The 105,662-nt window shown below is 65.9% G+C and carries 76 protein-coding genes, 3 tRNA genes and 2 riboswitches; of the genes, 36 read left to right on the top strand and 43 right to left on the bottom strand.

Annotation, left to right across the window (positions count from 1 at the left end; translation table 11 throughout):
- Positions 1-399: 399 nt before the first annotated feature.
- On the top strand, positions 400-3,822 hold the full coding sequence (locus J6595_RS19010) for a class I SAM-dependent DNA methyltransferase (protein ID WP_209596673.1): 3,423 nt from the start codon (positions 400-402) through the stop codon (positions 3,820-3,822).
- A gap of 476 nt (positions 3,823-4,298) precedes the next feature.
- On the opposite strand, the gene J6595_RS19005 is transcribed toward J6595_RS19010, so the two are convergent.
- Positions 4,299-5,705, bottom strand: a complete 1,407-nt coding sequence (locus J6595_RS19005; RefSeq protein WP_209596671.1) for an MATE family efflux transporter — start codon at positions 5,703-5,705, stop codon at positions 4,299-4,301.
- A 243-nt stretch (positions 5,706-5,948) separates the two neighbouring features.
- Between J6595_RS19005 and betC the strand changes: the two genes are divergently transcribed.
- Complete coding sequence (betC, locus tag J6595_RS19000; protein ID WP_209596669.1) at positions 5,949-7,463, top strand: choline-sulfatase; 1,515 nt, start codon at positions 5,949-5,951, stop codon at positions 7,461-7,463.
- Positions 7,464-7,769: 306 nt separating this feature from the next.
- Here betC and J6595_RS22885 read toward each other — a convergent pair whose 3' ends face one another.
- Positions 7,770-10,250, bottom strand: a complete 2,481-nt coding sequence (locus tag J6595_RS22885) for a methyl-accepting chemotaxis protein (protein WP_209596667.1) — start codon at positions 10,248-10,250, stop codon at positions 7,770-7,772.
- 269 nt (positions 10,251-10,519) lie between these two features.
- Positions 10,520-10,609, top strand: a riboswitch (glycine riboswitch).
- Positions 10,610-10,715, top strand: a riboswitch (glycine riboswitch). It abuts the riboswitch before it with no gap.
- A gap of 44 nt (positions 10,716-10,759) precedes the next feature.
- Between J6595_RS22885 and J6595_RS18990 the strand changes: the two genes are divergently transcribed.
- Positions 10,760-12,046: a D-amino acid dehydrogenase gene (locus J6595_RS18990; protein WP_209596665.1), complete on the top strand. Its 1,287-nt coding sequence runs from the start codon at positions 10,760-10,762 to the stop codon at positions 12,044-12,046.
- Between the two features lie 292 nt (positions 12,047-12,338).
- Here J6595_RS18990 and J6595_RS18985 read toward each other — a convergent pair whose 3' ends face one another.
- From J6595_RS18985 to J6595_RS18935, 11 genes are all read right to left on the bottom strand, one after another.
- Positions 12,339-13,103 carry an adenine nucleotide alpha hydrolase family protein gene (locus J6595_RS18985; protein WP_209596663.1) on the bottom strand — a complete coding sequence of 255 codons (765 nt, stop codon included), beginning with the start codon at positions 13,101-13,103 and terminating at the stop codon, positions 12,339-12,341.
- Positions 13,100-14,359, bottom strand: a complete 1,260-nt coding sequence (locus J6595_RS18980; protein ID WP_209596660.1) for an electron transfer flavoprotein subunit alpha/FixB family protein — start codon at positions 14,357-14,359, stop codon at positions 13,100-13,102. The genes J6595_RS18985 and J6595_RS18980 overlap by 4 nt, the downstream gene beginning before the upstream one ends.
- Positions 14,356-16,341 (bottom strand): DUF3483 domain-containing protein, encoded by a 1,986-nt coding sequence (locus J6595_RS18975; protein ID WP_209596658.1) that lies wholly within the window; start codon positions 16,339-16,341, stop codon positions 14,356-14,358. The genes J6595_RS18980 and J6595_RS18975 overlap by 4 nt, the downstream gene beginning before the upstream one ends.
- Before the next feature lie 589 nt (positions 16,342-16,930).
- Positions 16,931-18,985 carry an FAD-dependent oxidoreductase gene (locus J6595_RS18970; protein ID WP_209596656.1) on the bottom strand — a complete coding sequence of 685 codons (2,055 nt, stop codon included), beginning with the start codon at positions 18,983-18,985 and terminating at the stop codon, positions 16,931-16,933.
- Positions 18,986-19,499: 514 nt separating this feature from the next.
- Positions 19,500-19,883: a GIY-YIG nuclease family protein gene (locus J6595_RS18965; protein WP_209596654.1), complete on the bottom strand. Its 384-nt coding sequence runs from the start codon at positions 19,881-19,883 to the stop codon at positions 19,500-19,502.
- Between the two features lie 263 nt (positions 19,884-20,146).
- Positions 20,147-21,262: an FAD-binding oxidoreductase gene (locus J6595_RS18960; RefSeq protein ID WP_209596652.1), complete on the bottom strand. Its 1,116-nt coding sequence runs from the start codon at positions 21,260-21,262 to the stop codon at positions 20,147-20,149.
- A gap of 14 nt (positions 21,263-21,276) precedes the next feature.
- Complete coding sequence (locus tag J6595_RS18955; RefSeq protein ID WP_425342180.1) at positions 21,277-22,536, bottom strand: aromatic ring-hydroxylating oxygenase subunit alpha; 1,260 nt, start codon at positions 22,534-22,536, stop codon at positions 21,277-21,279.
- Between the two features lie 108 nt (positions 22,537-22,644).
- Positions 22,645-23,217 (bottom strand): sarcosine oxidase subunit gamma, encoded by a 573-nt coding sequence (locus J6595_RS18950; protein WP_209596650.1) that lies wholly within the window; start codon positions 23,215-23,217, stop codon positions 22,645-22,647.
- Positions 23,210-26,221 (bottom strand): sarcosine oxidase subunit alpha family protein, encoded by a 3,012-nt coding sequence (locus J6595_RS18945; RefSeq protein ID WP_209596648.1) that lies wholly within the window; start codon positions 26,219-26,221, stop codon positions 23,210-23,212. Before J6595_RS18945 ends, J6595_RS18950 begins: the two co-directional genes overlap by 8 nt.
- Positions 26,222-26,233: 12 nt before the next feature.
- Positions 26,234-26,530, bottom strand: a complete 297-nt coding sequence (locus J6595_RS18940; protein WP_209596646.1) for a sarcosine oxidase subunit delta — start codon at positions 26,528-26,530, stop codon at positions 26,234-26,236.
- 326 nt (positions 26,531-26,856) lie between these two features.
- Positions 26,857-28,110, bottom strand: coding sequence for a sarcosine oxidase subunit beta family protein (locus tag J6595_RS18935; RefSeq protein ID WP_209596644.1), 1,254 nt, complete (start codon positions 28,108-28,110; stop codon positions 26,857-26,859).
- Between the two features lie 390 nt (positions 28,111-28,500).
- Between J6595_RS18935 and J6595_RS18930 the strand changes: the two genes are divergently transcribed.
- Positions 28,501-29,526, top strand: coding sequence for a type I glyceraldehyde-3-phosphate dehydrogenase (locus tag J6595_RS18930; protein WP_209596642.1), 1,026 nt, complete (start codon positions 28,501-28,503; stop codon positions 29,524-29,526).
- The gene (locus J6595_RS18925; protein ID WP_209596640.1) at positions 29,513-31,792 is read left to right on the top strand and encodes an NADP-dependent malic enzyme; all 2,280 of its coding nucleotides are present in this window, start codon (positions 29,513-29,515) and stop codon (positions 31,790-31,792) included. Before J6595_RS18930 ends, J6595_RS18925 begins: the two co-directional genes overlap by 14 nt.
- Before the next feature lie 190 nt (positions 31,793-31,982).
- Here the strand turns inward: J6595_RS18925 and J6595_RS18920 are convergent, their stop codons facing one another.
- Complete coding sequence (locus tag J6595_RS18920) at positions 31,983-32,255, bottom strand: YiaA/YiaB family inner membrane protein (protein ID WP_209596638.1); 273 nt, start codon at positions 32,253-32,255, stop codon at positions 31,983-31,985.
- A gap of 80 nt (positions 32,256-32,335) precedes the next feature.
- Entirely contained in the window at positions 32,336-33,007 is a 672-nt protein-coding gene (locus J6595_RS18915; RefSeq protein ID WP_209596636.1) for a PspA/IM30 family protein, read from the bottom strand.
- 118 nt (positions 33,008-33,125) lie between these two features.
- Here J6595_RS18915 and J6595_RS18910 point away from each other — a divergent pair, with 118 nt between their 5' ends.
- Positions 33,126-33,722: a TetR/AcrR family transcriptional regulator gene (locus tag J6595_RS18910; RefSeq protein WP_209596634.1), complete on the top strand. Its 597-nt coding sequence runs from the start codon at positions 33,126-33,128 to the stop codon at positions 33,720-33,722.
- A gap of 262 nt (positions 33,723-33,984) precedes the next feature.
- Here the strand turns inward: J6595_RS18910 and J6595_RS22780 are convergent, their stop codons facing one another.
- The 8 genes from J6595_RS22780 to J6595_RS18875 all read right to left on the bottom strand — a co-directional run bounded on the left by J6595_RS22780 (position 33,985) and on the right by J6595_RS18875 (position 42,584).
- Positions 33,985-34,107, bottom strand: a complete 123-nt coding sequence (locus tag J6595_RS22780) for an MFS transporter small subunit (RefSeq protein ID WP_280891437.1) — start codon at positions 34,105-34,107, stop codon at positions 33,985-33,987.
- A 13-nt stretch (positions 34,108-34,120) separates the two neighbouring features.
- Positions 34,121-35,542 carry an L-lactate MFS transporter gene (locus J6595_RS18905; protein ID WP_209596632.1) on the bottom strand — a complete coding sequence of 474 codons (1,422 nt, stop codon included), beginning with the start codon at positions 35,540-35,542 and terminating at the stop codon, positions 34,121-34,123.
- Positions 35,543-35,758: 216 nt separating this feature from the next.
- Positions 35,759-37,003, bottom strand: coding sequence for an OpgC family protein (locus tag J6595_RS18900; RefSeq protein ID WP_209596630.1), 1,245 nt, complete (start codon positions 37,001-37,003; stop codon positions 35,759-35,761).
- An 18-nt stretch (positions 37,004-37,021) separates the two neighbouring features.
- Positions 37,022-38,812: a glucans biosynthesis glucosyltransferase MdoH gene (gene mdoH / locus J6595_RS18895; RefSeq protein WP_209596628.1), complete on the bottom strand. Its 1,791-nt coding sequence runs from the start codon at positions 38,810-38,812 to the stop codon at positions 37,022-37,024.
- A gap of 139 nt (positions 38,813-38,951) precedes the next feature.
- The gene (locus J6595_RS18890) at positions 38,952-39,287 is read right to left on the bottom strand and encodes a hypothetical protein (protein WP_209596626.1); all 336 of its coding nucleotides are present in this window, start codon (positions 39,285-39,287) and stop codon (positions 38,952-38,954) included.
- Complete coding sequence (locus J6595_RS18885; protein WP_209596624.1) at positions 39,269-40,909, bottom strand: OpgD/OpgG family glucan biosynthesis protein; 1,641 nt, start codon at positions 40,907-40,909, stop codon at positions 39,269-39,271. Before J6595_RS18885 ends, J6595_RS18890 begins: the two co-directional genes overlap by 19 nt.
- Before the next feature lie 148 nt (positions 40,910-41,057).
- Positions 41,058-42,026, bottom strand: a complete 969-nt coding sequence (locus J6595_RS18880) for an aldose epimerase family protein (protein ID WP_209596622.1) — start codon at positions 42,024-42,026, stop codon at positions 41,058-41,060.
- Between the two features lie 111 nt (positions 42,027-42,137).
- Positions 42,138-42,584: a MarR family winged helix-turn-helix transcriptional regulator gene (locus J6595_RS18875; protein WP_245198852.1), complete on the bottom strand. Its 447-nt coding sequence runs from the start codon at positions 42,582-42,584 to the stop codon at positions 42,138-42,140.
- 310 nt (positions 42,585-42,894) lie between these two features.
- Here J6595_RS18875 and J6595_RS18870 point away from each other — a divergent pair, with 310 nt between their 5' ends.
- Positions 42,895-43,308: a dihydrofolate reductase gene (locus tag J6595_RS18870; protein ID WP_209596620.1), complete on the top strand. Its 414-nt coding sequence runs from the start codon at positions 42,895-42,897 to the stop codon at positions 43,306-43,308.
- Here the strand turns inward: J6595_RS18870 and J6595_RS18865 are convergent, their stop codons facing one another.
- From J6595_RS18865 to pabB, 3 genes are read right to left on the bottom strand one after another with little or no spacing between them, the layout of a single operon-like run.
- The gene (locus J6595_RS18865; protein ID WP_209596618.1) at positions 43,309-44,196 is read right to left on the bottom strand and encodes an aminotransferase class IV; all 888 of its coding nucleotides are present in this window, start codon (positions 44,194-44,196) and stop codon (positions 43,309-43,311) included.
- Positions 44,180-44,776, bottom strand: coding sequence for an anthranilate synthase component II (locus tag J6595_RS18860; protein WP_209596616.1), 597 nt, complete (start codon positions 44,774-44,776; stop codon positions 44,180-44,182). Before J6595_RS18860 ends, J6595_RS18865 begins: the two co-directional genes overlap by 17 nt.
- Complete coding sequence (gene pabB, locus J6595_RS18855; RefSeq protein ID WP_209596614.1) at positions 44,773-46,194, bottom strand: aminodeoxychorismate synthase component I; 1,422 nt, start codon at positions 46,192-46,194, stop codon at positions 44,773-44,775. Before pabB ends, J6595_RS18860 begins: the two co-directional genes overlap by 4 nt.
- A 194-nt stretch (positions 46,195-46,388) precedes the next feature.
- On the opposite strand from pabB, the gene J6595_RS18850 reads away from it, so the two are divergent.
- Both J6595_RS18850 and J6595_RS18845 read left to right on the top strand, forming a co-directional pair.
- Positions 46,389-46,685, top strand: coding sequence for a hypothetical protein (locus J6595_RS18850; RefSeq protein ID WP_209596612.1), 297 nt, complete (start codon positions 46,389-46,391; stop codon positions 46,683-46,685).
- A gap of 261 nt (positions 46,686-46,946) precedes the next feature.
- Positions 46,947-47,813 carry a sugar kinase gene (locus J6595_RS18845; RefSeq protein WP_209596681.1) on the top strand — a complete coding sequence of 289 codons (867 nt, stop codon included), beginning with the start codon at positions 46,947-46,949 and terminating at the stop codon, positions 47,811-47,813.
- A 233-nt stretch (positions 47,814-48,046) separates the two neighbouring features.
- Here J6595_RS18845 and leuC read toward each other — a convergent pair whose 3' ends face one another.
- Positions 48,047-49,498, bottom strand: a complete 1,452-nt coding sequence (leuC, locus tag J6595_RS18840) for a 3-isopropylmalate dehydratase large subunit (RefSeq protein WP_209596610.1) — start codon at positions 49,496-49,498, stop codon at positions 48,047-48,049.
- A gap of 482 nt (positions 49,499-49,980) precedes the next feature.
- On the opposite strand from leuC, the gene tssK reads away from it, so the two are divergent.
- The 8 genes from tssK to J6595_RS18800 all read left to right on the top strand — a co-directional run bounded on the left by tssK (position 49,981) and on the right by J6595_RS18800 (position 62,430).
- Positions 49,981-51,312, top strand: a complete 1,332-nt coding sequence (gene tssK / locus J6595_RS18835) for a type VI secretion system baseplate subunit TssK (protein ID WP_209596608.1) — start codon at positions 49,981-49,983, stop codon at positions 51,310-51,312.
- Entirely contained in the window at positions 51,309-52,874 is a 1,566-nt protein-coding gene (tssL, locus tag J6595_RS18830) for a type VI secretion system protein TssL, long form (RefSeq protein WP_209596606.1), read from the top strand. Before tssK ends, tssL begins: the two co-directional genes overlap by 4 nt.
- Positions 52,871-56,503, top strand: coding sequence for a type VI secretion system membrane subunit TssM (gene tssM / locus J6595_RS18825; protein ID WP_209596604.1), 3,633 nt, complete (start codon positions 52,871-52,873; stop codon positions 56,501-56,503). The genes tssL and tssM overlap by 4 nt, the downstream gene beginning before the upstream one ends.
- Entirely contained in the window at positions 56,485-57,243 is a 759-nt protein-coding gene (gene tagF, locus J6595_RS18820; protein WP_209596603.1) for a type VI secretion system-associated protein TagF, read from the top strand. Before tssM ends, tagF begins: the two co-directional genes overlap by 19 nt.
- Complete coding sequence (locus J6595_RS18815) at positions 57,240-58,001, top strand: PP2C family protein-serine/threonine phosphatase (protein WP_209596601.1); 762 nt, start codon at positions 57,240-57,242, stop codon at positions 57,999-58,001. Before tagF ends, J6595_RS18815 begins: the two co-directional genes overlap by 4 nt.
- Positions 57,994-60,018: a serine/threonine-protein kinase gene (locus tag J6595_RS18810; RefSeq protein ID WP_209596599.1), complete on the top strand. Its 2,025-nt coding sequence runs from the start codon at positions 57,994-57,996 to the stop codon at positions 60,016-60,018. Before J6595_RS18815 ends, J6595_RS18810 begins: the two co-directional genes overlap by 8 nt.
- Positions 60,019-60,212: 194 nt before the next feature.
- Entirely contained in the window at positions 60,213-60,941 is a 729-nt protein-coding gene (gene otsB, locus J6595_RS18805) for a trehalose-phosphatase (protein WP_209596597.1), read from the top strand.
- 52 nt (positions 60,942-60,993) lie between these two features.
- Positions 60,994-62,430 carry an alpha,alpha-trehalose-phosphate synthase (UDP-forming) gene (locus J6595_RS18800; protein ID WP_209596595.1) on the top strand — a complete coding sequence of 479 codons (1,437 nt, stop codon included), beginning with the start codon at positions 60,994-60,996 and terminating at the stop codon, positions 62,428-62,430.
- Between the two features lie 42 nt (positions 62,431-62,472).
- Here J6595_RS18800 and J6595_RS18795 read toward each other — a convergent pair whose 3' ends face one another.
- Positions 62,473-63,642, bottom strand: coding sequence for a YbfB/YjiJ family MFS transporter (locus J6595_RS18795; protein ID WP_209596593.1), 1,170 nt, complete (start codon positions 63,640-63,642; stop codon positions 62,473-62,475).
- Between the two features lie 179 nt (positions 63,643-63,821).
- On the opposite strand from J6595_RS18795, the gene J6595_RS18790 reads away from it, so the two are divergent.
- On the top strand, positions 63,822-64,595 hold the full coding sequence (locus J6595_RS18790) for a polyphosphate kinase 2 family protein (protein WP_245198851.1): 774 nt from the start codon (positions 63,822-63,824) through the stop codon (positions 64,593-64,595).
- Between the two features lie 4 nt (positions 64,596-64,599).
- On the opposite strand, the gene J6595_RS18785 is transcribed toward J6595_RS18790, so the two are convergent.
- Complete coding sequence (locus J6595_RS18785) at positions 64,600-65,859, bottom strand: ATP-binding protein (protein WP_209596589.1); 1,260 nt, start codon at positions 65,857-65,859, stop codon at positions 64,600-64,602.
- Positions 65,856-66,587 carry a response regulator gene (locus J6595_RS18780; protein ID WP_209596587.1) on the bottom strand — a complete coding sequence of 244 codons (732 nt, stop codon included), beginning with the start codon at positions 66,585-66,587 and terminating at the stop codon, positions 65,856-65,858. Before J6595_RS18780 ends, J6595_RS18785 begins: the two co-directional genes overlap by 4 nt.
- A 241-nt stretch (positions 66,588-66,828) precedes the next feature.
- Here J6595_RS18780 and J6595_RS18775 point away from each other — a divergent pair, with 241 nt between their 5' ends.
- The gene (locus tag J6595_RS18775) at positions 66,829-67,833 is read left to right on the top strand and encodes a hypothetical protein (RefSeq protein WP_209596585.1); all 1,005 of its coding nucleotides are present in this window, start codon (positions 66,829-66,831) and stop codon (positions 67,831-67,833) included.
- Positions 67,834-67,998: 165 nt separating this feature from the next.
- Here J6595_RS18775 and J6595_RS18770 read toward each other — a convergent pair whose 3' ends face one another.
- Positions 67,999-68,670 (bottom strand): DUF1045 domain-containing protein, encoded by a 672-nt coding sequence (locus tag J6595_RS18770; RefSeq protein WP_209596583.1) that lies wholly within the window; start codon positions 68,668-68,670, stop codon positions 67,999-68,001.
- Between the two features lie 314 nt (positions 68,671-68,984).
- On the opposite strand from J6595_RS18770, the gene J6595_RS18765 reads away from it, so the two are divergent.
- Complete coding sequence (locus J6595_RS18765; RefSeq protein ID WP_209596581.1) at positions 68,985-69,857, top strand: D-alanyl-D-alanine carboxypeptidase family protein; 873 nt, start codon at positions 68,985-68,987, stop codon at positions 69,855-69,857.
- A 299-nt stretch (positions 69,858-70,156) separates the two neighbouring features.
- On the opposite strand, the gene J6595_RS18760 is transcribed toward J6595_RS18765, so the two are convergent.
- Together J6595_RS18760 and J6595_RS18755 are read right to left on the bottom strand one after the other, a co-directional pair.
- A complete protein-coding gene (locus tag J6595_RS18760; RefSeq protein ID WP_209596579.1) occupies positions 70,157-76,423 on the bottom strand; it encodes a translocation/assembly module TamB domain-containing protein in 6,267 nt (2,088 codons plus the stop codon).
- On the bottom strand, positions 76,423-78,369 hold the full coding sequence (locus J6595_RS18755; protein ID WP_245198850.1) for an autotransporter assembly complex protein TamA: 1,947 nt from the start codon (positions 78,367-78,369) through the stop codon (positions 76,423-76,425). Before J6595_RS18755 ends, J6595_RS18760 begins: the two co-directional genes overlap by 1 nt.
- Positions 78,370-79,006: 637 nt before the next feature.
- Here J6595_RS18755 and J6595_RS18750 point away from each other — a divergent pair.
- The 3 genes from J6595_RS18750 to J6595_RS18740 all read left to right on the top strand — a co-directional run bounded on the left by J6595_RS18750 (position 79,007) and on the right by J6595_RS18740 (position 82,920).
- On the top strand, positions 79,007-79,495 hold the full coding sequence (locus J6595_RS18750; RefSeq protein WP_209596577.1) for a (2Fe-2S)-binding protein: 489 nt from the start codon (positions 79,007-79,009) through the stop codon (positions 79,493-79,495).
- A gap of 113 nt (positions 79,496-79,608) precedes the next feature.
- Positions 79,609-81,954, top strand: a complete 2,346-nt coding sequence (locus tag J6595_RS18745) for a xanthine dehydrogenase family protein molybdopterin-binding subunit (RefSeq protein WP_209596575.1) — start codon at positions 79,609-79,611, stop codon at positions 81,952-81,954.
- Positions 81,955-82,113: 159 nt separating this feature from the next.
- Complete coding sequence (locus J6595_RS18740; RefSeq protein WP_209596573.1) at positions 82,114-82,920, top strand: FAD binding domain-containing protein; 807 nt, start codon at positions 82,114-82,116, stop codon at positions 82,918-82,920.
- Positions 82,921-83,044: 124 nt separating this feature from the next.
- Here the strand turns inward: J6595_RS18740 and J6595_RS18735 are convergent, their stop codons facing one another.
- Together J6595_RS18735 and J6595_RS18730 are read right to left on the bottom strand one after the other, a co-directional pair.
- On the bottom strand, positions 83,045-83,485 hold the full coding sequence (locus J6595_RS18735) for a BA14K family protein (RefSeq protein ID WP_209596572.1): 441 nt from the start codon (positions 83,483-83,485) through the stop codon (positions 83,045-83,047).
- A gap of 405 nt (positions 83,486-83,890) precedes the next feature.
- Complete coding sequence (locus tag J6595_RS18730) at positions 83,891-84,295, bottom strand: BA14K family protein (protein WP_209596570.1); 405 nt, start codon at positions 84,293-84,295, stop codon at positions 83,891-83,893.
- Positions 84,296-84,630: 335 nt separating this feature from the next.
- On the opposite strand from J6595_RS18730, the gene J6595_RS18725 reads away from it, so the two are divergent.
- The 7 genes from J6595_RS18725 (at position 84,631) to J6595_RS18695 (ending at position 93,196) form a co-directional block, all read left to right on the top strand.
- Positions 84,631-85,878, top strand: coding sequence for a putative DNA modification/repair radical SAM protein (locus J6595_RS18725; RefSeq protein WP_209596568.1), 1,248 nt, complete (start codon positions 84,631-84,633; stop codon positions 85,876-85,878).
- A 62-nt stretch (positions 85,879-85,940) separates the two neighbouring features.
- The gene (locus J6595_RS18720) at positions 85,941-86,438 is read left to right on the top strand and encodes a nucleoside deaminase (RefSeq protein ID WP_209596566.1); all 498 of its coding nucleotides are present in this window, start codon (positions 85,941-85,943) and stop codon (positions 86,436-86,438) included.
- Positions 86,439-86,440: 2 nt separating this feature from the next.
- The gene (locus tag J6595_RS18715) at positions 86,441-87,916 is read left to right on the top strand and encodes a UdgX family uracil-DNA binding protein (protein ID WP_209596677.1); all 1,476 of its coding nucleotides are present in this window, start codon (positions 86,441-86,443) and stop codon (positions 87,914-87,916) included.
- A gap of 844 nt (positions 87,917-88,760) precedes the next feature.
- A complete protein-coding gene (gene hisS, locus J6595_RS18710; protein ID WP_209596564.1) occupies positions 88,761-90,410 on the top strand; it encodes a histidine--tRNA ligase in 1,650 nt (549 codons plus the stop codon).
- A gap of 5 nt (positions 90,411-90,415) precedes the next feature.
- Positions 90,416-91,537 carry an ATP phosphoribosyltransferase regulatory subunit gene (locus J6595_RS18705; RefSeq protein WP_209596562.1) on the top strand — a complete coding sequence of 374 codons (1,122 nt, stop codon included), beginning with the start codon at positions 90,416-90,418 and terminating at the stop codon, positions 91,535-91,537.
- A 361-nt stretch (positions 91,538-91,898) separates the two neighbouring features.
- Positions 91,899-92,591 carry an ATP phosphoribosyltransferase gene (gene hisG / locus J6595_RS18700; RefSeq protein ID WP_209596560.1) on the top strand — a complete coding sequence of 231 codons (693 nt, stop codon included), beginning with the start codon at positions 91,899-91,901 and terminating at the stop codon, positions 92,589-92,591.
- Between the two features lie 137 nt (positions 92,592-92,728).
- Entirely contained in the window at positions 92,729-93,196 is a 468-nt protein-coding gene (locus tag J6595_RS18695; RefSeq protein WP_209596558.1) for a hypothetical protein, read from the top strand.
- Between the two features lie 44 nt (positions 93,197-93,240).
- On the opposite strand, the gene J6595_RS18690 is transcribed toward J6595_RS18695, so the two are convergent.
- Both J6595_RS18690 and fumC read right to left on the bottom strand, forming a co-directional pair.
- The gene (locus tag J6595_RS18690; protein WP_209596556.1) at positions 93,241-93,621 is read right to left on the bottom strand and encodes a DoxX family protein; all 381 of its coding nucleotides are present in this window, start codon (positions 93,619-93,621) and stop codon (positions 93,241-93,243) included.
- 638 nt (positions 93,622-94,259) lie between these two features.
- Positions 94,260-95,648, bottom strand: a complete 1,389-nt coding sequence (gene fumC, locus J6595_RS18685) for a class II fumarate hydratase (RefSeq protein ID WP_209596554.1) — start codon at positions 95,646-95,648, stop codon at positions 94,260-94,262.
- Between the two features lie 218 nt (positions 95,649-95,866).
- Between fumC and J6595_RS18680 the strand changes: the two genes are divergently transcribed.
- The gene (locus J6595_RS18680) at positions 95,867-96,082 is read left to right on the top strand and encodes a YMGG-like glycine zipper-containing protein (RefSeq protein ID WP_245198842.1); all 216 of its coding nucleotides are present in this window, start codon (positions 95,867-95,869) and stop codon (positions 96,080-96,082) included.
- A 66-nt stretch (positions 96,083-96,148) separates the two neighbouring features.
- Here the strand turns inward: J6595_RS18680 and J6595_RS18675 are convergent, their stop codons facing one another.
- The 5 genes from J6595_RS18675 to J6595_RS18655 form a co-directional block, all read right to left on the bottom strand.
- Positions 96,149-96,982: a TorF family putative porin gene (locus tag J6595_RS18675; RefSeq protein WP_209596553.1), complete on the bottom strand. Its 834-nt coding sequence runs from the start codon at positions 96,980-96,982 to the stop codon at positions 96,149-96,151.
- 280 nt (positions 96,983-97,262) lie between these two features.
- On the bottom strand, positions 97,263-97,925 hold the full coding sequence (locus J6595_RS18670) for a YiaD family glycine zipper/OmpA-like lipoprotein (RefSeq protein ID WP_209596552.1): 663 nt from the start codon (positions 97,923-97,925) through the stop codon (positions 97,263-97,265).
- A gap of 280 nt (positions 97,926-98,205) precedes the next feature.
- A complete protein-coding gene (locus J6595_RS18665) occupies positions 98,206-99,426 on the bottom strand; it encodes a glycosyltransferase family 39 protein (RefSeq protein ID WP_209596551.1) in 1,221 nt (406 codons plus the stop codon).
- A 143-nt stretch (positions 99,427-99,569) separates the two neighbouring features.
- Complete coding sequence (locus J6595_RS18660; RefSeq protein WP_209596550.1) at positions 99,570-100,472, bottom strand: HNH endonuclease; 903 nt, start codon at positions 100,470-100,472, stop codon at positions 99,570-99,572.
- Between the two features lie 117 nt (positions 100,473-100,589).
- Positions 100,590-101,621, bottom strand: coding sequence for an aspartate-semialdehyde dehydrogenase (locus tag J6595_RS18655; RefSeq protein WP_209596549.1), 1,032 nt, complete (start codon positions 101,619-101,621; stop codon positions 100,590-100,592).
- A gap of 255 nt (positions 101,622-101,876) precedes the next feature.
- On the opposite strand from J6595_RS18655, the gene J6595_RS18650 reads away from it, so the two are divergent.
- Together J6595_RS18650 and J6595_RS18645 are read left to right on the top strand one after the other, a co-directional pair.
- Positions 101,877-102,518, top strand: a complete 642-nt coding sequence (locus tag J6595_RS18650) for a thiamine diphosphokinase (RefSeq protein ID WP_209596548.1) — start codon at positions 101,877-101,879, stop codon at positions 102,516-102,518.
- A 259-nt stretch (positions 102,519-102,777) separates the two neighbouring features.
- A tRNA-Arg gene (locus tag J6595_RS18645) sits at positions 102,778-102,854 on the top strand.
- Positions 102,855-103,290: 436 nt separating this feature from the next.
- Here the strand turns inward: J6595_RS18645 and J6595_RS18640 are convergent.
- Positions 103,291-104,163, bottom strand: a complete 873-nt coding sequence (locus J6595_RS18640) for a TrmH family RNA methyltransferase (RefSeq protein WP_209596547.1) — start codon at positions 104,161-104,163, stop codon at positions 103,291-103,293.
- 195 nt (positions 104,164-104,358) lie between these two features.
- Between J6595_RS18640 and J6595_RS18635 the strand changes: the two genes are divergently transcribed.
- The 3 genes from J6595_RS18635 to tuf form a co-directional block, all read left to right on the top strand.
- A tRNA-Tyr gene (locus J6595_RS18635) sits at positions 104,359-104,443 on the top strand.
- A gap of 39 nt (positions 104,444-104,482) precedes the next feature.
- A tRNA-Gly gene (locus tag J6595_RS18630) sits at positions 104,483-104,556 on the top strand.
- 182 nt (positions 104,557-104,738) lie between these two features.
- Positions 104,739-105,662 (top strand): elongation factor Tu (gene tuf / locus J6595_RS18625; protein ID WP_209596546.1); only part of this gene is annotated, 924 nt, incomplete at its 3' end.

Below are 105,662 nucleotides of genomic sequence, written 5' to 3'. Positions count from 1 at the left end.
CAGCCTCATGCAACTGTTCAGGTTTCGAAGACGGCGCGGGAAGGGGCCATGCCAGGCACCGGTCTGCCTTGCGGACGACCAGGATTCTCTCGGCCTCCTTCCCGCCTCCCACCATACACCAATTCGAACACACAGGATTCTCGGGACGGGGCCCGAGAATGACGACGCTGATATGATCGGCGGCCGAGATTGACGCGAGTATGTTCGGTACCCGGAACTGCCTCGGCCGGGCGGGATGCGCCGCTCCGTCCAGGAAGCCGAAACAGTCGCCGCTTTTGATGAGGGCGCGGGGGCGCTTGCCTCTCGTCGCCATCTGCGCTCCTCTGGCGGTAAAACCTGAGCGCGAGGAAGGCAGATTCGCCCGCGCGCTCCGGGCGGCGGGAGACGAGACGGCAGGGCATGGCGGATATCGAGGCATTCATCGAGCGCTGGACGGCCCGCGAGGGCGGGGCCGAGCGCGCCAATTACCAGATGTTCCTCACCGAGCTCTGCGACGTTCTGGAGGTTCCCCGTCCTGAGCCGGCGGGCGCCGAGCGGGGCTTCAACGACTATGTCTTCGAGCGCGCGGTGCGGCCGCGCGAGAGCGAGGAGACGGCGGCGCCCAAGCGCATCGACCTCTACAAGAAGGGCTGCTTCATCCTCGAGGCCAAGCAGTCGCGCCTGCCCGGCCAGAAGAACGCCATTCCGGGCCAGTTGTCGATGCTGGGCGAAGAGCCGGACCAGCTCGGCCGGCGGACGGCGGCCAAGGGCTGGGACGTGATGATGCAGAACGCCCGGCGGCAGGCGGAGAGCTACGTCTTCCTGCTCGACGCCTCCCACCCCGCGCCGCCCTTTCTCATCACCTGCGACGTCGGCAATGCGCTGGAGATCTTCGCCGATTTTACCGGCACCGGCCGCGCCTACGGCCAGTTCCCTGACCGCAAGGGCTTCCGCATCTATCTGGAAGAGCTGCGCAAGCCGGAGATCCGGCAGCGCCTCGCCACCATCTGGACGGACCCGAAAAGCCTCGATCCGGCGCGCGAATCCGCCCGCGTCACCCGCGAGATCGCCAGGCGTCTGGCGGAGGTCTCCAAAGCCCTGGAGGCCGGCCATCCGGCCGAGGACGTGGCGCATTTCCTCATGCGCTGCATTTTCACGATGTTCGCCGAGGACGTCGACCTCATTCCAAAGGGCAAGTTCACCGAGCTTCTTGCCGATTGCGTCGAAAGCCCCGGATCCTTCGTGCCGCTTCTGGAAGAGCTGTGGGCGAAGATGGACGAGCCCGTCCGCGACAGGCGCTTCTACTCGGCCTTCCGCACCCATCTTCGCCATTTCAACGGCAATCTCTTCAAGGATGCCCGCGCCTTTCCGCTCGGGCGCGAGGAGATCGGCGAGTTGCTTGCGGCGGCGAAGGCGAAATGGACCGAGGTCGACCCGGCGATCTTCGGCACGCTCCTAGAACAGGCGCTGGAGAAGACCGAGAGGAAGCGTCTCGGCGCCCATTATACGCCCCGGGCCTATGTGCAGCGCCTCGTCGAGGTGACGGTGATGGAGCCGCTGCGCGAGGACTGGCGCCGCGCGCTGACGCGGGCGCAGGCCGCCAAGGAGGAGGGCGAGGAGAAGAAGGCGGCCGAGATCGTCCGCGGCTTCCTGCATCAGCTTTGCGAAACCCGCGTGCTCGATCCCGCCTGCGGCACCGGCAATTTCCTCTATGTCAGCCTCGAACTGATGAAGCGGCTGGAGGGGGAGGTGCTGGAGACGCTGGCCCGGCTCGGCGCGATGGAAAGCCTCGGCCTCGAACGCGAGACCGTCGATCCGCACCAGTTTCTCGGGCTGGAACTCAACCCGCGCGCCGCCGCCATCGCCGAGCTGGTGGTCTGGATCGGCTATCTCCAGCAGCATTACCGCACGCGCGACGGCCACCCGGCCGAGCCGATCCTGAAGGCGTTCAGGAACATCAATTTCGGCCGCCACGAGGGCTATGACGCCGTGCTGACATGGGACGGCTATCCGCTGCCGACCATCGAGGAGCGGGACGGCAAGCGGGTGGAGACTTATCCGAACCCGCGCCGGCCGGACTGGCCGGAGGCGGAGTTCATCGTGGGGAACCCGCCCTTCATCGGCGGCAAGGACCTGCGCTCCCGGCTCGGCTCGCTCTATGCCGAGGCTCTTTGGGCGGCGCACAAGCCGGTGAAGATGAACGAGAGCGCTGATTTCGTCATGTACTGGTGGGACCGGGCGGCGGACATGCTGACCCGCAAGAAGACCAGGCTGAAGCGCTTCGGCTTCGTCACCACCAATTCGATCACCCAGGTCTTCCAGCGCCGGGTGATGGAAAAGCACCTCAACGCCAAGGCGCCGGCGAGCCTCGTCTACGCCATTCCCGACCATCCCTGGACCAAGGCGACGAAGGACAGCGCCGCGGTGCGGATCGCCATGACGGTGGCTGAGGCCGGCAAGCGGGACGGGGTGCTGCTGGAGACGCTGTCGGAGAAGGGCCTCGATACGGACGAGCCGGAGATCGTGTTCGCGCGGCGGGAGGGGAGCGTCAATTCGGATTTGAGCGTCGGCGTTGATCTATCTTCCCTCACAAAACTCGATGCAAACAAGGGGCTCTCTTCGCGTGGCGTTGTTCTGCATGGCAAGGGATTCATAGTAACTGCCACTCAAGCCAATTTGCTTGGGAAGGAAGATACGCCCGATATCAACCGGGTAGTTCGACCTTATCGCAACGGACGGGACTTGACCGGTCGCTCACGTGGCGTCTTTGCCATCGATCTATTCGAACTAACTGATCAAGAAGTCCGAACGCGATACCCAGCCGTGTATCAACATGTGGTCGAGCACGTTAAGCCGGAGCGAGATCTAAACCCTCGCGAATACAGGCGAAAGAATTGGTGGTTGTTCGGTGAGAATGTCCCCGATGCGCGCGACGCGTGGGCAGGTCTGCAACGTTTTATCGCTACGGTCGAGACGGCTAAGCATCGCGTCTTCCAATTTCTGGAAGGCTCGGTTCTTCCGGACAATAAGTTACTTATAATTGCCTCTTCTGAAGCAAGCCAACTAGCAATGTTATCTTCCCGGGTTCATGCTCATTGGGCGCTAACGGCAGGCGGTTGGATTGGCTACGGCAATGACCCTGTCTACGTCAAATCCCGCTGCTTCGACCCCTTTCCCTTCCCCGATCCATCCGAAGCCCTGCGCGAAAAACTCCGCGCCGCCGGCGAGGAGCTCGACGCGACGCGCAAGCGCGTGCTGGCCGAGCATGACGACCTGACCCTGACCGGGCTCTACAACGTTCTGGAAAAGCTGAAATCCGGCGAGGCGCTGAGCGACAAGGACGAGGACGTCAAGCGGCGCGGGCTGGTGCTGATCCTGAAGGAGCTTCACGAGACCATCGATGCCCTGACCGCCGAGGCCTATGGCTGGCCGGCGGATCTTTCCGACGAGGACATCCTCGAACGGTTGGTCGCGCTGAACGCCGAGCGGGCGAAGGAGGAGGCGGCGGGCCATGTGCGCTGGCTGCGGCCGGACTATCAGATTCCGCGCTTTGCCAAGGGCAAGGCCGCGAAGAGCGGCGAACTGGCGCTGGAAGATCAGGTGGTGGCGATCGACGCCGGCAAGCCGGCCTTCCCGAGCGAGCGCACCGAACAGCCACTCGCCGTCGACGCGGTGCTCATCGCCAGCGGCCGGCCGATGGGGCCGGAGGAGATCGCCCGGGCCTTCAAGCGCGGCGGCAAGCGCATCGAGCCCCGCGTCGCCCAGGCACTGAGCGTCCTCGCCCGCTACGGCCACGTGACGGCGCTGCCGGACGGTCGCTTCGCGGCCCGGCGGGCGGCCTGAGCGGCGAAAGGGCAGGCGAGGGGAACCGCCGCGCGGCCCGAAGCCCCTCGCCCTTCGAGGCTCGCCTCGCTTCGCTCGGGTTGCACCTCAGGATGAGGGACTTCGGGGGACACGCCGCGCCTTCGTCCATGCGCCTCGACATCGTGGCGGCGGCAGGACATCGTGGCGGCGGCGGGACGGCGCCCCGGCCTCTCAGTCGCCCCTCATCCTGAGGTGCGAGCGCAAGCGAGCCTCGAAGGGCGAGGGGCGCCCTGCCCGGCCGTCGCTCGCACTACCGGCCTTCGCATGATGCGCCGCGCCTCGGTGCCTGCGGCCAGCCTGATGCACTTGGGGCAGAATGGAAAGAAAGGCGCTCGGAAGCGGAATGTAGACCCGGCCTCTCAGTCGCCCCTCATCCTGAGGTGCGAGCGCAAGCGAGCCTCGAAGGGCGAGGGGCGCCGCGCCGACCTTTCGGCGCGATGCGATGTGCTCATCCCTTACCCCAGCAGCCCCAGTCGCTCCCGCCTGACATAGCGCCAGTTCATCAGCGCCGCCGCCGCCGCCAGACCCGAGGCGAGGCCCCACCAGATGCCGGGGCCGCCGAGGCCGAGCGGGAAGGCGAGGACATAGGCGACGGGCATGCCCACCGCCCAGTAGCTGACCAGCGCGATGACCATCGGCACGCGGGTGTCCTTCATGCCTCTGAGGACACCGGCGCCGACCGCCTGCAGCGAGTCGGCGAGCTGGAAGACGGCCGCGACGAGAAGAAGCGGCACGGCGGTGGCAAGGACGTCGGCGGAGTTCGGGTTGTCGGCATCGAGGTATAGACTGATCAGCCGGTCCGGCATCAGCCAGAAGAGGATGGCGGCCGAAAGCGCGATCGCCCCGCCGATCCCGATGGCGACGTTGCCGGCCCGCCCCAGCGCGATCCGGTCCTTTTGCCCGAAGGCGAGGCCGACGCGCACGGTGGCGGCGCTGGCAAGGCCGAGGGGGATCATGAAGGAGACCGAGGCGATCTGCAGCGCGATGCCGTGGGCGGCGAGCGGGATGGTGCCGAGCCAGCCCATCATGATCGAGGAGGTGGCAAAGAGGCTGACCTCGGCGATGATCGTCGCCGAGATTGGCAGGCCGAGGCGTAAGACCTCGAAGAAGGCAGGCCAGTCCGGCCGCCAGGCGCGTTGATAGAGCTCGTAGCGCGTCAGCGCGGGGGCAAGAACGGTGTAGCCGACGAGGAGCGCCGCCATCAGGAGATTGGACAGAAGTGTCGCCATCGCCGCCCCGACGATGCCGAGAGCCGGCGCGCCGAGATGGCCGAAGATGAAGACCCAGTTGAAGCCGGCATTGGCCAGCGCCCCGGCGACGATCACCGTCAGCATCAGATAGGCCCGGTTGACGACGGTCAGATAGGCCCGAAGGCTGAGGATCAGCAATGCGGGGAACATCGACCACTGGCCGAGCGCCATGTATGCGCCGGCGAGCCGCGCCGTCTCCGGTTTCTGGTCGAGGGCGAGCAGGATCGGCTCAAGGAAGGTGAGGGGGATCAAGGTCAGCGCGCCGTAGATGGCAAGGACCCAGACGCTCATGCGGATCGAGCGGCGCACGCCGCGAATGTCGCCGCGCCCCTGTGCCCCGGCTGCGAGCGGCACAGCGGCATGGGCAAAGCCCGAGCCGAAGATGAAGAACAGAAAGAAGGCCTGGGTGGCGAGCACCGTCGCGGCAAGCTCGGCGGCGCCGAGCCAGCCGACCATCACCGTGTCGGTGACGTTCATCGTCACCTGGGCGAGCTGGACGCCGATCAGCGGCAGCGCGAGATTGACGGTCGCGCCGGCATGAGCGAGCCAGCTCCCGGTGGCGGGTGCCGGCACGCCCGACGCCTCCGATTCGTTTCGCGCGTCCTGCCACATCGTCCGGTCCTTTCGGCCGCGCTCTACCGCCTGGCGCCTGCAAAATCCAATGCGAATCGACGATGACGGGGATCGGCTGCTCGAATGAGCCTCGCGGGACGGGATGGGAGGAGAAGGGAAAGGAAGGGAAGGCGACGGCGATCGGCGGTTCTCGCCCATTGTCGCGCCCCGTCCGGGCGCGCTATGCCGCAAGGGGGTGGCTCACCCGCGTCTGCAACCCGAACAGGAAGGGAAACTCATCCCATGTCCCGCCCGAACTTTCTCATCATCATGGTCGATCAGGCGAACGGCACGCTGTTTCCGGACGGGCCGGCGGATTTCCTCCACATGCCGCATCTGAAAGCGCTGGCGAAGCGCTCGACCCGGTTCCAGAACAGCTATACGGCGAGCCCCCTCTGCGCCCCGGCGCGGGCCTCCTTCATGTCGGGCCAGCTGCCGTCGCGCACGCGGGTCTATGACAATGCGGCGGAGTTCCAGTCGGCGATCCCGACTTATGCCCATCACCTGAGGCGCGCCGGCTATCACACCTGCCTGTCCGGCAAGATGCACTTCGTCGGTCCGGACCAGCTGCACGGCTTCGAGGAACGGCTGACGACGGACGTCTATCCCGCCGATTTCGGCTGGACGCCGGACTATCGCAAGCCCGGCGAGCGGATCGACTGGTGGTATCACAATCTCGGCTCGGTGACCGGCGCGGGCGTCGCCGAGATCACCAACCAGATGGAATATGACGACGAGGTCGCCTTCCATGGCGAGCAGAAGCTCTACGATCTGTCGCGGGGCCATGATCCGAGACCCTGGGCGCTGACGGTCTCCTTCACCCACCCGCACGATCCCTATGTGGCGCGGAAAAAGTTCTGGGATCTCTACGAGGACTGCGCGCATCTGGAGCCCGAGGTCGCGCCGATCCCGTTCGAGGAGCAGGACGCCCATTCGCAGCGGCTCTATGCGGCGAACGATGCCTCGAAATCCGAGATCACCGCTGAAGACGTCAGGCGCGCGCGGCGCGGCTACTTCGCCAATCTCTCCTATATCGACGAGAAGATCGGCTCGCTCCTCGACGTCCTGAAGCGCACCCGGATGGACGAGAATACCATCGTCGTCTTCGTCTCCGACCATGGCGACATGCTGGGCGAGCGGGGCATGTGGTTCAAGATGAGCTTTTACGAGGGCTCGGCCCGGGTGCCGCTGATGATCGCCGCGCCCGGCCTCGAGCCGCGGCTCCTCGAGGAGCCGGTCTCGACCATCGACCTGACGCCCACCCTTTGCGACCTCGCCGGCATCGACATGAGCGAGATTATGCCCTGGACCGACGGCCACTCATTGGTGCCGACGGTCAGCGGGGCAAAGCGTCCCGAGCCGGTGTTCATGGAATATGCGGCCGAAGGCTCCTATGCGCCGCTGGTGTCGATCCGCGAGGGCAGATGGAAGTTCAATCACTGCGAAATCGACGCGCCGCAGCTCTTCGATCTCGAGGCCGACCCGGCCGAGCTGACCAATCTCGCCGGCGATCCCGCCCACGCGGCAACGCTGATGGGCTTTCAGGAAAAGATGCGGGCACAGTGGGACATGGCGCGCTACGACGCCGAGGTGCGCGAGAGCCAGGCAAGGCGCTGGGTGGTCTACGAGGCGCTGCGCAACGGCGCCTACTATCCATGGGACCACCAGCCCCTGAAGGTCGCCTCGGAGCGCTACATGCGCAACCACATGGACCTCAACGTCGTCGAGGAGAATGCGCGGTTTCCGAGGGGGGAGTGAGGGGGCGGTTCAGTCAACCGAGCTTTCTTGGCAGAGTTCGGCGCCGTTGCCCCCCTCTGTCCTGCCGGACATCTCCCCCACAAGGGGGGAGATCGGCGGCTGTTGCGTCAGACCCTACTCACGAACGCTGGCGTAATCTCCCGCGCTCAAAAAGACGTGCCGGCGGCGACGCGATATCGATCTCCCCCCTTGTGGGGGAGATGCCGGCAGGCAGAGGGGGGTAGCAAGGCGCAGCATCCGAGACTGGCTGCCTCGACAACCATTAGCGGCAGAAGTTGCGGCAGCGCAGCGGTCGTCACGTGACGTTCAAAACTCCTCCCAGCCGTCGACTTCCTGCGTCGCCCGCTGCTGGACGGCGGTGGCGCCGCCGCCGCCCGATCGCGGTGCACTCCGGCGCGGTGGCGCGCCCCAAAGGCTGATGCCGTCCTCCTCATCCTCGCCGAATGCCGGCTCGGCGGATCGTGCGGGCTGGGGCGTGGGGCGCGACGTCCTGCCGGGGTTACCTGCCTTCGCCCCGACGAAGCTGCGGATGAGCACCGCCAGCGTCTCGTTCTCGGCCTTCAGCTGTTGTGCGGCGGCGGTGGTCTCCTCGACCATGGCGGCGTTCTGCTGGGTCGTCTTGTCCATCTGTTCGGCGGCGCTGGAGACTTCCTTGAGGTTCGCCGCCTGATCCTGCGCACGCTTGGCGATCTCCTCGACGAGCTGGCTGACCTCCGCGACCCTTTCGACGATGCCGCCCAAGGATTCGCCCGACGCGGTGACAAGCGAGACGCCCTCCTTCACCTGACCATTGGAGGCGTTGATCAGCTGCTTGATTTCTTTTGCCGCGTCGGCCGAACGCTGGGCGAGGCCGCGCACTTCCTGGGCAACGACGGCAAACCCCCGGCCGGCCTCTCCGGCCCGCGCCGCCTCGACGCCGGCGTTCAGCGCGAGAAGATTGGTCTGGAAGGCGATCTCGTCGATCACGCCGATGATCTTGACGATCTTCTGGGAGGACTGCTCGATCGCCGACATCGCGCCGATCGCCTTGCCGACGATTTCGCCGCCCTGGCCGGCGGTCTCTCTGGCCGTGTTCGCGGCCTGCTCGGCCTTGCGCGCGCCATCGGCCGTCTCGGCGACGGCGTGGGAGACGTCGCCGATCGCCGCGACCGTCTGTTCGAGATTGGCGGCCTGCTGCTCGGTGCGCCTGGCAAGATCGTCGGTCGCCTCGAAGATCTCCGACAGGCCGGTCGCAAGCGAGGCGTTTGCGATGTGAAGCGAGGAAAACGTCTGCTCCAAATTGACGGCCAGCCGGTCGAAGCGCTGGCCGACATGCGGCACGCACTGCAGGTCGGCGGCGAGCCGCGTCGTCAGTTCGCCATCCGCAAGGCGATCGAGACCCTGGGATATGAGATCGAGGTCGGCGTCGATCTTCTTGCGCTCGGCGGCTTTTTCCGCCGCCTCGCGCTCGATCTTCTCGCGCTCCTCGGCTTCACGCATGTGTTGGGAGGCCGCGGCGGCGGCGTCGTCGCTGCGCTCACGTTTTTCGATCTGCAGCAAGGCTCTGGCGATGTCGCCGATCTCGTCCTTGCGATCGGCCTCGTCCTTCAGGTCGCTCGCTTCGCCTTCGCCGCGCATGGCAAGCGTCTGCGAGAAGCGGGCAAGGGGGCGTGCGGTCCTGATGGCGGCGAGAAGACCGCTGAAGAGCGCGCACAGCGAGACCAAAACGGCGCCGATCAGCACCATGCGCCCGTTCGAGACAGGCAGCGGGCTCTTCGCCGGGTCGGCGGCGGCCACCGTCCCGCCTTCGTCGGCGACCTCCGCGGTCTCCGGCGGGGTTTCGGTGCCTGTCCTGGAGACGGCGTAGCTTGCCGGCGACGGTGCCGGTTGCGCCGAGCCTGCCTCGCGCTGCTGGCCGAGCGCGGCGACGCTGCGCGCGACGGTGCGGGGAGCGCTGAGAAGCAGACCGGCGCGCAGACCCTGCATCTTCGCTGCAAAATCCTTGGTCGCGGCGAGCTTGTCGCCGAAGTCCTTCATTCGCGACAGAGCCTCGCGGGCGCGTTCGAGCTGGGCGGGATCGCTCATCAGCTTGGTCATGGCCGCATGTCGGCCCATTGCCTCGTTCAGCTTCGACTGGGCGACGTCGAAAGCCGCGCGCTCGTCGGTTCGCAGGAAGCGCTCGGCCGAAACGAGGCTGGCATTCAGCGATTCGAAGGTCGCCGTCGCGTGATAGAGCGCCTCGATGTCGAAGGCGCGCCAGGCGACCTTGATGACATCCGACATGGCGGAGACGGCGAGCGGTCCCGCTTCGGCGACGGCCTCGGTCGCCTTTGCCTCGCCGGATTTTAACCCGGCCAGCGTGTCGATCGCCGAGCGCCAGGATGCCAGACCGGTCTCGATCCCCTTGAAGGCTGCGGCAAGGTCGGGATTTTCGTCGATGACGGCCCGGTCCCTGGCTGACAGATCGTTCAGCTCCTCGGCGGCCTCCTGGAAGCGGTCGTAGCTGTCGCGCGTGCCGTCCTCGACATAATCGACGGCAGCAAAGCGGATGCGCTCGAGTGTGTCGGCGGCGCGTTCCATGAAGACCGGGGTAGGATCGGCGCGGGCGGGATCCTGAACGTCTCGCGCCGCCTCGTCCTCGGGCGCCTCGGACGGCTCTGGCGGGGGCACGGCGCGGCGTTCGAGATTTGGCTGCACCAGTGGCGCATGGCTCATCGTGAACTCGGCGGCAAGGCCAAGCGCGAGCGCCAGGATGGCGACCGGTAAAAACGCGACGAAGATCCTGCCCCTGATTCCCACGTGCCTCACGATCTCTGCTCATTCCCGAAAGACAGGCTTTGCGGGGGATACGGTTGTGCGAACTGCATTTTTGGCCAAGCGGCGGCGGCGACTGTCACATGCAATCCTGAGGAAGCTTTATCCTTGGGAGTTGGACTGACGCTTGCGATACGTGCGGCTGCCGGCTCGGCAGGGCAGGGGCGAGAGTGGCGTTCTGCGCATACTGCATGGCAGCCATGCGACAATTTGAAGGGCCTTCGTCATTGTCGGGTAAGGTGGGCAGCGCTAGTGTTGGCGCATCGACGGACACGGGAGAGATCGGCCTTAAAGCCGGCGCCGAAGGAGCAACCGCCCCGGAAACTCTCAGGCAAAAGGACCGTTTCGTCATAAGAATCCGAAGAGTGGTGACCTTGTTTCGAGGTCGCCCGCCGAAGGAGAAAGCCGGGCCGGAAATCCTTCCGCCACGGTGAAACTCTCAGGCTCATGACGGGAGGGGCAAGCACGGATCTCCGCGAGAAACGCGGAAGAAAGGGCTCGTCATGACCTCAATCGCCGTCATCGGCGCCGGCATCACCGGCATCACCACCGCCTACAAGCTCATCAGCCGCGGCTTCGACGTCACCGTCTTCGACCGGCAGCCCTATGCCGCGATGGAGACGTCCTTCGCCAATGGCGGGCAGCTTTCGGCCTCCAATGCCGAAGTCTGGAATCAGCCGTCGACGTTTCTCAAGGGCATCAAATGGATGCTCACCAAGGACGCGCCGCTGCTCGTCAGCCCGAAGCCGTCCTGGCACAAGCTGTCCTGGATGGCCGAATTCGTGCTCGCTGCCCGCAACTACGAGCAGAACACCATCGCGACGACGAAGCTCGCCATCGCGGCGCGCGAACATCTCCTCGACATGGCCGATCGCGAGGGCTTCTCCTTCGACGCCGAAAAGCGCGGCATTCTTCATGTCTATGAGGAAAAAAGCGAATTTGCCCATGCGGCGAAGGTCAACGGGCTGCTCGAACAGGGCGGGCTGAAGCGCGTTGCCGTCACGCCGGAGGAGATCGCCGCCATCGAGCCGACGATCCGCGGCAATTTCGTCGGCGGCTTCTTCACCGAATCCGACTTCACCGGCGACATCCACAAATACACCCGCAAGCTCGCCGAGGCCTGCCGCCGGCACGGGGCGACCCTAAAGTTTTCCGCCGACGTCACGAAGCTTCAGTCGAGGGGCGAAGAGGGCGTGATCGTCCATTCGCGCCCGGCCGGCTCGAACGCGGCCTCGGGGTCGGAGCATTTCGACGCGATCGTCGTCTGCGCCGGCGTCGCCAGCCGCAAGTTCGCGGCGCAGCTGGGTGACCGGGTCAATGTCTATCCGGTGAAGGGCTATTCGATCACCGTCAATCTCAACGACGAGGACAGCCGGGCCGGCGCGCCGATGGTGAGCCTGCTCGACGACCACGCCAAGATTGTCACCTCGCGGCTGGGGGCGGACCGCCTTCGCATCGCCGGTACGGCCGAGTTTTCCGGCGAAAACCGCGACATCAAGGACCGGCGCATCCGCCCGTTGGTGGACTGGTGCCGGACGCGCTTTCCGGAAGTCTCGACTTCGTCCATCGTGCCCTGGGCAGGCCTTCGCCCGATGATGCCGAACATGATGCCGAAGGTCGGCCAGGGCCGCCGCGCGAACGTCTTCTACAACACCGGCCATGGCCATCTCGGCTGGACGCTCTCGGCCATCACCGCCGAGATGATCGCCGGCGAAGTCGCCGCAAAGGCCCGCCAGCCCCGGAGGGTCAAGACGGAGACGCACGGCGAACTGGCGACGCAGGGGGCGTGAGGGAAAGGGCGACCGGTATCGCCCGGTCGGGCCAGCGGGTTTTCTGGTGAGGGGTGGCGTAAGCGTTACCCCCCTCTGCCTGCCGGCATCTCCCCCACAAGGGGGGGAGATCATTCGCTGCATTGTCGCGCTATTCTCTTCAACCCACGTGCCGAAAACTCGACTTCAAGGTAGGGCGTGGCCGAAGAGCGAGATCGGTCTCCCCCCTTGTGGGGGAGATGGCTGGCAAGCCAGAGGGGGGTCTGCCGCCGACAAGCTCGCCGACTGAACGCCCGCCAACCCTACCACCGTCCTATGACGAACCATATCGCCGGATGCCGTTCGCCTCCAGATAATCGAGAATCAGCCGTGCCGCCTCATCGGGCTCCGGCCCCACATGGAGGTTCGGCCCGCCGCTGGCCGTGCCGCTCTGGCGCATCAGTTTCGGCCGGGCGCGATGGGGGCGCTCTTCGGCACTTGCATCCGACCGAGCCGCGGTGTCCGGTAAACCGAGCCGTTCCAGAGGTTCGTGATGCCGGATCTCCCCCCGGCGCATCCTGCCGAAGGCGAAAGGCATCGGCGGCGGGGCCAGAGAATGCACCGTAACGATCGCCGGGAGCTTGATCGTCACGCGGCGCCGGGCGCCCTTCGCCATCGCCTGATCGACCACGAGCGTGCCTGCGATCTCGCCCGCCCGGATGGCGACGGCATCGGCGAGGATCGGCAGGCCGAGCGTCTCGGCCAGGCGATAGGGCACGAGGCCGGTTTCCTCGCCGCCTTCGCCGCGCCGTCCGCACAAGATCAGCTCGGGCGCGCCGGCGCCCCCCATGGCCTTTGCGATGAACCCGGCGAGCGCCGGCAGCGGGTCGTCCGTCGCCGGCAGATCGATGATGTCGAGGCCCGCAAGCCCATGGCCGAGACCGGCCGAAACGCCGTCCTCGCCCGATCCGGCATGCAGCCCGCGGGGCTTTTCGCAAAGGCCAGCCGCAAGGCCGATCGCCTGGGCTTCGAGCCGGGACAGCTGTTGCCGGCCCGATACCGGGTTCCTGGCGTCGGAGAGAAGCACGATCGTCTTCATGCCTGACGCTCCGCGAGAAGTTTCACAAGCGCCGGCATGACCAGCTGGGCGTCCTGGACGATGGCAAGGCCCGCCCGCTCGATCATCGCGGCGTGCAGATCGGTGTTGACGGCGATGACGTGTTCGCAGCCGGCAATGCCCTGCAGATGCTGGGGCGCCCCGGATATGCCGAGTGCCAGATAGCAGTCGGCGGCAAGCACCGTGCCGGATGCGCCCACTTGCGCGGCGCGCGGCATCAGCCCGGCATCGCAGACGACGCGGCTCGCGCCGGGGGTGGCTTTCAGGACGGCCGCGAGATCGCCAAACGCGGCGAAGTCGCTGACGCCGTTGCCGGCCGAGACGACGAAGTCGGTTTCCGACAAGGCGAGGCTGGCTGGATCGCCGGGAATGATCTCGACCGAGAGGATCGCTGGGTCTCCGCCGAAGGGCCCGACCTCGATGTCGAGCGGCCTAGCCTCGCAGGGACCAGACTCATAGGGCTTCATGCGATCCTCGCCGAGAGTCATCAGAAGCGGCGGGGCGAGGGCGACTTCCCTGGTCCCGTTGCGCAGCGCCCGCACGGCCGAGCGCGGCGTCAGATGCTCGACGCCGGCAAACAGCGGCTCGTTCAAGGAAACCGCGAGGCGCCTTGCAAGATCGGCGCTGTCGCCGTCCTCGGCGAAGAGCATGTGGCGGGGGGCGAACGCCTCGACGTGATGGCGCAGCGCGGCGGCGGTGCCGCTCGGGTGGATGTCGCCGGGAACGCTCAGCACCCGGTCGGCGCCCGCTTCACCGAGGCTCCTTGCGAGGTCCTTTGCGGTGACCGGGTCGAAGGCGGCCGTGATGGCCACGGCTGCGCCACCTCCGTCTCCGGCATCGGCGAGCAGCCGGGCGGCGCCGAGGAGCTGCCGATCGAGGCGCGACAGACGCCCGCCTGCCGCCGTGATCACCGCAAAGACCAGAAAGGCCGGCTCATCGATCACCCGCACGGCCGGCTGGCCGGGGCTGATCTCCGTCGCCTCGACGCCGTCCCGGGCACGAGCCCTCGTGAGGCGCGCCGAATTCCCATGCTCCATCTGCCGCTGCGAGCGATCATAGCGCTTGCGCCGGCTTTCGCCGACGAGGCTCGCCGACCATTCCCGCCACGGGTCGCGGCGCAGACGTCCGGATGCGGCTTTGGCCTCTCGGTGACCGACGTCGATCCGAGGCCGCCTGCCTGCCGCTGCGACCTGTCTTTCCTGGCGCTCGGCGCGCGGATCCTTGCGCAAGCGGCTCATGCGGGTTCGAGCTCCCGCACAGCCGGCCCGTTCGTCCGCTCGCCCGCCTGCAGCGCTTCCCACAGGAGTTCGGCAACGTCCTTCACCTCGGGGCGCTCGCCGGTGACGCCTTCGAGCATCGCCGTGCATTGGGGGCAGGCGACGGCGACCGTGCGCGCCCCTGTATCCATCGCCTGGCCCATGCGAATGTCGGGAATGCGGGTGTCGCCGGGAATATCGGTCGCCGGCGCGCCGCCGCCGCCGCCGCAGCACATCGAGCGCTTGCCCGAACGCGCCATTTCCCGGCGTTCGAGGCCGAGGGCGTCGAGGAGGTCGCGGGGCGCTTCCACCTCGCCCTGGTAGCGGCCGAGATAGCAGGGGTCGTGATAGGTGACGGCGCGGCCGGTGAGCGGTGCCGGCGCCAGCCGTTTTGCCGCGACGAGTTCGGCGAGGAAGGCGGTGTGGTGGATGACTTCGTAATGCCCGCCAAAGGCCGGATATTCGTTGCGGATCACATGCAGAGCGTGGGGGTCGGCGGTGAGGATGCGCTTGAAGCCGTAGCGTGACAGCGCCGCGATGTTTGCCCTCGCCAGTCGCTGGAACGTCGCCTCGTCCCCCAAGCGCCGGGCGAGATCGCCGCAGTCGCGCTCCTCGTCTCCGAGCACGGCGAAATCGACGCCGGCGCTCTTCAGCGTCTGGATCAGCGCCTTCAGCGTGCGCTGGCCGCGCAGGTCGTAGGCCGCCTGTCCGAGCCAGAGGAGGACGTCGGCCTCGCCCTTGTCGGCAATGCGCGGCAGGGCGAGGCCGGCGGCGAAGTCGGTGCGCTCCTTGAGCGCCCGGCCGTTCGGCTCGTCGCAGCCGCGAAAATTGGCGAGCGGCTCCTCGGCTTTCAGCGGCACGGCGCCGAGCTCCAGCGTCTGGAACCGCCTCAGATCGACGATCGCATCCACATGCTCGATCATCATCGGGCATTCCTCGACGCAGGCCCGGCAGGTCGTGCAGGACCATAGCGTATCGGGATGGACCATGCCGTCGGGCGCAATGATCGGCGCGTGGAGCCCCGCCGCGCCGATGGTCTCGCGCGCGTTCGGATAGGGCTGGCCGGCATAGGGCCGGACATGGCCGCCGGCGGTCGCCGCCGCAAGATCGGCAATGAGATGTTTGGGGGAGAGCGGCTGTCCCGCCGCAAAGGCCGGGCAGGCCGCCTCGCAGCGCCCGCACTGGACGCAGGCGTCGAAGGCGAGAAGCCGGGTCCAGGCGAAGTCGGAAGGGGTTTCAACGCCGAGCTTTTGGGGGCCTTCTTCCTCGAAGGGCTCTTCGCGCCGTTTTTCCGACCAGGGCGTTTCGACGGAAAGGTCGAGGGGTCTCAGCCCGGTCGAGCGGCCGCCGCCGAAACGGTCCGGGCGGGGATGGGCGACGAGATGTGCCGCGCCCGCCAGCGCATGGCGCATCGGGCCGGTCGCGGCGGTGGATGCCAGCGCGAGACCACCGGTGGCGGTGGCGATGAGGGTGAGGAAGGAAAGCGCCGGCAGGGGATTGCCGAGCGCGGCGAGAAGGCTGGTGAGGAGCCCGCCACCCGCGAAGAGGCCGAGAAGGACCGGGAACCGCTGCCATTGGCCGAGCGAAAGCCGGGGCAGGGCGCGGGGATAGCGGCGGCGTGCTTCGAGGCCGACACCGGCGGACATGACGAGGAAGGCCAGCGCGACGAGCGCCCAATAGGCTCTCGAGCCGGCGATTGCCGGGACGAGGCCGAGGACGAGAAGGCTTGATGCCAGCACCAGCCCGCCGGCCGTCGGCACATGCATCTTCGACGCGGACCTGTCGCGATCGACGACGTGATGGACATCGACGAGATAGCGGGATGGCAAAGCTTTGAGGCCAGCGAGCCAGTCGACCGTCGCGGGCTTGCCGCGGCGCCAGAGGAAGAGGCGGCGCGCGATCTGGACGACGGCGACGGCGATCATTGCGACGACGAGCCAGGGGAGGAAGGCAGCGGCGGTCATGGGAGACGCTCTTCCCGGTGGCGGCTGGAGAGGGGGTGATCGACCGCCACGGACGTGTCACTGGATCCTCGGGACGGGGCCCGAGGATGACGCCGCGTGTGAGTTGCGGGACGTGCGAAATCTCCTGCCGCCGCGGTGCGATGGCGCCGGCCGGACGTTCCAGACCATGCCCGGTCCGCGGCAAGCGGCAGCCTTTCCGGTTCGTCATCCTCGGGCCCCGTCCCGAGGATCCCGTGCGGCCTGTCCGCGGGGCGGCTGGCCAAGCCATGGGGCGCGGCGGCATACCCCCCTCTGCCTGCCGGCATCTCCCCCACAAGGGGGGAGATCGGAGTTGTCGCCGTCTCGGCGGACGGCCGAGCGTTTCCGCAAATCCCCGGCGTTGACGAAAGCGCACGGGCCTTAATGCCCGGCTGATCTCTCCCCTTGTGGGGGAGATGCCTGGCAGGGCAGAGGGGGGTATCGCCGCCGTGCCGTCGTCCGGAAGAGACGCAAAATGTCCGGGCGAGCGACCTATCGCTGACCCAGAAAGCGTCCGCCTTGCGCAGGGACGCGTCTCTAACCGGTCGGCTCGACCCCGCCCTGCCCATCCTCAAAGATCCTTGCACAGCCGCAGCGCATCGTAGATGGCGGCGTGGATGTTGCGGCCGGCGACGGCGTCGCCGATGCGGTAGAGGGTGTAGCCGCCCTCAGCCACCGCGCCGTTCATTTCCGCCGGTTGCGGGCGGCCGTCGATCATCGCCTGGAGATCCGTCAGCCCCTTGTTGCGTGCCTTGTCCTTCAGGGCGAAATGCAACCCGTCCACCGGCAGCGTTCCGTAATCGACCACCACCGCGTCCACCACGCGTTCTTCCTCGGCATCGGTCATTGTATTGCGCAGGGCGGCGATCAGCCGGTTGCCTTCCGGATAGATCTCGATCAGCTCCGAATTGGGCGTCATCAGGACGCCGAGCTTGTAGAGTTCGCGCAGATGGACCGGCTGGTTGGTCGGGCCGATCTCCTCGCCGATCATCCGGTCATGGGTGGCCATCTCGACGAGGCAGCCCCTCCTGGCCAGCACCTCGGCGGTGGAGGCGGCATTGTGTCCGCCGATCTCGTCATAAAGGAGCACCGTGCCCGAGGGCTCCGAACGGCCCTCCAGAACGTCCCATGTGGTGACGGCGTGCTCGAAACCCTTGGCCTCGCCCTTCTGCGGCAGGCCGCCGGTGGCGACGACGACGATATCGGGGGAAAGAGCCGCGATTTCGGCTTCGCCGGCCTCGGTGCCGAGGCGGATATCGACGCCGAGCTTCTGGACCTGGGCGACCAGCCAGCGCGGGATGCCCGACAGCGCCTCGCGCCATGTGGCCTTCGACGCGACGTTGATCTGCCCGCCAAGGCGGTCCGACTTCTCGAACAGCGTCACCTGGTGGCCGCGCTCGGCCAGCACCCGCGCGGCCTCCAGCCCGCCGACGCCGCCGCCGACGACCACCGCCTTCTTTGCCGCAGGAGCCTTGTCGATGACATGCGGCATCGTCGCCTCGCGCCCCGTCGCGGCGTTCTGGATGCAGAGCGCGTCGCCGCCGACATAGATCCGGTCGATGCAGTAGCCGGCGCCGACACACTGGCGAATGTCGTCGGCCCGGCCCTCGGAGAGCTTCTTCACGAGATGCGGGTCGGCGATGTGCGCCCGCGTCATCGCGATCATGTCGACATGGCCTTCGGCGACGGCCCGCGCGCCGGTGGCGAGATCGGTGACCCGCTGGGCGTGGAAGATCGGCACGTCCACCTCACGCTTGATCGCCGAGGGGAGGGGCAGGAAGGGCGCCACAGGAAAGGACATGTTGGGCAGCGACACTGCATGGGCGATGTGATCGCGCGCCTGGCCGCCGATGATGTTGAGGAAGTCGACGAGGCCGCGCGAGGCGTATTCCGAGGCTATCGTCACGCAGTCTTCATGGGAGAGCCCGCCCTTCAGCATCTCGTCGCCGGACATGCGCATGCCGATGACATAGTCGTCGCCCACCGCCTCGCGCATCGCCGACAGGACCTCGATGCCGAAGCGCATGCGGTTTTCCAGCGATCCGCCGTATTTGTCGCTGCGATGGTTGGAGTGCGGCGACCAGAACTGATCGACGAGATGGCCATGGGCGGCGGAAATCTCGCAGCCGTCGAGCCCGCCCTCCTTGCAGCGCCGCGCCGCCGCGGCGAAATCGGCGACGATGCGGTCGATCTCCTCCTGTTCGAGGGCTTTCGCGATCGCCCGCGATGCCGGCTCGCGGGTGGCCGACGCCGACTTCACCGGGATCCAGTGCTCGGTGTCCCATTTGGTGCGCCGGCCCATATGGGTCAGCTGGATCATCAGCTTGGCGCCATGACGGTGGATGCGGTCCGAAAACTCCCGGAAGAACGGCACGACGCCGTCGTCGGCGACGGAGATCTGGTTCCACGGCGCCGCCGGGCTGTCCACCGAGACGGAGGACGACCCGCCGAACATCGTCAGCCCGATGCCGCCCTTGGCCTTCTCCTCATGATAGAGCTGATACCGCTCCTGCGGCTTGCCGTCCTTGCCGTAGGACGGCGCATGGCTCGTCGACATCACCCGGTTGCGGATGGTGAGCCCCTTGATGGTCAGGGGCTTCAGGAGAGCTTCGGCATTGGCGATCATGGGGAGGGGCTCTCATGGGTGATTGTGGGGACAGTTGGCTCGCTTCGGTAGGCGCAGCTTACGGTGGACAGAGCTGACGCCCGGGCGCCATCGCCGATGCAGTCACACGATGGCCGGCAATGCCCGTCCGCCCCTGGATTCTCGGGACGGGGCCCGAGAATGACGAAGTGGTGATGATTTCGCCCGTCCTGAAACGTTCTCGGCAGTCTGGACGTTGCAGAAATAGGCGCCCGTCCTCCCATCCCGGTTGTCATTCTCGGGCCCCGTCCCGAGAATCCAGGGGAGCGTCGGGCGCGAAGGGTGGACTTCGGAACCGGTGACGCCAGAATGCGGTCAAATGGGGTGTCTCGGCGACGGGATTCGTGTCCGATGTGGCATGGCCGGCGTCCTTCCGCCCCTGGATTCTCGGGACGGGGCCCGAGAATGACGAAGCGTGGGTGGTGGTGCCTGTCCTGAGACGTCTGCGGCAGTCTCGGCGCTGCAGGAAAAGGCGCCGCTGTTCCCATCCCGTCCGTCATTCTCGGGCCCCGTCCCGAGAATCCAGGGGAGCGTCGGGCTCCGACGGTAGCGCCTCGCAAGACCGCACGAAGGACGGCCGGAACGGATTGTCCTCGTCCGAAAACCGTTCGAAGAGATCCGACCACTGCGGGTTCAGCTCCTCGATCAGCCGCAGTTTCCACGCCCGTTGATAGCGCTTGATCGAGGTCTCCCGCTGGATCGCACTTTCGATGTCGTGGTGGCGCTCGTGCCAGACGAGGGTCTTGCAGCCGTAGCGGGCGGTGAAGCCTTTCAGGTCACCCTCGCGATGTTCGAGAACGCGGCGGTTAAGGTCCGAGGTCACGCCGACATAGAGCGTTCCGTTGCGCCGCGATGCCATGATGTAGACCCAGCCGCCCATGGTGTCTTACGCCTTCGGCCGACGCGGCTTGACCGATCGCGCACGGCCGCCCCTGGATTCTCGGGACGGGGCCCGAGAATGACGAAGCGTTGGTGGCGGTGCATGTTCTGGAACGTTTGCGGCAATATCGGCGACACCGGAAAAGGCGCCCATCCTACCCTCCCGGTCGTCATTCTCGGGCCCCGTCCCGAGAATCCAGGGGAGCGTAGAGCGACGACGCCCGCCTCCTGCGCCAGCCAAGCCGGGCATGTGCGCCCCCCACCTCATCGCTCGATCACCAGATCGCTCTTTGGCCGCGAGCAGCACAAGAGCGCCATGCCGGCGTCGATCTCCCTCTGCCTTATGCCGCCGCCGTGCTTCATCTCCACCGAGCCCGAGGTGAGCTTCGATTTACACGTGCCGCAGAGGCCCTTGGAGCAGGAGGAGGGGACGCGGATGCCGGCTCTGCGGGCGGCTTCGAGGACGGTGAGGCCTTCGGGGCATTCGACGGTGCGGCCGGTCTTGGTGAATTCGAGCTGGAAGACCTTCACGTCGGTGGTGATCGCCTCGGTCGCCTCGGCGATCTGCTCCTGGGCTTCCTCGGTGAAGGATTCGAAGTTGAAGCTTTCCTGATGATAGCGGCTCATGTCGAAGCCGGCCTCGACGAAGAGCTCGCGGACCGCCTTCATGAAGGGCGCGGGGCCGCAGACGAAGACGACGCGCTCCTTGAAGTCGGGGCAGATCACCTGGAGCTTGGCATGGTCGAAGCGGCCGCGAATGCCGGACCAGCGCTCGAAGGGAGAGTCTTTTTCGCAGATGAAGGTCGGCTTGATCCAGTGGTTGCGCCGGCCCATGAAGCTCAGCTCGTCGCGAAAGATGATGTCGTCTGGCGAGCGGGCCGCATGGACGAATTCGATGTCGGAGATCAGCGCGAGGTCGTAGGCGGCGCGGGTCATCGCCATCATCGGCGTGATGCCCGATCCGCCCGACAGGAACAGATATTTCGTGTCCTGCATGCCCGACCAGGTGAACTCGCCCATCGGCACGGTCGCCTTGAGCATCATGCCCGGCTGGAACTCGTCGTGCAGCCAGTTCGACACCGGCCCGCCGGGGACGCGCTTGACGGTGATCGTGACGGTATCGCGCCGGGTCGGCGGCGAGGAGATCGTGTAGCATCGCTGGATCGTCTCGCCGTTGATCTCGAATTCGAAGGTCATGAACTGGCCCGAGACGAACTCGAACTGGCGATCCTGGCGCGGCGCGAGGACGAAGGTCTTGACGTCGTGGGTCTCGTTGCGCACCGCACGGCAGATCAGGACGTCGTCTTCCTCCGGCTCCCAGCGGAAGTAGCCGGTTGGCACGGGGCCGGCGGTGGCGGGCTTGGGAGCCGAGGCATCCATATCAGGCAGACCCTTCAGGCGACGGCGCGGGTTTCAGCCAGATGCGACAGCATCCGCCCGACATACCAGTTGACGAATTTTTCGACGAGCATCTCGGTGTGCGGCGAATAGGGGCCCTGCTGGTAGCCCGCCATCCGGGCGCCGTCCTGGCAGTAGCCGACGAGATCGGAATCCTGCTGGTTGGTCGCCATCCACACGCCGATGAGATTGTCGAGGTCGTAGTCGACGCCCTCGACCGCGTCCTTGTGGACCAGCCATTTGGTCCGAAGCAGCGAGTGCTCGGCGTCGATCGGCAGCACCGAGAAGACCACCGCGTGATCGCCCATGAAATGGTGCCAGGAGTTCGGCTGCGTCCAGAAATGCAGGCCGCCGGCCTTGGCGTTGGAGAGGTTGCCCATCAGCTTGTTGCAGGCGCGCTTGGTGTCCATCGTGTGGCTCTCGCCGGCGCCCGAAAGCGGCAGGCGCTCGGTTCGGAAGCCGGTGGCCATGTCGTCCAGCCGATCGACCTCGCGGGAGGGAAGGCCCGCGGCCTCCCAGTCGCGATGGTTGTCCTGCAGCATCGTCGCATATTGCGCGGCATGCTCTCGCTCGTCCTCGTCGAGCTCTTCCGGCGCAAAGCCGAAGCCGTAGGCGAAGAGCGGCACGGTCAGCTCGGGATGGTTCGCCCCGCAGTGATAGCATTCGCGGTTGTTCTCCATCGTCAGCTTCCAGTTGCCCGGCTCGATCAGGTCGTGGCTGTAGGCGATCTTGGTCTCGCGCAGGTTATGCGGCGCGAGATAGGGCGCCATGACGCGCTCCAGCTCGTCGAAATCCTGCGGCGGATTGTCGGCAAGGCAGATGAAGAGGAGACCCTCCAGCGAGCGGATGTGGACCGGCTTCAGCCCGTGGCAGGAGCGGTCGAAATCCTCGCCCATATGCTCGGCATGGATGAGATTGCCGGTCGTGTCGTAGACCCAGGAATGGTAGCGGCAGACGAGATTGCCGACGGTGGTCTTTGCCTCGTGCACGAGCCGGGCGCCGCGATGGCGGCAGACATTGTGGAAGGCGCGGACTTCGCCGTCGTCGTCGCGCAGGACGGCGATGGAGTTCTTGCCGATGTCGACGACCATGACGTCGCCGGGCTCCGGCACGTCGGGCTCGACGCCGACGAACAGCCAGTGCCGACCGAAGATCACCTCCATGTCGACGTCGTAGATATCCGGGTCCGTGTAGAAGGGCGCCTCGAGCGTGTAGCCCTTCTTGCGGTGCGTCAGGCGGGCGACGAGGTCGTTCATCATCATGGCTGCACCCTATCGGGGCCGGTTACCGGGCGCCGGCCGCGCCCCTGTTGTTCGGTTCTGCGTCTTTCCTCGGCCCCAGTCGGTGCCGGTCTCATGGTCGTGTCAGACGCCGTCCTTCGCGGCCTCGACGAGGAAGCCCTGAACGTAAGGGGCGAAGGACCGCCAGGTGGTGACGGTGAAGCGGTCGGCGGCAAGCCGCGCGAGCACGATCTCGGCCTTGCCGAGGAGCGTGCGCGTCGCAGAGCCGACGGGAAAGGTCTTCAACGAAAGATCGATCGGGCAGCCGGCATTGATCATCGCATCGGCGCCCGGGCCCTCGACAGAAAAACTCACGTCGCGATACGAAACGTCGACGAGCGAGAAGGCCGCGCCGGAGAGGGCGGCGGAAACCGCCTCGCAGCGCTCTTCCACCTCGTCGGCGGGAACGATGAGCATCCACTCGTCCGGGCCGAGATGCAGCGCATCGCGGGACGCTTCTCCGTCGCCACCTTCGCGGCGCGAATTGATCGGGCCGGACAGGTCGAAGCCGCCCAGATCGTTGCGGCCGGCGAGCGCCGCCGGTCTGATGCGCAGGGCAAGCCGGCCCTGCGGCCCGAGCGGCGTGATCTTCACGCCGGCATCCGAGGCGATCGGGGCGACGGTCGGCGCGCGCCTTGCCAGATTGAACTCAAGCATCGGCCGTCTCCCCCTTCACCTCGTAGAACGCGGCCTTGGAAATCACCGCCTCGGTGAAGCCCCCAGGCGTCGTCACATGGACCGTCTCGCCGATCCGCCCCCGGCCGCCCTCGATCAGCGCCATGGCAATCGAACGGCCGCAGTTCGACGAGGCGTAGCTGGAGGTGACGTGGCCGATCATCCTCATCGGGATCGGTCGATGCGGATCGTCCACTACCTGCGCGCCCTCGTCTATGACCTCGTCCGGATTCTTGGTCAGGAGCCCGACGAGCTGGCGGCGGCCTTCCGCCACCATGTCCGGCCGGGCGAGCGAGCGCTTGCCGACGAAGTCGGCCTTGACCTTCGAGACGAGACCGGAAAGGCCGAGATCGTCCGGCGTTACCGTGCCGTCGGTCTCCTGGCCGACGACGACATAGCCGACCTCGGCTCTGAGGACGTGCATCGCTTCGGTGCCGTAGGCCGTGATCCCGTGCTTGCCGCCTTCCTCGTAGAGCGCTTTCCAGACCGCCTCGCCGTAATCGGCGGGCACATTCACCTCGAAGCCCAGCTCGCCGGTGAAGGAGACGCGGAACAGCCGGCAGGGGACGCCGCAAACGAAGCCGCTCTGCACCGTCATGTGCGGGAAAGCCTCTTCCGAGAGGTCTATCCCCGAGACGAACGGCTCCAGCACCTTGCGCGCCTTTGGCCCCTGCAGGGCGATGACCGCCCACTGTTCGGTGATCGAGGTGAGGAAGACGTCGAGATCCGGCCATTCGGTCTGGAGATAATCCTCCATGTGGCGCAGGACGCGCGGCGCGCCGCCGGTGGTGGTGGTGACGTGGAAGCGGTCCTCGGCGAGGCGGGCGACGACGCCGTCGTCATAGACGAAGCCGTCCTCGCGCAGCATCAGCCCGTAGCGGCAGCCGCCAACCTTCAGCTTCAGCCAGGCATTGGTATAGATGCGGTTCATGAACTCGGCCGCATCCGGGCCGACCACCTCGATCTTGCCGAGCGTCGAGGCGTCGAAGATGCCGACGGCGTTGCGCACCGCCTTCGTCTCGCGGGCGACGGCGCCATGCATATCCTCGCCGGCCTGCGGGAAGTACTTCGCCCGGCGCCACAAGGCGACCGGCTCGAACACCGCGCCGTTCTTTTCCGCCCAGCCATCGATCGGCGTCTTGCGGACGGGATCGAAGAGCTCGTCCCGCGCCGGGCCGATCAGCGCGCCGAACGAGACGGGCGTATAGGGCGGCCGGAAGGTCGTGGTGCCGACGGCGGGCAGCGGCCGGTCGAGAATGCCGGCGACGAGGCCGAGGGCATTCATGTTCGATGTCTTGCCCTGGTCGGTCGCCATGCCGGTGGTGGTGTAGCGCTTGACGTGCTCGATCGATTCGAAGCCCTCGCGTACCGCCAGCCTGATGTCCTTGGCGGTGACGTCGTTCTGGAAGTCGACGAAGGCCTTGACCTTGGAGGCATCGGCGTCGGTCGGCAAAACGCGCACGGGCTGGAAGCCGGTGAAGGAAGCGGTCGCCTGCGGCGTCGAACCGGCAGCCGTATCGGTTGCGCCGGTCGCCGATCGCCCGGCGGCGAGGCCGTCGGCGATGACCGCCGCAAGATCGTAGATGCCGCGGCAGGCGCCGGCCGAGCGCTCGGCCTGGGCGGAGGTTCCCGGCACGAAGGCGTCGAGCTCGACGTCGAAGCGCAGCTTGCCGCGCGATTGCGAGAAGAGGTGAACCGAAGGCGTCCAGCCACCGGACATCGCGACGCAGTCGCAGGCAAGCGTCTGCTTCTCACCGATGGCGCCGTCAGGGTCGATGGGTGCCACGACGAGCCCGGAGACGCGCTTCTTGCCGAGGGCGCGGATCACCGTGTGGCCGCTGCGAACCGTGATGCCGGCATCTTTCGCCGTCTGGAGCTCCGGCCCGCAATCGGCTTCGAGGCGGATGTCGACGATCGAAACCCTTGCACCGGCGTTTTTGGCGTCGAGGGCGGTCTGGTAGGCCGAAGCCGACGAGGTGGCGACGACGATCTCGTTACCCGGCAGAACGGCCCAGCGATTGACGAAGGCGCGGACGCTCTCGGCCAGCATGATGCCCGGCCGGTCGTTGTTCTCGAACACCAGCGGCCGCTCATGGCTGCCGGTGGCGAGTACGACCTCGCCGGCCCGCACCTGCCACAGCCGCTCGCGGGCGAGGCCCTCGGGGGCGTCGGCGCGGTGGTCGGAGACCTTTTCCACCATGCAGACATGGTTGTGATTGTAGTACCCGAACGCCGTCGTGCGCGGCAGGATGACGACGTTTTCGCGGGCGTCGAGCGTCGAGACGCTTTCCGCCACCCAATCCATCGCCGGCTTGCCGTCGATCTTCGACGTCACATCGTTGAGCAGCGCTCCGCCGGGCTCTAAGCCTTCGTCGGCAAGGATGACGCGCTTTTCGCCATCGGCCGAGGCCGCGAGCGCTGCGGCGAGACCGGCCGGCCCGGCGCCGACGACGAGAACGTCACAGTGGGCGTGGCGGTTGGAATAGCGGTCGGCGTCCTTCACCTCCGGCGCCTCGCCGAGGCCGGCGGCGCGGCGGATCACCGGCTCGTAGACCTTGTCCCAGAAGGTCCGGGGCCACATGAAGGTCTTGTAGTAGAAGCCGGCGACGAAGACCGGGGAGAGGAGATCGTTCACCGCGCCGATGTCGGTTTCCAGCGACGGCCAGTGGTTCTGGGTCTTCACCACCAGACTGTCGCGCGCCTCGACGACGGAGGCGCGGTTGTTCGGGTCGCGGTAGCCGGGGCCACGATCGGCGCGCCAGTCGACCGAGAGAAGCGCGCTCGGCTCGTCGGAGCCGTGCGAGAGGATGCCGCGCGGCCGGTGATATTTGAACGAGCGGCCGGCGAGATGCTGGCCAGACGCCAGCAGCATCGAGGCGACGGTGTCGCCGGCAAAGCCTTCGAGGCGCTTGCCGTTGAAGGAGACGGAGAGTGGCCGCTTGCGGTCGATCCGGCCGCCGGAGGGAAGGCGAAAGGGCTGGCTCATGGTCGGCGCGCCTCAGGCTTTGGCGTTTTCGGGCGCGACGTCGGGACGGGGCGCGCCCATCTCGTAGGTCGCGACGAAGGCGTCGCTGACGGTGTCGCGCAGCGCGTTGAACCAGCGCCCGCAGCCATGGCCATGCAGCCAGCGCTCGGCGTGAACGCCCTTGGGATTGGTGCGGTAATAGAGGAACGAGCCCCAGTCGGCGTCGGCGATCTCGGCCGGCGTTTCCGGCCGGGCGATATGCGCCTCGCCGCCGCAGTGGAACTCCACCTCGGGCCGCTTGCCGCAATAGGGACAGTCGATCAGCAGCATGACGGTGCCCTCGCGATGGGGAGTGCGGTCGGGTGGAGGTGGTTCGGGTTGGATCGGACAGGGTTGCGTCGAGGCACCCCCCTCTGCCTGCCGGCATCTCCCCCACAAGGGGGGAGATCGGAGGTTTTGGGAGACGTCGCTTCACCCTCGATGTCTGCGCCAGGCTCGCCGGTGAAAAGCGTTCGCGGCGGCCATGCGAGATCGATCTCCCCCCTTGTGGGGGAGATGTCCGGCAGGACAGAGGGGGGTACGGCGCCGGAGCGCGGCGTTGCAAGCCCGGCAGGGCAGAGGGGGGTAACCGCACGCGCAGCCATCACACACTCCCCTCAATGCGCGACGGCGGCGGCCGCTGCCTCGTCGATCAGCCGTCCCGTCCGGAAGCGGTCGAGGCTGAAGGGCGCGTTGATCTTGTGGGGCTCGCCGGTCGCCAGCGTGTGGGCGAAGACATGGCCGGAGCCGGGGGTCGCCTTGAAGCCGCCGGTGCCCCAGCCGCAATTGACGAAGAGGCCCTCGATCGGCGTCTTGCCGAGGATCGGCGAGCGATCGGGCGTGACATCGACGATGCCGCCCCAGGAGCGCAGCATGCGCATGCGGCCGAACTGCGGGAAGAGCTCGCAGATTGCATCCAGCGTGTGGTTGATGATCTGGATGCCGCCCTGCTGCGAGTAGGAGACATACTGGTCGGTACCCGCGCCGATCACCAGCTCGCCCTTGTCGGACTGGGAGATGTAGGCGTGGACGGCGTTCGACATGACGACGCAGGGGAAGACCGGCTTCACCGGCTCCGACACCAGCGCCTGCAGCGGCACGCTCTCGACCGGCATCCTGAGGCCGAAGCGGCCCATGACGACGCCGGTATGCCCCGCCGCGACGACGCCGACGCGCTTGGCGCCGATCGTGCCCCTCGACGTCTCGACGCCGGCGACCGAGCCGTCGGGATGGCGCTTCAGGCCGAGGACCTCGCAGTTCTGGATGATGTCGACCCCGCGCGCGTCCGCGCCGCGGGCATAGCCCCAGGCGACGGCGTCGTGCCGCGCCGTGCCGCCGCGCCGCTGCAGCGCACCGCCGAGGACGGGATAGCGAAGCTCCGGCGAGATCGACAGCGGCGGGCAGTATGCCTTGCATTCTTCGGGCGACAGCCACTCATTGTCGATGCCGTTCAGCCGGTTGGCGTAGACGTGGCGCTTGAAGGAGATGACGTCGTGATGATTGTGCGCGAGCATCAGGACGCCGCGCTGGGAGAACATGACGTTGTAGTTCAGCTCCTGGGACAGGCCCTCCCAGAGCTTCATCGCGTGCTCGTAGAGCCCGGCCGATTCGTCGAAGAGGTAGTTCGATCGCACGATCGTGGTGTTGCGCCCGGTATTGCCGCCGCCGATCCAGCCCTTTTCGAGGACGGCGACGTTGGTCACGCCGTGAACGGTCGCGAGATAGTAAGCCGTCGCCAGACCATGGCCGCCGCCGCCGACGACGATCACGTCGTACTCCTTCTTCGGCTCCGGCGCCCGCCATTGCCGCTCCCAGCCCTGATGGCCGGAGGACGCTTCCTGAAGAAGGCTTTTCAGAGAAAAACGGCGCATGTTCGAACCCCGCTGACTGAGGCGGAGAATGCGCAGAATGACAGTTTCTTGACTAACTCAAATGCGAAGTAGAACGTTTTAAAAGCGACATCGATGACGTTTTTTTTGTCCTGCGCTCTATTGAGGCAGTCGGGCGGAATAAGACTTTAGTTTGAATGGCTTGGCGGTGAACGGCTTTGGTCTGTCGCTGTAGGGCGGTGGGAAGGGCCAGACCTGCACCGGCCTGTTCGAGCCGCTGCATGGCGTGGTTTCCGGCACCGACTTTGCTCTGGAAATTGTCCCCCGGACGCGATCGACGGGCGTTGCGCCATTCCATCAGCCAGCGAAACGTTTTACCTGCCGTATCAGAAAGCCGGCGATCAAAGTCTGCTCCCGCCGGGACAAGAGACCATGCGACCCACGACCCTTGCGCTGAACGGCTTCGGCCGCATCGGCCGCACCATCCTTCGAATCCTTGCGGCCGGCGGCAATGACGACCTCGAAATCGTCCTGATCAACGACATCGAGCCGCTCGAATCCTGCGCCTATCTGTTCGAATATGACAGCGTGTTCGGACCGTTTCGCGGAACGGTCGAGACCCGTCCGGGCACGCTTGTCGTCGACGGGCGCGATATCCCGTTTCATTCCGTTCGCGACATCCGAGAGCTCGACCTTTCCAACATCGACGTCGTCCTCGAATGCACCGGCCACAACGACGATCGTGAAACCGTCATACGCGGGCTTGCCGCCGGGGCGCGGTCGGTTCTGATCTCCGGCCCCTCGAAGGTCGCCGACGCGACGCTGGTGATCGGCGCCAACGAGGAGCGGCTCGGCGACGAACAGGTGATCTCCAACGCCTCCTGCACGACGAATGCGCTGGCGCCGCTTCTCAGTGTGCTCGACGAGGCTTTCGGTGTCGCGTCCGGCCAGATGACCACCGTTCATTGCTATACCGGCAGCCAGCCGACGGTCGACAAGCCGCGCGGCGATGCGGCCCGCAGCCGGGCGGCGGCGCTGTCGATGGTGCCGACGACGACCAGTGCCGGCCGGCTGATCGGCGATGTGTTGCCTCAGCTCGCCGGGCTGATCGAGGCCCGCGCCATCCGCGTTCCGACCGCCAGCGTTTCGGCCATCGACCTCACGGTCTCGACCCGGCGGCCGGCAAGCGTTGCCGCCGTCAACGCGCTCTTGCGCGAAAAGGCCGCGACGTCGCCGGTCTTCGGATGGACGGAACGCCCGCTCGTTTCCTCGGATTTGCGGGGGAGGTCGGAGTCGATCATCGTCGCCGGTCGTGAAACCTCGCTTGCAGGCGGGCTTCTGAGAGTGTTCGGTTGGTATGACAACGAATGGGGGTTTTCGTGCCGCATGCTGGAAATGGCACGGATGATCGCCCGACAAGAAAATCAGGGAAGAAAGACGCCCCATGTCCACGGATGACGCAAAGCCGCTGTCGAAACGCCAGGAAGCGCTCGACTATCACGAGTTCCCCAAGCCGGGGAAACTGGAGATCCGCGCCACCAAGCCGATGACGACCGGGCGCGATCTGTCCAACGCCTATTCGCCGGGCGTTGCCGAGGCGTGCCTGGAGATCGAGAAGAATGCCGCCGATGCCGCGCGCTACACGGCCAAGGGCAATCTCGTCGCCGTCATCTCCAACGGCACGGCCGTGCTCGGCCTCGGCAATATCGGCGCCCAGGCCTCCAAGCCGGTGATGGAGGGCAAGGCCGTCCTGTTCAAGAAGTTCGCCGGTGTCGACTGCTTCGATATCGAGGTGGACGAGACCGATCCCGAAAAGCTCGCCGAGATCGTCGCCAGCCTCGAGCCGACCTTCGGTGCGATCAATCTGGAAGACATCAAGGCGCCCGACTGCTTTCTGGTCGAGCGGCTGTGCCGGGAGAAGATGAAGATCCCGGTCTTCCACGACGACCAGCACGGCACGGCGATCGTCGCCTCGGCGGCGGCGGTGAACGCGCTGCGGGTCGCGAAGAAGGACATCGCCGACATCAAGATCGTCGCGCTCGGCGCGGGCGCGGCCGGCATTGCCTGCCTGAAGATGTTCCTGGTGATGGGGGCGACGAAAGACAATATCACCATGCTCGACTCCAAGGGCGTCGTGCACAAGCGGCGCAACGATCTTTCGCCTGAAAAGGCCGAGTTCGCCCGCGACACCGAAATGCGCACCACCCTTGAGGCGATGGAGGGGGCCGATCTCTTCCTCGGCGTTTCCGGCCCGGGGCTTCTGACCAAGGAGATGGTGGGCAGGATGGCGGACAATCCGATCATCTTCGCGCTGGCCAATCCGACCCCCGAGATCATGCCGGAGGAGGCAAGAGAAGCTTCGCCCGGCGCGCTGATCGCCACCGGCCGGTCGGACTATCCGAACCAGGTCAACAACGTCCTCTGCTTTCCCTTCATCTTCCGCGGCGCGCTCGACGTCGGCGCGACGACGATCAACGACGAGATGAAGCTGGCCTGCGTCGAGGCGATCGCCGGGCTCGCCCGCGAGACGGCTTCGGCCGAGGTCGGCCATGCCTATCGCGGCGAGCGGCTGTCCTTCGGGCCGGACTATCTGATCCCCAAGCCCTTCGATCCGCGGCTTCTGCCGACCATCGCCCATGCCGTGGCGAAGGCGGCGATGGAATCGGGCGTCGCGACGCGGCCGATCGATCTCGAAGCCTACAGCGTCAGCCTGAATGCGCAGGTCTATCGCTCCTATTCGGTGATGCGGCGGGTGTTCGACGCCGCCAAGGCCTCCAGCCGGAGGATCGTCTTTGCCGAGGGCGAGGACGACCGGGTGCTGCGCACGGCCCAGGCGATGGTCGAGGAGACGGCGGACCGGCCGATCCTGATCGGCCGGCCGGACGTCGTGAACGCGCGGCTCGAACGCGAAGGCCTGAAGATCCGCGCCGGCGTCGATTTCGAGATCGTCAATCCGGAGGACGATCCGCGCTACCGCGATTACTGGGGCACCTATTACGAGCAGATGCACCGTCGCGGTGTCTCGCCCGATCTCGCCCGCGCGGTGATGCGCACCAATACGACGGCGATCGCCGCCGTCATGGTCCATCGCGGCGAGGCAGACAGCATGATCTGCGGCACCTTCGGCGAATATCGCTGGCACCTCAACCATCTGACCCAGATCCTGGCCAACGGGCATCTGCACCCGGTCGCGGCGCTCTCCTTGATCATTCTCGACAAGGGGCCGCTCTACATCGCCGACACCCACGTCCACATGACCCCGGATGCGGGGCAGGTGGCCGAGACGGTGATCGCGGCGGCGCGCCATGTGCGCCGTTTCGGCATCGAGCCGAAGATCGCCCTGTGTTCGAGCTCGCAGTTCGGAAATCTCGACAATGAATCGGGCCGGGTGATGCGCGGCGCGCTGAAGATCCTCGACGAAAAGCCGCTCGACTTTGCCTATGAGGGCGAGATGACCACCGACACCGCGCTCGACGCGGAGTTGCGCGACCGGCTGTTTCCGGGAGGGCGGCTCGAGGGGCGGGCGAACGTTCTCGTCTATGCCAATTCGGACGCTGCCGGCGCCGTGCGCAACGTCCTGAAGTCGGTGGCGGGCGGCCTCGAGGTCGGGCCGATCCTGATGGGGATGGGCAACCGGGCGCATATCGTGACCCCGGGCGTCACCGTGCGCGGCCTCCTGAACACCGCAGCGCTCGCGGGGTCGGCGGTCTCGAGCTACGGCTGACTGACATAGGAAAGCGGCAGCGACCGGGGGAAATCGCTGCCGCGGGCCGAAGAGACTGGTGGGGCGGAAAGCCTCTTCGACCGAACTTGAACCTCTTGCGCGTGGTCGCTTCGTTCACGCGGGAGCCCTGTTTGATCGCGCCGCTCGCCTGTCGGGGCTATCGCCGGGTGTGGCGAGCGGCAGGGCGCGATCAGGCGCCGGCGTAGTTGCCGAGCATCTTTTCCGTGCGCATCTCGTCCTGGCGGGCCGCCTCCTTGCTGGCCTCCTCGGCATCGCGCAGCGTCTTGGTGACGGTGACCGTCGTGTGGACCAGCATGATCGCGGCCATGGCGTAGAAACCCTTGGCGGCAAAGCTCGCTTCGAGGAAGTAGATGCCGCCCGCCATCATGCAGGCCGCGACGATGAAGGCCGCGACGGTGAAGAGGGAGAAGGCGTTGCTCGGGATGGTCTTGATGTCGTTCATGGGTCTGTCCTGTCTGGTGGGTTCATGAAGTCCGGGAACGTGTTGCGGCTGCCGGGTCGATGTCTCGCCGGCCTGTCGGCTCACTGTGCCTCGATCCGCTGGCGCAGCCGCTCGATGACGGCGACGGCCGAGTTCGGGCGGGCCGGGCCGCAGCCGGCTTCGGCCAGTCTGTCGACGATCGGGCGCCCGGCGCCGCTCTCGTGATCTGCAAAGGCCGCGTCTTCGGCTGACTGCGCGGTTTCAATCCGCGCCAGCGTCTGTTCGGCCTCGCCGAGGCGCGAAAGCCGGGCCGTCCCGGACGGGCCGCCGAGCCTTCTTGCCTGTGCGCGGGCCGAGACGAGATCGCGGCCGAGACAAAGGCGGCGAAGGCGCGCTTCGCAATCACGCAGCTGCGGCCGGCGCCGGGCGATCTCGTTGCGAAGAAGCTCGACACCCTTGCGGGCGAGGTCCCGTTCCGCTTCCAGCTGGGCGATCTCTTCGGCGCCTTCCCTGGCGAGGTCGTCTCGCCCCTTCTCGATGGCCGCAACGACGCGGCCTTCGAGATCCTCTATGGTCTGCGTCAGACGATGCAGCCTTGCTTCGTCCCGGCCGAAACTTGCTTCGGTGATCGCCAGAGCTCGCCTGGCATTGTCGAGAGCGCTCGCGGCATCGCGGATCTGCTGGCTGAGGATCGTCGTCGCGTTGCGCGCGGCGATCATTTCGGCGCTTTCGTGGGCGCGTCCCCGGGCAATGGTGGTCATCAGTTTGAACATGATGGCGGTTTCCGTTTTCTCGATAAGAGCATTGCTCCTAAACGAAACATACTATGGATTTCGACCCGGTCAAGTCGTAAAAGAGCGTTGCTCTTAAAATTTTTCAGAGGAAATACCGATGCCGCGTGGGCCCGTTCGAGACATTGACGAAGTGCGCGGAGACGTCATCGCCGCGGCCGAAAGGCTGATCGTCGAGCGCGGGGTGAGGGCGCTGCGACTGCGCGATGTCCTTGCCCTTTCCGGTGTCTCGAACGGCCAGCTCTATGGCGCCTTCGCCTCTCTCGACGAGGCCATCCTGTCGGTGAACGCGAAGACGCTGGGGCGGCTGGAGGAGAGGCTGCAGCGTGGAGCCGTCGAGGACGATCCCGCCGATCGCCTTGTCGCATTCGCCCGGCTTTATCTTCGCTTCGCGCTCGAGGAGACGCCGCTGTGGCGAGCGCTGTTCGAATTCGAATCACAGGAAGAGAGCGCGCTCGATGCGCAGTTGCGCGGTGATCAGGCCCGGCTCTTCGAATATCCGGGGGCCTCGCTTGCCGCGCTTTATCCCGATCTGGGCGAGACGGAAGTCCTGCTGCGCGCCCGCACGCTGTTCTCGGCCGTCCACGGCATCGTCTCGATCTCGCTCGAAAGCCGCTATTCGGGCGTCAATGCTGAGCGGTTGGAGGAGGAGCTGACCGGGCTCGTCGCGGCCGCGATCCGGGGCTATGGCGCGTAAGCCCATGAGAGCGCCGGGCGTCCAAATGGACGCGAAAAGGACGCTCTGACGTACTGAATCGACGCATCGTGCTTTTCGAAAATCGATTCCGGTTTGTCGGGCCGATGCTGTAGCGCGTCGGGTGTCGCTTGCCTGGCCGCCCGACACTGGTTGATGCTTTCGGGCAAGAGAAAGGGCGGCCCCTATGATCGAGGCCGCCCTTCGCGCTTGTGGATGATCGAGGTCGCGGGACCTCAGGCGGATGCCCTCGGCCCGCAAGCGCCTACTGGAACAGCGCCAGCGCGTTGATCAGCGTCGTGATGATCCCCCAGGCGAGGGGAATGCCGACGAAAGCCCAGGCGAGGGCCAGCTTGACGTTCATCGAATTCGATGCACCGTTTGCCATGTCTTGTCTCCCCTCAGGCTCGGCTCGGAGCCGGCTCGGCTTCCATGTGGTGGCGCTCGTCCACCGGCTTCATCATGAAGTTCAGGACGAAGCCGACGGCGAGCAGACCCGCCATGATGTACATTGTCACCGTATAGGCATCGGCCTTCGCCACACCGGAATCGATCTGATACTGGCGAATGTAGTTGACCAGCGAGGGGCCGACGATGCCGGCGGCCGACCATGCCGTCAGAAGCCGGCCATGGATCGCGCCGACATACTGATTGCCGAAGACGTCCTTCAGATAGGCCGGGATGGTGGCGAAACCGCCGCCATACATCGACAGGATGATCCCGTAGAACACCACGAACAGCACGATAGAGCCCATCTGGCCGGTGGTCGGCACGAGGGCGTAGAGGACGATGCCGAGGGCGAAGAAGATCATGTAGGTGTTGCGGCGGCCGATATAGTCCGACGTCGAGGCCCAGAAGAACCGCCCGCCCATGTTGAACAGCGAGAGCAGGCCGACGAAGCCGGCCGCGGCCGCGGCCGTGACGCCAGCCGTCACCACGCCGTCTGCGCCTGTCACCGCCGGGAACATTTCCTGGATCATCAGCGATGCCTGGCCGAGAACGCCGATGCCGGCGGTCACGTTCAGGAAGAGAACGCCCCAGAGCAGCCAGAACTGCCGCGTCTTCAGCGCTTCGTCGACATGGACGTTTGCGGTGGTGATCAGGCCCTTGGACTGCTTCGGTGCGACATAGCCTTCCGGCAGCCAGCCCTTCGGCGGGACGCGGACGATCGTCGCGCCGACCATCATGTAGATGAAATAGACGATGCCGAGCACCACGAAGGCGAAGGCGACGCCGCCCATGCCCATGAGCCAGACCGACAGTGGCGAGGCGATGAAGGCGCCGCCGCCAAAGCCCATGATGGCCATGCCCGTCGCCATGCCGGGGCGATCGGGGAACCAGCTCATCAGCGTCTTGACCGGCGAGATGTAGCCGAGGCCGAGCCCGCAGCCGCCCAGAACGCCGTAGCCGAGATAGACCAGCCACAGCTGATGCCAGGCGACGCCCAGCGAGGCGACGATGAAGCCGCCGCCGAACAGTGCCGCAGCCGCGGCCATGGTCTTGCGCGGGCCGACCTTTTCCACCCACGTGCCGCCGAAGGCGGCCGCAAGGCCGAGAAACAGGATCGCGATCGAGAAGATCCAGCCGAGCGAAGCGATCGACCAGTCATCGGCGCCGGGCACCTTGACCCCGTCCGCGCCCGTCGTCGCGTGCAACAGGCTGAGCGGCTTGTTGAATACCGAAAAGGCGTAGACCTCGCCGATACACAGATGCACGCACAGCGCCGCGGGCGGAACCATCCATCGATTGAAGCCGGGTCCGGCCACGGTTCGCTCTCTGGCGAACCATCCCCCTCCCGTCGTTGTTGCAGCGCCAGCTACCATGGCATTTCACTCCCCAAATGGCCTTTTGCCAGCGGGGACTTTAGCGAGAAATATTCATATAACAATATGACTTATTGCTGCCTGCCATCCTGAGCAGGGGACAACTCTCAATCCGGGCCGGCGGCGGTCGCAAAGCGCTGCCTCGGCGATGCCGGTCAGGCGTGAGCACCGCCTCGTGCCGGAACGATCAGCGAGTCGTTTCGATGCCCGAGGCAATCATTCGGCGGGCGTGACACTGCCTTGGCCGAGCTTGGATCCCGCTGCTCGACGCGGATCCTGACCGGCTTTCGCGCCTGCGGAAAGTTCGGCGCGCGTCGGGTCGATGGCGCGACCTGCCGTCGGCCCCAGGGCGACCTTCTGGGCGACGGCCCACCAGTCGAGAAAGCGTGCCAGCGCAAACAGGATTGCGATGCCCGCGCCGATCATGAGCGTATCGGCGAGGAAATGCGGTGTCCGGTCGTTCTTGATCACCTGCCCCATCAGCGACATCACGGTGCCCGCGGCAAAAACCGGCAGCGAGTGCCGGCCCAGCATGGCCAGCGGATTGTCGCGCTTCACCGTGGAGAAGGGCGACGTCGCCGAAGCGTTCGCGAAGAGGTAGACGATGGCGATGATGTGCAGAAGCCTCGGCAGGCTCACATAGGTCTTGTCGAAACCGGTCAGGAGAACCGGAAAAGGCAGCGCCGCCCACCAGGACCACAGATTGAAACGGATGGTGAGGAAGGCGATCATGCAATAGGCGCCCGCCGCCGCGATCAGCCAGGGGTGGAACGGCACGGCATAGCCGCGCTCGATTCGCTGGAAGCCGCAGTAAAGGCCGAGCGCGAAGATCAGCTGCCAGGCGACCGGGTTGAAGAACCAGCCGCCAGGGAGCGGATAGTTCGGCAGGTCGATGGCGAAGACATAGGCGAGGAGCCAGACCACCGCCGAAACCCCGAGCATCAGGTTGAGGCTGATGCGCGCAATGAACAGCAGCGCCGGGAGCATCAGCAGCAGGACGGCGTACATCGGCAGGATGTTCACATAGCCGAGCTGGTGGGTCATCGTGGCAAAGCCGATCATCGTCTCGACCGGCGAAGCGATGAACTGCGAAAGGCCGATGCGCGACAGGAGCTCGCCATGGCCAAGGGCGAGGGCGCCCCAGGAATAGATGCCGAGCGCCAGCGTCGACAGCATCAGCTGGACCATGACGAGGACGCCGGAGCGCCGAAACGCCTTGAGGGTCGAAACCAGTTCGTGCCCTGCGAAGAACAGCCGGCCATAGGCAAAGGCCGACGCAAAGCCCGCCAGAAAGACGAACAGCTCGGCGGCGTCGGAAAATCCGAAGTTCCGCGAGGTGAAGTTCTCGTAGAGATTGCCCGGGATGTGATTGATGAAGATCATCACCAGGGCAACGCCCCGCCAAAAATCGACACGATGGTCACGGCCCGAAGGGGCGCGGAGCGAGGCAGCACTGGTCATCTGGTTTTTCGTCGGGGCTCACGCAGGGTCGGGCAACGCCTCAGAGCGCTCCATCGTGGTTTTCTGAGGGCGGGCCGTCCGCTCCAGCGCCGCCACGCGCGAACGCCATTCGGCGCTCGCCCGGATCACCGGTTCGGGATGCGCCTCGAAGGGCGTGGTGAAGAGGCCGAGACGCCTGAGAACGTCGCCCAGCGCCGGATTGCCCGTCAGGCTGATGATGAAGGGCGCTCCGACGAGCGGCAGCGCGATCGGCAGCGTCCAGAGCATCAGGTCGGGCGCATAGGCATAGGTCGCGTAAAGGACGATCGCGCCGGCAAGGACCATCCACCAGGAGGCCCGGAAGGCCACGGATACCGGCATGTAGTCGTCGTCGCGGTCGGTCGACGGCCAGCCCGCATCCGCGCCGATGAGGATCTCGTAGACCGCCTTGGACTGGAACATCATCATGATCGGGGCGAGAATGCTGGTCACGATCAACTCGACGAAGGCGCTGGCCAGAACGATCGCGGATCCGCCGAAACCCTTGCGACGGCTGGTGAAGGCCGAGCCGAAGGCGATCAGCGTCTTCGGCAGGAGAAGCAGGACGAAGATGCCGAAGAGCAAAAGCAGCGCCTTGTTGGTCTCGGGCTGCGGAAAGACCGGAAACAACGAGTTCGCAGGGAAATAATTGGGCTCGGGCGCGAGAACAGGGTCGAGCAGGCTGACGATCAAAAACATCAGCCAGATCGGGGACGCGAGATAGGCCATGATGCCCGCGATCAGAGACATCCGGCTCCAGCTCTTCAGTCCGGGTGCGGGCAGCAGCCTTGCGTGCTGAAGGTTGCCCTGACACCAGCGCCGGTCGCGCTTGGCATATTCGATGATGTTGGAGGGCGCTTCCTCGAACGATCCTTCCAGATCGGGATGGACGCGGACCTTGTATCCGGCGCGTGCCAGAAGGGCGGCCTCGACGAAATCGTGGCTGAGGATATGGCCGCCGAAAGGCGGCTTGCCCGACAAAGTGGGCAGACCGCAGCTGGCCGCAAAGGCGCGCACCCGGATGATGGCATTATGCCCCCAGAACGGACCCTCGCGCCCTTGCAGGGCGGCGATCCCGCGCGAGAAGATCGGCGAGAACAGCGCCGCCGAAAACTGCAGCGCGCGCCCGAAAGGCGTGCGGCGGCCAATGATCAGGGGCTGGCTCTGCAGAAGCGCGAGCTCGGGATCGGTATCCATGCGGCGGACCATCTCGACGATCGTCTCCGCCCGCATCAGACTGTCCGCGTCGAGGATCAGCATGTAGTCGTAGGCGCCGCCATTGTTGGTGACGAAATCGCCGATGTTCCCGGCTTTGCGCCCGACATTCTGGTCGCGGTGCCGATAATAGAGCCGACCGCCGGCGCTCAGTTCCCGCACCAGAAGGTCGTGCAGCTCGCGTTCATGGGCGACGTTTTCGGGCTTCGTCGAATCCGACAGGATGTAGAAGTCGAACCGGCCGTGCTCGGGCGTCTTCTGGATTTCCTCGTACATCGCGGCGACGCGCGCGAAGACGGCTCCGACATCTTCGTTATAGACCGGCATCAGGATCGCGGAGCGGCTCTGCGCATCGCCCTGAGGTTCGATGACGTCCGGCGTATCCTGGCTGAATATGCCGACAAGGGCCGTATTGAAGCCCCAGGAGAGCCACAGGCAACAAATCAGCAAGAGGCCGATCTGGACGAAATGCAGGTTGGTGATGCCGTTGGCGGTGACGACGACGAAGAAAAGCCAGGCGGCGAGAAAGGCAAGCGCCACGGCGGCAAACACGAATACCAGTCGGCGTAGGGCCATCGAAACGTCCATCAGTCCTGCAAGCCAGCAAACGACGACACCGGCGCGAGCGCCGGTGTCGTCAGACAAGCCTTACCGCCCGTCTCCAGATACGAAGGGCTGCGGTAAGTACAATGCGCCCCGCAACCTGTCCTGCGGGTTAACCACGGGTCCAGGAGAACCGGAACTGCGAGAGAGAAAGCCCGCGGCGCTGTTCGCCCCGCGTCAGAGCCTGGGGCGGCATAGACAGCCGAACCGTCGGTGCCGGAACCTGAATGGTACGCAAGAACGAGACGGCCTCGGCATCGCCGGAAAGCGCCGCGCTCACGATGCTGTCGGCCTGCTCGACCGAGCGGTTGCACGACGCAAGCCGATCCTTGATGGCGTCGACCACGACGTCGTCGGAAAGGTCGGCGCGGCCGATGATGGCACCGCAGTTCATGTCATCGCGTACGGAATGATCGTTTGGGAGGATCGTCATGTCGTACTCGTCCATTGATATAGCCACGTTTCGCTTACAATGCGTTGCAGCATGGAAAGTTTCACGCGAAGTTCCACAGGTTGCGAATCTTCTCGTTCAATTTCGAGCGCGATGCGCCATCCGCCGTCGGGCAGGCGCGACACGCTGCTGTCGAGAAGGCGCGCATTGGACGGAACGTCGATCTGCGGCTCGAGGGACGCGTCGTCCGGCAGATTGTGGATCGAACCGCCGGTAAAATTGATCGCAAAGCGGCGGCTCGTCGGGTTGTCCTTGGCTTCGGCCGCATTGCCGCCGATGCCGACATAGGTGCCCGAGACACGGGCCATCAGGGTCTCGTCCTCGGTCGAAAGTCCCCATTTCATCCGGTAGCGGAATTCCATGGACTTGCCGGCCGAAGCCTTCTCCTCCGGCACCCAGAAGGCGACGATGTTGTCGTTCGCTTCCGAATCGGTCGGGATCTCGACGAGTTCGATGGTGCCGTTGCCCCAGTCGCCGAGCGTTTCGATCATCAAGGACGGGCGCAGGTCATATCGCGCCTCGGTATCCTGATAATGGCTGAAGTCGCGATCGCGCTGAAGCAGACCGAAGCCGAGCGGACTGCTTTCCTGGAAATAGGAAAGGGCTAGCGTCTGGGGGTTCTTCAGCGGCCGCCAGAGTTCCTCTCCGCTCGCGCGCCTCACGAAGAGGCCGTCACTGTCGTGAACTTCGGGCCGGAAGTCCTCATGGTCGCTGTGGTCGTTCTCGCCGAAGGTGTACATGGAGGTCAGCGGCGCGATGCCGAGCCGCGTGATGTCGGTCCTCGGGTACAGTCTGCAGGTCGTTTCGATCGTCGTCGTATGGCCGGGCGTGATGACGAAGAGATAGGCGCCGGTCAGGCTCTCGCTGTCGAGCTCCGCCATGATGCGGATCGAGCTGTCCGAAGGCTGCGGCTGGTCGATGTAGAAGGCGGTAAAACGCGGAAACTCTTCGGTCTCCGAGGTTGCCGTATTGATCGCAAGACCACGCGCCGACAGCCCGTACCGGGTGCCGCTGCCGAGCGCGCGAAAATAGCTCGCGCCGAGAAACGTCACCAGTTCGTCGAAATAATCCGGCCGCTGCAAGGGCGCGTGGATTCGAAATCCCGCAATGCCCGCGAGCTTGAGCGACTGGAACTTGGACGGATCGAGGGGCGGGCGATATTCGAAGTCCGACGCGTCGAAGACATGCGGCTCATACACGCCGCCAGTGCCGATGAAGATCTTCGTCGTGTCCTTGAACACCCAGCCCGGATAAAAGGCCTGAAGATGGAATTCACCGGGTTCCGTGCGCCACAGCGCATGATCCGGACGGAAGCGGATCGCACGGTGCTGGTCGTAGCTGAGATTTGCGATGATGTCCGGCAGGGAGGAATCGGGCGCCTTGTAGTCCTCCTTCGCCTGCTGCTGCATCCGGGCGGAGAGCGCGTCGAAGGTGAAAGGCTGCGCCTGCGAGCCGACGGCCGTGTTTTCCTCTGCCGGCTGCTTGGGAGACTGCTCCTGGGCGAATGCATTGCTCGCCAGGGAAAGGGAAGCTGGAATCAGCGAGCTGCAGCTTGCGGCCAGACCCAGCTTGAGGGCCGATCGGCGCGAGACGTTACGCGGTCTATTCGAAACAAACATCTGATTTTACGGTCAATTTGCAGTAGAGGGCTGCATCGAAGTTACCCACAAACGATATCGTTGAACAGCGATATCGCAGCGCAGCAGAGAATTAATTCGCACTTGCGTTAACCGTCAGCCCGAAACCGGCGCGATATTGCCTTGGCGATCATGAACCCTGGATGAACCGATACCGCGAGACGGAGCGGTAGGTCTCGCCGGGAAGCAGCAGGGCGGTGGGGAAGCTCGGGCGATTTGGCGCGTCCGGCCAGATCTGCGGCTCGAGCGCGAGCCCTGCGAAGGCCTCGATCGGCCGTCCGTCCGCGTGGCTCTGGCTGCCGTCGAATTTCGCTCCGTCATAGACCTGCAAGCCGGGTTCGGTGGTCGTCATTTCGAGCGTCCAGCCGCTGCGCTCCGACCGAAGCGTGGCCGCCGGGCGCGGGTTCATGCTGCGATGCGAATAAAGACAGAAATTGTGGTCGAGCCCTTCGGGCCGATCCGCAAGGCGACGGCCTTCGCAGAAATCGAAGCGCGTACCGGCGACGGAGGCGATTTCCCCGGTCGGCATCGTCGTCTCGTCGACCGGCAGATAGTGCCCCGCCGGGACCGTCAGATCGTGGCCGAGAACGTCGCCCGTGCCATCGAGGTTGAAGTAGAGATGCGAGGTGAGATTGGCGATGGTCGGTCGATCGGTGACGGCCTCATAGGCGATTTCGAGCGCGTCGCCGGCAAGTACGGTGAAAATGGCCCTTGCATAAAGGTTCCCCGGATAGCCGTCGTCGCCGTCCTTGGCGGTCGTCGTCAGAACTGCGCGGGAGGGCGAGCGCTCCAGGATCGACCATTCCTGGGTCGAGAAGCCACCGGTTCCGCCATGCAGATGATTGACGCCGTCATTGATCGACAGCTGGTAGGATCGTCCGGCAAGGTCGAAGCGGCCGCGGGCGATGCGATTGGCGAAGCGCCCGACGCTGGCGCCGGCATAGGATTGGTTCGCCGCCCCGTATTGGTCGAGCGGCATGCTCAGAACCATCGAATGGGGGGCACCACGAGGCCTGATGCTGACGACCGAGGCGCCAAGGGCGAGAATTTCGACGGCCATGCCGTCTTTTTCGATGATGATGGTTGGAGAGTCGCTCAAAATGCCTGTCCGTCCGTTCGTTTCCAGCACGCTGCCAGATAGCACCGAATGCGCCGGGACGAAGACGTCGCATCAGATCCAAACGAAGTATTTTGGCTTGGGAGCCCCGGCTCAGCGCAGGCGGCGCAGCTTCTGGCTCAAAATATCTCCAGCCCGATAGAGGGAATCGTCCAGCATGGAGATTTCTTCCGCGCTAAGCGCCGAAGTCAGGTCCGCCTCGAGCTTCGACCAGATCTCGCGGACGTTGCGCTGCGCCTCGAGCCCAGCGGGTGTGAGATGCACCATGGTGCGGCGGGCGTCGCGAGCGTTGGCCGAGCGGGAAACCAGTCCCCGTTCGATCAGCCGATCCAGCATCTTGGAAACCGTCGAGGGCCGAACGGCCAACAGCTCCGCGAGGGTGGAAACATTCACGGGATTTTCGACCTCGAGCCGGTCCAGCAACTGGTCCTGGCCGGGATGAAGATCGATTCGGGCCAGCAGGATCGTCAGAAACGCGCGTGTCGACTTGGCGATCGACAGGAGCGAGGGAACAATGACGGGGGGCGCTGGGGAGAGCATGCTGCGATGTTTCACTTCCATCTGGATGGGAATCTCTTCCCCGCATATTCGGCCAATAGGCGGGCGCGATCATTTAAATGCTTTACTTATCGCCAATGAGTTGGCGCCAATCGCCCCTATGGAGCCTGAATTCTTCGACGGCCAAGTCTATTGATGCGATGGGCATGCGCCGCGAACAGCAACCGGACCGATTGCGGCGAATCAGCCGTCTCGGCCTCCATGCCGTCCGATTCTCATCCTCGACTCTTGGCAAACGCTCAAAATGGCGTTTGGGTCCGCATAGGCTGAAATGACGTTGAAAGGGCGAGGCTTGGCGGATGTGAGGGTGATCTGCGCGATCGGCAGAAGCGGTCAATTGGGCCTGAATGGCGAAATGCCGTGGGAAGGGCGAACCGAGCGGGCTTTCATCGAGGATGTGGAGCGTTTCTTCGAGATCACCCGGGGCCACGTTCTGATCGCCGGGCCGAAGACGGTCGCGTCGTTTCCCGATTTTGCCCGCAAGGAGCGCGAGATCGTGACGATCCGCTCGCATGAGGCGCCGGACGAAGTGCTGTCGCGATTTGAAGGCCGCGTCGTTTATGTCGGGGGCGGCCCATCGGTCTGGTCGGCCTATGCGCCCCATGTCCGGCATTGGGACATCAACACGCTGCCCTTCGACGGCGAGGCCGACACCTGGTTCGACCCCATGTGGCTGCTGGCCGGCGGCACGGTGCGCCGGAGCTGATCAGTCCGCGGGCGCGAGGGCCGCGAGCGAGGCGCCGTATTCGCGCGGGTCGCGGCCACACTCTGCCTGGATCGCTTCGCATAACCGCGTCGCCAATGCGAGGATGGCAGGGTGCTTCGGCAGCGTCTTGCCGTCGAGGCTGGCGACGGGGGCGATCAGGCGCAGGCTGTTGGTCGCAAAAACCGCTGCGCCTGCGGGAATGTCCGGCGAAATCTCGCGCTCTTCCACCCTAAGCCCGGCGGCATCGGCATCGGCGATGATCCAGCTGCGTGTGATGCCGGGCAGCACGCCTTCCGACAGAGCGGGCGTCGACAGGCGGTCCGACTGCAAGAGGAAGAGGTTGGCGAGGTTCGTCGAGGCGATCCGTCCGGCGCCGTTCAAAAACAGCGCGTCGTCGGCGCCGGCGGCTTTCGCGGCCTCGGCGGCAAGGACGGCGTCGAGATAGGAGAGCGTCTTCACCCGCGAGGTCGGCGAGGTCTCGTTGCGCCGGATCGCGGCGGTCGCAAGGGCGACCGGCCGGAACATCAGCGCGGGGGCGAGCGGCGCATAGCTTCCGAGAATCGTCGGTTTTGGCGCTGCCGGAAAGGCGAGGCCGCGCGGGGCGGGGCCGCGCGTCACCGTCAGCCGGATCGAGCCGTCGCCGCATCGGCCGGCGAGCGCGGCCATGGCCGATCGCAGCAAGGCGGTCTCGGCGGGGATCTGCAGGGTCGAACAGGCCGCCGCGAGCCTTGCAAGATGATCCTGGCGGCGGAACACCCGGCCGTTCAGAACGAGAGCCGTGTCGAAGACGCCGTCGGCGAGGAGCAGGCCACGGTCGTTCGCATCGATCGCGCCTTCGCTCGGGCGGAACGTTCCATCCCGCCAGATCACCTCAGCGCTCTGGGGCATGGAACCGCCGCGCCAGATCGAGGAAGTTCGCGACCATCCGGTCGCCGTCCTCGGTGAGAATGGATTCCGGATGGAACTGGACGCCGAAGGTCGGATGCTTGCGATGGGAAAGGGCCATGATCTCTCCCTCCGATGACCTGGCGTCGATGGACAGACGCGCGAGCATGTCCTCGGTGTCTTCGACGATGAGCGAATGGTATCGCCCGACATCGGCCGTGTCGGCAAGTCCGGCAAAGAGCCCGGTGCCGGCGTGGCGGATGGTGGATGCGCGGCCGTGCATGGGGCGGATGGCGCGGGTGACGTTGCCGCCGAAGACTGCTCCGATGACCTGATGGCCGAGGCATATTCCAAGGATCGGGAGGGTGCCGGAAAGTCTCGCCACGAGGTCTATCGAGATGCCCGCGTCCTTCGGCGCACAAGGGCCCGGCGACACGACGATGGCATCCGGCGGGTCCGCCGCGATCGCTTCGACGGCGACGGCGTCGTTGCGGACGACCGTCGTCTCGGCGCCGAGGCGGATGAAGTAGCGGGCGACGTTGAAGACGAAGCTGTCATAGTTGTCGATGACGAGAACCCTCACTGCAGGCCCTCGCCGCCGCCGTCGCCGTCGTCGTCGCTGCCGAACGCCGCGAAGACGCGCGTCGCCTTGGTAAAGGTCTCCTCGTATTCGGCGGCGGGATCGGAGAGCACCGTGATGCCGCCGCCGGCCGAGAGCTTCGCCTCGCCCTTTTCGAAGCTGACGGTGCGGATCGCGATGTTGAGATCCATCGTCCCGTCGAAGCCGATATAGCCGAGCGAACCGCAATAGGGGCCGCGCGCCGTGTTCTCGATTTCCGTGATGATGTCCATGGCCCGAATTTTCGGCGCACCGGTGATCGAGCCGCCGGGAAAGGCCGCGGCGATCAGATCCGTCGCGTCGCGTCCCTCGGCGAGCCTGCCGGTGACGACCGAGACGAGATGATGGACCGCCGCATAGCTCTCGAGCCCGCAAAGGACCGGCACCTCGACCGAATCCGCCTCGCAGACCCGCGCGATGTCGTTGCGCAGAAGATCGACGATCATCACGTTTTCCGCCCGGTCCTTTTCCGAAGCGAGGAGCTCTGCGGCAAGGCGCTCGTCCTCGGTCCGGTCGGCGGAGCGTTTGGCCGTTCCCTTGATCGGCCGGGCTTCCACGACCCCTTTTGAAACGCTCACGAAGCGCTCGGGCGAAGACGAGGCGACCTGAAGATCGCCGAAATCGAAAAAGCCGCCGAAGGGGGCGGCATTGGTCCGGCGGAGTTTGAGATAAAGCCGGAACGGGTCGAACCCCGCGGGCGTCGCGGCGGTAAAGGTCTGGGCGATGTTGGCCTGGAAGATGTCGCCGTCGAGAATGTATTCCCGAACTCGCTCGATACCTTGCCTGTAGCGAGGCGCGAAGAAGTTCGAACGCCAGCGAAACGAGCCGGGCGACGCCGCCGCTGCTGCGCCGGGCTCTGGCAACGGCGCCGCGAGCTTGTCTGAAAACGCCGCCAGCCTTGCCTCGGCGCGATCGGCCCTCGCGCGTTCGCCGGGTTCCGGGTGCCCGGTCGAGACGAGGAATGCGCGGCGCTCCGACAGGTCGAAGGCGAGAACCGTATCGTAAAGGCCGAGGCGGATCGTCGGCTTTTCCGGGTCGAGATCGGCCGGTTTGGCGAGCGTTTCGAGATGGTGGCCGAAATCGTAGGCGATCATTCCCATCGCACCGCCCTGAAACGGCGGAAGACCCGGCATCACCTGCGCGGCGAAGCGGCCGAGCAGGGACTTCAGCGCCGCGAGCGGGGTGGCCTTCAAAGGCTCGCCATCGAGCCTTGGCCCAGCCGCGTCGACGGTGAAGACCGCGAAAGGATCGGCCGCGACATAGGAATATCGACCGAGCGCCGGGTGAACCATGGCGCTGTCGAGGAATGCGAGCCTGCCGAGATCGCGCAATTTTTCTGCGGCGATCTCGGGTGGCTGAAAGGGAATCTCGCGGGTCCGCATGGCCTGGAGTTGGACAGGATTTCAGGCGCCCGTCAAACCGTTCGATCGAACCGCAGGCTCTGGCGGGGATGGAGAACGGCGCCGCGGCTCTTGCCGATCGGTCAGACACATCTGATTGATCACATTTGGCTTATCGCGGCCGGACTGCAGATTGGGTGGTTGAAGTGGACAGGTCCAACACCCGGAGTTTCCTGATGCGTCCCATCGCCTTTGCCCCCGCGCTCCTTGCCCTGTCGGCTCTCGCCGCATGCACGGCTTCCACGCCTTATCCCAACAACACGCCGATTGTCGGCGCCCGCGTCTCAGCCAATCCCTATCGGCCGGGCACTCCGGAATTTTGCCGGCAATATGCCCGCCAGACCGCCGCAAACGCCTATGAAAACCGCGTCGATCGCGGCGAGGACGGTTTCGGGGTCCGAGCCCTGACGCGCCAGAGCGCCGAGCGAAGCGGCGACCGCGCCTATCGCCGCTGCCTGACGGGCCGTCGGTAACGAGCGGGAGAGGGCGAAAGCCGTCGTGACGCTCGACGGGTGTACCGTCCCGATCTCCGCTGCTACAGCATCGGCCCGAAAATCGGAATCGATTTTCGGAAAGCACGATGCGTCGATCGGGACGCTTGGAGCGTCCATTCTGCGTCCTGTCGGACGCATGGCGCTCCAGGCATCTGATCCGGAACCGTCGGATTCGAGCCTGTTGGAGCAGCTGTCTTGAGTGGATCGCAGCCGTCACGCTTCGTGGCGATCGGGGAATGCATGGTGGAATTGTCCGTCGCCGGCGACGGGCTCTATCGCAGGGGATTTGCCGGCGACACCTTCAACACGCTCTGGCATTTCGCGCGCAACGCCCCGGCGGGCTGGCGGGCCGCCTATCTGACGGCGCTCGGCACCGACACGATGTCGGACGAAATGCTCGGCTTCTTCGACGCGGCGGGGATCGAGACGGATGCCGTGCGGCGGATCGAAGGCGCGTCGCCGGGCCTCTACATGATCCATCTGAGAGACGGCGAACGGTCCTTCTCCTATTGGCGCGACATGGCGGCCGCGAAACGGCTGGCCGACGACGAGGCGCATCTCGACCGGATCTTCTCGTCCGGTGACGCCTTCTACTTTTCCGGCATAACCCTTGCGATTCTGCCGAAGGCCGGCCGCAAGAGGCTTCTGGAGCGCGTCGAGCGTGCGCGCGCGTCCGGCAAGCTGGTGGCCTTCGATCCCAACATCCGGCCCCGCCTCTGGCCGGACACCGCGACCGCGAAAGCCGCGATCGAGGCGGCGGCCAAAGTATCGACCCTGTGCCTGCCGAGCTTCGACGACGAGCGCGCCGCCTTCGGCGACGAAACGCCCGAGGCGACCGCCGCGCGCTATCACGGCCTCGGTGTCGGCGAGGTCGTCGTCAAGGATGGCGGCGGCGCGGCCTTGGTGTCGTGGGGCGACGGTCGGCAGAGCGAAACGGTAGCCTGCGTTCCGCCGAAACAACTCGTCGACACGACCGGCGCCGGCGACAGCTTCAACGCCGCCTATCTCGCAGCAAGGCTCGGCGGCATCGGGCCGATGGAGGCAACGCTCGCCGGCCATCGGCTGGCCTCGCATGTCGTCGGGGGGCACGGGGCGCTGGTCGGGTAGGGAGCCAGAAGGCCCGCAGGCCTTGGGTAGGGTTCCGATCGTTCGGACCTGCGCGAACGAGGCGAGCCCCGAGATGTCACCTTGTCGGGCTCGCCGGCCGGTCAGTCCCCCTCATCCTGAGGTGCCGCCGAAGGCGACCTCGAAGGGCGAGGGGGTGGCGCCGCGCCCCTCGCCCCGGCCCGAACTTCCTCCGGAACAGGGTAAAACGAGCGACGCCCTCGGCCTCGGCCAGCCTACTCCGCCGGCTCCAGCGCCGCGTCCGCCTTGCCGAACTCCCGCACATCGACGAAGCGTCCGGCGATCGCCGCGGCGGCCGCCATGGCAGGGGAGACGAGGTGGGTGCGGCCCTTGGAGCCCTGGCGGCCCTCGAAATTGCGGTTCGAGGTGGAGGCGCAGCGCTCATAGGGGGCGAGGCGGTCTTCGTTCATGCCGAGGCACATGGAGCAGCCGGCCTCGCGCCATTCAAAGCCGGCATCCTTGAACACCCGGTCGAGGCCTTCGGCTTCGGCCTGCAATTTGACGAGGCCGGAGCCCGGCACGACCATCGCGGAAACCGTATCGGCCACTTTGCGGCCCTCGACGATCTTGGCGGCGGCGCGCAGATCCTCGATGCGGGCGTTGGTGCAGGAGCCGAGGAACACCCGGTCGATGGTGATGTCGGTCATCTTGGTGCCCGGCGTCAGGCCCATATAGTCGAGCGCCCGCTGTTTCGACTTGCGCTTGTTCTCGTCGGGAATCTCGGCCGGATCGGGCACGACGCCGTCGATCGCAACGACGTCCTCCGGCGAGGAGCCCCAGGTGAGGATCGGCGGCAGGTTGCGGGCGTCGAGCTTGATGACCTTGTCGTAATGGGCACCTTCGTCGGAGACGAGCGTCTTCCAATAGGCGACGGCCTTTTCGAACTCCTCGCCCTTGGGGGCGCGCGGCTTGTCCTTGATATAGGCGAAGGTGGTCTCGTCGGGGGCGATCAGCCCGGCCCGGGCACCGCCTTCGATCGACATGTTGCAGATCGTCATCCGGCCTTCCATCGACAATTGCTGGATTGCCTCGCCGGCATATTCGATGACGTAGCCGGTGCCGCCCGCCGTGCCGATCTGGCCGATGATGGCGAGGATGATGTCCTTGGCGGTGACGCCCTCGGGGATCGGCCCGTCGACCTCGACCAGCATGTTCTTGGCCTTGGCCTGGATCAGCGTCTGGGTGGCCAGCACATGCTCGACCTCGGAGGTGCCGATGCCGTGGGCGAGCGCCCCGAAGGCGCCATGGGTGGAGGTGTGGCTGTCGCCGCAGACGATGGTCATGCCCGGCAGGGTGAAGCCCTGCTCGGGGCCGATGATGTGGACGATGCCCTGGCGATTGTCGGCGGCGTCGAAATATTCGATGCCGAAATCGGCGGCGTTCTTCGCCAGCGCCTCGACCTGGATCCGGCTTTCCTCGTTCTTGATGCCGTTCACGCGGTCGGCGGTCGTCGGCACGTTGTGATCGACGACGGCCAGGGTGCGCCCCGGCTGATGCACCTTGCGGCCGGCCATGCGCAGGCCCTCGAAGGCCTGGGGGCTGGTCACCTCGTGGACGAGGTGGCGGTCGATATAGATCAGCGTCGACTCGTCGTCCGGGCTGCCGATCAGATGGGCGTCCCAGATCTTGTCGTAGATCGTGCGGGGTTTTTCGCTGGCTTGGCTCATGGGGTTTTCTCCCGGCGCATCGTCCCGGCAATGCGGGCGGCGCCTTTCATGCGTAAAATCGAATGGCGGATCGGGCCTGCGGCCCTGGCAGCTCCGGCGGCGTTCCGCCGGGGCGGGCGGCTAGCTGCCTCCGGCCTCGGCCAGGCGATAGAAGAACCGGCCGGGCAGGCGTGCGCGATCGGAGAGCTTGGCAAAGCCCTCGCTCGTCGGCAGCCGGGCGCTGCCCCGCGCGCGCCATCTCGATGGTTTGAACCCGTTCATTGCCGGTCAAAATAACAACTCGTCCCCGCCCTGACAATCGAAGCGTTCCAGACAGGGTGTCACTCGACGGCGCAGGGCGCTGGCTATCAGGCGCAGCGAGCGCGCCGAACGCGCGTCCGTGTCGTCGTCATCGCGTGCGCCAAACCCGGTTGAACAACCGGAAATTTATCGGTATCCATAATTTCTACCATTAGGTGCATTCTGGGGGCGGCGCACGCACGATGTCCTGGTATAGCAAGGTCGCCTGGACGGAAGGGCTTTTCCTGCGGCAGCATCACCTGCAGCAGCACGACCGCTATCTGGAAAAGCTGATCGAATGCCGGGTGCGCCATCTTTCGCCCTATCCCTGGGGCTTTGCCGAGATCGAGATCGACACCGATCTCGCCCAGCAGTCGAAATTCGCCCTGCGCCGGGCAAGCGGGATCATACCGGACGGCACGCCCTTCGACATGCCGGCGGTCAGCCCGCTGCCCGAGCCGGTCGAGGTGAAGGAGGATGCCGGCAATCTCTTCGCCTGGCTGAGCCTACCCGCTGCGCTCGTCAACGGCCGCGAACTCGACATGGCCGAGGCGGGAAGCGCCAGCCGCTATACGCGCGAGATCGAGACGATCGTCGATTCGGCGGCGGCGATGCAGCAGGAAGAAGAGATCGAGGTCGCCCATCCGCGCCTCACCTTCGACATTCGCGAGACGCAGAAGCCCGGCTTTCATGCCCTCAAGATCGCCCGGATCGTCGAGGTCCGCGATCGCACCATCGTCTTCGACCAGGGCTTTGCGCCTCCCGTGCTCTCGCTGAGCGCCAGCCGCGTCGTCGCCGGCTATGGCGAGCGGGTGATCGGCTGGATCGACAATCACCTGTCGACGCTGGCGCGCTTTGCCGCCGATCCTTCGGCCAGCGGCGGCCTGCAGAATATCGACTACTACCGTTTGCAGATGCTCAACCGGGTGGTCGGCGGGCTGAAGCATCTTGCCGCCTCGCGCTACACCCATCCGGTCGAGCTTTACCGCGAACTCCTGGCGATCGCCGGCGAACTGTCGACCTATTCGCCCGAGCGCATGGCGAAAAGCTATCGGCCCTATGATCAGGACGATCTGAAGGCGACGTTCGAGCCGGTGCTCGACGACATCCAGCGGCTCTTGAACATCGATATCGGCCGCCCGGTGCGGCTCGACCTCGTCGAGCGCGACCGCAACCAGTTCGTCGCCCCGATCAAGAACCGCAATTTGTTCCGCGACGCCGCCTTCGTTCTCGAAGTCGCGGCGGCGCGGCCGCCCGTCACCATCCGCGACAAGTTTCCCGACCTTTGCAAGATCGGGCCCACCACCCGAATGGAGGAGATCGTCCAGATGCATCTTCCGGGGATTCAGCTGGTGCACACGCCGACCCCGCCGCGGCAGATCCGCAGCTATTCGGACCGGGTCTATTTCTACCTCGACAAGAAATCCCGGCTCTGGCCGGAATTCTCCGTCGCGCCGGGTATCGGCATCCAGATCTCGGCCGACTGGCCGGAGCTGCGCATCGAGCTCTGGGCGATCCAGGAGGGCTACCGATGAGCGGCCGGGACGACGAATGGGGTGGCCGGACGGTCATCCGGCCCAATCCCGGCGGTGCGCGCCAAGGCGGGCCGTCGCGGCCGCCCGGCGCCTCGCCGCTGCGGGACGACTGGGCACGGCCGGTGGACCGGGGCGATGGCGCAGGCTGGTCGGCCCCCGAGGAGGGGCGCCAGCCGGCCTGGGCGCGAACGGGCGAAGCGCCGAACGGCTGGAAGGCGCCGCGGACCGGCCAGGAGCCCGGCAATCTATTCCCCGAGGGACCGGCGAAGGAAAAGCCGCAGGCGCCGGCGCAGAAGATCCCGCTCGCCGCCGTCATCGGGGCGCGCGAGGGCGAGCGGATGGCGAGCGCCAACCCGCTGCTCGATGCCGCAGCGCCCCTCCTGATCCTGATCGGGCGCCTCAGGCTCGGTGTCGTCGAGATGGAGGCGACGCCTTTGATGAACCACGTGATCTCGCAGATCGACGGCTTTGCCAGGAAGGCCATCGAGGCCGGCTATTCCAACGACGACGCGCGGCGCGGCCAATATGCGCTCTGCGCCACCGCCGACGACATCGTCCAGAACCTGCCGAGCCGGGAGCGGGCCGAGTGGCTGCGCTATCCGATGCTCGCCCGCTTCTTCGAGGTGCGCGATTCCGGTGTCGAATTCTTCGAGGTTCTGCGCGACATTCTCGCCAATCCGGCCGCCGAATACGACCTTCTCGAACTCTATCACGCCTGCCTGTCCCTCGGTTTCGAGGGCAAGTATCGCACCGGGCATGGCGGCGATGCCGGGCTCTCCCATGAACGGCGCCGGGTCTATGAGGCTCTGCGGCGGGTCAAGGCCCGGCCCGACGACGACATCGCGCCGCGCTGGCAGGGCCAGGCGATCGCGGCGAGGGCGCTGCGCGCCGCCGTGCCGCTCTGGGTCGTCGCCAGCCTTGCGGCGGTCTTCCTCGTCGGGCTGTTCTTTGCCCTGCGCATCCTTTTAGCCGGCGAGGCCGAGGCCGTCGCCGACGAGCTGACGGCACTGAACACCGCGCCGCAGGTGGCGCTGGTGCGCCCGCCGAGCGCCGAGATCGTCACGCCGCGGCCGCCCGAGACGTCCCAGCTCGAACGGATCCGGCAAGCGCTGGCAGGCGAGATCGGAAAGGGTGGCCTTGCCGTCGAGCCGGTCGGCGAGAGCATCACCATCCGGGTCGACAACTCGCTGCTCTTCGACAGCGGCAGCGCCGACGTGACGCCGGCCTTCCGCAAGCTCGCCGACGACATCGCGCGCGCCCTCGACGACGAGCAAGGCCAGATCTTCGTCACCGGCCACACCGACAATGTGAGGCTGAGCGGCCTTGGCCGCTTCAAGTCCAATCAGGACCTTTCGCTTGCCCGGGCGCAATCCGTCGAGGCGGTCCTTGCCGAAAACCTCGGCAATCCGGCCCGGATCGTCGTCGAGGGGCGAGGGGCCGACCAGCCGATCGCCGGCAACAAGACCAGCGAGGGCCGCTCGCGCAACCGGCGGGTGGAGATCGCCATCCCGCGGGAGGAAACCCTTCCACTGCCAACGCTAGAGCCCGATCGCCAGCCATGACGCGTGTTTTCCGTCCCATTCTCGTTCTCGTCGGCCTTCTGGCCTTTGCGGTCGTCGTCTGGCTGGCGGGGCCGTTCATCGCCATCGCCGAGGTCCGGCCGCTGGCCCCGGCATGGGCACGCCTGGCGATCATCGCCGTCGTCGCCCTCGGCGTCGGCAGCTGGTACGCGATCCGTTATTTCAGACGGCGCAAGGCGCAAAAAGCGCTGGAAGAGGCGCTGATCGCCGAGGGCGGCGAGGCGGCGGTCATCGGCGACGGAGCCGTCCTGTCCGACCGCATGGCGGACGCCCTTGCCGTCCTGAAGAAGTCGAGCGGCAAGAGCACCTATCTCTACGAGCTGCCCTGGTACGTCATCATCGGCCCGCCCGGCTCGGGCAAGACCACGGCGCTCGTCAATTCGGGCCTGGAATTTCCGCTGGCCGGGCCCGGAGGCCCTGCAGCCATCGCCGGGGCGGGCGGCACGCGCTACTGCGATTTCTGGTTCACCGAAGATGCCGTCCTCATCGATACGGCCGGCCGCTACACCACCCAGGACTCCGACGAAAAGGCCGATGCCCGAAGCTGGCTCGATTTCCTCGGGCTGTTGAAGGCGCATCGCTCGCGCCAACCGATCAACGGCGTCATCGTGGCGATCAGCCTCGAGGATCTGATGACCCTGCCGGCCCATCGCACGGAGGAATTCGCCACCCGGATCCGCGAGCGGCTGACCGAGCTGCACAAGGAGCTGAAGATCGACTTTCCGGTCTATGTGCTCTTCACCAAGGCCGATCTCGTCGCCGGCTTTTCCGACTATTTCGGCAGCTTCACCAAGGCGAGGCGCCAGAAGGTTTGGGGCGCGACGGTGCAGAGCGGCCGCCGCGACGCCTCGCTGCTCGACAAGGTGCCGGAAGAGTTCGATGCGCTGGTGCGGCGCCTGACGGAGGAACTGACCGACCGCCTGCACGAGGAGCCTGACGGCGTGTCGCGCATCGCCGTCTACGGGTTCCCGGCCCAGTTCGCGCTGTTGCGCGATGCCGTCACCGGCATGCTCGGGCGCATCTTCGAGCCGACGCGATATCGGGCGAAGGCCGCGCTCAGGGGATTCTACTTCACCTCCGGCACCCAGGAAGGCACGCCGATCGACCAGCTTCTCGGCGCCATGGCCGATGGCGGCGCGGTGGACGGCCGGCGGGCCGGCGGCCTGATGTCCGGCATGGGCAAGAGCTTTTTCCTGCACGACTTGTTGAAGAAGGTGATCTTCGCCGAGGCCGGCCTCGTTTCCCATGATCGCCGGGCGGTGCTGCGCGGCCTTGCCCTGCGCTACGGGGCCTTCGCGGCGATCGGCGTCGTCACATTGGCGCTGGCGAGCCTTTGGGCGCTGAGCTACTTCAACAACCAGTCGCTGATCGCCGCGACGCGCGCCGACATGGAACGTTTCAACGCGGCGGCGGCTGCCGATCTGGCGGCGAGCGAGATTGCCGACACCGATGTGGTGAGGCCATCCGGTGCGCTCGACATCCTGCGCGCGATGGAGGTCGGTTACGACAACCGCAATCAGCCGACGCCGCTTTCGGAGGGCTTCGGTCTCGCGGTCAGGCCGCAGCTCGCCTCGGCCGCCGAGGTCGGCTATCAGGCCGGGCTCGACCGGATGCTGCGATCGCGCATCATGATCGATGTCGAGCAGCACCTGGCGGCGCTCGTCTCGGCCAACGACCCGATGCCGATCTTCGACGCGCTCAAGGTCTATCTGATGCTCGGCGGCGAGGCCGCGAAGGTGGACGAGGTGCTGGTGCGCGACTGGCTCGTCCGCAATCTCTGGCAGGGCGCCCTCGCCCTGCCGGACGGAGAGGGCCTCCTGGCGGCTCTCGACCGCCATGTCGACGCGATGCTGGAGCTCTCGGCCCGGCGGGCGCCGAGCTTCGGGGTCAACGCCAATCTCATCGAGGACGCCCGCAAGACGCTCGCCCGCATGACCATCGCCGATCAGGTCTATGCGGCCGTGCAGTCGGGAGAGGCCGGCAAGACGGCGGTCTATCCCGATTTCGTTCTCGTCCAGCGCATCCCCCAGGATGCCGACGTTGTGTTTCGCACCCGCGACGGCACGCCATTGGAAACCGTGCGCATCCCGATGCTCTACACATCCTCGGGCTTTCACGAGGTGTTCCTGGAGAGGCTGTCGCAGGCCTCCGCGCGGTTTGAGGAAAACCGCTGGGTTCTGGGCCAATATGGCGAGCAGGCGGCAATCGAGGATCAGCTCGCCAATCTCGGGCCGCAGCTCCTGGAGCAATATGGTCGCGATTTCATCGCGGCCTGGGAAGGCATGCTCGGCAATCTCGCACTCGAGCCGATGGCAGCCGACGAACCCTATTTTCATGCCCTCGGCGCTCTCGGTGCGCCGACCTCGCCACTCGTCGTCCTGGTCGAAGAGGTGGCGCGCGAGACCGAGCTGGCGAGAAGCGAGGCCGAGGGCCAGCCGGTGTCCTCGGCGGCAAGCGACGACGGATCGGCCGCGCGGGAGGTCGCCAGCGCCGTCAGGACGAGGGTCAGCGACCGGCTCGGCGGGCTCTCGCGCATCGGCCTCGACATCGCGATACGCAAATCCCAAAGCCGCCTCGGCGCCATGGTCGGCGGCGGTCGCAATTCGACCACCGACGATCTCGTGTCCGGCCGCAACATCGAGGCGCGCTTTCAGACCTATCACCGTCTGATCGACGGCGACCGCCCCAATCGGCCGATCGACGCGCTGCGGCTGAATTTCGGCGAGGTGCACAGGACCCTCGTCACCATGGAGCAAGACCCGGCCTCGATCGGCAAGGGCGAATCCGATCTGCAGACATATGTCGGCACGTTGCGCTCCACCATCTCCCGCCTGCCGGAGCCCATCGCCCGGATGGTTCAGGCAGCCGTCAACGACATCGAGGGCGGCGCGGTCGATGCGTCCAAGTCCGAACTGGAACGGGACCTGCAAGGCCGGGTCACGCAGGCCTGCAGGCGGATTGCCTCCGGGCGCTACCCGTTCGATCCCGGCAGCAGCAGCGACGTTTCGATCGACGAATTCGCCGGCCTCTTCGCCCCCGACGGCATCATCGACCGGTTTTTTCAGCAAGAGCTCGCGCCCTATGCCGACCTCAGCGGCAAGACTTGGCGCTGGCGCGTCGACACACCGCTCGGGCGGTCTCTCTCCAGGGCGACCCTGGCGGATTTCCAGCGGGCGGCAGCGATCCGCGATGCGTTCTTCCCGCAGGGCGGTTCGCAGCCGAGGGTGACGCTGCGCGTCGAGCAGACCGCCCTCGACGGCGATGCCCAATACGCCATGCTGACGATCAACGATCAGGTCCTGCAGGCCTCTCCGCAGGGCTCGTCCACCGCGCAGACGCGCAGCTTCGACTGGCCGGCGGACAGTAGCGGCAATGCCGCCGTCCACCTCATGCCGCCGGCCCCCGGCCGCGACCACAAGCTCGAACGCGACGGGCCCTGGGCGCTGATGCGGATGATCGCCGCCGGCTCGCCGCAACCACGCGGCGACGCCATCCAGCTGCGCTATCCGATCGGCGGTCGGTCGGTGAGCTATCAGGTGAAGATCGACACCGCGCTCAATCCGTTCATTCTGCCGGCGCTGCGGGAGTTCCAATGTCCAGCCGAGCTTTGAGCGCCGACGTCGCGGGCGACGTGACAGAGCCTCCGCAGGCCGCTTCGCCAGCCGTCACCTTCGCCGTTTTCGGCAAGCTGCCGCAGCGGCGGGATTTCGTGTCGAGCGGCTTGCCCCCGGCGCTTCTGGCTCCTCTGGAGCGCTATCTGGAAGACGGCATGGCGGCAGCGCGCAGCGACCTCGGGCCGGACTTCGAGGCCGACTATCTCGTCATGCCGCTCTGGCGTTTCTGGCTCGGCGCCTCCTGCTTCGGCGTCGCCGCGCTCGGCGCCCTCATCCCCTCGGTCGATGGCGTGGGGCGGAACTTTCCGCTGGCGATCCTTGCGATCGCGGCGGAGGGAGGCGCCTTCGAACTGCCGCTGATCGATCCGATGGAAGCGGTCTTTGCCGGTATCGAGATGCGGCTGATGGCGATCATTGCCGCCGAGACCGACGCCCCCTTCGATCTCGCGGCGCTGACCGCCGGCCTGAGGCCGCCGCATCTTGTGGGAGAGGAGGCGCAGGCCGATCGCGACGACGGTCTGCCGGCCGGTCTCGGCGGTGTTCTCATGGAGGCCCGTGCGGATGACCACCGCCGACTTGCGGCGGGCCAGGGCTATTTCTGGACGGCCGGCCATGGCGGCGAGCGGCCGGTTCTTTTTTCCCGCGCCGGTCTGCCGTCGGCGGCCGATTTTGCTGCCATGGTTTGCGGCGTCGCGCCGCCGGACGGCCCGGCCGCGACGGTGGAGGCTCAGCCTTGACGGAGCGCGCCCTCAGCCTCGACGTCTTCGGCGCCACCCATGTCGGCAAGGTGCGCGAATTGAACGAGGATCGGTTCTTTGCCGATCCGCAGACCGGCGTCTTCGCCGTCGCCGACGGCATGGGCGGCCATGAGGGCGGCGAACTGGCGAGCGGGGCGATCGTCGACAGCCTTGCAACCATCGGCATCGCAACCACCGCGCCGGATCTCAGGGCCCGGGTCGAGGCCCGGCTGATCGCCGCCAATGCCGACATTTCGGCGATGGGCGAGGCGGCCGGCGGCACGATCGGCTCGACGGTCGTCGTCCTTCTTCTCTTCGGCGATCGCTTCGCGTGCCTGTGGGCCGGCGACAGCCGGCTCTATCGGTTGTCGGGCGACGGCCTCGCCCGCATCAGCCGGGATCATTCCAGGGTGCAGGAGCTGCTCGACGGCGGACTGATCACGCTGGAGGAAGCCTCGACCTGGCCGGAGCGCAACGTCATCACACGGGCGGTCGGTGTCTCGCCAAGCCTCGATCTCTCTCGCGTTTCCGACACGGCACAGGCGGGCGACGTCTTCCTCCTGTGCAGCGACGGGCTCACCGGCCATCTCGCCGACGACGAGATCGCGGCCTTCCTCGCGCGATCCGGCGCCGATGCGCGGAGCATCGCCGAAGGGCTGATCGGCGCGGCTCTGGAGCGCGGCGGTTCGGACAACGTCACGGTGCTCGTCCTGCGCTGCCTCGGCGCGGCGGGCGCTGCGGGAGGCTTCCATGGCTGACGGACCCTCGCATGCGTCCGGCCGCCTCGAGGCGGGCACCGAGCTCAACGACACCTATGCGATCGAGGCGCTACTGGCGGCGGGCGGCATGGGCGAGGTTTATCGCGGCCGCAATCTCGCGACCGACGAGACGGTGGCGATCAAGGTCATCCTGCCGGAATTTGCCGGCGACCCGACCTTCATGCGGCTGTTTCTGCGCGAGGCCGAAACCCTGTCGCGGCTGACCCACGACGCGATCGTGCGCTCCCATGTCATGTCGATCGACCGGCGGCTCAACCGCGCCTATTTCGCCATGGAATATGTGACCGGCCGGTCGCTGAAGGAGATCGCCGTCGAAAGGCCGCTGTCGCCCGGCGCCGTCCGCCGGCTGCTGTTGCGCCTTGCCGGCGGTCTCGACGTCGCCCACCGTGCCGGCATCGTTCACCGCGACATCGCGCCCGACAACGTCATCCTGCCCGAGGACGACGTCGACAGGGCCAAGCTGATCGATTTCGGCATCGCCAAATCCGCAAGGCCCGGCGACAAGACGATCCTCGGCGGCAGCTTCGCCGGCAAGTACAACTTCGTCTCGCCCGAACAGCTCGGCCGTTTCGGCGGCGATGTCACGGCCAAGTCGGATATCTACAGCCTCGCCCTCGTCGCCGTCGCGGCGCTCAGGGGGCGGCCGATCCCGATGGACGGCAGCGACTACGAGCGGCTGGAAAAGCGCAGCGCCGTGCCCGACCTTGCCGACGTGCCGCAGCCGCTGCGGGCTCTCCTCGCTGCGATGCTGCAGCCCGACCCGGCCGATCGCCCCGCCGACATGGCGACGATCTGCGGGGCGTTGATCGACATGCCGGGCGACGGGGCGGGGCAAGCGCCCGCCGATCGGGGCTGGCACCCGAGAAAGGCGAAGGGCGGCGCGGCGGAGCCCGATCCCCGGCGGTCCGAAACCGACGACCGGCCTCTCGACCGCGATCCGTCGCCGCGCTCCGTTCCGGCCGGCAAGCCGAGACCGGCGGCAGCGCAAGGCCGGCGCTGGGCGGTGCCTGTGCTGGCATCGCTCGCGGTCCTCTGCCTCGGAGCGCTCCTCGCTTTGCGGCCGGGCTGGTTCGGCCCGGTCGGTGCGGCCGTCGAGACGCTCTTCGCCTCGCCCGATCCGGCCGCGCCGGAAGCCGGCCAAGCGGGACAGACGCCGTTCGGTCTTGCGGGCACGGGCGATGCGGGCACTGATCCTGCGGGGGCCGGTGACGCGACGTCGGTGATCGGGCCGGACCAGCGCAATCGCGACTGGCCGGGCCGCGGCGAAGACCAGGCCATGCTCGGCCCGTCGCCGGGCATGCGGCAGGACGATGCCCGGCCTGCCCCGCAGCTGCCCGACAGGATCGAAACGCCACCCGATCCGACCGAAGCGGTCGACGACACCGCCCGCTTCGTCGATTACATCCAGGGTTTCGACGGCGGGCGCTGCTTTTACGCCGTGCCGGCCGCCGTGTCCGACAGTTCGGTGCGGATCGACGCCTATGCCAACGGCACGGCCGCGACCGAATGGCTGCTGAGGCAGTTCCAGTCCCGCTTCGGCATCGAGCCGGACATCGGCCTGCGCCCGGTCGTCGATCGTCAGTGCGCGGCCGTCGAATTTGCCGCCGATCGCCGCAAGGCTGCCATCGCCCATGCAGGCATTGCGCTCGCCACCGATGTCGTCAGGAGCGGCGCGACGCTGGATGCGACGGTCGACAATCTCGGGGAAACGAATCTCGCCATCCTGATCGTCGATGGTCGCGGCATCGTCCAGGACGTCAGCGGCCTTGCCCGACGGCGTGGCGACGAGGCGCGACTTCGCCTGGTGTTCGACCTCAAGGAGAACGCCAGCGACCGGCAGTTGATGATGGTCATGACCTCGAAGACGCCGATCGAGACGGTTCTGCCGGATCTGCCGGCAGCCGCAGCCTCGGTTTTTGCCCGGCTCGATGAAAGGTTGAGCCAGAAGGAAATACCCGTATCGGTCAGCCTCAGGGCCTTCCGCGTCGACCGGTGAAGTCCTATTTTCCAGGCGTTTGAACGCTTCGGATCATCTGCCTTCAGAGCCTTTGCCCGATGGTCCCCGCGCCACCTTCGGCGACAGAAGGCGGCGCTCTCACTGTTCTTTTTCGATACAAAATCCAGGCGCCCGCCCTATCTGCCGCGGTGACGAAATCGAACCCTTCGGACCGAAATCGAGCCACCCGACCGATGAAGCGCCCTCCTGCGATTGACCCTCAGACCCATGCGCTGTTCCTGGATTTCGACGGCACGCTCGTCGAGCTGGTCGACGATCCGGACAGTGTCGCGCTCGCACGGGACCGCGTCGAGCGGCTGCAGGAAATGACGGATCGCCTTTCCGGCGCGCTCGCCATCGTCTCCGGCCGGCGGATCTCCGACCTCGACCGTTTCCTTTCGCCGCTGTCCTTTGCCGCGGCGGGCGTGCACGGGCTGGAGCGCCGCGTGCGACCGGACGGCGAGACCGAATTCCTGATGGCGCCGGACGCTCTCGATCCCGTCCGCAACGCGCTTGCGCCGACGCTCGAAGAGAACCAGCGGCTGTCGCTGGAAGACAAGGGCACGGCGCTCGTCCTTCATTTTCGCACGGCGCCGGACCTTGCGGACGTCGCGCGAGGCGTGATGGAACGTGCGACGAGGGACCGCGACGATCTCGTCGTGATGGAGGGCGACAACATTGTCGAGGTTCATCCCGCCGGGATGGACAAGGGCAGGGCGCTGGCGGACTTCATGACGTCGGCCCCCTTCGAGGGACGGATCCCGGTCTATCTCGGCGACGACACGACGGACGAGTTCGCCTTGCAGACGGTGATGGATATGGGCGGTGTCGCGGTGAAGGTCGGGACCAAGGACAGCGTTGCCGGGTACCGGCTTGCGAACGTCGCCGATGTCCATCATTGGCTGGATGTTTGCGGAATCTGATCAACGAACGGCCGGGTTGCCTTGGCCGGAGAAAAGAGAAGGAAGGGAGACGATGGCTGAGGGGCAGCGCAGGCTGGTCGCGGTGTCGAACCGTGTCGGGCCGCTGAACGACGAGGGCAAGGCGGGCGGGCTCGCCGTGGGACTGTCAGATGCGTTGAAGCGGCGCGGCGGCCTGTGGTTCGGCTGGAGCGGCAACACCTCCGACAAGGGAACGTTCAGCGAGGCGGTCACCGAGATCGAGGGCGACGTCGCCCTCAAGACGATCGACATGAGCGAAGAGGAGCTGGATGGATTCTATTACGGCTACGCCAATCGCTCGCTCTGGCCCCTGCTGCACTATCGTCTCGACCTCGCCCAGTTCGATCGCCAATCGGATCGCGTCTACCGCTCGGTCAACCAGCGTTTTGCCGCCCGTCTCGCCTCCCAGATCGAGGATGACGATCTCGTCTGGATCCACGACTATCATTATTTCTACATGGGCTCGGAGCTGCGCCAGTGCGGCTTCAAGGGCAAGATCGGCTTTTTCCTCCACATCCCGTTCTGCGCGCCGGAAATCTTCACGGCCCTGCCGGCGAGCCACGACATCGTGCGCGCCATGCTCGCCTATGACGTGATCGGCTTCCAGACCGACACCGACCGGCGCAACTTCACCAATTTCTGCGTGCGCGAGCTTGGCGGCGAGAAGCTGCCGGGCCACCGGATCAAGGTGGGGGACCGGATCGTCGTCGCCGACACCTTCCCGATCGGCATCGATGCGCCGGGATACGCCCGGTTTGCCGTCTCGCCGGAAGCCGGCGAACACGAGGAGATGGTGCGCGGCATGGTCGGCGATCGCCTGCAGATCATCGGCGTCGATCGCATGGACTATTCCAAGGGTCTCGTGGAGCGGTTCAAGGGTTTCGAGCGGCTGCTCGAGGAATATCCGGAAAACCGGGGCAACGTGCAGTTCCTGCAGGTGGCGCCGCTGTCGCGCTCCGAACTCGACGCCTATGTCGAGCTGCGGCGTGAGCTGGAGGAACTCGCCGGCCACATCAACGGCCGGTTCGCGACGCTCGAATGGACGCCGCTTCAGATCATGACCCGTGGCTTCACCCGGCGGGCTTTGGCCGGTATCTATCGCGCCGCCCGGGTCTGCCTCGTGACGCCGCTGCGCGACGGCATGAACCTCGTCGCCAAGGAATATGTCGCGGCCCAGGACCCGGAAGATCCGGGCGTGCTGATCCTGTCCCGTTTTGCCGGAGCTCGCGCGGAATTGCGGGAGGCGCTGGTCGTCAATCCCTATTCGACCGACGATGTCGCAAGAGCCTTGCAGCGGGCGCTGACGATGCCGCTCGAGGAGCGCAAGCGGCGGTGGGAACAGATGCGTGAAGCCGTGTTCCACGGCACGTCGGCCCACTGGTGCGACAGCTTCCTTCAGCGGCTCGAACAGGCGGGCAACGACGAGGATGGTCCGGAAGCCGAGGCCGCTGCCGAGGCGCATCCGTCCTGATCGCTGCGGGGCTTGTGCTTTAAGCGCGCGAGCCGCGCCCCCTCAGTCCGGCATACGCGGCTTCGGGGCATCGCTTCGGCCGCGGATCGCAAGGACGACGGCGATCAGGCCGAGCGTGAGAACGCCGGCCGAGGCCGCTAGCGGCAGGGTGTAGTCCGCTTCCCCGGCGACGAGGAGGCCCGCGACATAGGGGCCGATCATCTGGCCAAGGCCAAAACCGGCCGTCAGCACCGCAAAGCCCCGGCCTCCCAGCCCGTGCCGGCCGAGCGGCATGGTCAATAGCGTGATGGCGATGAAGGTGCCGCCGAAGAGCACGGCGCCGAGGATCGCCGCGACCGGCGCGCCGCTCGCCACCGGCAGAGCCACGCCGACGATCTGCGCCACATAGGCGATGACCAGCGCCATCGAAAATCCGATCCGCTCGGCGATCCTCGACCAGAACAGGCAGCTCGGCAGAATGGAAAGGCCGGTGATGATCCACACCCAGTCGCCGAGCGCCTCGATGCCGGGACGGGACTTGATCAGGGCTACGATGAAAGTCGCGAAGACCGAATAGCCGAGACCCTGGAGCGTATAGCCCGCCAAAAGCGGCCAGAAGGGCAAAGCGCGCGCCACCCGCCGGCGGGAATCGGCCGGGCGCCGCGATGGCGGCAACGGCCTTTCGCGCAACAGAACGAGCACGAACGGAACCAGCGCCGCCGTCAGCCCACCGATCAGCACCCACAGCGTCGAGGACGCCAACGTCTCGACGAGCAGGTGGACGACCAGGCCTGAGGCCGCAATTCCCGCGCCGACGCCGCCGAACACCCAGGCAAGGCGTCCTTCCTCGCCGACCTTGGCGAGCTGGTCGGCGACGATGCCGGCCGCCGAGATCATCGCGAAGGCGCTGGCGATGCCGGAGATCGTGCGAAGGACGAGCCACACCGTCAGATCCGAGGTGAAGCCCATCAGGATGGTGGTGGCGACGCTCGCCACCAGGCCGGCCTGAAAGGCGATCCGGCGGGCGAGCCCGCGCGAGGCGAGGGCAGCCAGCATCGAGCCGGCGAAATAGCCGGCGAAGTTGGCGCTGGCGATCAAGCCGGCGACGTCGGGTCCAAAGCCGTATTGTCGCTGCATCAGCGGCAGGAGCGGGGTGTAGAGAAAGCGCCCGACGCCCATCACGATGGCAAGGGTGAGGCTTCCTCCGAGGAGAAGCTTGACGGTCGAATTCATGGAACGGGCAAGTCCTCGTGCCGGAGGTGGGCCATGCGAGGTGAGGGAGGATCTGGCCTCTTTTGCACATGGCGATGCGCGGCGCCAAGACCATATGCCCGAAGCAGCGGTGAACAGATATGTGCCATAGGCGGAACGCAGTGCCGCCGTCGCGCTGGAATGAAGGAGAAGAGACCGGCATGAAACTCGAGCAACTGGACATGTCGGCGCGGATCGACGGCGACGCCTATGACGAGCGCATGGCCGAGCTGACGACGCGCTTCCTGGCGATCCATCAGGCCTACCTCTTTCATCACAGGAAGGCCGTCATCGTCTTCGAAGGGTGGGACGCGGCCGGCAAGGGCGGCACGATCCGCCGCATGTCCTCCGTCATCGACCCGCGCGGGCTGAAGGTCTGGCCGATCGGCGCGCCGGGCGAGGAGGATCGCACCCGGCATTATCTCGCGCGGTTCTTCGAGCGCCTGCCGCAGGCGAGCGAGATCGCCGTCTTCGACCGCTCCTGGTATGGCCGCGTGCTCGTCGAGCGGGTGGAGGAATTTACCGACGAAAAGGCCTGGCGCCGCGCCTATGGCGAGATCAACGCCTTCGAGGCGATGCTCACCGACGCAGGCACGAAGGTCATCAAGACCTTCCTCTACATCGATCCCGACGAACAGCTGAAGCGCTTCGAAAAGCGGCTGGAGGACCCGCTGAAACGCTGGAAGCTGACCTATGAGGATTTCCGCAACCGGGAAAAGTGGGACGAATATCTCGCCGCCGCAAACGACATGCTGGCGCGAACCGATACGGCCAACGCGCCCTGGCACGTCGTGCCGGCCAACCAGAAGAAATACGCCCGCGTCAGCGCGCTCACCCATATCGCGGACAAGCTGTCGGAGGGCGTCGATCTGACCCCGCCGCCGCCGGACCCGGCGATCGAGGAACGCTTCCGCAAGGAGTCCGCCGGGCGCTGAGGGGTCAGGCCGTCACTGCCAGCGGCAGGCGGACTCGCTGCCTCAGCCCGCCTTCGGGGCGGTTGGCGATGGCGATGGTGCCGCCGGCCTGATCGACGATCTCCTTTGCGATCGCCATGCCGAGCCCGGCGCCGGGCTTCAGTTTGCGGCGGCCGGGATCGACGCGGAAGAACGGCTCGAAGGCGCGCTCCAGCATGTCCTCGGGGATGCCCGGTCCGTCGTCCTCGATCACAATTTCGGCAAAGCCGCCCTCGCGGCCAAGCGCGAGCCGCGCATTGCCACCATGCACGGCGGCGTTTTCCATGAGATTGCGCAGGGCGCGTTTCAAAGCCAGCGGACGGCCGAGAACGGCGAGATCGGGCACCGCCTGCGCGGGCGGCGCCACGCAGCGGCCGATCTCGCCGAGTTCGCCGACGATCTCGGCAAGCAGCGGCTTCAGCCGCACCGGCTCGGCCGCCTGCGGTTCGACCTCCTCGCGCACCAGGCGAATGGCGCTGTCGGCGATGCGGTCGAGCTCCTCGAGGTCCTTCAGCCAGGTCTCGCGTTCCTCGTCGGGCAGAAATTCGGCCCGTAGCCGCATGCGGGTCATCGGCGTTCTGAGATCATGGCCGGCGGCGGCGACGAGGCGCATGCGGCTTTCGACGGCGGTGCGCACCCGCGCCGTCAGCCGATTGAGCGCCGATGCCGTCGCGCGCACCTCGGCCGGGCCGTCCTCGGGCACATGGGCCGGCAGGCCGTCGGGCCCGACGGTCAGGACCGCTTCGTCGAGGATGACGAGCGGCCGGGTCATCTTGGTCGCCGCGAAGATCGAGACCGCCGCGACACCGGCCGCAAGAACGGCGAGGTAGGTGATGAAGCCGTAGAGATTGCGAGGCGGAAAGCCCGGATAGGGCAGATAGGCCCAGCGGCCCGGCGTGATCTCGAAGGCGATCTGGCGGGTGCGCGAAGCAGGATCGCCGATGATCCGCACATCTGTCTGCAGGCCCTGTGCCGAAAGGCCCTCGACAATACCCCTGCGGTCGCGGACGAAGTCGTCGGGTTCCCGCGTCGGCTCGGGGCCGATCGTGATCCCCAGCCGATCCGCCGCCGTCGGATCTTCCCGCAGGACGGTGGTGACGATGCGCACCTCTTCGGCGAAGGTACTGCGAAAGCTGTCGCGATCGGGCCGGTCGAGCATCGTCAGCGACACCAGAGCTGCCAGGGCGACGACACCGAGGACCGAGACGAGAAGCAGAAGCGCGAGGCGAAACCGTAGGGACTTCAAGGCTGAGTCTCGTCTTCCTCGCGTTCGACGCGCGCGGCAAACTGATAGCCGCCATTGCGAACGGTCTTGAAGAGACGGAAGACGCCGTTGTCGTTGAGTTTGCGGCGCAGACGGCTCATCGTCACGTCGATCGAGCGGTCGAACGGATCGACGGACCGACCATGGAGGAGATCCATCAGGATTTCGCGCGAGAGGACCCGGCCCGGCCGATCGAGGAAGATCATCAGAAGATCGAACTCCGCGCCGGTCAGCGGCACGTCCGTGCCGTCGGGGTCGCTGAGGCTGCGCCGTTCGGGAATCGCGGTGAAACCCTCGAACCGGTAGGCGGGCGCCGTGCGCTCTTCCTTCGGCGCCGCCGAACTGCCACGACGCAGGACGGCGCGGATCCGGGCCGCGAGTTCGCGCGGGTTGAAGGGCTTGCCGAGATAGTCGTCGGCGCCGAGTTCGAGCCCGATGATCCGGTCGACGTCTTCCTTGAGGGCGGTGAGCAGGATCACCGCGAGGTCCGGCCGCTCGTCCTTGATCTCGCGGCAGATGTCGAGGCCGGACCCGTCCGGCAGCATGACGTCGAGAACCACGAGATCGACGCGGGAATCCGCGAGGCGCTGCTGACACTGCCGCTTGTTGGCCGCCAGCTGGCACCGGAAGCCCTGTCCGTCGAGATACTTGCCGAGGAGGCGGCAGATCTCGGGGTCGTCGTCGACGACGAGGATGTTCGGTTGGGTCATTGTCTCTCGTCCCGGAAATGTCGGCGGCCATTCGGCCTCGCTCTCACCGTCTAGCCCAGTGCGGAGGCCTCTGACACGCTCGGCCGGGATCCGCTTTGTAACTCCGTATTGCTGCAGCGGTCTTCGATACACAGCGTAACAAATCAATCCCTTCCGGGCGATATTCGGCAATCTTTCGCCGCACCCTCGCAACAAGTGCTGCCTATGTCTCTTTCATCACTCGAATTAGAGGAGATCAGTGATGAGATCATTTCGAGACCATGTGAACGCATCCGGCGGGAACGGCATGTTTGGCCGCCGCGCCAAGATGGCCACGGGCGCGATCCTGGCGGCGGCGCTTGCCGGAACCAGCGCCTTCGCGCAGGCCGCCCCGCAGTCGAACCCTCAGAAGGCGCAGGAGATGCGCCAGAACGATGGACAGAACGCTCCGATGCGGCTCGCCCAGAATTTCGATGGCGGTCGCAAGGACTGGCGTCATGGCGGCCGTCATGGCGGCCCGGGCCATCGCGGACATGGCCGCCGCGGGCCGCATGGCGACATGATGATGTCGCCGGCCAAGCTGGCCGGAGCGCTCGCCGCGCTCGAGACCGGCATCGGCATCCAGCCGGAGCAGATGGCGACTTGGCGCAAGTTCACCGCCTCGCTCATCAACTTCGCCGAGGCGATGCAGCCTCCGCGGCCTCCCATGGGACCGCGCGGGATGGGGCCTGGCGGCCCTGGCATGGGGCCGGAACAAGCTGGCCCGGGGGCTCCTCAGGGGCCCGACGCCGATGCTCCTGAGGGCGACGACACCGCTCAGGCGCCGGACAACGCTCAGGCGCCTGACACCGCCGACGCCCCCGGCCAGTCCGGAAGCCGCGAGCTGTTTGCCTTCCGCATGCTCGATCGCTTCGCGGACCGGGCCATCGACGCCGGCGACAAGGCGCAGCAGATGAAATCCGCGCTCGCCGATCTGGAATCCACCCTGACGCCGGAACAGATCGACACGGCCCGCGGCCTCATCCGCTCGATGATGCGCGACATGCGCCGTGAAGCCCACATGGGCGATCATGGCCGCAAGGGCCCCGGCGGCAAGGGGCGCGGCGACCACCGGCCAGGGCCGCGCGGCCCCATGTCGCCGGGTGGCGACATGGGTGCGGGTCCGCGAGGCCCCGGCGGCCCGGGTGGCCCGGGTGGCCCTGGCGGCGATGGCCCCAGGGGCCCGCGTCCGCCGATGCCGCCGACGGATATGCCCGACCGCGGCTGACGCTCGGCACAAGAACTGCGGCGGGGGATTATCCCCCCAATCTCCCCCGCAGACTGCGTGCCGGTTGCCGCCACTCCGGCACGCGAGAAAGCCGCCGAGGTCCGAAAGGACCTTGGCGGTTTTCACTTTGGGCCCGTCGCCCGTTTCGAAGCGAGGCTGACGCGTTCAGCGCTTTTCGAATCGATGGACCGAATGGACCCGGAACGGAGCACCGGGCTCCGGCTCGAGGAAGACCGCGAGCTGATCGATGGCCAGCGCCTCGCCGTCGAAGGACGAGAACGTGGCCTCGAGTTCCGGATTGAGCCTTGCGGCCTCGTCATCGCAAAGCGCGCCCGACAACGTCATGTGGAAGCGAAAATCCTCGAAGACGTAAGGATAGCCCCACTCTTCGAGATAGGCGCGCTGGCGCTCGCTCAGACGTTCCGGCCGCCGTCTGGCGATCTCGGCTTCGTTCGGCCGTGCCCGAAAGGGCGCAAAGGCCCTGACAGCCGCGGCTTCCAGCATATCGAGAGCCGGCGACGGCTCGGCCGGCACGAGGGCGAAGAACGCGCCGAGCCTTTGCGGGACGGCGGCGGTGATTTCGAACGCGGCCTGTGCGGCACAAAACTCGGCGAGCCGCGCGTCGATGTCTTCCAACTGGGCGTTTTCGGCGAAGCGAAACGGCGCGACGATGGTCGCGTGGAAGCCGTAGCGGGCAGGGGAGGCGACCAGCGGGTCGCGGATGTCGTCGGCCGGGCGGGTGGCTTCGCCGTCATAGGGGTTGCGGCCGAGCCATTCATTGGCCGTCTTGGCGAGGGAAGACCCCGCCGGCGGGGTGTAATAGATCGCCGCGCGCATGCCGGTCGTCCTCTGGTGTCCTGCACGGTTCTCGTCGGCCGTGCTCCGAATAGTCGCTGCGGGCCGCGCCCTTTGCCTTCGCGGCAAAATGCCTCCCGCATGATGACGGTGTGATGTCAGGCCAAAATCGCTCCGTAAAGCCCGTTTCGCCGTTCCCAAGCCAGGCAGCGCACACTTGCGCGTCACATCCCGTGTGGCATGCCCGGCACAGGCAAAGCTCGAAGTCTTTCAACGCTCTCTTCCGGGTTTGACAGGATTCGCGCCGGTTGCGCATAGCTCGTTGAATGCAATCCTCCAGACGCGGCGGCTGACCCATGCGACTTTGGTTCCAGGCACTTTTCTCTGCCCGGCCGTTCCGCCTTCTGGCCTGTCTTGCCTTCGCGGCAACGCTCGCCGGCTGTCAGACCGCCGAACTGTCTCCCGCCGGACTCGGCATCGCCACTTTGAGCGATGCGAGCTCTGCCGAGGTGCGCGGCCATTCCGTCCTCGTCATGGATTATCAGAGCGGCCGGATCCTCGAGGCGGAGAATGCCGACGCGCTGCGCTATCCCGCGTCACTGACGAAGATGATGACGCTCTATCTGCTCTTCGAAGCGGTGGAGGCCGGCAAGATCTCGCTCGACACGCCGCTGACCGTGAGCGCGACGGCGGCGGCCGAGCCGCCCTCGAAGCTCGGCTTCAAGCCGGGCGAAACCATCACGGTCAGAGACGCGGCGCAGGCGCTGGCAACGAAATCGGCCAATGACGTCGCCGTGGTCATCGCGGAAAATCTCGCCGGCACCGAGGAGAGATTTGCCGCCGTGATGACCGCAAGGGCGCGTCAGCTCGGCATGCGCAACACCCGTTTCGTCAACGCCTCCGGCCTGCCCGACCCGCGCCAGATCTCGACCGCGCGGGACATGGCGATCCTCGCCAGGGCGCTGATCTCGCGCAATCAGCGCTACATGCCGATGTTCCGCGTGACGCAGTTCGTCTTCAAGGGCCGGACCTACCGGGCCACCAACAAGCTGCTCGGCAAGGTCGAGGGGGTCGACGGGCTGAAGACCGGCTATATCCGCGATTCCGGCTTCCATCTCGTCGCCACCGCCATGCGCAACGGTCGCCGCATCATCGTCGTCGTCATGGGCGGCCGCACGGGCAGCGAGCGCAATGCCGAGGTCACGGCGCTCATCGACAAGTATCTTTGAAGGCGGGCGTGAAGGCTGGAGCAGAAGCCCTTCATCCTGAGGCGCGACGCCGAGCGCAGCGAGAAGGAGCCTCGAAGGGCGAGGGGCTTCTGCCGGCAGTAAGCCAGAGCTTCATTTTGACTGTTCATTCACCTCGATCAGCGTCTGCGGCGCGCCCTCGTCCTTCGAGGCTCGCTTCGCTCGCACCTCAGGATGCGGTCGACTGATACGCTGTCCGATCGATCAGATCAGGCCGCGTATCAAGCCCGCACGGCAATTGAGCGGACTACGTCTGAGAGGCTGGGCGCTTCCCGGTCCCCTCAGAACTCGCCCTCGTAGAACACGCCGACCTCGCCGCCGCCCTGTGAGGTGACGGCGCCCTTGGCTTTCAGCCCGCCGCCGAGCTTGAGCTCCAGAGATACGCGGCCGGTGGAATCGACGCCGAGATAGGTGTTGTCGTTGAGATATTTGCCGACGCCCACGGCGGTCTGTCCGTCGGAGGTGGTGGAAATGTCCAGGCTGTCGACGCCGAGCTGGGAGCGCAGATTGTCGAGAAGGCCGGTGGAGCCGCCGACGCCGGCGAGGGTCGCGGCCGCTTCGGCGAGCTGAGCGATCTGCAGCGGGGAGAGGTCCGAGGTTCCCTGGCCGAAGATCAGCCGCGCCAGAACCTCGTCCTGCGGAAGCGCCGGATTGGACGAAAAGCTGACCGATGGGTCGTCCGCCGGTCCCGTCACGGTGACGTAGACGGTGACATCGTCGACGGTCGAAGTCGCCTCGAGATCGAGGGTCGGGATCAGATTCCCGGTGAAGCTAAGCGTGCCGCGCTGGAAGGTCAGCTGTTTTGCGAGGATCTGGAAGCGTCCGCGCACCAGCTCGAAGCCGCCGACGATGGACAGGTTGGAGGCCGGGCCGCTGATGCTCAGCGAGCCGCCCAGTTCCAGATCAAGGCCGCGTCCGCGCACGAAGACGCGGCCCGGCGCGTTGAAGGTGATGTCGAGATTGATGCCGCCACCGCTGGTTCCTGCGGCCTTCTTCGGGAAGAGTTCGCGCTGCTGCTCGATGACGGCGGGTTTGGCGTTGCGGTGGGTGACGTCGATCCGGGCGAGCGAGCTCGGCAGCTTGTCCGGCACGATGATGTCGATCTTCTCGGCGTTGATCGTGCCGGCAAGGGTCGGTGTCGCGGTCAACGGGCCGGTCAATGTCAGATCGGCCGACAGCCGTGCGGCGATCAGCTCGCCATCATTGTAGCGGGCCCTGTCGGCGCGGATCGTCAGGTCGGCCGGGAACTGGCCGGTCAGGCCGATCGTGCCGCCAATCGTCACGGTCCCGCCCGACGAGATCTGGGCGGTGAAGCTCTGGATCGTCGCGCTGGTTCCGTTCAGGGCGATCGTCGTCGTGATGTCGTTGAGGGCGACGTTGAAGCCGGTATCGACGAGCCGCGCGCCCGCGACGCGGACCGTGCCGTTGACGTTCGGCTGCGTCGCCGGGCCGGTGATCCGCGCGTTGACCTGGGCCGTGCCCTGGACCGAACGGCCGCCGTCGGCGAGGATCGGATTGGCGAGCGACAGGGGCGCGGTGCCGTTCGCCGAAAGATCGAGGCTCGGCGTTCCCGCAAGGCCGACGGAGCCGTTCACCGCAAGGGCGATCCCGCTGCCCGAAAGCCGGGTGTCGGTGGTGACGCGGTTGCCGGCATACTGGCCGCTGGTCGTGATCTGAAGGCCGCCGACGCCGGCGCCGCGGGTCTGCTGGATCGACACGCCCGAGGCGGTGATGTCGTATGTCACCTGCGGATTGCTCGGCGCGCCGGTCGCCTTCACGGTTCCGTTGATCGTGCCCTGCGGGGCGAGGCCGCCGGCCGCAGCGCTCGCGATCGAGGCGGGAAGGCCGCGGATTTCAGCCGTGAGATCGAGGTTGCTCTGGCTGGCGCCGCCGGTGACGCGAATGGTGCCGCCGCCGATCCGGACGAGCGCCTGGTCGAGGGAGAGGTTGCCGCCCTGATATTGGCCGGCAAGGTCGGCGCTGAGGGCAGGAGCGCCAGCCGCCCGGCTCTGCGCGACCGAGACATTGGCCGCCTTCAGGTCGAAGCGCGCGTTCGGATTGGAAAGCGAGCCCTGCGCCCTGGCCGTGCCGGAAATCGTGCCCTGCGCGCCGAGGTCGCTGACGAAGCCGTTGGCAAGGCCCACCGGCAACTGGTCGATGGTGACGTCGATGTTCAGCTCCTGGCCGACCGTGCCCTTGGCCGTCAGGCTGCCCCTGCCGACGACGACCTCGGCATTGGCAAGGTTCAAGCTGCCGTTCTGGTAGCTGCCCGCGATGTCGGCGGTGAGCGGCGGCGTGCCCGATTTCGCGATCTCGGCCGTGGTGATGCCTGTGCCGGAGATCGAGAATTCGGCCGAAGGGTCGGAGAGCGAGCCACGGGCCGTGGCGTTGCCGGACAAGCTGCCCCGGGCCCCGAGGCCGTCGACGAAACCGTTGGCGAGGCCCGCAGGTATCTCGTTTGCGGTGACGTCGAGGTTCAGCTCCTCGCCGACGGTGCCCTTGGCCGACAGGCTGCCGGAGCCGACGGTGACGTTCGCCCGGTCGATCGTCGCGGTTCCTCCTGCATAGGAGCCGGCGGCATCGAGGCTGAGCGGCGCGACGCCGGATTTTGCGATCTGATCGGTGGTGATGCCTGATCCCGAGAGCTGGAAGGTCGCGTTCGGGTCCGACAGCGAGCCGGTCGCCCGGCCGGTGCCCGAGACGGTGCCCTTGGCATTCAGCCCGTCGACGAAGCCGTTGGCGAGGCCGACGGGGAGGGCGTCGAGGGCGAGATCGACGTTCAGCGCCTCGCCGATCGTGCCGCTTGCGCGCAGCGATCCCTCGCCGACGTCGAGCTTGGCGGTGTCGAGGCTGAGCGTGCCGTCGCGATAAGTGCCGGCGGCGTCGAGCGACAGCGTCGGCACGCCGCCCTTGGCGATCTGATCGGTGGTGATGCCGCTGCCGGTGACGTCGAAGCTTGCCACGGGGTTTTCGAGCGTGCCCGTCGCCTTGGCGGTGCCGGAGACCGTTCCGGTGGCGCCCAGCCCGTCGACGAAGCCGTTGGCGAGGCCGACCGGCAGGCGGCTCATTTCGGCGGAGACGTCGAGGGTCTCGCCGATCCGGCCGGCAACGTTGAGCGAGCCGTCGCCGACATTGACGACGCCGGTCTCGATATTGGCGGTGCCGTCGGCATAGCGGCCGGCGAGACGCAGATCGAGCGGTTTGACGCCGGACCTGGCGATTTCGTCGGTGGTGATCCCGCTTCCCATGATGTCGAAAGTGGCGTTGGGATCGTCGAGCGTGCCGGTCGCGCTGGCCGAGCCGGAGACGATGCCCCTGGCCGAAAGGTCGGGAACGAAGCCGTTGACGAGGCCGACGGGAAGGTTCTCCGCACGCGCCCGGACGTTCAGCTGCTGACCGATGGTGCCGGAGGCCGTGAGCGAGGCCGTGCCCACCTCGACGATGGCGTTGGAGAGCGTCAGCGTCTCGTTCTCGTAGGAGCCGGATGCGTCGAGCGACAGGGGCTCGATGCCGGCGTCCTTCACCGCCGTCGCGGTGATGTCGCGGCCGGTGAGCGAGAAAGTCGCGGCAGGCGCGCTGGTCGTGCCCGAGACCTTCGCCTCGCCCGACAAGGTGCCCGAGGCGTCCAGTCCTTCGATGAAGGCGTTGGCGATCGCGACGGGGGCCTGTATCAGATCGACGGAAAGGTCGATCGCATCGCCGACCGATCCGGTCGCCGAAAGCGAGCCGTCGCCGAGGTCGAGCCGGGCGGTCTGCAGTTGCAGCGTTCCGCCGCCATAGCTGCCGGCGATCGTTCCGTCGACCGGTGGCGTCGCCTTGCCGCCGGCGCGGGTGGCGACGATTTCGCCGAGCCGCAGGTCGAAGCGCGCGTCCGGATCGCTCGCCTGCCCGCTGACGGTCGCCGTGCCGTCAAGCGTGCCGGCAAGGGCGAGGTTCGGCACGAAGGGATTGGCGACGGCGGCCGGAACGTTTTCCAGCCGCGCCGACAGATCGATCGTCTCGCCGGCCGAGCCCGTGGCGGTCAGCCGCCCGTTGCCGATGTCGAGCGCCATGTTCGAGAGGGAGGTGGTGCCGGAGGCGATCCTGACACGTGCCTCCTCCTGAAGGGAGACCGCAGCATCGGGGATCGCCGCGGTCAGCTTCTGAAGGGCGACGAGTATTTCGTTCGGCCGGAAGGTGGCGTTGCCGGCCAGAGCGACGGGTATGCCGTTCATTCGGGCGGTCGCCTCGACGCCGGCCGTCTCAGGGCCTTGACGGGACAGGTCGATGGCAAGCTGCGAGACGTCGATGCCGCTGGCGCTGATCGCGCTGGCGGTGACGGTGCCTTCGGGGATCGGAATGCCGAGATAGTCGTAGACCGAAAGATCGATCTTCGCGCCGGAGAGCGTGTTGCCGGAAACCGATACGCTCGTTCCGGTCAGGTTCGGCTTGGCGACCGGGGTTCCGTCGGTGAGAACGTCGAAGCCGAGCGTTCCGGTCACGTCGCCGCTGGCGGTGAGACCGCCGAGGGCGGCGAGCGCCGCGAGATCGTCGAGCTTCACGTCGAGCGTGCCGATCGGCAGGACGTTCTGGGTGAGCTTCAGATCGCCGGTGATGCTGTTGGTGCCCTGGCGGATGACGATCCCGGAGACCTCGGCCTCGCCATTCGTCTGGCCGGCGATTTCCGCTTTGCCTTCCAGAGGCTTGCCGTCGATGACGCCGGAAATGTCGATGCTGCCCTTCGGAGTTCCCGATTGCAGCGTGCCCGCGATCTTGACGCTGAGATTGGCGAGTTCGCGGCCGTTGATCGACAGGCCGTTGCCGTCGACGGTCATATCGACGTCGGGCGCGGCAGACGGCCCGCTGGCGGTCAGCTGGAACGTCGCCGCGCCGGAGAGCTGCTGGCTGACACTCCCGGCATTGGCGAGCCGGCCGGAAATGTCGGCCGAGACCGTGTCGCCCGCGAGCGAGGCCTGGCCTTCGATCGAGAGGTTGTCACCATCGACCTTCAGGCTCCGCGCGGCAAGGGCGCCATCTGCGCTGCGGGTGAAATTGCCGGAAACGCTGGTTCTCTCGCCGGCGATCGGGACGAGGCCGGCCGAAAGCGCCACCGTCCGGAAATTGGAATCGAGTGTCAGGTCGAAGGTCGAGAAGTTGAGGGCGGCGGAGCCGGTGACGTTGAGATTCGCGGTGTCGGTCGCAAGCGTCGCTGGATCGAATTTGAGGCCGTTCGCATTGAGGGCGCCGCTGCCCGAAAGCTTGATCGGCCCATCGAGAAACCGCTGCTGGACACCTTCCGGGGCTTTCGCCGAGGCGGCGCTCGCCGAAAGCTGGAACGGGCCGGTGAGGCCCGTGATGTCGAACGACTGGCTGGTCACCTCGGCGCCGACATTGTTGGCGGCGTAATCGGAATAGACCGCCTGTGGAAGGCTCGCCTTGATGGTGATGGCTGCGCTCGACAGGGCGCCTTGCAGCGCCGCGTCGAGGTTGGAGATTGCAATGTCGATCGGCGTCTCGTCGGTCCCGAAGGAGAGGGCGATCGGCCCGCCATCGGGCGCGCTGAGGCTCAGCGAGAGGTCGTTGCCCGAGCCGGACGGATCGACGGCACCGGTTGCCGAGAGCTGCAGCGCCCTCGACGCGAGCGTGCCCTGCTCGATGCGATAGGTGCCGTCGTCGTTTATCTCGACCGTCGCGTCGAGATTGGCGCCGCCCTCGACATAGCGCTGGTAGGCTTCCGGCACGAAACGCTCGGCCGCGACGTTGAGCGACAGGGCGGTCCGGTAGGCGGCGTCGAGGCGATCGACGCGGGCGGTCAGCGTGGCAGCCTGCTGGTTGTCGACGGAGAGCGCCCCGTTCGCCATGAAGCCGGACAGAGGGCCCGAGCCGTTGACAGTGAGCTGGACGGGCGGGGCGCCCGGAATACCGAGAAGCGACGCGACGAGGCCGCCCTGGGGCTCGCTCGCATCGACATTGACGACCAGCTTGTTGTCGTCCGGCGCGAAATCGACGTCGAAGGCGATGCGGCCCGGCGCGTCGAGCCGCTCCACCGTCGCCTGGGCGGCGATCTGCGTCGGATCGGAATTCAAGGTCAGGCTGGCATTCGCCTTCAGCCGTGCCTCGGTTCCGGCGACCGCCGCGCCGAGGACGAATTCGTCGATGGCGATCTCCTGGATCTTGGCGGTGATGGAGGGCAGCGAGAAGCCGCCGCCGCTGTCCTGGCTTGCCGGCTGGCCCGTCGGCAGGCGCTGCAGGACGATCTGGCCGGCGGTGAGCCTTTCGATCGAGACGTTGGAGCGCACCAGCGCCAGCGGCGACCAGTCCATGGCGAGATTGCTCGCCGTCAGGAACACGCCCTCGGGGTCGGAGACCGTGACCTTCTCGATACGGATCGCGCCGGTGAGGGCGCCGGAGAGCCCGTCGATCTTCACCTTCATCGTGTCGGAGGAGATCAGGTTCTCGATCTGGGTAGCGATGAACTGCTGCGCGCTCGCCGGCCGGCTCGCCGGCAGAAGCGCGGCGACAGCGAGGAAGAGCGTCAGAGCGAGAGCGGCGAGGCGTTCGGTTCTCATCAGAAGGCCTGTCCGATACCGGCGTAGATCTGGTAGCTCGCGTCCTTCGGCCCCGGATCGAGCGGGATGCCGACGTCGATCCGGATCGGGCCGAAGCTGGTGAGATAGCGGGCGCCGACGCCGGCACCGAGCTTGAAGTTCGAAAAATCGGGGACGAGCTTGTTGGAGACCGTGCCGAAATCGAGGAAGGGCACGATCTGGATGTTCTCGGTGATGCCGATGCGGGCCTCGACCGAGCCGTCGAACAGGGAAAGGCCGCCGGTGGGCGTGTCGGTGAAGTCGGAATTGTAGCCCGAGCCGGCCGGCACGGTGTCGGGGAAATAGGGCCCGATCGACTGAAATTCGTAGCCGCGCACGGAGCCGCCGCCGCCGGCGTAAAAGCGCCGGTCGTTGGGAATGTCGAGAAGATCGGCGCCGAAGACCGTGCCGTAGCCGAGCCGGCTGGCAAGAACCAGCCGGTCGCTTTCGGTCAGCGACAGATAGGCCCTGCCGTCGAGCCGCGTCTTGACGAAGGGCGTCGATGTGTTGAAGCCGTAGGACGGCTCGGCGAGGGCCTGCAGATAGAAGCCTTCGGTCGGGTTCAGTTCGTTGTTCCGCCCGTCATAGGTGTAGGTGATCGGCACCGATCCGATGAGATAGTCGCGGGTCCCGAGATAGTCGGTGATTTCCTCATATTCGGCTCTGAGGCTGACATTCAGCTTCTGCTGCTTGTCGATGTCGTATTCGACGCCGCTCGTCGCCGCATAGCTGGTGCGGTCGTAGGCGAGCGGCTGCTCCCGCTTGATCTCGAGCGAGCCGATATAGACGGAATCGGGACCGAGGACGCCGGGCTTCTTGAAGACCAGCGAGCTCGAATAGTCGATGCCGTCGATCGGCCGCGGCTCGTCGGAGATCGTCGAGGCGCCGATGCGTGAGACCGAGGCGTCGAAGCGAAGCGATTCGGCCCGGCCGAAGAGATTGCGGTAGCCGACATAGCCGTTGGCACCGGCGCCCTCGGTGTTGGAATAGGTGGCGCCGACGCCGTAATAGCCGAACTTGCGCTCGCCGACCTCGATCTGCACGGGCAGGCTGCCGTCCGGCGCCTGGCCCTTGGCTTCCTTCACCGTGACCGAGGAGAAGACGCCGAGCTTCAGAAGACGGTCGCGCGCATCGGCCAGCTCCTGCGGCGAGAAGACTTTGCCGGCCTCGATGCCGGTCATGTAGGCGATGAAGCCGGGATCGACATCCTTCTCGCCGTCGATCCAGATATCGCCGAACGGGACGCGGGGGCCGGGCTCGAGGGTCGCTTCATAGTCCAGCCGGTCGGTCGCCGCGTCCGCGATGATCTCGCGACGGGTCACGGCGACGAAGGGCCGGCCGTCCTGACGCAGCTTGTCGAACATCTTCGCCTCGGCCTCGAGGACCTTGGCCGAGCCGGCCTCGCCGCCCGGTTCGAGGCCGTATTCGGCGGGATCGACCGGTATGGCGGGCGAACTGACGGCGATGCGGCCGAGGGTATATTTCGGCCCGGGCCGGACGCGGATCGTCACCGGCACAGGTCTTGCGGAAAAGGTTGCGTCCGGCTGCAACGTCGTGATGTCGCGGCCTTCGATGAAGATGTCGACGAGGCCGTCGTAGCGCGCCTGCTCGAACAGGGCGGCGACGAGCCGCTTGCGGTCGGTCTTCGCCTTGGAAAGCAGGCCGAGAGAGCCCGAAACCGGCTTTTCCTGATCGCTGACGAGGCTGGAGGCGGTATTGAGCGCCTCCTCGAGCGAGCCGTCATCGTCCGGCGCCGGTGCCAGAGTGAGCGTGACCGTGTAGTTCAGGGGATCGATGACATCGACGGTGGAATCGGCGCTTTCGAAGAACTTCATGCCGAAGATCTCGAACGCACCGGCCGAGGGCGTCACCGAGATCGCCACGGCAATCGACAGACAGATTGCGGTCAGACGACGAAATCCGGGCAAACGCTTACATCTCCTGGCCAGCGGTCATGCGGAGGGTGAAGCGCCGGCCGTCATGGCTCGGCAGGGCCCTGCGGCCCCTCCCGAAAAGTTTCGCTCCCCCCTTCAGGTGGCGCTAAGGATGCCGGGAAATGATAAAATAACAACTACGGCCCGCTGACAAACCGGCATTTCGGCAGCGCCCAAGCGTCGATTGAGCGCTTGCTGTGCCGATGCGACAACAAACCCCGACCGAAGTCGGACTTACTGTCGCAGCTGTGGCTGCAGCCGGTCAATTCGCTTGCCCGTTGCCGTCGGGTGACAGGGGGGGCTCGGCGACCCGTAATATCTGCCGATCCTGGGGCACAGTGGCTGGATTGCCGGCGCTCGTGACCAGCCGATCTTGCGCAAGAGCGGTGCTGCCCTGGTTTCGGCGGGGAGGCGACGTGCGGCCGGCAGGGCTTCCCGAACCCGGCCGCGTCGCGATGCCGGCGTGATGTAGAATGAATCTTAAAAGCGCTTGAAGCCTCGATCACAAAGGGGCACTCTCCCGCCGGGCCGCCCTCTCGGCCGCGCCGATTTGGAGGTCGGCGCAGAGCGGCAAAAGCCGTGCGAGGGATCGAGGCCGGTTCGTCCGGTCGCAGAGTTTTAGGAGGAGCGTATGACGGACGTAACCATCACCGTGAACGGGCGTGAGATGAAGGGCTCGGTCGAGAACCGGACGCTCCTCGTCCAGTTCCTTCGCGAGCATCTCGGCCTGACCGGCACCCATGTCGGCTGCGATACGTCGCAATGCGGCGCCTGCGTCGTGCATCTCGACGGCAAGGCCGTCAAATCCTGCACGATGCTGGCTGTCCAGGCGTCCGGATCGAGCGTCACGACGATCGAGGGCATCGCCGAGGGACAGGAGCTGCATCCGGTTCAGGCGGCGTTCCGCGAGCATCATGGGCTTCAGTGCGGCTATTGCACGCCCGGAATGATCATGACGGCCGTCGACATGATCAACCGGCACGGTTCGTCCCTCGACGAGGAGACGGTGCGTGAGGAGCTCGACGGCAACATCTGCCGCTGCACCGGCTATCACAACATCGTCAAGGCGATCCTTTCGGCCGCCGGCGCTGCGCAGCCGCAGGCCGTGGCGGCCGAATAAGCCGGAGCTGCGCCGGGTCCACACCGGTTCGCGGGGCATGAGAGATTTCGACTGCAATCGTGGTCTGCGCCGTCCGGCAGCAGACCCGAGCGAGTTTTCAGGGAGGAATGATAATGGGCGTTGAAGGTATCGGCGCGAAGGTTCTTCGGAAGGAGGACCGGCGCTTCATCACCGGCCGCGGTCGCTATGTCGACGACATGAGCGTTCCGGGCATGAAATATGCCGCATTCGTGCGCTCGCCCTATGCGCATGCGAAGATCAACGGTCTCGACACCAGCGCGGCCGAGGGAATGCCGGGCGTGATCGGCATCCTCAACGGTCAGCAGCTGCAGGGCGACGGCATCGGAAACCTGATCTGCGGCTGGGCGGTTTCGTCGAAAGACGGCACGCCAATGAAGATGGGCGCCTGGCCGGCGCTCGCTTCGCAGACCGTGCGCCATGTCGGGCAGGCGGTGGCGATCGTCGTCGCCGAGACGCAGGCTCAGGCCCGCGACGCCGCCGAGGCGGTGATGGTCGACTACGAGGAATTGCCGGTCGTCACCAAGGCCGTCGAGGCTCTGAAGGATGGCGCGCCGCAGCTTCATCCCGAAGCGCCGGGCAATCTGATCTTCGACTGGGAGCTCGGCGACAGGGCGGCGACGGACGAGGCCTTTTCCAAGGCCGCCCACGTCACCCGGCTGCACATCCACAACAACCGGCTGGTACCCAATCCGATGGAGCCGCGCGCCGCGCTCGGCCATTACGATCCGGCCGAAGATCACTATACCTGCTGGACGACCTCGCAGAACCCGCATGTCGCGCGGCTCGTCATGAGCGCCTTTTACAACGTCGCGCCCGAACACAAGCTGCGGATCATCGCACCCGATGTCGGCGGCGGCTTCGGCTCGAAGATCTACATCTATCCCGAAGAGATCGTCTGCCTCTGGGCCTCCAAGCGCACGGGCGTGCCGGTGAAGTGGACGTCGGACCGGTCGGAGGCGTTCCTGACCGACGCCCATGGCCGCGATCACGAGACCGATGTCGAGATGGCGCTCGACGCCGACAACAAGATCCTCGCCCTCAGGGTCGAGACGGTCGCCAATCTCGGCGCCTACATGTCGCTGTTCTCGTCGGCGACCCCGACCTATCTTTATGCGACGCTTCTGTCGGGCCAGTACGACATCCCGGCGATCCACGCCAACGTCAAGGCGGTCTATACCAACACCGTACCGGTGGACGCCTATCGCGGCGCCGGACGGCCGGAAGCGACCTATGTCGTCGAGCGGACGATGGAGACGGCGGCGCGCGAACTCGGCATCTCGCCGGCGGAGTTTCGTCGCAAGAACTTCATCCGCTCCTTCCCGCACCAGACGCCGGTGATCATGGCCTATGACGCCGGCGATTTCGACGCGACCCTGAATGCCGGCATGGAGGCGGCCGACGTTGCCGGCTTCGACGCCCGCCGCGAGGAGGCAAGGTCGCGCGGCAAGCTGCGCGGGCTCGGCATGAGCTGCTACATCGAGGCCTGCGGCATCGCGCCGTCGAAGGCGGTGGGGTCGCTCGGCGCCGGTGTCGGCCTGTGGGAGTCGGCGGAAGTCCGGGTCAATCCGGTCGGCACGATCGAGATCCTCACGGGCTCGCACAGCCACGGTCAGGGCCACGAGACGACCTTTTCCCAGCTCGTCGCCGAACGCTTCGGCCTGCCGGTGGACAACGTCCAGGTCATCCATGGCGATACCGACAAGGTGCAGTTCGGCATGGGGACCTACGGATCGCGCTCCGGCGCGGTCGGCATGTCGGCGATCCACAAGGCTCTGGACAAGGTCGAAGCCAAGGCCAAGAAGATCGCCGCCCATCTGCTCGAGGCCGACGAGGGCGACATCGTCATCGAGAATGGCGAAGTGAAGGTGGCCGGCACCGACAAGAAGCTCGGCTGGCACGAGGTCTGTCTCGGCGCCTATACCGGCCACAACCTGCCGGACGGCATGGAGCCGGGGCTGAAGGAGGGGGCGTTCTACGATCCCACCAACTTCACCTTCCCGGCCGGCTGCTACATCTGCGAGGTTGAGGTCGATCCCGAAACGGGAACGACGCAGATCATCCAGTTCGTCGCGGCCGACGACTTCGGCCGGGTGATCAATCCGATGATCGTCGACGGCCAGGTGCATGGCGGGCTCGCCCAGGGCATCGGCCAGGCCTTGCTCGAAGGCACCCATTACGACGACGCCGGCCAGCTTCTGACCGCGTCCTACATGGACTACGCCATGCCGCGCGCCTGGGACCTGCCGATGTTCAAGGTCTCGACGCACGAGACGCTCTGTCCGGGCAATCCGCTCGGCATGAAGGGCTGCGGCGAGGCCGGGGCGATCGGCTCGCCGCCGGCCGTGATCAACGCCATCACCGACGCGATCGGCAATAACGAGCTGACCATGCCGGCTACGCCGGAGAAGGTCTGGAAGGCGCTCAGCGCCGTCGAATAGCCGCGGGTTCTTCCGCCGTCCGGCCGCCGCATCGATGCGTGGCCGGACGTGCCGGCCATAGGTCGGGGACGCCGCCCCGCCTTGTCGTTCAGTCAGCGCATGATCATCTCGCAAAGCCGCTATCGAAGCGATCGGGATCATGCTCCAGGAGGCATTAAGATGTACGAGACCAAATATCACCGCCCCGTTTCGCTGCCTCAGGCGGCGAAGTTCGCGGCCGACCATGGCGACGAGGGCAAATATCTGGCGGGCGGCATGACGCTGATCCCGACCATGAAGCAGCGGCTTGCCGCGCCCGAGGCTCTGATCGACCTTCGCCACGTGCCGGGCCTCAAGGGCATCAAGGTCGAGGGCAAGTCGATCGTCATCGGCGGCGGCATGACCCATTCCGACGTCGCCATGAGCGACGAGATCAAATCCGTCTGCCCGGGTTTTGCCGATCTCGCCGGTCTGATCGGCGATCCGGCGGTCCGCCACATGGGAACGGTCGGCGGCTCGGTCGCAAATTTCGATCCGGCGGCGGATTATCCCGCGGCGCTTCTGGCGCTCGGCGCAACAATCCGCACCAACCAGCGCGAGATCGCGGCCGACGACTTCTTCGTGGGTCTCTTCGAGACCGCTCTGGAGGACGGCGAGATCGTCACCAAGATCGCCTTCGAGGCGCCGGATGCCTGTGCATACGAGAAGTTCCGCAACCCGGCCTCGCGCTATGCCATGTGCGGCGTGTTCGTCGCCAGGCGCGGCGGCGACGTCAAGGTCGGCGTGACCGGCGCTGGCTCGGAAGGCGCCTTCCACTGGAGCGAAGCGGAACAGGCGCTGTCGTCGAATTTCGCCCCAGAGGCCGTCGACGGTCTGACGATGCCCCAGGACAACATGATGTCCGACATTCACGGCTCGTCGGCCTATCGCGCCAATCTCGTCAAGGTCGTCACCAAGCGCGCCGTGAAAAAAGCCCTCGGCCACTGACACGGCTCGAAGCGACTTTGCCGCCATTGGTGGATGGCGGCGAGCAGAAGATCAAAAGACAACGCCGGCAGATCACTCTGCCGGCGTTTTCGTTGGAACCCATCCCTGACAGGGCAGATGGTTCCTACAGGTTGCAGCGATGGCGGTAGCCGTCATAGCCGAGGAACGTGTCGGTGCCGGGATCATACGAACGGTAGCGTTCCGCGCAGACCGTGGCATGGTCGCCGTAATAGACGGGGCGGGGCGCGACCCTGTAGTAACGGCGAACCGGATAGACGCGCTCGACCGGAACCGGGCGGTAATAATAGGCCGGCGGGCCGTCGTAATAGTCCGGCGAGGCGAGGGCGCCACCGACGATGGCGCCGAGCGCGAAGCCGCCGATGCCGGCCGCGACCGATGCGCCGCTGTCGTGGTAGCGCCAGCCGCCGCGATGATAGTCGTGATGATACCCGCCGCCATGACGCCATCCGTGGCGCCACTGATCGGCACTAGCGGTGAGTGTGCTGGCACCGATCGCGCCGACGGCGATCACCGATGCAAGGGTTGCGGACACAAGTTTCTTCATGGCTGTCTTCCGATCACTCCTGGTCGCTCGGCCGCCCTGGACTGGCAGGATGTGGTCAGCGGAACCGGTCTTGTCCCTTCACCAAGGATAGCCTGAGCGGTCAGGCATTCGTTTGGCTGGCGGCGAAACTCCCGCTCGCCGATCTGGTTGCACGGGTGCGCGATGACATTTTGGTGCGTGACGACGTCTCCCGATCCTTTGAGGGCGCCGCAAGCGTGGTGTCTTCCAAGCGGCATGAAGGCCGCCCCCCTTGGCGAATGCCTTTGCTAGGCGGGCAATGCCGCATTCGAGCGAGCGGGCCCTAGAGAGTCCCCCACGAAAAGGCCCGGCGAGAGTTTCACCGGGCCTTCGGGACCGTCATCTATTATGCTTCAATCTCGTGCTCCGCGCCGTCAGACGCGCAACTCAGTACCTGCAGCGGTGACGGTAGCCGTCATAGCCGAGAAAGGTGTCCGTCCGCGCATCATAGGAGCGATAACGGGCCCTGCAGCGCGCGACATGGCTTCCGCCGCGGCTGGGATAGACGCGGTGCAGCGGGACCGGGCGATCGCGCTCGGCCAGGGCGCCTCCGACGATCGCCCCGATCGCGAGACCCGCGATGCCGGCGCCGATCGCAGCGCCGTTGTTGTGATGCCGGCGCCCGTAATAGCGGTCGCGGCGGTGATGTCGGCCATGGCGATAATGGCGCGGCGCATGACCCCGCCTCCAGTGATGGCCATCGTGATGCTGGACGCGCCAGTACGGCTCGGCCTGGGCGCTCACCGTGCTGGTGCCGACCGAGCCGAGGGCCAGCATGGCCGCAAATGCCACGGATAAATACTTTCGCATGCCAAAACTCCGATCATTGAAAAGCGGTCTCAGGCCGGCCTCTTCGAGCAGCGATTCCTCCGCTTGCCGGATGCCGTCTTCGCTCTGTCCCTCGACAGTCAAACGAATGGTCGCTGCAATGGTTCATTTTGCGAATGAACGCAGGCATTGAAACAAGGATCCGCCGCTTCGTACCATTGGATGTTCAGGCACTCTGTCAAACACGCGGGACGCTGGAGCCCTGCCGAGCGGCGGAAGCTTGGGGAGTGGCAAAATGCTGCAGGCGCCGGTAACACAAATCACTGGCCGGAACATTTCATGAACGCTATATGGGATGCATGCCCGTACTAGATTTTCGCCAGAAACTCGCAATCCTCTCCGACGCCGCGAAATACGACGCTTCCTGCGCGTCGAGTGGGGCGGCCGGCCGCAATTCGGCGAAATCCAAGGGCATCGGCTCGACCGAGGGCTCGGGCATCTGCCATGCCTATGCGCCGGACGGCAGATGCATCTCGCTTCTGAAAATTCTCCTGACCAATTTCTGCGTCTATGATTGCGTCTACTGCATCAATCGATCCTCCTCCAATGTGAGCCGCGCGCGCTTTTCGGTCGAGGAAGTCGTGGCGCTGACCATGAACTTTTATCGGCGCAACTACATCGAAGGGCTGTTTCTTTCGTCCGGCATCATCAAGAGCTCCGACTACACGATGGAGGAGATGGTCCGCGTCGCCAGGAAGCTTCGGCTCGAGGAGAATTTCTCCGGCTATATTCATCTCAAGACGATCCCCGACGCATCGCCCGCGCTTCTGGAGGAGGCGGGCCTCTTCGCCGATCGCCTGTCGGTCAACATCGAGATGCCGACCGACGTCACCCTTTCGGCCCTGGCGCCGGAGAAGGACGCGCGCGACATCCGGCGTTCGATGGGTCATCTGCGCGCGAAGATCGAGGAGCATAGGGGCGAGAAGCGCGACCGCACCAAGCCCAGGCGCTTTTCGGCGGGCGGCCAGTCGACCCAGATGATCGTCGGGGCCGACCAGTCCTCCGACGACGACGTTCTGACCCGCTCGGAAAACCTTTACGGCAACTACCGGCTCAGCCGCGTCTATTATTCGGCCTTTTCGCCGATCCCCGATTCCTCGAGCCGCCTGCCGCTCGCCAAGCCGCCGCTGATGCGCGAGCATCGGCTGTATCAGGCCGATTGGCTCATGCGCTTCTACGGCTTTCAGCGCGCGGAGATCGTTTCCGGCGGCGAGGGCGGCATGCTCGACCTTGCGGTCGATCCCAAGCTTGCCTGGGCGCTGCGAAATCGCGCCAGCTTTCCCGTCGACGTCAACCGCGCCGACCGGGAGATGCTCCTGCGTGTGCCGGGGCTCGGCACGCGGGCCGTGAAGCGCATCCTGTCCACCCGAAGGCATCGAACGCTGCGGCTCGACGACGTCGCCCGGCTCTGCCAGTCGATCGCCAAGGTGCGCCCGTTCATCACTGCACTGGACTGGTCGCCTGGCGGGCTGACCGACTGCGCGGGGCTGCGCGAGAGCTTCGTTCCCAAGGCGAAGCGACCGGCGTCGCAGCTGGAGCTGTTTTGAGTTTTGCAGCCACCCTCGGCGTGGTTTGATGAGCGGCAACGCCAGTTTGACGGAACACGAAAATGCCTGTCTCCGCCCCTTCTGACCAGGACCTGATCCACCTTCGCCGCTGCGTCGAGCTTGCCCGCGAGGCCGTCGAGACCGGCAACCGGCCCTTCGGCTCGGTGCTCGTCTCCGCCGACGGCGTGGTGCTGAAGGAAGACCACAACCGCACGGGCTCGGGCGATCCGACGGCGCATCCCGAATTCGCGCTCGCCCGCTGGGCGGCGATGAACCTGTCGCCGCAGGAACGGGCTGGCGCGACGATCTACACCTCCGGCGAGCACTGCCCGATGTGCGCCGCCGCGCAGGGCTGGTGCGGCGTCGGCCGGGCGGTTTTCGCCACCTCGACCCCGCAGCTCATCGAATGGCTGGCGGCGTTCGGCGCGCCGAACCTGCCTTACAAGCCGGTCACCCTGCGCGAGCTTCTGCCCCATGTCGACGTGGTCGGGCCGGTGGACGAATTTTCCGCCGAGATCCGGGCACTGCATCAGCGGGTCCACGAACGATCGGGCGGTTGACCATGTTCAACGCCCGCCTCGCCTTTCCGGCAGATTTCGACGGCTGGCGGGAGGCCGCGCGGCGCGCGCTCAAGGGGCAGATACCGCCCGAGGCGTTGAGCTTTTCCGTCGGCGAGGAGGCGCCGGGCCTCTTTGCCGAAGAGCTCCTGCCGCCCGATCCCGGCGCGGCGCAGCCCACCGTGCCGAAAGCATTTCCGGAGCTGGCGCGCAAGCTGATCTGCCATGCCGATCCGGACCGCTTCGACTTCGCCTACCGCCTGCTCTGGCGGCTTCAGCGCGAGAAAGGGCTGCTCGAGATCGCGTCCGACCAGGACATCCTGCGCGCGGCCGAGATGGAGAAGGCGGTTCGCCGCGACAGCCACAAGATGAAGGCCTTCGTGCGCTTCAGGGAGATCGAGGACGCCGAGATCGGCCGTCATTCCGTCGCCTGGTTCGAGCCCTTCCACCACACGGTGGAATACACCGCGCCGTTTTTCGCCAGGCGCTTCGCCGGCATGGTCTGGACGATCCTGACGCCGGAGCGAACCGCGCATTGGAACGGCGAGGAATTGACCTTCCTGCCGGGCGCCACACGCGACATGGCGCCGGCGGATGACGACATGGAGGCGCTGTGGCTGACCTATTACGCCTCGATCTTCAATCCGGCGCGGCTGAAGGTGAAGGCGATGACCGCCGAGATGCCGAAGAAATACTGGGCGAACATGCCCGAGACGGCGCTGATCAAGCCGCTGATCGCCGGCGCCGAGGCGGCGACCCGCCGCATGCTGGAAACCGCACCGACCCTGCCGACGTTGCGGGACGAGAGGCTGAAGGAGCGGCGCGCAATGAAAGCGACATCCATGCCGGCTGCACCGGGTTTTGCCGAGGACGCCGCGCCTCAATCCGTCGCGGAAGCTCGCGAAAGGGCGGCTGATTGTCGGGCCTGCCCGCTCTGGGAGCCGGCGACCCAGACCGTCTTCGGCAAGGGGCCTGACGATGCGCCGGTGATCTTTGTCGGCGAGCAGCCGGGCGATCAGGAGGACATCGCCGGCGAGCCCTTCGTCGGGCCGGCCGGCAAGGTGTTCGATCAGGCGCTGGCGGCGGCGGGGATCGACCGCTCGCAGGCCTATGTCACCAATGCGGTCAAGCACTTCAAGTTCGAACCACGCGGCAAGCGGCGTATCCATGCCAAGCCGAACACCGGCGAGATCCGGATCTGCCGCTGGTGGCTCGATCAGGAACGGGCGCTGATCGCCCCGAAGCTGATCGTCGCGCTGGGCGCGACAGCGGCGCAGGCCGTGCTCGGTAAAAGCGTGACCATCAAGGCGACGCGCTCGAAGCTGATCGACCTCGACGACAGGACACAGCTCCTTGTCACCGTCCACCCGTCCTACATCCTGCGCCTGCCCGATCAGGCGGCGAAGGACAGGGAAACGCAGGCGTTTCAGGCAGACATGGCGCTGGTTCTGGAAACCGTGCCGGAGCTTGCGGTGGGATGAGGCTCTTTGAGGCGGCGACTGCCAGTCGCCGAGAGAGCCACGGCTTCACGACGATCGAGCGGCAACCAGCATCGTTCTCGAACGAGCCGACACCGAGAACGACGAATATCGCATCGCTCATGGCGGTTTTGCGCGTCAGGCCGTTGGCGATTGCGAGTAGTCTGCCGCTCGTCCGGTACCGGGCAGAAAAATATCTCCGAATAGATCAAGAGTTTTTGACTCGATGAAGTTCTTGGGACGTCTCGCCGCCGAGGCTTTTCGGCCTATCCTCATCGACGTGAATTGATCACTACTCGGATCGGAGAGACTGTATGCGTACACTAATCGCTTGCCTTGGCCTTTTTACACTCGCCTCACTCGCCGCCTGTCAGGGCAACAATGCTTCGCCAAGCATGTCGTCCGAGACGGGTCAGACGCCGTCCGACGGCATCGTCGCCGGTCAGCTCCCGGAGTAGATCCGGCAGTCTCTTCGATGAGGACCAGCTAAGGGCGCCCAAGTGGCGCCCTTTTTTGCGTTTGGCGGCAGTCTTGTGCGGGAGGGGCTGCGCGGATCGCGATTGGAGGACGGTCCGCCCTTGCCGATTACGCAAGATGAGGTGGTCCGGAGAGCTTGCGGAAACGGTTGCGACCCGGCTCGGCCCGGGGATCACCGGAATGTTCGCCACGGCGCTCAGGCCGTCGATGCCAGATGTCGGCACCGGACGGCCCGCCGATCCACCTGCTGCCCGATGCGCTTGAGCCCGTCCGGCCGATGGGCTAAGCCCCAGCCAGAGTTTTGAACAGGCAGGCGCCGGCGCGGTTTTGCGCGGATCGGCGGCCGGCCTCGACGCATTGGTGAAATCACATGGCCGGGAAAAAGCCGAAACGGGTGACGGCGCGGGTGCCGCGCGGCTTTATCGATCGCGACGCCTCCGATCTGAGGGCCCAGGACGCGATGCTGGCGAAGATCCGCCGGGTGTACGAGACCTACGGCTTCGAGCCGGTGGAGACGCCGGTGTTCGAATATACCGACGCGCTGGGCAAGTTCCTGCCCGATGCCGACCGGCCGAACGAGGGCGTCTTCTCGATCGAGGACGACGACGAGCAGTGGATGAGCCTGCGCTACGATCTCACCGCGCCGCTCGCCCGCTATGTGGCCGAGAACTACGAGACCCTGCCCAAGCCCTATCGCAGCTACCGGGCCGGCTATGTCTTCCGCAACGAGAAGCCGGGGCCGGGCCGGTTTCGGCAGTTCATGCAGTTCGACGCCGACATCGTTGGCGCGCCGAACGTCTCGGCCGATGCCGAAATGGCGATGATGATGGCCGACACGATGGAAGCGCTGGGCATTCCGCGCGGGCAATATGTGATCCGGGTGAACAACCGGAAGGTTCTCGACGGGGTCCTGGAGGCAATCGGCCTCGGCGGCGACGAGAATGCCGGGCGCCGGCTGACGGTGCTGCGGGCGATCGACAAGCTGGACAAGTTCGGCGTCGAGGGTGTGCGGCTTCTGCTTGGTGAGGGTAGATGGGACGGGGGAAAAGAAGGCGAGGGCGATTTTACGCGAGGGGCGGGGCTGGATCGCAGGCAACGCAACTGGCTAATTGAAATGATCTCGAATTTCCAATTTGATGCCAAAAAATTTAGAGTAGTAGAAAAAGACGATATCCCAGTTATTGGAAAGGGCGGCATCGTATACGAATACGATACTGTTGTGGAGGACGGGTTCGACGATCCCAATTCAGTTTCGCGACGAATTGGAGATAGACTCGCGTTTAGCAGCACAGGTATGGATGGTGTCAGAGAGCTGCAATCGATCTCTGAATATGTGACGCTGGCGGGTTACGGATCCGACCGCATCCGCATCGACCCCTCCGTCGTCCGAGGCCTCGAATACTACACCGGCCCTGTCTTCGAGGCCGAACTCCTCTTCGACGTTACCAACGAAAAAGGCCAGAAGGTCCAGTTCGGCTCCGTCGGCGGTGGCGGGCGTTACGACGGCCTCGTCTCGCGCTTCATGAGCCAGCCGGTGCCGGCGACGGGCTTTTCCATCGGCGTCTCGCGGCTGATGACGGCGCTGAAGAATCTCGGCCGGCTCGAGACCTCAGAGCGTACCGGACCGGTGGTCGTCACGGTCATGGACCGCGACCGCATGGCCGACTATCAGGCCATGGCAACGACGCTGCGCAAGGCGCTGAATACCGACGAGAATGGCAATCCGGTCGCCGTGCCGGTGCCCGTCGAGGTGTTCCAGGGCAATCCAAAGCAGTTCGGCAAGCAGCTGCAATATGCCGATCGGCGCAATGCCCCTTGTGTCGTCATTCAGGGCGGCGACGAGAAGGCGGCCGGCAAGGTGCAGGTGAAGGATCTGGCACTCGGCAAGGAACTCTCGGCGCAGATCACCGACAATGCCGAATGGCGCGAGGCGCGGGCGGGGCAGGAGATGGTCGACGAGGCGGACATGGTCGCCGCCGTGCGCGCCATCCTCGCGCGCCAGTCCGGCGAGAGGGGCTGAGGTCGATGCCGGGCGACGATCAGGCGATGGGACAAGCCCTCGACCAGCTGTTCGCATTGCGCGGCGCCCTGCCTGCCGAGACCGCGATCATCCTGCCGGCCGAGCCCTATCTCGACACGGCGGGCGAGGCCTTGCGCCGGCGCATCTTCCTGACGCGGGGCGAGGGCGGCGAGAATCTCTGCCTGCGACCGGACTTCACCATACCCGTGTGTATGCGCCACATCGCCGAGGGCGCGGACCTTCCCAAACGCTATTCCTATCGCGGTCTGGTGTTTCGTCAGCGGGCGGACGGGCCGGCCGAATTCGTCCAGGCCGGCATCGAGGATCTCGGCGAGGACAACCGCGCCACCGCCGATGCCCGCGCCGTCGCCGATGCGCTGGCCGGGCTCGAAGCCTGCGGCCTTTCGCTGGATGGCCTCGACGTCATTTTCGGCGATCAGGGCCTGTTCGAGGCGGTGCTGCGCGCGCTCGGCCTGCCGGAAGGCTGGCAGCGCCGGCTGATCCGCACCTTCGGCGACGAGCGCCAGCTGCGTGCCGTGCTGCAAGGGCTCTCGCGCGGGCCGGAAGACACGCTGAAGGGCATCGATGCCAAACTCCTCGATCTCGCCCGCGACCGCGAGGAGGGCGCGCTCACCCGGCTCATCCGCAGCCATATGGAAGAGGCGGGCCTGCCGCCCCATTCCGGGCGCTCGCCCGGCGAGATCGCCGCCCGGCTGATCGAGAAGGTGACCGTCGCCGAAGCGCGGCTCGGCGATTCCGCGCTGGCGCTGTTGGAAGCTTTCCTCGCCGTCGACTGTCCGCTCGGCGAGGCTGGCGACCGGCTCGCCGATGTGGTGGGAACGGCCGGGCTCGATCTAGGCCGCGCCATGACGGTGTTCCAGACGCGCAATCTGGCTCTGGAAGCCGCCAATGTCGATCTCTCGCTCCTCACCTACCGCGCCGCCTTCGGCCGGCCGATCGACTATTATACCGGCCTCGTCTTCGAGGTGCGGGAGCCGGGCGCCGTCGACCCGCTCGCCGGTGGCGGCCGCTACGACCGGATGATGACCATCCTCGGCGCCGACACGCCGATCCCGGCAGTGGGCTTTTCGCTGTGGCTCGACCGGATCGCGGCGGTGGCGCGATGATGGCGTGCGGCGAGATGATGTGGGCGGCGGCGTCGAACCCCCCTCTGTTTTGCCGGACATCTCCCCCACAAGGGGGGAGATCGACCTTGCTCGAGGTTCGCTGCGAGGAGTTCAATGCCACGACCCGAAGGAGCGCGTCAGTCGACAGCATCGCGGTTGAAGCCGGAAGGCTTCACGCCTCCCCGGCCTCTGCCGTTTCGCCGCTGACAAGAACGCTGCCAATCTCCCCCCTGGTGGGGGAGATGCCCGGTAGGGCAGAGGGGGGCAAGCCGCCGCAGCGCCAGACCAAAGCAAGCGTTTGTCAGAACATTCGTCCGCAATACGACTGGCAATGCCCGCGCCCGGCAGGAGTCCTGCCCCGATGACCATCACTCTCGCCATTCCCTCCAAGGGCCGGCTGATGGAAAAGTCGCTGGCGGCCCTGAAACAGGCCGGCATCGCGGTGACCGCCGGCGAAAGCCGGTCCTATCGCACCCAGGTCGAAGGCATTGAAGGGCTGGAAGTCCTCTTGCTGTCGGCCTCGGAAATCGCCCGGGAGCTGCGCGACGGGGCGATCGACTTCGGCGTAACCGGCGAGGATCTGATCCGAGAGACCGTGCCGGAACCCGACAAGGCGATCGGCTTCGTTTCCCGCCTCGGCTTCGGCCATGCCGATGTCGTGGTCGCGGTGCCGCAGGCCTGGGTCGACGTTCAGACGATGGACGATCTTGGCGATGTCGCTGGCGCCTTTCGTGCCCGTCACGGCCGGCGGCTGAGAATCGCGACGAAATACTGGCGGCTGACGCAGGGCTTCTTCAGCCGCACCCACGGCATCCAGAGCTACCGCATCGTCGAGAGCCTCGGCGCCACCGAGGGCGCGCCGGCGGCAGGCTCGGCCGACATCATCGTCGATATCACCTCGACCGGCTCGACGCTTGTGGCGAACCAGCTGAAGATCCTCGCCGACGGGGTGATCCTGAAGTCGCAGGCGTGTCTCGTCTGCTCGAAAGTCGCTCGCCGCGAGGCCGGCGACGTGGCGCTGGCCGAGGATCTGGCGCGGCGTTTCAGCCGCTGACGATTATTTTCTCTGCTCGGCAAAGAAACATCATGTTCCGTTACATTTTGAAATGCGGACCGAAAGGTTTCGTTGATGCCTATCGGGCTAGCTGATGGTCTCCAATCGGCTGGAACGACGCAAACCACGAGGCCACCATGTCACTGACCATCGGATCGAGCACTTCCACGACGAGCCTGGTTTCGAGCGACAGCTCGAGCTCGGCAAAGGACGACGTCGCTTCGATCAAGGCGAAGCTCGCATCCGCTGAAAAGGCGTTGTCCGAGGCAGAGGAAACGGGCGATACCGAAGAGGCCGAGACCCAGCAGGCCCTCGTCACGAAATACACCGCCGAACTCGCCAAAGCGCAGAAGGCCAGCGAAAGCGCGGGAACGTCCGCCGTCGCGGCGTCCGGCGCGGACAAGACCGAAAATGAAGAGAGCGCTGCCACCAACCCCTACAAGCCGGTGGCCGGCCTCGACGTCACGACGCTGAAGCAGGCCGCAGAGACGGACGATGCGCAAGCCGAGGCGACCGGCGAAGCCGGTGCGCCGACGGAAAGCGAGGCCGAACGCGCCGAGAAGGAATACCAGGCCAACATGCCGGCCGCGTACGAAGACGCTTGATCGACGGCTGCATGATGTAATGCAGCCCCGATCGCCGCGGTTGCTCAGGCGTAGCGGCGCTCGCGGGCGGTCTTGTCGACTGCGATCGCGCCGGCGCCGGAACCGGCGAGGACGAGAAAACCGCCGGCCATGGCGATGTTCTTCAACAGCACCGTCTGGTCGCCGGCATGGACGAGGAAGCCGGTCGCGACACAAAACAGCGCGAGCGCTATGCCGACGATCCGGGCCTGAAAGCCGACGATGACGGCGACGCCGGCCAGAAGCTCGAAGGCACCGACGAGATAGGCCATGGCGAGCGGGGCGGGGAAGCCGAGGCTCGCGAGAAAGCCAGAAAAGCCCTCGGCGCCGGTCAGCTTGCCGAAGCCGGAAACGACGAAGATGGCCGCAAGCAGGACGCGGCCGGCAAGGATCAGGAACTGGTTCATGTCTGTCTTGCTCCAATGATCGCCCGGCCGGTCTGGGCCGTCGGGTCGGTTGCGATGGACGCAAGATAGTTCAAGGCAATCGTCAACGCATCCGGGCGCTTCTCCAACGAATTGTCAACGAATAGCGATACAATGGGGCATGCGCCGGTTGTGGATGCCACGGGCAGAACGCCTGCGGCTTGCGTCCACTGATGGGACCGGTTGAGCAGCTCGGCCGGCAGCTCAACACCGGTTGAACTGGCGGGCAGAAGCCCCTCGTTCGGGGCGATTGTCTGAGAAGGCTTCCGACTGTCTCCAACGGCCTTCCGGACCGCTGGGGCGCGGAAACCGAAGTCGCCGCCCCAAACGCTTCGTCATTCTCGGGCCCCGTCCAGAGAATCCAGCCTCACGTTCGAGGTCGTAATTTTACGTCACTTCGATCAGGCGCTTACGGCGGCTCCCCTGGATTCTCGGGACGGGGCCCGAGAATGACGAAGCGGCGGGGCCTGCGGCCTCGTTGAGCGCCTTGTGCCTCGCGCCTCGCGGTATTCTCAAAGTTCCGTCAGAACATGCTGTCTCGGTTGCGTATGTCGGGATGGTTGAATCTCGTCGGCCAAGCCCGAGGATCGTTCGCCCCCCGGGCATGGCCGCGCAAACCCTCAGGCGGGCGCGATCATCGTCTTGGGATCGACGATGCGGTCGTAGTCCTCGCCCGAGACGAGGCCGGAAGCGATGGCTTCCTCGCGAAGCGTCGTGCCGTTCTTGTGTGCGGTCTTGGCGATGTTCGCGGCATTGTCGTAGCCGATCGTCGGCGCCAGTGCCGTCACCAGCATCAGCGACTGCTCCATCAGGCTCTTGATCCGCTCTTCATTCGCCTCGATGCCGTCGACACAGTGCTCGGCGAAGCTCTCCATGCCGTCGGCCAGAAGCCGGATCGAGGAGAGGACGGCATTGGCGATCACCGGCTTGAAGACGTTGAGCTCGAAATGTCCCTGGGACGCGGCGACGGTGACCGTCGTCTCGTGGCCCATCACCTCGGTCGCCACCATGGTCAGCGCCTCGCACTGGGTCGGATTGACCTTGCCTGGCATGATCGAGGAGCCCGGCTCGTTGGCCGGAAGGTTGAGTTCGCCGAGGCCCGAGCGCGGGCCCGAGCCGAGAAAGCGGATGTCGTTGGCGATCTTCATCAGATCGGCGGCCAGCGTGTTGAGCGAGCCGTGGAAGAAGGTGAGCGCGCCGTGGGAGGCGAGCGCCTCGAACTTGTTCTCGGCGGTACGGAAGTCGTGGCCGGTCAGTTCGGCGATTTCGGCGGCGATGTCGGTGTCGAAACCGACGGGCGCGTTCAGCCCGGTGCCGACGGCCGTGCCGCCCTGGGCGAGCGCGAGGACGCCGTCGAGGCTGTCGGCGATGCGCTTCTTGGCGAGCTGAAGCGCCATGGCATAGCCGGAGAATTCCTGGCCGAGCGTGACGGGCGTCGCGTCCTGGGTATGGGTGCGGCCGATCTTGATGATGCCCGCAAACTCCTCCGCCTTCCTGTCGAGGGACGCGCGCAGGGTCTCGAGCGCCGGTTCGAGCCGGGCCTTCGCCTCGACGACCGTCGCCACATGCATCGCGGTCGGGAAGACGTCGTTGGACGACTGGCTCATATTGACGTGGTCGTTCGGATGAACGGGCTTCTTCGAGCCCATCTTGCCGCCCATCATCTCGATCGCCCGGTTCGAGATCACCTCGTTGACGTTCATGTTGGTCTGGGTGCCCGAGCCGGTCTGATAGACGACCAGCGGGAAGTGCTCGTCGAGCTTGCCGGCGATGATCTCGTCGGCGGCCTTCTCGATGGCATCGCGCAGCTCGGCCGGCAGTTTGCCCTTGGCGGCATTGACGCGCGCCGCCGCTTTCTTGACGGTCGCCAGGGCGACGATCAGCGGCATCGGCTGACGGTCGGTGCCGATCTTGAAATTGTTGCGTGAGCGCTCGGTCTGGGCGCCCCAGTAGCGGTCGTCCGCCACCTCGATGGCGCCGATGGAATCGGTTTCGGTGCGTGTCGTCACGTGACTGCTTTCCTTCCAGACGTTCTTTCAGCATTGCCAATAGCCGTGGCGGCCGGTGATCGGAAGAGCGCACCGCAGGTAAAATCGGTTGAAGACGGTGAGGCGGCTCGGACACAGGCGATGTCTTTGACGACAATACGCCGCGTTTCGCCATCTTGCCGTCCCGCCGACGGGAACAATGTGCGCCGGGACGATCGAATCGAAAAAGGAAATGCCGAATGAAGACAGTGGTGAAAAGCAGCTTCGTGCTTGCGATGGTCGCAGGTCTCGCGATCTCGACCGGCTGCAGCCGGACGCAGAAGACGCTCGGCGGCGCGGCCATCGGCGGTGCTGGCGGAGCGGTGGTCGGCAATGCCGTCGGCGGATCCACCGGCGCGGTCGTCGGCGGTGTCAGCGGCGCAGTCGTCGGTGGTGTCGTCGGCCGAAACTACTGATGCGATCTGCTCCCGTGCCGGTGGCGCGGGAGCAAGATCAAATGCCCGGCCGGGCGGTCTGAAAAATCACCGGCCGGCGAACTTGCCGACGATCTCGCTGAGGCTGGTCGACACGGCGACGGAGGCGACCACGGTCGATCCACACTGCGAGGCGCCGACGCAGAACAGATCCTCGTTGATATCGGTGTCGTGATAACGAACGTCGAAGGAGATGTTGTCGTTGAACTCGTAGGTCATCCCCGCGTCCCAGACGAAGTGCTCGCGGAAGAGGTCGTTCTTGAAGTCCTGATAGCCGAGCGAGCCGGAAAAGCTCAGATCGTGCGGTAGCGGCACCTCGATCGCGCCCTTGTAGAAATAGCCGGTGTCGTCCTGGCCGAAATAATTCGGCGCAAAGGCGAAGGTGCCGGTGAGGGTGGCGATGTCCTCGAAGGTGTAGGACAGCGAGTGGAAGAACTCCGGATAATCCTGACCGTCGACGTCGTGATAGGTGTAGTAGTAATAGGTCAGATCGACCGACCAGTTGCCGAAGCTTGGACGCCAGGCGACGAAGGGATCGAATTCGAGGCGCGGCTCCGGCGTGCCGAAATCGACGTTCGAGGCGAAGAAGCCGACATGGAAATCATACAGTTTCATATCGACCGTGCCCTGCACGGCCGGATCGCGATCCGTCTGGGAGTAGCCCCGCAGCGAGACGTAATCGGTCAGGCCCTCGACCGTGAAGGTCACGTCGAAGACGTCCGGATCAAGCCAGGAGACGGGGCGCTCGCCCTGTGACGAGGGGCCGGCCTCCTGCGCCGCCGTCGATGATACACCGCTGAACGACAGTCCGGCGGCGAGAGCCGCGATGACTGCTTTCGATTGCCCGGATTTGCGATCCCAGACTGTCTTCGAGATGCTCACGCCACGCCCTTTCATGCTCGAACATGCGACCCAGCGTAGCGATCGTGACGGTGACTTAAACCTTGAAAATGCATGCTGAATCAGGACGGCAACAGATGTTACGTGAATGTAACAGTCGTGGTCGCCGCTAACGATCGCGAGACGTCTGCGTTTCCAGACGCAGAAAAGCCGGGCATGCCCGGCTTTCCGTCCATTCGTTCCTGCAGCGCGAGGTTGGAGCGTCCGTTGTTCGTCCATTCGAACGCACGGCGCTCCAACGCGCGAGAGGCGCTTTCAGCCCTCAGCCGGAGGTCAGCGGGGAAATCGAGATCTCGACGCGGCGGTTCTGGGCACGGCCGGCTTCCGTCGCGTTGGAGGCGATCGGCTGGCTCTCGCCGAAGCCTTGCGTGTTGAGCCGGCGCGGATCGACGCCCTGGCTGGCCAGATACTGGCTGACGGAGGAGGCGCGCTGCTGCGAGAGCTGCAGGTTGTAGGCGTCTGAGCCGGTGTTGTCGGTGTGGCCGTAGACGTCGACGATCGACTTGTTGAACTCCTTGAGCACCAGGGCGACGGAATTCAGGGTGGAATAGAAGCCCGGCAGGATCGAGGCCTGATCGGTGGGGAAGGTGATGTTGGACGGCATGTTGAGGATGATCCGATCGCCGACGCGGGTCACGGAGACGCCGGTGCCCCGCAGCTGGGCGCGCAGCTTGGCTTCCTGATTGTCCATGTAGAGCCCGATGCCGCCACCGGTGAGCGTGCCGATGCCGGCACCGATGAGTGCCGCGCGGCCGGCGTCGGTGCCCGTCGCCCGACCGACGACATAGCCGCCGAGTGCGCCGACGCCAGCGCCGATGCCTGCCCCGCCAAGGGTGTTGGAGATCTTCTGTTCGCCCGTATAGGGGTCCGTCGTGCAGCCGGCGAAGGCTACGGTGAGGGCGAGTGCGAGTGCAAGTTTCTTCATGGGTCGTCTTCCAGCCTGGAACGGGGCAATCGCCGCCACCGCCTTCAAAACTCGTTGGGTCCGCCGATAGACATCACAGACGGCTGGATTAGGGCTTGTCCGGCGCGCAAGGAATTTGTCGGCCGATGTTGCCCGGGAGCCACGGCTGTGGATGGTGTCCCTGTGCCCGTCACCAGGCGCTGCCGGATCCTGACGGGGAGCGGGGAGCCGTGGCCCTGCCTGCGCCAGGCCGCTCGGAAAGCGCTGTCGATGAATTGCCGAGCCTTGCCCGTCTCATCGGTCAGACGCCGATGCCAAAGGCGCGGAAAACGAAGGCCGCGACGCTGGCGAGGGCAAGCGGCAGGGCGCAGAAGATGACGAAGCGGTTGGCCCAGCCGGTTCTGTCGAGGGCTTCGAGCAGCGCCGCGACGGCAGCCGGCAGGGTGATCAGGACGGGGTGCAGCCAATAGCCCTTCACCGCAGTCGCGCCGCTTGCCAGAACCAGGACGAGCGCCAGGGCGAAGGCGGAGGCGATGGCGGCGAGGAGATAGCGGGTCTCGCTCCGCAGTTCCCGCGATGCCACGCGCCTTGCCCGGCCGTCCGCCTGCGCCACGATCCAGACCCCCAGCGCGACGACAAGAAGCGGCCCGGCATAGGCGAGGCAGCTGCCGGCAAAGGCGATGATCCCGTCGAGCCGGTCGGCCAGCAGCGATTCGGCCGCGCCGATGCGGAATTTTCCGACGCTGTCGTCCAGCGTGCCGAGACGGCTCGCCAGCCAGACCATCGGCGCTGCCAGGACGGCGAGGAAGACGGCGGTCGCAAGGCCGAGCCCGCGCAGCCGAAACCGTCCGCGCAGATCGGGGAGGGCCGTCGCGGCCATGGCGGCGCCGAAAAGCGCGATCAGGCCGTTATACTTGCCGAGCACGGCGAGAGCCGCGCTCGCACCGGCAAGGGCGTATGACCCGCGCGTCTGGTGGCGGAGAAGCATCAGCATCGCCAGCTGGAAGAGGGCGGTGAACAGCATGCCGCTGAGGGAATGGCTGTAGGCGCGCTGCGCCTCCCAGCCGACCGGGGGCATCAGGAACAGGCCGAAGGCCGCAGCCGCTGCCCCTTCGCGCGACAGCCGCAGAGCCCGGCCGATGCCATAGAGCGTGCTGGCGAGAAGGCAGAGCACGATGGCGCGGGCACTGTAGACCGCCGCGAGATCGTTCTGGACGACGAGATCGACGAGCTTGATCAGCCAGGTGTGCAGGGGCGGCTGCACGCCCCTGTAGCCGAGCGCCCAGTCGGCCATGTCGGTGAGCTGCTCGCGATCGTCGAAGCCCGGCGGTGCCTTGGCGAGGATGTTGCAAAGGCCGTTGACGAGGAAGACGGCGATGATGACGGCGAGCGGCAAAGGGACCGGGCCGATCCCCCCGGCGGCAAAGCGCGCCACCGCCCGGTCGATGAGGGCCGTCCGCGCAAAGAGCGAGCGAAGACGCGTCTGCCCGCCATCGGCGCTGCGATCGTTCGAGACCGTCAATGCCGTCTCCGAGAAATACCAAACCAAGCCCGAATGCGCCATGTCACGACGCCGGGGCCACGGCCCCGCAGCCTTCTAGATCGCACTTTGCAAAAGGTCCAACGCTGGAAGATTGCCGGGAACAGGGCTTGCCCCCAGGCTGGTCAGTGTTTGAAGCAGTTAGAGCGATGCCATTCCAGGAACTGGGGTAGCGGTCTCTGCAGGTGACTGAGCGGTGATAGCGCTCGATGATCGCGATTGAGTATTGCCTCAACAGCGCTCAAGTCATTGAGCTGACGCGATATCAGGATATCGAACTCGTCTGACAGGCTCAGAAGACCTCTGTCAAACATCCAGTGAATCGTTCCTGAAAGCGCGATCCCATTTCCGACGACATCTGGTCCACCCTGTTCGACCGGACGGATATGAGCGGCTTCCACTTCGGCCCGACCACCGCCATTAAGAAGGCGGAGACCCGTGAAGGCACAACGCGAATCGTAGGCCTTCAAGATCGATCGCCGGAACATGCGATCGCGGTAGGATCTGGAGGTCAGTAGTCGCTCACGTTCGTGGTTCAGGTCGGCAACGTAAATCGACTGTTCTTCCGAAAAGCCGTCTTCTGCCGAATGAGAGCCAAGCCTTGGGAGATCATCCATATCATCGGGCAGGCCGAGTGAAATGATCCGGGCAAAATCGACTTGCGAAAGCGTGCGAACAGCAGCCTGTCTTCGCCCAGAAAGACTTCCCTGGTCGTTGAGCAGGCCCCGTTCGACCACCTGGCCGTCAGGGGTGATGAACGGCACGGCCTCAACGAAATCCAGATATGTGCCCGGCTCAATCGTGGCAAAGAACATGCCCGACCGATGCTTATCAGGAAGGACTTGCGCTACACGCGCGACGGCAAAGTATCCGCGTGTGTTTCGAACTTTCGTCGGCTCGTAATAGACGATCCACTTGCCGATACAGGCCTCGACGCGGGATAGGTACTGTTGTGGAAAGTGATATCGTTCCGCCGGTGTGTCGTCGTAAATCGAATCGAACCGATGGATAAAAACGCCGAACGCCATCTATCCTGGATAGCTTATAGCGCTGCTGGCCGGAAGGGATGTTTTCTCGTGCTGAAGGATAGGCCGACCGCCGCCAGTCGCTAGCGGCGATCGCCCCGCCTTTCCCGAGAGGTGCCGTCAGGCCGCCTGGCGCTGCTTCAGGAGGCCGCGATTGACGAGCAGCTCGGCGATCTGAACGGTGTTGAGCGCCGCACCCTTGCGCAGATTGTCCGAGACGACCCAGATGTTGAGGCCGTTTTCCAGCGTCTGGTCCTCGCGGATGCGCGAGATGTAGGTCGCGTCCTCGCCGGCGCTCTCATAGGGCGTGACGTAGCCGCCGTCCTCGCGCTTGTCGATGACGAGGCAGCCCGGCGCCTCGCGCAGGATGTCGCGCGCCTCGTCTGCTGTGATCTCGTTCTCGAACTCGATGTTGACGGCCTCCGAATGGCCGATGAAGACCGGCACGCGCACCGCCGTGCAGGTGACCTTGATCTTCGGGTCGAGCATCTTCTTGGTCTCGGCCATGACCTTCCACTCTTCCTTGGTCGAGCCGTCCTCCATGAAGACGTCGATATGCGGGATGACGTTGAAGGCGATGCGCTTGGTGAATTTCTTGGCCTCGACCGGATCGGCGACGAAGACCGCGCGGGACTGCTGGAAAAGCTCGTCCATGCCGTCCTTGCCGGCGCCGGAGACCGACTGGTAGGTCGAAACGACGATGCGCTTGATCTTCGCGTGGTCGTGCAGCGGCTTCAGCGCGACGACGAGCTGGGCCGTGGAGCAGTTCGGATTGGCGATGATGTTCTTCTTGGCAAAGCCCGTCACGGCGTCGGCATTCACCTCGGGCACGATCAGCGGCACGTCCTGGTCGTAGCGAAAGGCCGAGGAATTATCGATGACGACGCAGCCCTGCGCACCGATCTTCGGCGAATATTGCTTGGAGATCTCGCCGCCGGCGGACATCAGGCAGATGTCGACGTCGGAAAAGTCGAAGCCCTCCAGCGCCTTCACCTTCAGCGTCTCGTCGCCGAAGGAGACTTCCGTTCCCTGGCTGCGGCGGGAGGCGAGCGCCACCACCTCGTCGGCCGGAAAGCCGCGTTCGGAAAGGATCGACAGCATCTCGCGCCCGACATTGCCGGTGGCGCCGACGACGGCAACCTTGTAACCCATGGGAATTCGACCTTCTCTCGCTCTCCCCTTGCCAAACGATCGAGCACGCTCGTCCTCCGCCCCGGGGGAGACAAGCGGGGCGAGGCGTCAGCTAATCGACGTTTTTTTGGTCAGGGAGCGCACGGTCATGGCCAGCGATATGCGCGGGAACGGAGCGCTTGTCAATCGTAAGAATTCAGGCATTCAGCCAGGCGTCGCATCGCGCTCGCCGATTCGCCCGGTCATCGGAGCGCGCCGCAGAAAGGGTCTTCGTCGATGTCGCATTTCGTCGTCCTTCTCGCCGGCCGCATGGTGCCGACGCCGGCCCTGCGCGCGGCGATCGCGGGCGCAAGGGTGATCGCTGCGGATGACGGCATCCGTCATGCGCGCCCGCTCGAACTCTCGCCGGAGCTTTGGGTGGGGGACTTCGATTCGGCGCCCGGCGAGCCGCCGGTCGCTCTCGCCGGCGTCAGGCGCGAGACCTTTCCGCGCGACAAGGACAAGACCGACGGCGAGCTGGCGATAGAGACGGCCCTGTCGCTCGGTGCGACCAGGCTGACCCTCGTCGGCGCGCTGGGCGGCCCGCGCAGCGACCATGCCTTCGCCCATCTCATCCTGGCGCTTCGATATTTTCATCAGGGCGTCGACATCGACCTGCGCGACGGCGCCGAAACGGCCTTTGCGCTGTCGGCCGCGCCGCGACGCTTCGATCTGAAGGCCGGAACACAGTTCTCCATCCTGAAGTTTTCCGCCGTGAAGGGCCTGACCATAAAAGGCGCCAAATGGCCGCTCGAGGCCGTCGATCTGCCATTCACCTCCATCCTCACCCAATCGAACGAGGCGGCAGGGGCCATCACCGTCAGCGTCAGGGAAGGCGAGGCCATCCTGCTCGCTCAGGACGACCCCGCCGTGCGCTGAAGCTTTTTGAGTGAGAGCCGCTTCGGCTCTCACATGCTGACCATACGGCTCGACAAGGCAATGAGGGTTGCCGTGGACCCGTTTTCGCCGAAAACCCTCCAGGCTTTCCCTGCGGGGCAGGGCGGCGAAGCCGTGCCGACGCCTCGGCTGTCCTGCCAGACCTTTGCGAACATCGGGCGCTCCTGTCCGGGAAAATCTTGCTGTCGCCGCCATCGACGCTTGGCCTCGCCGCCCGACTTCACTATGGTGCGCGCCAAGTGGTCCCGTAGCTCAGCAGGATAGAGCATCAGATTCCTAATCTGAGGGTCACAGGTTCGAATCCTGTCGGGATCACCAATCAAATCAGTATCTTATGCCTGCTTTCGTCCTGTTGCGTGTCGCGTTCGTGCTGCAGAGAGTTTCCTTGATTTCCAGGGGTTTTCTGCAACACTCGGCAGCTCCACGCGAGGTGGACTACGACAAGCACCGGGATCGGATAGCATTCCTCAACATCTGCCCTTATAAGTCGCGCGCATTCGACGACTGGCATATGTTAGCTACATTGCCGTCATGCAGAGCTTCTATCGCCTGGGCTCAGAAACGGCTCTTCCCTACTGCGGCAGCTGGAGAACGGACTGCCATATGCTTGCGATCTGCAAAGTCGTGGGGCTGAGACCCGGCGCTGTACCCGGTGGCAATCTCTCTACACCATTGGATCATCGCGAAGGCGGCCAGTGACATTGTCCTGGCGAGGGCTGCGATCTGACGTATCGCAGCGGCGGCGAACCGATCCCTATCCCTTACCGAGATGACGGCGCGCCGCGTAAAGCGCGATGGCGGCGGCGTTGGAGACGTTGAGCGAGTGGATCGCGCCGGGCATTTCGAGCCGTGCGAGCGTCGTGACGGTTGCGCGGGTCTTTAAGCGCAGGCCCTTGCCCTCGGCGCCGAGGACGATGGCGAGCTTTTCCCCGGCAAGGCTTGCCTCGAAACTTTCCGGCCCCTCCGAATCGAGCCCGACGGTCAGGAAGCCCTGGCCGGAAAGTTCGGTCAGCGCCTCGGCGAGATTCCTCACCTCGATCTGGGTGACGTGTTCGAGGGCGCCCGAGGCCGCCTTGGCCAGAACGCCGCTTTCCTGCGGTGAATGGCGCGAGGTCGTGACCACCGCGTCGGCGGCGAAAGCCGTCGCCGAGCGCAGGATCGCCCCGACATTATGGGGATCGGTCACCTGGTCGAGAACGAGGACGAGGCTTGCGCCGGAAAGATCGCCGAGTTTCTTCGCCGCCAGCGGCTCGGTTTCGAGGGCGAGCCCCTGATGGACGGCCTCGGAGCCGAGTTCGGCGTCGATCGCCCGCGGCTCGACGATCTCGAACGGGCAGGGAAGGGCGGCTTCGTCGATGCCGATGCGGGCGAGCGCATTGCGGGTGGCCAGAAGCCTGTGCAGGCGGCGGCGCGGATTGTTCAGCGCTTCCGATACGCTGTGGAGGCCATAGAGCCAGATCCGCCCGGGCGGCGGGGCTTTGCCCGGTATTGCTTCATTGCGAGGCCGGCGCTGCGGCTCGCCTGAGGCCTCACGCTTGGCGTCGCGATGCGTGCGCCTGAGGCGCGCATAGTGGGAGTCCTTTGGGGACTTGGTCGTCTTCGGCGTGCCGGAGGTTTCATCGCTCATGGCGCCGGCTTAGCGGAGCGGGCCTCCAAGGGAAAGAGAGCGGCGGCGATGAATTTTCGCTTTGCCAAGGCCGCAGGTGGCGTTGACAGACGCACGCACTTTTTTCATAAGGCCGCACGGACATGCCGGACGGGGCTTTCGCGCCAGCCGGCAATCGCGTGATCGACGATGGACAAGAGCGCCATGGTTGGGTCTGGAGGGGTGTCCGAGTGGTTAAAGGAGACGGACTGTAAATCCGTTCGCTTAGCGTACGCTGGTTCGAATCCAGCCCCCTCCACCATCGCTTTTGATTTCGATATCGCGTAAAGTCCTGACTGACGCGGGTATAGCTCAATGGTAGAGCAGCAGCCTTCCAAGCTGAATACGCGGGTTCGATTCCCGCTACCCGCTCCAGCCCGCTGCTGCTTTTCCACCATCTCCCCGCGATCTTCTGCCGTTGCGCTCGCGATCTCGATCCGTAGCGCCGGCGATTTGGCTAGCCTTCGTCGCACAATGGCCGCCCGCCCTTGCGCCTGATCGCGCAAGCCTCTATGTCGCGCGCACCCGAACATATCTTCCGGCAATGGGAGCAGGCGATGGCCAAGAGCAAATTCGAGCGGAACAAGCCGCATGTGAACATCGGCACGATCGGACACGTCGATCACGGCAAGACGTCTTTGACGGCCGCGATCACGAAGTTCTTCGGCGAGTTCCGGGCCTATGACCAGATCGACGCGGCGCCCGAGGAGAAGGCGCGCGGCATCACGATCTCGACGGCGCATGTCGAATACGAGACGGAAGCCCGTCACTACGCCCATGTCGACTGCCCGGGCCATGCCGACTACGTGAAGAACATGATCACCGGCGCGGCCCAGATGGACGGCGCGATCCTCGTCTGCTCGGCCGCCGACGGCCCGATGCCGCAGACCCGCGAGCACATCCTGCTCGCCCGTCAGGTCGGCGTTCCGGCGATCGTGGTCTTCCTCAACAAGGTCGATCAGGTCGACGACGAGGAGCTTCTCGAGCTGGTCGAGCTCGAGGTTCGCGAGCTTCTGTCGTCCTACGAGTTCCCGGGCGACGACATTCCGATCATCAAGGGCTCGGCTCTGGCGGCCCTCGAAGACAGCAACAAGACCATCGGCGAGGACGCCGTCCGCGCGCTGATGAAGGAAGTCGACGCCTATATCCCGACGCCCGAGCGTCCGGTCGACCAGCCCTTCCTGATGCCGATCGAGGACGTGTTCTCGATCTCGGGCCGCGGCACGGTCGTCACCGGCCGCGTCGAGCGCGGCATCGTCAAGGTCGGCGAGGAAGTTGAGATCGTCGGCATCCGCGACACCCGCAAGACCACGGTCACGGGCGTCGAGATGTTCCGCAAGCTGCTCGACCAGGGCCAGGCCGGCGACAATATCGGCGCGCTGATCCGCGGCGTCGACCGCGAGGGCGTGGAGCGTGGCCAGGTGCTGTGCAAGCCGGGTTCGGTGAAGCCGCACACCAAGTTCAAGGCCGAGGCCTACATC

It is taken from the genome of Jiella mangrovi (genome assembly GCF_017815135.1).
Classification (GTDB): Bacteria; Pseudomonadota; Alphaproteobacteria; order Rhizobiales; family Rhizobiaceae; genus Jiella; species Jiella mangrovi.
Note: the sequence above shows the minus strand (reverse complement) of the source record. Positions and strands in the feature narration are given on the sequence as shown.

What these genes read in the sequence shown, in the direction of transcription:
- J6595_RS19010 (WP_209596673.1), top strand. Translation starts at nt 400, where the DNA reads ATGGCGGATATCGAGGCATTCATCGAGCGCTGGACGGCCCGCGAGGGC.
- J6595_RS19005 (WP_209596671.1), bottom strand. Translation starts at nt 5,705, where the DNA reads ATGTGGCAGGACGCGCGAAACGAATCGGAGGCGTCGGGCGTGCCGGCA.
- betC (WP_209596669.1), top strand. Translation starts at nt 5,949, where the DNA reads ATGTCCCGCCCGAACTTTCTCATCATCATGGTCGATCAGGCGAACGGC.
- J6595_RS18990 (WP_209596665.1), top strand. Translation starts at nt 10,760, where the DNA reads ATGACCTCAATCGCCGTCATCGGCGCCGGCATCACCGGCATCACCACC.
- J6595_RS18985 (WP_209596663.1), bottom strand. Translation starts at nt 13,103, where the DNA reads ATGAAGACGATCGTGCTTCTCTCCGACGCCAGGAACCCGGTATCGGGC.
- J6595_RS18980 (WP_209596660.1), bottom strand. Translation starts at nt 14,359, where the DNA reads ATGAGCCGCTTGCGCAAGGATCCGCGCGCCGAGCGCCAGGAAAGACAG.
- J6595_RS18975 (WP_209596658.1), bottom strand. Translation starts at nt 16,341, where the DNA reads ATGACCGCCGCTGCCTTCCTCCCCTGGCTCGTCGTCGCAATGATCGCC.
- J6595_RS18970 (WP_209596656.1), bottom strand. Translation starts at nt 18,985, where the DNA reads ATGATCGCCAATGCCGAAGCTCTCCTGAAGCCCCTGACCATCAAGGGG.
- J6595_RS18965 (WP_209596654.1), bottom strand. Translation starts at nt 19,883, where the DNA reads ATGGGCGGCTGGGTCTACATCATGGCATCGCGGCGCAACGGAACGCTC.
- J6595_RS18960 (WP_209596652.1), bottom strand. Translation starts at nt 21,262, where the DNA reads ATGGATGCCTCGGCTCCCAAGCCCGCCACCGCCGGCCCCGTGCCAACC.
- J6595_RS18955 (WP_425342180.1), bottom strand. Translation starts at nt 22,536, where the DNA reads ATGAACGACCTCGTCGCCCGCCTGACGCACCGCAAGAAGGGCTACACG.
- J6595_RS18950 (WP_209596650.1), bottom strand. Translation starts at nt 23,217, where the DNA reads ATGCTTGAGTTCAATCTGGCAAGGCGCGCGCCGACCGTCGCCCCGATC.
- J6595_RS18945 (WP_209596648.1), bottom strand. Translation starts at nt 26,221, where the DNA reads ATGAGCCAGCCCTTTCGCCTTCCCTCCGGCGGCCGGATCGACCGCAAG.
- J6595_RS18940 (WP_209596646.1), bottom strand. Translation starts at nt 26,530, where the DNA reads ATGCTGCTGATCGACTGTCCCTATTGCGGCAAGCGGCCCGAGGTGGAG.
- J6595_RS18935 (WP_209596644.1), bottom strand. Translation starts at nt 28,110, where the DNA reads ATGCGCCGTTTTTCTCTGAAAAGCCTTCTTCAGGAAGCGTCCTCCGGC.
- J6595_RS18930 (WP_209596642.1), top strand. Translation starts at nt 28,501, where the DNA reads ATGCGACCCACGACCCTTGCGCTGAACGGCTTCGGCCGCATCGGCCGC.
- J6595_RS18925 (WP_209596640.1), top strand. Translation starts at nt 29,513, where the DNA reads ATGTCCACGGATGACGCAAAGCCGCTGTCGAAACGCCAGGAAGCGCTC.
- J6595_RS18920 (WP_209596638.1), bottom strand. Translation starts at nt 32,255, where the DNA reads ATGAACGACATCAAGACCATCCCGAGCAACGCCTTCTCCCTCTTCACC.
- J6595_RS18915 (WP_209596636.1), bottom strand. Translation starts at nt 33,007, where the DNA reads ATGTTCAAACTGATGACCACCATTGCCCGGGGACGCGCCCACGAAAGC.
- J6595_RS18910 (WP_209596634.1), top strand. Translation starts at nt 33,126, where the DNA reads ATGCCGCGTGGGCCCGTTCGAGACATTGACGAAGTGCGCGGAGACGTC.
- J6595_RS22780 (WP_280891437.1), bottom strand. Translation starts at nt 34,107, where the DNA reads ATGGCAAACGGTGCATCGAATTCGATGAACGTCAAGCTGGCCCTCGCC.
- J6595_RS18905 (WP_209596632.1), bottom strand. Translation starts at nt 35,542, where the DNA reads ATGGTAGCTGGCGCTGCAACAACGACGGGAGGGGGATGGTTCGCCAGA.
- J6595_RS18900 (WP_209596630.1), bottom strand. Translation starts at nt 37,003, where the DNA reads ATGACCAGTGCTGCCTCGCTCCGCGCCCCTTCGGGCCGTGACCATCGT.
- mdoH (WP_209596628.1), bottom strand. Translation starts at nt 38,812, where the DNA reads ATGGCCCTACGCCGACTGGTATTCGTGTTTGCCGCCGTGGCGCTTGCC.
- J6595_RS18890 (WP_209596626.1), bottom strand. Translation starts at nt 39,287, where the DNA reads ATGGACGAGTACGACATGACGATCCTCCCAAACGATCATTCCGTACGC.
- J6595_RS18885 (WP_209596624.1), bottom strand. Translation starts at nt 40,909, where the DNA reads ATGTTTGTTTCGAATAGACCGCGTAACGTCTCGCGCCGATCGGCCCTC.
- J6595_RS18875 (WP_245198852.1), bottom strand. Translation starts at nt 42,584, where the DNA reads ATGCTCTCCCCAGCGCCCCCCGTCATTGTTCCCTCGCTCCTGTCGATC.
- J6595_RS18865 (WP_209596618.1), bottom strand. Translation starts at nt 44,196, where the DNA reads ATGCCCCAGAGCGCTGAGGTGATCTGGCGGGATGGAACGTTCCGCCCG.
- pabB (WP_209596614.1), bottom strand. Translation starts at nt 46,194, where the DNA reads ATGCGGACCCGCGAGATTCCCTTTCAGCCACCCGAGATCGCCGCAGAA.
- J6595_RS18850 (WP_209596612.1), top strand. Translation starts at nt 46,389, where the DNA reads ATGCGTCCCATCGCCTTTGCCCCCGCGCTCCTTGCCCTGTCGGCTCTC.
- J6595_RS18845 (WP_209596681.1), top strand. Translation starts at nt 46,947, where the DNA reads ATGGTGGAATTGTCCGTCGCCGGCGACGGGCTCTATCGCAGGGGATTT.
- leuC (WP_209596610.1), bottom strand. Translation starts at nt 49,498, where the DNA reads ATGAGCCAAGCCAGCGAAAAACCCCGCACGATCTACGACAAGATCTGG.
- tssK (WP_209596608.1), top strand. Translation starts at nt 49,981, where the DNA reads ATGTCCTGGTATAGCAAGGTCGCCTGGACGGAAGGGCTTTTCCTGCGG.
- tssL (WP_209596606.1), top strand. Translation starts at nt 51,309, where the DNA reads ATGAGCGGCCGGGACGACGAATGGGGTGGCCGGACGGTCATCCGGCCC.
- tssM (WP_209596604.1), top strand. Translation starts at nt 52,871, where the DNA reads ATGACGCGTGTTTTCCGTCCCATTCTCGTTCTCGTCGGCCTTCTGGCC.
- tagF (WP_209596603.1), top strand. Translation starts at nt 56,485, where the DNA reads ATGTCCAGCCGAGCTTTGAGCGCCGACGTCGCGGGCGACGTGACAGAG.
- J6595_RS18810 (WP_209596599.1), top strand. Translation starts at nt 57,994, where the DNA reads ATGGCTGACGGACCCTCGCATGCGTCCGGCCGCCTCGAGGCGGGCACC.
- otsB (WP_209596597.1), top strand. Translation starts at nt 60,213, where the DNA reads ATGAAGCGCCCTCCTGCGATTGACCCTCAGACCCATGCGCTGTTCCTG.
- J6595_RS18800 (WP_209596595.1), top strand. Translation starts at nt 60,994, where the DNA reads ATGGCTGAGGGGCAGCGCAGGCTGGTCGCGGTGTCGAACCGTGTCGGG.
- J6595_RS18795 (WP_209596593.1), bottom strand. Translation starts at nt 63,642, where the DNA reads ATGAATTCGACCGTCAAGCTTCTCCTCGGAGGAAGCCTCACCCTTGCC.
- J6595_RS18790 (WP_245198851.1), top strand. Translation starts at nt 63,822, where the DNA reads ATGAAACTCGAGCAACTGGACATGTCGGCGCGGATCGACGGCGACGCC.
- J6595_RS18780 (WP_209596587.1), bottom strand. Translation starts at nt 66,587, where the DNA reads ATGACCCAACCGAACATCCTCGTCGTCGACGACGACCCCGAGATCTGC.
- J6595_RS18775 (WP_209596585.1), top strand. Translation starts at nt 66,829, where the DNA reads ATGAGATCATTTCGAGACCATGTGAACGCATCCGGCGGGAACGGCATG.
- J6595_RS18770 (WP_209596583.1), bottom strand. Translation starts at nt 68,670, where the DNA reads ATGCGCGCGGCGATCTATTACACCCCGCCGGCGGGGTCTTCCCTCGCC.
- J6595_RS18765 (WP_209596581.1), top strand. Translation starts at nt 68,985, where the DNA reads ATGCGACTTTGGTTCCAGGCACTTTTCTCTGCCCGGCCGTTCCGCCTT.
- J6595_RS18760 (WP_209596579.1), bottom strand. Translation starts at nt 76,423, where the DNA reads ATGAGAACCGAACGCCTCGCCGCTCTCGCTCTGACGCTCTTCCTCGCT.
- J6595_RS18750 (WP_209596577.1), top strand. Translation starts at nt 79,007, where the DNA reads ATGACGGACGTAACCATCACCGTGAACGGGCGTGAGATGAAGGGCTCG.
- J6595_RS18745 (WP_209596575.1), top strand. Translation starts at nt 79,609, where the DNA reads ATGGGCGTTGAAGGTATCGGCGCGAAGGTTCTTCGGAAGGAGGACCGG.
- J6595_RS18740 (WP_209596573.1), top strand. Translation starts at nt 82,114, where the DNA reads ATGTACGAGACCAAATATCACCGCCCCGTTTCGCTGCCTCAGGCGGCG.
- J6595_RS18735 (WP_209596572.1), bottom strand. Translation starts at nt 83,485, where the DNA reads ATGAAGAAACTTGTGTCCGCAACCCTTGCATCGGTGATCGCCGTCGGC.
- J6595_RS18725 (WP_209596568.1), top strand. Translation starts at nt 84,631, where the DNA reads ATGCCCGTACTAGATTTTCGCCAGAAACTCGCAATCCTCTCCGACGCC.
- J6595_RS18720 (WP_209596566.1), top strand. Translation starts at nt 85,941, where the DNA reads ATGCCTGTCTCCGCCCCTTCTGACCAGGACCTGATCCACCTTCGCCGC.
- J6595_RS18715 (WP_209596677.1), top strand. Translation starts at nt 86,441, where the DNA reads ATGTTCAACGCCCGCCTCGCCTTTCCGGCAGATTTCGACGGCTGGCGG.
- hisS (WP_209596564.1), top strand. Translation starts at nt 88,761, where the DNA reads ATGGCCGGGAAAAAGCCGAAACGGGTGACGGCGCGGGTGCCGCGCGGC.
- J6595_RS18705 (WP_209596562.1), top strand. Translation starts at nt 90,416, where the DNA reads ATGCCGGGCGACGATCAGGCGATGGGACAAGCCCTCGACCAGCTGTTC.
- hisG (WP_209596560.1), top strand. Translation starts at nt 91,899, where the DNA reads ATGACCATCACTCTCGCCATTCCCTCCAAGGGCCGGCTGATGGAAAAG.
- J6595_RS18695 (WP_209596558.1), top strand. Translation starts at nt 92,729, where the DNA reads ATGTCACTGACCATCGGATCGAGCACTTCCACGACGAGCCTGGTTTCG.
- J6595_RS18690 (WP_209596556.1), bottom strand. Translation starts at nt 93,621, where the DNA reads ATGAACCAGTTCCTGATCCTTGCCGGCCGCGTCCTGCTTGCGGCCATC.
- J6595_RS18680 (WP_245198842.1), top strand. Translation starts at nt 95,867, where the DNA reads ATGAAGACAGTGGTGAAAAGCAGCTTCGTGCTTGCGATGGTCGCAGGT.
- J6595_RS18670 (WP_209596552.1), bottom strand. Translation starts at nt 97,925, where the DNA reads ATGAAGAAACTTGCACTCGCACTCGCCCTCACCGTAGCCTTCGCCGGC.
- J6595_RS18660 (WP_209596550.1), bottom strand. Translation starts at nt 100,472, where the DNA reads ATGGCGTTCGGCGTTTTTATCCATCGGTTCGATTCGATTTACGACGAC.
- J6595_RS18655 (WP_209596549.1), bottom strand. Translation starts at nt 101,621, where the DNA reads ATGGGTTACAAGGTTGCCGTCGTCGGCGCCACCGGCAATGTCGGGCGC.
- J6595_RS18650 (WP_209596548.1), top strand. Translation starts at nt 101,877, where the DNA reads ATGTCGCATTTCGTCGTCCTTCTCGCCGGCCGCATGGTGCCGACGCCG.
- J6595_RS18640 (WP_209596547.1), bottom strand. Translation starts at nt 104,163, where the DNA reads ATGAGCGATGAAACCTCCGGCACGCCGAAGACGACCAAGTCCCCAAAG.